Genomic DNA, 115,343 nt, shown 5'->3' on the forward strand with positions numbered 1-115,343 from the left:
TCATAAGTCTCTTTGTACCCGTGGCTGAATGTATCGGGGTTTTCCGCTTTGCGGTTTTGTATGTTTTTAAGCTTCTCATTCCTTGTCTAGCAAGAAAGTAGCACAGCTCATACACTTACCCTACTAGCAAGTGTATGGCATAAAAACTTAATGACTACTTGGTTCTGTGTGCTTCCACGCATCTAATGACTGAACTTGTCTAAGCCAGCGCTGGATATTCGGCAAATCACTTGTAGGAAATTTAGCACGGTTTTGGTCAGCTAACGGAGCGGAGATAGCAAAATCAGCTAAAGAGAGGCCGCTATTGCATACCCATTCTTGGTTAGCTAGGTGATCATCTAGAACTTTAGCGGCTGGAATCAATAACGCCTCCCCTCTCGCTACTTCGGTTAAATCAGGTGAGCCAAGCCCAATCATTCCTTTGATAGAGTTTTCCCAATTGAGCAAACTCACGCCTGGCATAAAATCTTGACCACACCAAAATAACCAACGATTAACATCAGCACGCGCCTTTAGATGGATCGGGTAAAGTGTTTGATTAGGTGTTAGATCAGCTAAATACTGCATGATGGCGTAGGACTCCCAAAGTACAAACCCCTCGTGCTCAAGTACAGGAATCCGATGATTCGGATTGAGCTGCAAAAACTCAGGGGTGGTATGCTCACCCTTAAATAAATCAACAAGTACAAGCTCTGGCTTAAAGCCTAAATGTTCTATTGTCATTAGGACGCGACGGCTACAAGTCGACACAGGGTGATAATAAAAACGCATACTTTAAACCTCTAAATAGATAAATAAGGTAGCTATTATCTACCCTAGCTACTGACAAGTGTTGTCAGTAGGTTATGAGTTATTTCTTAAATAACTCCAGAGCATTATCCGGTTTTTGTTTAGCATCCCGTTAGTTACTTTGCCTTTCTAAAAGACAATACTTGTCCGCCTGTTCGTAAAGTATCCAAGTAATCTGCCCATGCTTGTAGCATCTCGCGGCGCTCCTCCAAATACTCAGCTCGGTTATAGGCGGCTCGAATCTGATTTGTATCTTTATGGGCAAGCTGGCGTTCTATGGCGTCCGGATTCCACCCTAATTGATTCAACAAACTAGAAGCCATTCCTCTAAATCCGTGGGGTGTAATCATTTCATTCCCATAGCCCATTGTTCTAAGTGCTGTCCTTACACCATTGTCGCTTAATGGCTGATTGGCACGTCGGATACTGGGAAACACGTGTTTAAAGCGCCCGGTATAGGGCTGTAATTTTCTGAATATCTCGACCGCTTGCCGAGATAAAGGCACAAGGTGAACGCTTTGATTAGCCTCTTTAACATGCTGAGGTGCTTTCATGCGTTTGATAGGAATCGTCCATAGCGCTTGATCTAAGTCGATTTCTGACCATTCTGCGGCTCTGAGTTCTCCCGGTCTAAGCATGACTAAAGCAGATAATTGCAAAGCACAGCGCACTACCAAAGTTCCTTGGTAAGCATCCATATCTCGCAAGAGCTGCCCAATCTGGATTGGATCAGTGAGGGTAGGAAAGTGTTTTCTAGTCAGTGGCTTTAAGATGATATTGTTATCAATATCAGCCGCTGGATTGCGTTCAGTTAGCTCCAAAGTCACAGCATACTTATAAACTTGGTTGATATATTGCTTGATCCTGCGTGCCGTGTCCCCCGCTCCACGCGCCTCTATCCGTTGAACCAAGCGGATAATATCGGCGGGTTTAACTTCATTGATCTGCATAGCGCCAATCGTTGGAAAAATATCTTTCTCAAACGCTCGCTTTACGTTCTTGGCATGAATTTCTGACCAAATTTCTAAACTTCTAGCCATCCATTCCAAGGTAATAGCCTGAAAGCTGCGCTTATTCATGACAGCTTGCTCTGCTTTCATTTGTTTGCGGTAGCTACTAGGGTTAATCCCACGCGCTAATAAGTCTCTAGCCTCTTCGTGGCGTTCCCGTGCTTCTTTTAAGCTGATGCTAGGGTAAGTTCCTAACGAAAGCTCTTTAGACTTTCCCTCCCAACGATAGCGGTAATGCCAATACTTGCCAGAGGTAGTCACATGCAAGCGTAGACCTCCCCCATCGGCATAATCAGCCGGTTTTCCATTGGCTTGCGGTTTAGCATTCTTAACGATTGAATCTTTTAGTTTTTTAGTCATTTTGTGTAGGTCTCTTTTTTGAGTTCTGAAAACCTACACACTAACCTACACAATTTTGTGGGATACGGTGGAACACCTTGGAACACGATGGGACACAAAAGCCCTTGCAAATAACGGCTTACAAGGGCTTTTGACACATCATGGAACACCATGAAACACTCAGGTAATTGGTATCCCGGCTATTGAATTTAGCTTTTCTGCCCATATAGACCCAACTTGATACTTAGAACATTTGCGGAGCCAGCTTTGGAGCAATATAGAGGAACCACCATATTAAGTGTGCGCCGTCACGGTAAAGTCGTGATTGGTGGGGATGGACAGGTCACACTAGGCAATACCGTTATGAAAGGCAATGCACGCAAAGTGCGACGGCTTTACAATGATAAAGTGCTGGCTGGTTTTGCGGGTGGTACAGCAGACGCTTTCACCCTATTTGAACGCTTTGAATCCAAACTACAAGCCCATAATGGCAATTTAACGCGGGCAGCAGTTGAATTAGCCAAAGATTGGCGGACGGATCGGATGTTACGTCGCTTAGAAGCCCTCTTAATCGTTGCAGATAACACAGCCTCCTTACTGATTACGGGTAATGGTGATGTGGTTGAGCAAGAAAATGATTTGATCGCGATTGGCTCAGGCGGTGCATTCGCCCAATCAGCAGCCCGTGCTTTGTTAGAAAACACTGATTTAAGTGCCCGCGAAATTGTCGAAAAAGGTTTACATATCGCTGGCGATATTTGTATTTATAGTAATCATAATCTGACTATTGAGGAGCTTTAAGTCCATGTCCACTATGACACCCCGCGAAATCGTTCAAGAACTGGACAAGCACGTCATTGGGCAGGATAAAGCCAAACGCTCAGTGGCCATCGCCTTACGCAATCGCTGGCGCCGCCAACAAATGCAAGACCCCTTGCGCCATGAGGTCACCCCCAAAAATATTCTGATGATTGGTCCAACGGGTGTAGGTAAAACCGAAATTGCCCGCCGTTTAGCACGCTTAGCAAATGCTCCTTTCATTAAAGTTGAAGCGACTAAATTCACTGAAGTTGGTTATGTGGGGAAAGAGGTTGATTCCATCATTCGTGATTTAGCGGATGTGGCAGTGAAAATGCTCCGCGAACAAGAAGTAGATAAAGTTCGCTATCGCGCTCAAGAAGCTGCGGAAGAGCGGATTCTAGATATTTTATTACCGCGCCCTAAGCAAGAATCGACTAGCTCTTCAATCAATGCTTGGCTCGAAATCGATCCTGAAGAAGCCACCAAAAAAGAAACCCCAGAAAATAATGCAACTCGCCAAAAATTTCGCAAAAAACTGCGGGAGGGCGAATTAGATGATAAAGAAATTGAGGTCGAATTAAGCGGTGCGAATCTGGGTGTCGAAATTATGACCCCACCCGGCATGGAAGAAATGGCCAGCCAACTGCAAAGCATGTTCCAGAACATGGGCAACCAGAAAAAACGCCGCCGCAAATTAAAAATTAAAGATGCACTCAAACTTCTGACTGAAGAAGAAGCGCATAAAATGGTAAATGAGGAAGAACTCAAACAACGCGCGCTCAATTCAGTCGAGCAAACAGGGATTGTGTTTTTAGATGAGATTGACAAGATTGCACGGAGTGGTCAAGTCAGTGGCGCTGATGTATCGCGTGAAGGGGTACAGCGCGACCTGCTACCTCTTATAGAAGGCTCAACCGTCAATACGAAATATGGCATGATCAAAACCGACCATATTTTGTTTATTGCCTCCGGTGCTTTCCATGTGTCTAAACCTTCGGATTTGATTCCAGAATTGCAGGGTCGTTTGCCGATTCGGGTCGAGATGGAAGCCTTAACTGCCAATGACTTTGAACGTATTTTAACCGAGCCGAGTGCTTCTTTAACCGAGCAGTATCAAGGTTTGTTAGCTACGGAAGGCGTAAAACTTGAGTTCACTAAAGACGCGATTCAGCGGATTGCACAAATTGCCTTTGAAGTGAATGAGCGTACTGAGAATATTGGTGCTCGCCGCCTACACACCGTGATGGAACGTTTATTGGAAGATGTGCTCTATGCAGCCCCTGATTGTGAGGGTGCAAAAGTAGTGGATGGTGCGCATGTGGATGCAACCTTAGGCGAATTGGTCAAAGACGAAGATTTAAGCCGTTATATCCTCTAAGGAGCAAGGCATGACCCCGACAAATTTAACGCTCAACCAAAAATCCCGCGAATTGGTGATTGAATGGCCAGACGGTGAAACACATACTTTAAGCTGTGAATATCTGCGCGTCTATTCACCGTCTGCTGAAGTACGTGGACATGGCCCCGGCCAAGAGAAACTGCAAATCGGCAAGGAAGATGTGAATATCACTGCGATTGAGCCAGTCGGGTATTATGCAGTTAAACTGGTGTTTGATGATAATCATGACAGCGGCTTATATGATTGGAAGCTGCTGTATGATTTAGGCAAAAACCAGCAACAACATTGGGCTGACTATTTACAGCGGTTAGCTGCACACGGCTATCAACGTAAAGCACCGGGGCAAATAATCTAATGGCAGAAGCAAAGAGGCAGAGCTTAACGATGGTACTTGATCAGCTAAAATTCAATGAAGCAGGTCTAATTCCAGCCATTGCCCAGCAACATGACACGGGCGAAATGCTGATGATGGCATGGATGAATCATGCCTCCATTGAAGAGACCCTAAAAACAGGGCGCGTCTGCTATTGGTCACGTTCCCGCCAAGCCTTTTGGCGCAAAGGCGAGTCTTCAGGGCAAATGCAATTACTTAAAGAGCTGCGGTTTGATTGCGATTTAGACACGATTTTATTACTAGTTGATCAAACCGGCCCCGCTTGCCATACCGGACGCCGCCATTGCTTTTTCTATAAGGTAGAAGGGGATCAAGTAGTAGTAGATAGTGAGCCTTTAATTGATCCTAAGACCCTCTACGCATCATGAAACCCATTCTGCTAGGGGTAATTCGCGGTTATCAATTATTCCTTAGTCCTCTGCTTGGGAGTAATTGCCGTTATTACCCCAGCTGCTCACATTACACCCATGAAGCCATCCAAAAGCATGGAGCACTCCGGGGTAGTTGGTTAGGTTTGAAGCGGATTTCGCGCTGTCATCCTTGGCATGAAGGTGGCATTGATTTAGTTCCCGAACCGAAAAATCCACATGCTAAATCCTCAGATAGTTAAGGGTTTAGCAACTTGTCCGCTCATTCCTAAAAAGTTTACACCCAGCTGACGAACCGCTAACTTAGCAGCATTATTGCCAATATTAGCAAACTCAAGAATCATAACAATAAGGTTTAGGTTTCCATGCCGGATAGCCACTACGATCTTGTCATTCAGCATCACGCCTCGGTAGAGCCAGTCGACCGACTGGTTCGTGATCTGCTGATATTGCTAGATAAAGAAGGCGATCCTTATATCGAATATAAACTCTCAGAAGGGCTACTTTTCCCCGAAAGCAAAACTGCTATTCTCGAAAATATCAGTAAAGACGAAGCTGAATATTATCAAAAGCGCTTCCGCGAAATGATGGTTGAAACCTCTTTGCGCCCCACTTTGCAATTAAGCGTTGAGAAGCCTGATGTTGCTGCCGCTAGTTCGAATGACATGCATGTCTGTCCTGCGTGTCATCATCAACAGCCACGCAATCGTTCGGGCATGAATACCTGTCAAAATTGCAATTTAGTTGCGGAAAAATATCAACGTAATCAAAAGCGTGAGGATATTATCGCGCAAGAAAGTCGTATTTATAAATTCCAACAAGACAAACTGATGCGCGAAGCCTTAGAGCGAGCACGTGTCAGTGAAGAGGAACAACTCCGACGTGAAGCGAGATTACGGCTGAGTTTAGAAAGTAAAAAGCGTCCTTTAGATATTGCGATTGGTGTCTCTGCTGTAGCTTTGATGGTGCTTGCAGGGATTTTGATTGTCACAACCATTCAGCGTAAAGAAAACCAAAATTTAGAAGATGCTCAACAGCAAGCCTTGATTGATAATGCTTTACAAAAGACGGCTAAACCAGCAGACAAAACAACTATTGAGAGTGAGGAGGTCGTTGCCAGTACACTTACTTCAGCCACAAGCCTATCCGAAAAACCCTCAGCGCCGGTCAGAGAATCAATTCGCTTAGCTAAAGATAATCAAATAGTGACTCAAGAGGATATTGATAAACTGAAAACCTTATTGGAAACAGACGCTCCCAATCCCTACTTGACTAAAACTAATGCTGAGCAATTTAAACATAATCGACAAAAGTTGCGCCGTTTACTGGAACTAAACAAACCCGATCTTGCAATTGCCTTTGTTAACGAATTGACTGATCAATATGCAGCTGCTTTACTTTTATTGGATGTAGCAAACTCAGAAATACAGCAAGATCATCATGGTAATGAAGGTGACATTTTGCGAACTTTTAATCATTTAATGAGCCGCGCCCCAGCTATTCAACAGCCTTTAGTGAGTGCGAGCTTCAGCCTGATGCTCCACCTTCAAGGACAGGAAGCGAATGCACAAGCTATTCTCAAACCCACCTTGGATGATTTAAAAGCAACTGATAACAGCTTATTGTTTGTCGTTGATGATCAGATGAGCGGCTCAGGGCAAGTACAGAAGCTCAGTATTATTTTACAAATTATTAAAGACTATCATCATTTTGCCCAAACCGAATTGACTCAAGGCTTTATGCAAATTGCTGAGGATGTTTTGAAAACCACCCCAACCGAAGCTTTACCACAAGCAGAAGCAATGACCTTGCTAGCCGCTGCTTGCTTAGTAGTCGGACAGAAAGATCAAGCACAAGCTTGGCTAAGCAAAATCACTGATAATACCGCCCGCGAACAGCTCCTCAACAAACTCAATAGCCTCTAAGCTCAGCTCCAACTAGCTCACCTGCTTTAGAAACTTAGCCATCCATCGCCCACTTTGTGCTTCAGGTTTTAAATCACCTTGTTCTAAGCCACTTAAAGCTTGATCCGCAATGGGATTAGGAATCACACTGCCACGCCGTAATTTCAAGAGACGCTCTTCAAAATCGGTAGTGAACTCAGGGTGACCTTGGAAGGTTAAAATCCGCCCACCATAGACTAAGCCTGCGTATTCACAAAACTCCGAACGCGCAAAAACCTCTGCATTAGCTGGTAATTCCACTACTTGATCTTGATGCATAGCATTAAAAACCATCGTCGGCTGCTCACCCATCCAGTCTTGTGGCTTTTGCACGGTATACTCTTGTAAACCGACACCCCAGCCTTTGCTAGACTTTTCAACGCGCCCCCCTAAAGCGGTGGCAATAATTTGATGACCAAAACAAATACCAATCATTGGCACTTCGGCTTGCCAAACCGCTCGAATGAAATCTTGTAGTTGTAACATCCAAGGCAAGTTCTCATACACACCATGCCGTGAGCCAGTCACTAACCAAGCTGCACACTCCTGTGGATTTGCGGGCAATTGATTATCCAAAACCGCATAAACTTTAAACTCAAGACTACTATCCGCTGCGCCCAATAAGCGTTTGAACATATCCGCATAAGAGCCATAAGCGCTTTGTAATTCTTCAGGTGGACGACCTGTTTCTAAAATACCAATTAACATGACTGTCTCACAATAAACCTGTTGGAGCGCGTACTGCGCCCTTTTTTTCTGCCAACAAACATAAATAATCATGCGCTAGGGTGGCAGCCGCTAAAGTAGTCACTTCAGCCACATCGTAAGCTGGTGCGACCTCAACCACATCCATCCCAACTAAATTGAGTTGCCCTAAAGAGCGTACAATTCCTAAAGCCTGTGCGGTACTTAAACCACCAACCACAGGCGTCCCAGTACCAGGGGCAAATACAGGGTCTAGGCAATCAATATCAAAGCTTAAATAAACTTTCTGATTACCAACCCGCTCATAGATTTCCTCAACCGTGCGTTTAATCCCTTCGCGATGTACCCAAGGCGCGGTCAAGATGCGGAACCCATGATCAGAATCGTTGTAGGTACGAATACCCACCTGCATAGAATGTGCCACATCAATTAAGCCTTCGCGCTTCGCCCGTAAGAACATACTGCCATGATCAAACCGCGAACCATCATCCTCCCAAGTATCACAATGTGCATCAAAATGCAGCAAGGCGACTGGCCCATGCTGTTTAGCGATGGCGCGCAAAATCGGATAAGTCACAAAGTGATCGCCCCCAAAACTAAGCGGACTAGCATCAGCTGCCAAAATTTGGCTGATATGTTCTTCAATGCTAGGAATAATCGTTTCTGGATGATGCGGATCTAAAAAGCAATCGCCATAATCTACAACGGCTAAATGCTCAAACGGATGAAAGCCAAAAGGAAACGCTTTCAGCTCGGCTAGCTGCACAGAAGCAGCACGAATTGCGCGTGGCCCTAAGCGCGCTCCTGAACGATAAGTCACCGCTGAATCATAGGGAATCCCACTAACCACCACATCAGCACCCGTTAAATCCCGGCTATAACTGCGCCGTAAAAAACTCAAAGCACCACCATAAGTCATTTCAGGGGCTTGCCCCAACAAACCTTTACGTCGAAACGCCTGATCACCGTATTCGGGCTCAGACGGATGAATTGAATCCTGCATGCCTAGATCTCGATCTTTGTGAAAAGTGTTAGCGATTATTTAACGCAAGTTTTACCCCAAAGCCAATTAAAGCCAAGCCTGCTAGTCGGGTTGCTAACTTCCGAGCAGAAGGCAAAGCCTTTAAATACTGGGCGAGTTGATTACCAATCAGCACTAAGCCTACTTGATAAACCAAACTCAAGAAGGTCACATGGAGCATCATCACCGCTAAGGTGATTGAGGAGGCTTCAGGGCGTAAAAATAAGGGAAAGAAAGCAACAAAAAATAGAATGACTTTGGGATTGGTCAAGCTCACAGCGAAAGCCTGACGAAAATAAATCCATGAATTTTGTTGCGGTTCAGGTTTAACAGAACTGGCTTGCAGCGAAGAGCGTAGTAGTTGCATACCCATCCAAGCTAAATAAGCAGCACCAAACCACTGTAAGCCCTTAAAAAGCAGCGGGTTAGCCTGCATAATAGTGGCCAAACCCGCAACGGCTGCCACCATATACAAGAAGTCACCTAATAAAGTACCCAGCACAGCTCCCAAGCCAGCTTTAACTCCATTGCGCGCCGTTGCATTTAAGATGGCTAAAGTCCCTGGCCCCGGAATCAACTGAAAGACCAGGATGGCTGCAATAAAACTAATGTAGTTCTGAATATCGAACACAGACTATCCTTATACCATACCTAAATAAGTTTCATACTCCGCATCTGTAATGCGACTGGCAAATTTATCTAACTCTTGCTGTTTAATGGCCGTAAACAAATCAACAAAGACATCTCCCAGTAACTCGCGCATTAAAGTGCTCTTCCGTAAGGTATCAATGGCTTCATACCACTGGGTTGGCAAGGCATGCTCCACCGACAGGTTCACATAAGTATTGCCGGTACTGGGTTCACCCGGATCAATATTCTGGTCGATGCCATATAAGGCAGCACTTAAAATTGCGGCTAGCACTAAATAAGGGTTGGCATCTGCACCGGAGACGCGATGCTCAATCCGCCGTGCTACATCTGGGCTATCTGGAATCCGGACTGACACGGTACGATTTTCATAGCCCCAATTCGCTGCGACTGGAGCACAATTGCTAGGGCGTAAACGGCGCCAAGAATTCAGATGCGGTGCAAAGATCAGCATTGAACCTTGCATAGACTGGAGCACTCCGCCGACTGCATGGCGTAAAGCAACACTACCGGTGTTTGTACCGTTGGAGAAAATATTCCGCCCTTCACGATCCAGCACACTGAAATGCACATGCATACCGCTACCCATTTCATCACCATACGGCTTAGCCATGAAACTTGCCAGATGCCCCTGCTGATAAGCGATATTGCGCACAATCCGTTTAAATAGCACCGCATGATCAGCTGCCAAGAGAGCATCATTGACGTGATTCAGATTAACTTCAAACTGCCCCTCACCAAATTCAGAAATAATCGAATCTGCTGGAACCTCCTGAAGCCGACAGGCAGAGCGAATCGCCTCTAAAATCGGACTGAAACAATCTAAATTACGCAGTGCATAAGGATTAGGTTGAGCGAATTTAGTTTTCGGTAGTAAGGTCGAGGGCAATGGGCGGCTTAACTGCTCCGAAGCTTTATCAAATAAATAAAACTCTAGCTCTACCGCAACTACTGGAGTTAGACCTTGAGCCGTATACTTTTTTAACACTGCCTCCAACAGTTGCCGTGGATCAGCCGCGAAATAACCACCATCTAATTGGCGCATCATCGCTAACATTTGATAGTGTTCGCCCTCTTTCCAGGGCACAGGTATGAGCTTAGGTGAAACAATTTGGCATAAACCGTCACTATAACCGGCCTCAAAAGCGCAGCTAGTACCCTCAACATCCTCACCCCAAAAATCCAGCCCCATCACCGAACGAGGCATCTTGAAGCCCTCGTGAAGAAATTTACTTGCTGAAGCAACCGGCACTCGTTTACCGCGCTGATGACCGTTTAGGTCAGTAATGAAAATATCAAGCTCTGCTGTTGGTGTAGGCTGGTTTAGCTGATCCATGATTAATTGTCCGTTTCACAAGGAGAGCCTAAGCTCACTATCGATATAATTGTGATCACAAATTTTCTAAGGGTCAAGGCTTGTTTTAGTTATTGACCCCTGATTTTAACCTAAAATCGTTAGGTTACCGTCTAGAAATCATCAAGATTGTGATCATATAATAACGCCTCAATTGTTAAACACAGGACATCATGAACGCCAAAACTACCCCGCTTTTGTCCTTAACGCCCTTGGAAAAAACACCTGCTCAAGGGGTGAATTTATGGGTGTATCACTCGCTACGCCGCGCTTTAATGTGCGGGCAAATTGAACCCGGTTTACCCTTAACCATTCGTGGTTTAGCGGAGCTTATGCATGTAAGCCCGATGCCAGTGCGCGAAGCTTTACATCGCTTAACTTGCGAAGGTGCGGTGGAAGTACGGGATAATCGCCGGGTGATGGTGCCGCAAATGACCGCCGCTCGTTTTAAAGAGTTGTACGAATTACGCATTGTGCTGGAAACGCATGCCGCAGAAAGCGCTTTACCCTATTGCCGCCCCGAGCATATTACCGAACTAGAGCGCTTAGATGCTCTCATTGATCTTGCTTACCAACACAGCGATACCGGTGAAGGTAGTCTGGCTAATCAAGAATTTCACCGCTATTTATACCAGCGTAATCCCTTCCAAGTAGCTGTCCCGTTGATTGAAAGTATTTGGCTACAACTTGGGCCTTTTGTGCGGTTTGCTAAAAGCAAACTCACGCAACATTACCGAATTGATCGGCACAAAGAAGCCTTGCAAGCCTTACGCCAACAAAACGCTTTTGCCTTACGCCGTGCGATTGAAGCGGATATTCGCGATGGTCTTGCCTCCATCCAAGCCGTCGAAGGCATCCATGAACATTTTAAAGAGCAGGCTTTATCTGCTTAAGTGAGGAGTATTTTAATGAATAAACCAGCCAGTCCGAATTGGGCAGAACGCGCCAAGCAACTCAATATTCAAGGTAAATCCTTTATTAATGGTCAATATGTGAGTGCTGCTTCAGAACAAACCTTTGATTGCATTAGCCCTATCGATGGTCGTCATCTGACTCAAGTTGCCGCTTGCGATCAAGTTGATGTAGACAAGGCCGTCGCGGCTGCACGCGCTGCCTTTAATGATGGGCGTTGGAGTCGTTTACACCCCAGTAAACGCAAGTCGGTTTTATTACGCTTAGCTGATTTGATTGAAAAAAACGCGGATGAATTAGCCCTGCTTGAGACCTTAGATATGGGCAAACCGATTCGCGATAGTTTGAGCATTGATATTCCTGCTACTGCGCGCTGTTTCCGTTGGTATGCTGAAGCAGTCGATAAGCTGTATGACGAAGTTGCCCCCACCGCACACAATGTTTTAGCCACGATTACCCGCGAACCGTTAGGGGTTTGTGGTGTGATCGTACCTTGGAACTTTCCATTGATTATGGCGGCTTGGAAACTTGCACCCGCATTAGCTGCTGGTAATTCGATTGTTTTAAAACCTGCCGAACAATCTTCACTAACCGCAGTACGCCTTGCTGCTTTAGCCGCAGAGGCAGGCATTCCAGATGGTGTCCTGAATGTAGTGACTGGTTTAGGCCAAGATGCGGGTCAAGCGATTGGTTTGCATAGGGACATTGATGGGGTGTTTTTCACTGGTTCGACTGCAGTGGGCAAATACATTTTGCAGTACTCTGCGCAATCGAATATGAAGAAAGTTGGCCTCGAATGTGGCGGCAAGTCAGGCCATATCATCTTAGCAGACTGTGGCGATTTAGATGCGGCTGCGGAAGCGGCAGCCTTTGGGATTTTCTTTAATCAAGGTGAAATGTGTTCTGCAGGTTCGCGCTTGATTTTAGATGCACCAATTCGCGATGCGGTCATGGATAAAATTCTTAAATTTGCTAAAAGTATGCAGCCCGGTGATCCACTTGATCCTACTACCCGTTTAGGTGCGATGGTGGATAAAACCCATACTGAACGGGTCATGGACTATATCGCTAGCGGCAAGCAAGAAGCAGAGCTATTAGTGGGTGGTAAGCAAGCACGTCTCGAAACCGGCGGCTGTTATATTGAGCCGACCGTGTTTGATAAGGTGAGTAATCAAGCACGGATTGCTCAAGAAGAAATCTTTGGCCCAGTCCTAGCTGTCATCACAGTCAATGGGGTTGATGAAGCGATTCAGGTCGCAAATGAATCCATTTATGGCTTAGCCGCAGGGGTGTGGAGCGACAATGTGAATACCCTATATAAAGCGACCCGCGCACTGAAAGCGGGCGTGGTGTATGCCAATTGCTATGATGCCGATGACATTACCACGCCTTTTGGTGGTTATAAGCAATCAGGGATTGGCCGCGATAAGTCACTACATGCTTTTGATAAATATACCGAACTTAAAACCACCTGGCTAAAGCTCAGATAAATACTCAAAAACCGAACAATTAGCCTAAACTTTAGGCAGCTCATTAGAATGATATTTAAAGTAACAATTTTGTGTTACTTTAAATCATTAGGGTTGGATTGTTACGCTACGCACAGTAACAGTTTCGTAGTGCTTCCTACCCTCAGGCACTGACATCTAAGCCATTCACTTGACCTCGTGAATGGCTCTTTTTTAATAAAACTCCTTATTTAAAACTGTTTGAATCACCAACGCTGATGGATGCGCTTGAAATACGAAACGAATTAAATAACATTTTAACGAGTCGTTGTTTTCGCTCTAGGCGTGTTTTGCGTAACTTTCTAGCTTATGTGGTAGAGAGTCATTTAGCGGGTGAAGTCCCTAATCAAAAAGATATTGCTGTGCATGCTTTAAGGCAGTCTAATGATTTCAATGACTTAGAAAACCCCTTAGTACGTATTCAAGCAGCTCGCTTACGCAAACAACTAGACGAATATTATGCCAATGAAGGCTATTTCAATACAATCCGCATTAGTCTACCTCGGGGTGGTTATCAACCTAGATTCACAAACGATTTAAAAAACTACCCAACTGCCTATGAACCACAGAACTCCAGTCTTTCACTAGGGCCAAATTTAATTTGTATTCCACGTGACTGCACGGTTCAGAAAGACCATTGGGAATTTATTGCCTGCTTAAGTCGTGATTATGTGAGCGCCTTAAGTAAGTTTAGCTTCTTCCAAGTTTTATTTATTGATGAAAATGCCGCTCAAAATTTACAGTGGCCAGATGATTTAGCTGAAAAATATCAGGCAGACTTTGGCCTCTTTTTTAATTTGTATAAAAACGATGCTACTTATAACTTAAAAACTACCTTAGTACATCGCTTAACTATGGAAGTTGTTTGGGAAAAAGTCTTTGAACTCGGTAGTGAATATCCATCTCTGCTACTCAAAGATAAAATTTTCAAAAAAATCTCTCATGAAATTTTAAGTTACGAATGTGGTATCGCACACAACTATTGGGCACGCTATTGGTTAAGTTTAAATAAGCCTATTCCTCCCCAATACCAAACTTTAGTTATGGTACGGCCCTATGCTTGGAGTATTACAGCAAAAAACTTTTATACTACCTTATTGGTCTGTGAAGAGCGTTTAAAATCCTTTCCTAACGACATAAATGCACTTATTATGAATGCAGATCATTGTCGTATTGAGTATCTTTTAAAATACAATTTCACTTCTAATTTAGAAAAAAAATTAGCCTTCTCAGTTGATCAATTACAAAAAAATGCGCCTTACAATGCTTATACTTATTTATTTACAGCTTTCCTTTATATGCTGGAAAATGAAACCGATGCTGCTCTTCAAGCTGTAGAAAAGGCTCAAACACTTAACTCACTAGATACCCATCTAAACATTTTAGCAGGTCTTCTATATATGTCTTTGGATAAATGGGAGCTAGGAGCACAGCATGTAAAAGACTGTATTGAAATCAGCTCATTCTATCCCGACTGGTACCATGTCCCATTAAGCATTTTCTATTACAAAAATGGGAACTATCCTGAGGCAATAAAAGAAGCTCGTCAGATCAAGTTTCAACACTTGTGGAAACCGATACTAAGGTCATCTTTTTACGGGGTAAATAATTTAAAAGAGAAAAGCATAAAAGAGTATAAAAACTTACTACTAGAGCATCCAGACTTTGATCATAAACAAATAACCTTGACCCGTAATTTTAGTAACAAGGCACAAACTATTATTAATAAAATTTGGACACACCTACCACAATACCCCAGTGATTAACTTACCACTTTACTCTTTCCTAGCTAGTTTATAGCTTATACAGAAAGTAACAATTTTCTGTTACTTCAACTAACAACTGCTTAATTGTTATGCTTTATAAGCATTACATTGCTTTATCTATATCCCTCGCGACTTTACCTCAGTACATAATAATTGGGTATGCCCTAACTGCTTAGTCACTAATTAACCAAGGCTAAGCAGTTAGAGCCTTCCATCAATCAACACTAAACTAATGTGTAACAAATTTTTGTTACTACAAGTTAGCAGAATGGCTTGTTAATCTCTAACTCGAAAGCTTTCATTGTTACGCTCTATATCTTAAGCATACATAATGCTGCTTGGCTGCTTAGACTTACCGGGTTTGGCAGCCTTTTTCTTTAGCCAAGTACTTAAAATAAGATGCTTATTGCAGCACAGCATGTTACAGTCGCTGCCCTCTGTTTAGCTAAACAAGCTTAACAATACCGCGACATCCTTAGTTGTTTGATCCCGTCCTGCTTTATGCATCTAGATCAGCCCCTCCCTTGAGTGCCAATTACTGTATGCCGCTCTCCAGCTTGAGTTATTTGACTTAAGCAAATGCGCAATTCCTAAGTTATTGAAGGGAAAATTATGAGTTTTACTGATCTAGGCCTAGATGCGGCCTTAGTCCGTGCTGTGCAAGAAAAAGGCTATACCCAAGCTTCACCCATTCAAGCCCAGGCGATTCCAGCGATTTTAAAAGGCAGCGATTTAATGGCTGCGGCACAAACGGGCACTGGCAAAACGGCGGGGTTTACTTTACCCCTGTTACACCGATTGAATTTAGGCAAGCCGGTGCGTAGCAATCGTGTGCGTGCTTTAGTGCTTACCCCAACGCGCGAATTAGCTGCCCAAGTACATGATAGTGTGCAAACTTACGGGCAGCATTTGCGTCTGCATTCAGCGGTCGTTTTTGGTGGGGTTAAAATCAATCCGCAAATGATGCGCTTACGCCGTGGTGCAGATATTTTGGTAGCCACTCCGGGGCGTTTGCTAGATTTGTATGAACAAAATGCGATTCAATTTAATGACTTAGAAATTTTAGTCTTAGATGAAGCAGATCGTATGTTAGATATGGGCTTTATCACCGACATTCGCAAGATTCTCGCACTCTTACCTAAACAACGGCAGAATTTATTATTTTCGGCTACTTTTTCTGAAGAAATTCGTAGTCTTGCGAAGGGCTTATTAAAGAGTCCGGTTGAAATTAATGTTAGCCCGAAAAACTCGACCGCTACCGCAGTCGAACAAATTATTTACGAAGTCGACAAAGCCCAAAAGACTGCTTTGCTCGCGCATTTAATTAAAGAACAGCAATGGGAACAGGCGTTAGTCTTCAGCAAAACCAAGCATGGTGCCGATCGTTTAGTCCGCCAATTAACTAGTATTGGTGTCGTTGCTGCGGTGATTCATGGGAATAAAAGCCAGAATCAACGTACTGAAGCTTTAGCGGGTTTTAAACAAGGCAAAGTACAGATTTTAGTAGCAACCGATATTGCTGCACGCGGGATTGACATTGACCAATTGCCACAAGTGGTGAACTTTGATCTCCCGCAAGTGGCAGAAGATTATGTACATCGGATTGGCCGTACTGGCCGTGCAGGCGCTAAAGGCCAAGCGATTTCTTTGGTCTGTGCGGATGAAGCTAAGCAGTTGATTGATATTGAAAAACTGATTAAGCGCAAATTCCAACGCCAACAAGTGGATGGTTTCGAGCCTGAGCATAATGTGCCACACACAGCGCCTAAACAGAAACCAGTACCCAAAGCGGTTACGAACGACAAAACTACTAAAGGCAAAAGCTTCGCGCCCAAATCATTAGCGATTAAACCGAAAGCAGCGAAAAATATTAAAGCCGCAGAGCCGGGTAATCGTTCACGCGCTAATCAACGTCGGCGAAAAACCGCGTAAATTCTTAAGAGGATACTGCTTCAATAAGCAGTATCCTTACTTTAGCAAGACACTAAGCCAAATCAAAGCGATCCAAATTCATCACCTTCGTCCATGCGGCAACGAAGTCTTTCACAAACTTCCCTTCTGCATCAGCACTGCCATAAACCTCAGCAATAGCGCGTAGTTGGGAATTAGAACCGAATACTAGATCAATACGGCTACCTGTCCATTTCACGTCACCTGTATGGCGATCACGTCCTTCAAACACATTGTTATCCTGTGTCGCCTTCCACTCGGTATTCATATCGAGCAAATTGACAAAGAAATCATTGCTTAAGGTCTCAGGGCGCTTTGTGAATACACCGTGCTGTGTTTGGGCAAAGTTAGCATTCAGCACACGCATTCCGCCCACTAATACCGTCATTTCGGGTGCAGTTAGGGTGAGTAATTGCGCCTTATCCAGTAATAACTCCTCCGCCGTGACCGCAAACTCGCCTTTCAAATAGTTACGGAAACCGTCTGCCACAGGTTCTAATACGGCAAAGGAATCCACATCGGTTTGCGCTTGTGATGCATCCATACGCCCTGCGGCAAAGGGTACTGTAATCGCATGGCCTGCTTGCTGTGCAGCTTTTTCTAGCGCTGCACAACCGCCTAATACAATTAAATCAGCCAGTGAAATCTGCTTGCCATTGCTTTGCGCTTGGTTGAAGTCTTGTTGTATGCCTTCCAAAATAGTTAAGACTTTTGCTAACTGTTCAGGCTGATTTACGACCCAGTCTTTTTGTGGGGCAAGGCGAATCCTTGCACCATTAGCACCGCCGCGCCTATCTGAACCACGATAGGTAAAGGCAGAAGCCCAAGCAGTGGTCACTAATTCAGGTATCGACAAGCCTGAGGCTAATAATTTACCTTTCAGTGCAGCAATATCCTGAGCATCCACTAAGGCGTGGTTAAGAGCAGGAATCGGATCTTGCCAAATGAGTTCTTCTTGCGGAACTTCTTTGCCTAAATAACGCGCACGCGGCCCCATATCACGATGGGTGAGTTTGAACCATGCCCGCGCAAAAGCATCGGCAAACTCTTCAGGATGGGCATGAAAATGACGGGAAATCGGTTCATAAATCGCGTCAAAACGCAGGGCTAAATCCGCTGTGGTCATCATCGGACGATGCTTCTTATTTGGATCATGCGCATCAGGCACTAATTTATCGTCAGGGACATCCTTGGCTAACCACTGCCACGCCCCTGCTGGGCTTTTCACCAATTCCCATTCGTAACCGAAAAGGGTATCAAAATAACTGTTATCCCACTGAATGGGGGTATTCGTCCATGCCCCTTCAATCCCACTACCAATGGTATGCACGCCTTTGCCACTGCCAAAACTGTTTTTCCAGCCTAAACCCTGTTCTTCTATGCCAGCCGCTTCGGGTTCTTTACCTACATGATCTGCACTGGCAGCACCATGACATTTGCCAAAAGTATGACCTCCAGCAGTGAGTGCGACAGTTTCATAATCATCCATCGCCATGCGGGCAAAGGTTTCGCGAATGTCTTTGCCAGATGTCACAGGATCAGGATGGGCATTCGGCCCTTCGGGATTGACGTAAATTAAGCCCATTTGTACCGCTGCCAAGGGGTTTTCTAATTCACGATCCCCTTCATAACGCTTATCACCCAGCCATTCGGTTTCTGTACCCCAATAAATATCTTCTTCGGGTTCCCAAATATCAGCACGACCACCTGCAAAACCAAAGGTTTTGAAACCCATTGATTCCAGCGCACAATTACCTGCCAGAATCATTAAATCTGCCCATGAGATTTTAGTGCCGTATTTTTGTTTAATTGGCCATAACAAACGACGCGCCTTATCCAAGTTGACATTATCCGGCCAACTGTTGAGCGGGGCGAAACGTTGTGTTCCAGTACCTGCTCCGCCACGCCCATCCCCTATACGATAAGTGCCTGCGCTATGCCACGCCATCCGAATAAAGAAAGGCCCATAATGCCCATAATCGGCAGGCCACCAGTCTTGTGAATCGGTCATAAGCGCATAGAGGTCTTGTTTGACAGCATCCAAATCGAGGGATTTAAACGCCTCGGCATAATCGAAATCTGCATCCATCGGATTCGATTTCTGGGAATGTTGATGTAGGATGCTAAGTTTCAATTGATTAGGCCACCAATCACGGTTTGAGGTGGCTTTGTTCTGCCCACCGGCGGGGATATTAGCGTGTCCAGAGAATGGACATTTACTTTGGTCTGACATGCTTGCTGCTCCTCTGCGTGTTTATCCTTAGCTTAATAAGGAGTGTAGTTACGCAGCAAAAATCTATCAAACAGATTAAATAATACAAAACGATAGATTTTAAAGGTCAATATGTACAAGAAAAGTGTCTGAATGGCTCAGACACTTTTCGACTGACTCAGTTAATACCCCTTCTTATACTTCCGCTGCTCCTCTTGAATCGCTTTATGCAAACGTCCCTGTTTCTGAAAGAACGCATGTTTTTCGGCTAAAGTGGCTGAGTTATGTGCTTGCTCACGTTGTAATTTACGATAGCTTTGTAAGCGGCGTAGGTCTAAATCGCCTGACTTAAGCGCAGCTTGGACGGCACAATTCGGTTCATTTACATGCTGGCAATCAGCGAAGCGGCAGCTTTGGGCAAGCTCACTAATCTCTGCAAAAGTAGCTTCGACTCCGTCCTCACAAGCACTCAATTGCAGTTCACGCATACCTGGCGTATCCAACAACAAAGCGCCCCTTGGCATCGCATGCAACGAGCGAGATGTTGTGGTATGTCGCCCTTTATGTTTCAGCTCACTGGTGGCTTGGGTAAGTTGCTGTGCTTGCCCTAATAAGGTATTCACTAAAGTAGACTTACCCACACCGGATGAACCTAATAAAGCAATAGTCTGCCCTGCGCCACACCATGCTTGTAAACGCTCGGCTGTGCTGTTATCTAAGCCATTCACTGCTTCAACCACCAATAAACGATCGAGTTTCTGGACTTGCTGCACATAATCTTCAGGATTAGCACACAAATCCGCTTTGGTCAGCACTACGACAGGCTCTACTTGTGCTTCATGAGCTAATGCTAAGTAGCGCTCTAAGCGATTGAGATTAAAATTTTCATTCAGAGAACTGACCATAAAGACCGTATCAACATTTGCCGCAATTAATTGCAGCTCGTTTTTATGCCCAGCTGCTTTGCGACTAAATAGCGAAAAGCGCTCTAATTCACGCACAAAATGCTGCTGATTATCTAATAATAACCAATCGCCAACCGTCAATGCGGGCATGGAATGCAGAATCGACAAATGGATTTCACCTTGCTCACTCATCAGCCCATATTCAGAGCGATGCTGAGCAATGACCCGCGCAGGCGTATAAGTTTCTAAGTCAGACAGACTTAGCTGCTGTTGGAAAAACGGACGCCAACCTAAATTTAATAAAGATGTATTTTGCATCACAATGCCATGATTTAAAGATTAAAGAATAGGCATTTGCAAAGCCAGAACTGGCAAGGAAAGCTAATAACTAGCTAAACAGGAGAGCTTAAGGAGATTTAAAACAAGACTTAACTCAACGCTTCCTAGACAGTCAAAGCAAATGCTGCGTGAATATGAATTAAAGTTGTGACAATCATCGTATACCTCCAATTAAAATAGATTAAATCCTACTTGTATCTTAGTGGCTCTGGATGGTTTTTACAAAACCTACTGAGACAGGAACGCAAATTTAGAGGTGGTGTGTTTAGTAGCTGTACTAAACACACCTAGAAATACCTTACCTCTCCAACTGACTCACATCGCGCACCGCACCGCGTGAAGCTGAAGTCGTCATCGCTGCATATGCTTTCAAGGCAGCACTAACTTTACGTTCACGATTGACGGGTTTCCAGCCCGCAGAACCTTTTGCATCCATCGCGCTACGACGTTGCGCTAAGACCTCATTGCTCACGCGTACATTGATGCTGCGGTTCGGGATGTCGATGTCGATGGTGTCACCTTCTTCGATTAAGCCAATCGCACCGCCTTCAGCCGCTTCGGGGGAAACGTGGCCGATGGATAAGCCAGATGTACCACCGGAAAAACGTCCGTCCGTAATCAAAGCGCAGACTTTACCTAAGCCTTTGGATTTTAAATAAGACGTGGGGTAGAGCATTTCTTGCATACCGGGGCCGCCGCGTGGACCTTCGTAGCGAATGATTACCACATCGCCCGCTTTGATTTTATCGCCCAAAATCCCACTTACTGCCGCATCTTGGGATTCAAAAATGCGTGCAGGGCCAGAGAATTTAAGGATACTTTCGTCAACGCCCGCCGTTTTTACCACGCAACCATCTAGCGCAATATTGCCGAATAGCACCGCTAAGCCACCGTCTTGTGAGTAAGCGTGAGCTTTATCGCGAATACAGCCGCCTTCGCGATTGGTGTCGAGTTCTTCCCAACGTTTATTTTGGCTGAAGGCTTCTTGCGTGGGTACATTGCCGGGTGCAGCGCCATAGAAAGTGTGCACAGCAGCATCTTTACTGCGCATAATATCCCATTGATTTAAGGCCGCTTCCATGGTCGCGCTATGCACGGTTTTGCAATCACGATTGATTAAACCAGCACGATCTAATTCACCCAAAATGCCCATTACGCCACCCGCACGATGCACGTCTTCCATGTGATAGAGCTGGGTAGCAGGTGCGACTTTACTCAAGTTCGGTACTTTACGGCTCAAGCGATCAATGTCAGACACGGTGAAATCGACTTCACCTTCTTGCGCGGCTGCGAGCAAATGCAACACGGTATTGGTCGAGCCACCCATGGCAATATCCAAGCACATCGCATTCTCAAATGCGGCTTTATTAGCAATTGAGCGCGGCAAGACCGACTCATCATCTTGCTCGTAATAGCGTTTGGCTAATTGCACGGCTAAACGCCCCGCTTCTAAGAATAGCTCTTTGCGATCCGCATGAGTCGCCAGCAGTGAGCCATTGCCAGGCAAGCTTAAACCCAAAGCTTCGGTTAAACAGTTCATCGAGTTAGCGGTGAACATCCCCGAGCAAGAGCCACAAGTGGGGCAAGCCGAACGCTCCATTTTAGTGACATTTTCGTCAGTTTCATTGGGATTCGCAGCGGAAATCATCGCATCGATCAAATCCAATTTTGCGGTTTTACCATTGATCAACGCTTTGCCAGACTCCATAGGCCCGCCGGAGACGAATACTACGGGTATATTCAAACGCATTGCAGCATTCAGCATCCCAGGCGTGATTTTGTCGCAGTTGGAAATACAAACAATCGCGTCGGCACAATGCGCATTCACCATATACTCGACTGCATCGGCAATAATTTCGCGCGAAGGTAGCGAATACAACATGCCGCTATGCCCCATCGCAATCCCGTCATCAATCGCAATGGTATTAAATTCTTTGGCGACCCCACCATGCGCTTCAATCTCACGCGCCACCATCTGACCTAAATCCTTCAGATGCACATGCCCCGGCACAAATTGAGTGAAGGAATTGGCAATTGCGATAATCGGTTTCTGAAAATCATCATCTTTCATGCCAGTGGCACGCCACAACGCGCGTGCGCCAGCCATATTGCGACCTGCGGTGGAGGTGCGAGAACGATAAACGGGCATGAGAGATCTCCTGAGCAAAAACTTTGATTAAAGCGGCATTCTAACGCTGGAAGCGTGGGGAGTCATAGTAGGTTTAATTTGTTGTGGAATAATTTAAGACGTATAATTTATCTAGATATATACGTCAAAGGTGCCTTATGCAAACCAAACTCACCCTACGCTTAGAAGACAGCCTAATCGAACAAGCCAAACTCTATGCTAAAGAACACGGTTTATCGCTGTCACAGATGGTTGCGGATTATTTCAGTCTGCTTAAGCCAAATACTGAAAAAATTGCTTTACCACCGATTACACGCAGCCTCACTGGTCTATTGGAAAGTAGCACCTTAGATGAAAACAGCTTTCGTGATCATCTGGAGGAGAGGCATAGTTGAAAATTCTGTTCGACACTAATGTCATTCTCGACGTGATTCTAAATCGCCAACCTTTTGCGTCGAATGCGATTTTACTCATGGCAGCAGTTGAGGAAAAACGTATTCAGGGTTTTTTGTGCGCAACCACCTTAACCACTATCGATTATTTGGTCAGCAAGGCTCTAGGTACAGCACAATCACGCGCTACTTTGAAAAAGTTGCTGCAATTATATGAAATAGCTGCAGTGGATTATCCCGTAATTCAAGCGGCTATTGAGTCTGAAATTAAAGACTTTGAAGACGCTGTTCTATATGAAGCGGCAAAGCGAGCTGGTGCTGTTGGGGTCGTGACACGCAATAAAAGCGATTTTACGCCTGTCGATTTACCGATTTATTTGCCCGATGAATTGGCGGCGATTGCTGGGTTGTTGCAGATTCATGAGGAGGCAGCGAATTATAAGTTAAAAAGCTAATTCTCAGTTTGAGTCTACTTCAGGATTTGTGCCATATCATCATTCGCAACCAGCTCATAAATATCGTCAACTGTGATCACTACGCCAATCGAGTTCAAGTGAATCGTATCACCCCCAGTAATAATAAGATGGCTGCCAATCTTGGTTGCGGCGAAACACTTCGACTTCTACCGAGTACTTGCTCAATCAGCATATATTCTTGCAAGCTAGGTAGTTGTAAATATTCTAAACGTTTGCCTTGGCGATCACTTTGGCGCGTAGCTTTTGAAAGAACCTCAACGATAAAAGCGGGTGAGTCGGTTGAGTAATCATCTAAAAATTCGGGTCATGTATTTAATCAGTTGAAGAAGTGTCTGGAAATAGACTCGCCGATGACTTTATCATGCACCTCGACGGACTTAGAAAAGCAAATCGTGCGTCGCGCTAGGGTGTAAGCAAAGACCCGCTTGAAGTGGGGTGACCATGCGTACCACAGCCAACGCGGCTCAGATTTCTTTCCGACGAATGACCATTGCTCATCCATTTCACACACTAACTCAAGCGTGTGAAGGTACTCAAAGGGGAGCGGTGTTACCGACGGGTGCTGGAGTTTTTTAAGTGACGGACGACCGTGGTCGGACTAATCTTGAGGTCCCGTCCGGTATCCCGTACCCCCGATCCGTCTGTTCAACTGCTTAAATACATGACCGAATTAATTTAACCTTTCGCCGTGCTTTATAAATAGTTCACTTTTCAAGCAACTGGTGCTCAACCTAAGCACTAAAAAAGTGCCTTAGCAAGCTTAAAATAAGGCTAAAAACTAATAGCTTAGCTGCAAAGCCAGTTTATTATGCTTAATATCAGTGCATTAATTGAGTGAACGCACTATTATCGCTCAAAACATCATCTTAAGATAAACCGAAGTAGTCCAAACGCATCACAGCAGACCATTTTATTTCCCACACTACTAAAGAGAAGCGTTTAATGAGTATGATTCAAGAGGTTCTCACGACCGTCAAACAGCGTAATGCTGGCGAGCCAGAATTTCATCAGGCAGTGTATGAAGTTTTGGAATCTTTAGAGCCAGTTCTGGAACAACGCAAAGATTTACGCGATGCCAATATTCTGCAACGCATTGTCGAGCCAGAGCGCCAAATTATGTTTCGAGTGCCTTGGGTGGATGATGCGGGCAAGGTACAGATCAATCGTGGCTTTCGGATTCAATTCAGTAGCGTGATTGGGCCTTACAAAGGTGGCTTGCGGTTTCATCCTAGCGTAAATGCGAGCATCTTAAAGTTTTTAGGTTTCGAGCAAGTCTTTAAAAACGCGCTTACCACTTTACCAATGGGTGGTGGCAAAGGTGGTTCTGACTTTGACCCTAAAGGGAAATCAGATGCTGAGGTGATGCGTTTTTGCCAATCATTTATGACTGAATTGCAGCGGCATATTGGTGCAGATACCGATGTACCAGCGGGTGATATTGGTGTGGGTGGACGCGAAATCGGTTTCCTATTTGGTCAATATCGGCGCATTCGTAATGAGTTCACTGGCGTATTAACCGGCAAAGGTTTGGAATGGGGTGGCTCGCTCATTCGCCCTGAAGCAACCGGCTATGGCATGGTCTATTTCGCCGAAGAAATGCTAAAAACGCGCAATACTAGCCTAGAAGGCAAAGGCTGTAGCGTGTCTGGCTCTGGTAACGTCGCTCAATATGCGGTTGAAAAGCTCAATCAACTTGGCGCTAAAGTCGTGACCTTATCTGACTCTACGGGCAGCATTTATGATCCAGCTGGCATTACTGCAGAAAAATTAGCTTGGGTTATGGAACTAAAAAATGTTAAGCGCGGCCGCATCAGTGACTATGCCAAACACTTCCAAGCAGAATACTTACCGGGTCAACGTCCGTGGAGTTTGCCTTGTGATTGTGCTTTCCCTTGTGCGACTCAAAATGAAATCAGCGGCGAAGAAGCCAAAACCTTAGTCGCGAATGGCTGCCAACTGGTTGCGGAAGGCGCGAATATGCCAAGTACACCTGAAGCTGTGCATGCTTTCCAAGCAGCAGGCTTATTGTTTGCGCCGGGCAAGGCGGCTAATGCGGGCGGGGTAGCAACCTCTGGTTTAGAAATGAGCCAAAACTCGCAACGCTTAAGCTGGACACGAGAAGAAGTTGATAACAAATTACACAGTATTATGCGTAGTATTCATAACAACTGCTTTGAAACCGCTACTGAATACGGCAAATCAGGTGATTATGTCGCCGGTGCAAATATTGCAGGCTTCTTGAAAGTCGCAAATGCTATGTTGGCGCAAGGCGTGGTTTAAGTCTTTGTAAAGGGGGAGTTAGTTTTAGGCTCCCCTATTCTGCTCGATTTCACCAGTTTCCTGCCCTATCAGCCATCGCTACTCCCCGTATAATCCCTGCGATTCGCTCAAACATAGCAGCATCCATGACACAAGCTTTCCTTGAAATTGCTTACGATGACGCCAATTCGGTGGATATTTGAACCTTTAGGTATTTGCTTCTGCTTCCCAAACCCGCCGTAACAAAGAGCGCTGTGGTGATTTTGTGCAGCACACTGTTTTAGCAGCCTAAGCCTATTAACTCCCTTGTTGACTATTCACAAGGGAGTGTGGGTAATCAATGGATATTGATCAGTAAGCAGTTAAAATCAGGTGCTTGAATGATAGGCGAATTGAGACAGATTGTTTTTGTATCTGCACGGAGCTTCCAATGATCTGTCTGATTATAATAATTGGCAGGTTGTTGCATAATCTTAGCTAAAGTTAGCCTTTCCCCATAAAGCTGATTGAATAGTTGAATTTTTGCATTGGTGTTAAATAGTCGCTCTGCATAATCATAATAATTAGGTCGTGGTATAAGATTCAATACTGAGCCTATGGGATTTCTAATGCTGTAGTTTTCCTGAGTAGAGGCTGCGCTTTCTAGTTTATATCTTTCAAATAGAGTATTCGGGGCAGTTGACATAATTTGTTGAAAGGTTAAATAAAAGGGCCTCATTCGATTAACTGTAGCATTAGGCTTGTAAAAGAATTTCCTTAATTGATGAAAAATAGGTTCTTTTATTGCTTGAAACTGACCAGCTTCTTTTGCATCTAAAACAAGATCATTCTCCATATTCAACAACCGACTAGCCTGAGAGCAAAACTCCCACTCCATGCCGCTTTTTAGGCTCAACTCTTCTGCTGTTAGTGGTTTAATCGTAAAATATAATTTTTCTGATTGCTGCAATAAAATAGAAGCTACATCAATAGTTTTATTGATAGAGGAATTAACAATCATTTTATAGAGTAGAATATCGGCATGAGCTAGTGATTGGCGTAAGCTGAGCTGGTGCTTTTCTAATAAATCCAATGCTGCTTGGTTATTGTTTTGCTTTGCTAATAGAATACTTTTTAATAGTATTAACTGATTACCCCTTCTAAGGTAGCTTAGATTTAAACCTATAGGCGCTTGTAGGTTGTTGGGCATTAAGGTGACATAATCTGTTTTTGTTAGAAAGGTTTGATAGCGCTCCAGTAAGATGTGATTTTGCGTAAGAGCTTCTGCAATTTGTGATGCTTCAGCTTTAAACACGTTTTTTAAGCATAAGGCGGTATCTTCTTTTTCACAAAATAGCTCACCTTCAGGCAAGGGTAATTCCTTATTTTTTGGATAGGGTGTGAAACTGAACAGCTGCTTTCCTAGTTTATATTGCGCTTCACTTTGTCGAATAGCAGTTAATAACTGCTGGCCAACCTGTGCTGGATCTTCATCTTGGGCTGCATTTATACCGAGTAGATAGGTATAGGCTTCGCTGCTTTTAGTGCTTGGATCAACTGATGCAAGCAATGTTTGTGCTTCAGGACTGAGTACCTCATCTTTAGTAAGCCAATACGCTAAGGCTATTAATAGCACTAAGGTAGTTCCAGTGATACGTTTCAGCATTTTGATAGCTTTTAATGATTGGTAAATTTTTATTATCTGCAATTGTATTGAGTGCTGATAACTTTGCTGTTAAGTGGTCAGGCTATCTAAATAAACTAACCCTCAGATGAGGTATTTTCAATTCTTAAACATCAATTCGGGCTTATTCAAGCTGCCAAAACCAGCAGAGCGACTAGCTTGTTTGGCGGTAGCTCGATTGCTTAGAGCTCATGCTAGTGATGCGATTGTGTCCGGTTTAGTAGTTTTTCTGTCCTATCAGACAGAGCTTGTGCTTTTATAATCAAGCTTGGTTACTAACTAACAAAAGCAGTGTTTATGACCGAAGCTTGCATTGAAATTGCCTTACTTGCTTATGATGACGCCAATGCAGTGGATGTGTTTGGACCTTTGCAGGTGTTTGCGTCAGCTAATGAGTTGCTGGACTTGCAAGCCAATCATGCTGAAAAGCCGCGTTATCGCACTCGCCTGATTGCTTTAAAAAATACGCCAGCAGTGACTTTAGCAACGAAAACGCGCGTGTTATGCGATGGCGTGTTAGCTGATTTATTTCAAGCGCTGCCTCACACTTTATTAATGGTCGGTGGCACGCCTGCACCACAGATTTCGCAAGACTTAAACCTTATTCAACCCTTGCGCGAGCTAGTGCCACAAATTCCGCGCGTAGCTTCGGTGTGTAGTGGCGCATTTTTGCTAGCTGCAACGGGTGCATTAAATGATCGCCGCGCCACTACCCATTGGAAGCGTTACACCGAATTTAGACAGCGCTTTCCGGAGGTGAACTTGGATATTGATGCGCTGTTTACGCAGGACGGTAAATATTATTGTTCAGCGGGTGTGACTGCGGGGATTGATTTGACTTTGCAATTGGTGCAAGACGATTGTGGGCAGCAGGTGGCTTTGGAAACCGCGCGGCAAATGGTGGCGTTTTATCATCGTCCGGGCGGGCAAAATCAGTTTAGTTCGCCGGTAAACGGGCGGCGCGAATTGCAGCATCCTGCTTTACGCAAGGCGCAAGCATATATTCATCAGCACTTGGCTGAACCTTTGGAAGTGGCTCGTTTGGCGGATTTAGCCGCGATGAGTGTGCGTAATTTTTCGCGCCAGTTTTCCACTGCTACCGGTTTAGCGCCCTCGCGTTATATTGCCCAAGCGCGCTTAGATCAGGCACGTTGGTTGCTGGAATCCAGCGAATTGCCACTCACCAAAATTGCCCAGCAATGCGGCTTTCCCTCCAGTGAAATTCTGCGCCGCAAATTCATGCAAGCCTTAAACGTCACGCCTGCCGACTACCGCAAGCGTTTTTCTGTGTATACCGAGGAGTTCGCCTATGAATCCTAAAATCGTGATCTTGTCGCTCGCTCAAGCCTGTTATTGGTTTGCGGTATTGGTCGGGATTAGCCTATCGACCGTGATTGGTCTGCAACTCGCACCCAGTGAGAAGCTCGCGACCTTGCCTTATGCCTTGATTAGCGTTGGTGCGTTGGGCGCAACTTATCTTTTGTCTATAGTGATGCAACGTTCAGGTCGGCGTTTAGGTTTTCAAGTGGGAGCATTAGCTGGTGCAGTTGCAGCAGGTTTAGCCATGCTCGCTTTGAGCACGCAAAGCTTTGTAATCTTTTGCGCAGCAAGTTTGCTAATGGGTATTTATCAAGCCTCTTCAGTGTATTATCGCCTCGCTGCGCTTGATGAAATGCCTGCCCAACAATCTGGTGTAGCGATTGGCTGGGTATTAAGTGGGAGCTTATTAGCGGCGATTCTAGGGCCGAGCTTGGCTAAATTTGCTAACCACTGGATTGCAGAACCGAAGTATTTAGGCGCGTATGGTTTAGTCGCAGTTTTCAGTTTATTAGCTTTGCTATTAATCAGCTTTTTGGGTAAAAAACCTGCCAGTCAAGCAGCCAATAAAGCCACGCCCGCCAGCTTTTTAAAACGCCCTGCCTATTGGTTAGGGGTTGGCAATACCGCATTCGGGCAAGCTGTAATGATGCTAATGATGTTAGTCGCACCTTTAGCGATGCACCAACATCATTACTCGGTCGATGCAGGAATGTCGGTAATCGGCTGGCATATTATCGGTATGTTTTTACCGTCTTTTGTCAGCGGTAAATTAGTCGATAAATTCGGTGCAGGCTATGTACTGTTGGCAGGTTTAGCTGTCTTGGCCTTAAGTGCTTTAGCCTCGATACTAGGCACGACTGAACTGCACTACCACATTAGCTTATTCCTGCTCGGCATCGGCTGGAACTTGATGTATGTCGCTGGAACTAATCAATATAACCAAGCCTATCCCGCTGCGGAAAAAGGCCGCGCGCAGGGTATTGCCGAATTGGTCATTGCGGTTGCTGCAATTGTTGGGGTGATGGCCGGCGGCTTATTGATTCAAAGCTTTAGCTGGCAAAGTTTGAATCTGGGTTTGTTAGTGTTATTGGGCTTGGTGGTTGTGTTGAATCTCTGGATGCAAAAACAAGTTTTGCAACCAACTCTCAAGCCTTAAACGCTATACGAAATAAACTCCAACAAGGAGCCATCAGGGTCACGGAAATACACGCTCGTGCCGTGACCTTTTGAGCCAAAGCGTGCAACTGGCCCAACTTCCACTGCCACCCCATGCTGCTTTAAATGCTCAATTGCACTTTCAATTTTATCCGGCCAAATAAAGCACAAATCACTATTGCCGGGTTGCACTGGAATGTGGGCAACAGGTGCTGGATTCACATTCGGGCCGTGGCAATTCAGTTGCGCATTACCTAAGCGATAGGCAAAGCCATTGCCGCGTGGAATGATTTCTGCACCTAAAATAGTTTGGTAAAACGCATTCGAACGCTCCCAGTTGGAGACATGAATAACACAGTGGTCGAGGTCAATCCGCATATTTACGCCTAATGCTCAATAAAACGCGCCCGCAATTCTGGCGTCGGTAGCATACAAACCTCTTTCATCCCAAACCAGCGATAACGATTACGCGCTATAGCATCATAGGCCTTATCGCGCAGATAGCGGGGGATTAGCTTAAATAGAACCAAGCCACGCCACGGCCAACGCAAATAGGCCGCGACTCGCAACGCAGCATCCGAGCGCGTATATGCCTGACCGTTTTGGATTAAAACAAAGGTTTTTGCATCGTTTGGATCAAAGCCATGCTGCTGCAATAAGCGTGCGCCAGCTGCGGATTGTAAGGGAGTGAAATGTAAGATAGCTGCAGCTTCGTGTTGCAAGATAAAGCGTACTGAAAAAGTACAGAGATTACAGATACCGTCGAAGATAATTAGATCATTCATACTGCTAAGTGCTGAGGTTTTAATGAGCATAGCAGTTTAGAGCGGCAATGGGTTGTAAGAGAGCCTTACAACCCGAAGAAAGCCTAGCTTATTTCTTCACGTAAGCGCCAACACCACATAAGAAACCTTTTGAGTTTTTAATGATGTAGCTTTTCTTGTCTTGTGGGTCAGTGCCACCTGGTAAAGGCCATTTGTAATCAACCCAACCTTTGCCTTCTGCGCCCTTCGCAAGCTCAACCATTTTTTCAAAAGGTTTGTCGCCGTATTTATCAAAGCTCAGCATATCTTTGCCCACTAATTCTGGTTTCAGCGGGTGAGATAAGATTTTGCCCGTTAAGTCCATGCAGAATACATACAGGTCTTTAGCTTGGAAACCGCCGTCTTTCGTTTTGAAGGTTTCGAAAGCAGCTTCGCCTTTTTCATCAACTAATTTAGCTGCTTTTTCACTCATCGCTTGAGCTTCAGCTTCAGTACCCATTTCAGCCGGAGCAGCCGCTGGGGTTGCAGTCGCAGCACCTGCAGCTGGCTTAGCATCCTCAGCCATAGCCGATAAACTTAAAGCCAATAAAGCGGCACCGATCACAGTACTCAATGATTTCATCGTGGGACTCCTCCAAGAATAGATAAGCCAGCTAGTTACTCGACACTCGAAAACTGACTGGCACAGCGTGTGTAGTATTTACACAGCAAGGGATTGTAATTATTTTTTTTACGAATGCACTAAAAACAAACAAAAAATTTGTAAAGGAATTGTAAATCTATCAATGATTATTAAATTTACACTTGGCTCAATAAATTCAATAACCTAGAGGAGATAATGTGTAGTTTTAAACTCTAGCAAAAGCAAATTTTTACAAAGCCTAAGCCATTTGACTTTCGGCGCTTAATGCCGCTTTAATCTTATTTATTGAAATCAGCCATTCCTCAAAATAACTGGTTTCCTCCCAAAGCTCATACAACTCTGAATTTTCAGCAGTAACTAAATCCAGTGCTCGTAGAGCTTCAGAAACCAAAAGCGTAATCGGCTTGGCGTGCTGCATCAAACCAAGCTTTCCCTTCAGGCTGAATTTTTAAGAGCGCTTGCGTGTCATTGTCTTTTAGGGAAACCAAAAGAGCCGCTGCAGCAACGGCCGGCGAGCCAAGATCAGAATCTAGATAGTCTTCTGTTTAGCCTTAAATACATCCCGAAAGGCTTCAGCTAGCAAGCTCAAATCACCTGCTTCCGATTCATGAAATAAACATGCAGTGAAATCTAGAGCTGCATCATTTTCAAATGCTTGCATCCCCCAAGCACCCATAGCTTAGACTCCTTGGGTCTGCTGTAACTGGTTTAATAAACTCGCTCCTAATTCCCGATCTGTCATCGCAATATAAGCGGCATAACCACGTAAACGCTGGATGCTTTCACCTTCTGGTAAAGTTTTACCTTGTTTCAGATTATGCACGGCTGCGCGCATTTGCCGCTTTAACTCACGACTCACACGCGGTGCCTGTTCGCCATTCACGACTAAACCGGTGACTGCTTGTACATTGCCCTTGCGAATCACTCGCGTTTTTTTCTCGTTTAAATTGAAACCTTCCTCGCCTAAAACACGTTTTAAAGTGCCTAGCAGGCGGCTAATCTCGGCTGGATGTTTGCTATTGGCAGGCAAGCTAAAGGTCAAATCATCCGCGTAGCGGGTATAACGCCAGCCTGCTTTTTGGGCAAAACCGGTTAAGCGCCGATCCAAACGTAAGCACAAAGCATTGGTTAATGCTGGGCTGGTTGGTGCTCCCTGCGGTAAGCAGCGATCCGCTAAAGCGACATAAACTTGCTTACCTTCATGCTCAACAATTTCACGTGGTGATTCGGTACAAAGTAAGGCTAACAGTGTGGCGATTTGCTCAGGATAACCGGCCTTACGGAATACACCTTTGACGCGCTTCCAGCTAATCGTCGGGAAGAAGTTTTCAATATCGACTTTTACTAACACTTGGCTATTGGTGTGTTCAGCCGCATTGCTAGCAATCGAGCGCCCGCTGATAAAACCATGCGCTGAACCATGTACAACTAGACGATCAAGGATTTCGTGCAAAATCCAATGTTGAGCTTGTTTTAATTTCGGCAAAGGTGCCCAAATCGCACGCATTCCGCCCGAACGTTTCGGGATTTCAAAGCGGGTGTAATGGCTTTTCTCGGTGACTTCACGCTGATAGCAGAGCCAGCGCAATTCATTCACAGAAAGATTCAAGGCTTCGCAGAGTTGGGCCACTTTAGTAAGCGCAGGCAATTGATTTTCCAGCAAACGCTTATTCGCATTGGGTACATCCCATTGATCTTCACTGGTATCGTCCGTCCAATAAATGCCCTCGCCCAAATGCACAATATGCTTGGACTTATAAGCTTGCCAGGCTTCTTTATTCAAGCGGCGTTGCTCAGCCGCTTCTTTCTTGAGCTCTTGGCGGTATTTTTCTAGCTCGCTTTTCGACATATTGTCGGTTGGGCGACGCGCTACCATAAAGCCATTTTTCTGCATCTGTTCGCGCACATACGCATTCACGCTGCCGGCTTTTTCAATCGCTTGCCAAATTTGTTCGTAACGACTTAGTTTTTCACTCATGCTTTAGCCCTCAATAAAGCCGCTTAGTTCCAATTGTGCGATTTTGCCTAGATACGCATGGCGCGCTTCCTGCACGGAATTGAAGGCGAATTGCTGTGGTTTGTTTTGCTGATTCAGCTCACGACTAATCAACAAACGCTTTTGATTTAAAGTCACTTGAATCTGTTCTTGTTGTTGCTTATTTCGGCGTGTCAGTAGGCGTGTTTCATGGGTAATCACGCTCAAATCACGCTTCGCTTGCTGCTCAGCATATGCAATCCTTAACGCAAGCAAATGGCTACACGCACCTTGGCTCAGACCATGCGTCATAATCTGATGGCAAGAGCAGGATGCTTTGCTGATTTGCCCTTCTTCGGTGAGTTTGAGCTTGGCTAGATAATCACGCTTATCTTCTTTCACCGTAATTTCTGCAGAAATTTCTGTGCCTTCTAGCGGAATCACAGTCAATTGTAATGGGCTGATAGCTTTTTGGCGTGCGACTAAATCATAAGCCAGCTTTTCAGCGGGTTGACGGAATTGAAAATGCGCCATCTCCAGCGGCTCTTGAGTGAGCGGGCGATAACGATATACATCATGCGCCAGATCATAAATCACCAAACCTTGTTGGCTGGCTTGTTGCAGCGCGGTACGGCAAGTCAGCTCGCTCAGTTTAGTTAGTTGTGTTAGATCCTCTAAAGTTGCGACATAGGCTTTTTTCAGTGCATCCACAACCACTTTTAATTCAGCCACCGTCTCAGTGCGCCGTGGTAACAATAAATCAAAATTCAGTGCTTGTGACCAATTACTCGCCGTAAAACCCGTTACCGCCAGCGTTAAACTCATCCCCGAGCCACCTAAAATCCAGAAACTCGGCATCCCATTCCCCAAAACCTGCACTTCAATGGTTTCCGCAAAAGGTAAAAAGCGTTTCAATAAACTCAAACGCCGCCGCCCCCATAAACGAATCACCTTCGCCTGCTTGCCTTGATAAGCCTCGGCGCTGCCTTCAATCACCACATCATTCGGTTCTAATACCAAACGTGGCTGCTGATTCGGCACGAGTTCAATCCGCAAGCCGCGTTTTTTGCCTTTGAGATCCGCATGGAGGCGCAAATGACGTAGCGCGTTATACAGATCAATCGGCTTTAGGAAAAAGGTATCGCTCGGCAATTGCGCAGCGGATTGCACTTGCAATAAACCACGAATCCAGGTTTGCGGCACTTGAATACGCTTTTCGATTACTTCGGTAGCGGGTAAAGCGGCTGCGGTTTCAGTTTGGAAATTGACCGCTTCTTTACCCACCGTAAAATGGGTAGTGCGGAAGCTGCGAATCTGCTCAATGCCTTGGGCGAGCTCTTGGCTGAAGTCGATATTAGTCGTGCCAAATTGAGTTTGGCCTTGCGTCTCAAAGAACGCATTATCTAAAGCGAGCGCGGCATAACAACCTTCATCTTTACTAAAGACTTCGAGCAATAAACCATCAGGATGCACGCTAATAATTGGATCAAGAATTAGCCATGCTTGCGGGTCATTGCGTATTAACCAATCGAAATAAGCGCGATATGCTTTCGCCAAACCTAGATTCTGCGAGCTACGGCGCATTTGCATGAACGCGGCATAAGCGGCACGATCCTTCGGCACATAACGATAGTCACTACTGACAATCGCAAATAAAGTTGCTAAACCTTCGCGGAAAGCTATCGGCTGCTTAACTTTACCCGCAAACTGCACGGCATCACGCTCTAAATGCGTGAATAATTGCACCGCGTCATGGTGAAAATCGCTGGGCTGCTGATAGCGCAAGGTAAAGCTTTCAGTCCCTGCCACTGGATTGGTTTCAGTACTCATGCAGATGCTCCCGTGGTGGCTTTGGCTTGGCTACGTTGCCAGCGACGCAAGGCGCGATAGGCCGCTTTACTAATATCCGCATCGTTCGCGGCTTGCTTGATTTGTTGTAAAGCCGTTTCAGCTTCGGGTGTAATAATTCTGGCTAAACCTTCAATCGCCCCTAAACGCAAGGCTTCTTGTTGCTGTGGGTCATTCGCAATCTGCGCCAAGGTTGGCACTTCTTGCTTGGCAATCAAGACGGGTAAAACTTGTGCCTGATGCGCAGCGGTGGCAGCCGCTTCTGCTAAAGTTTTGGCGAAATGGTCTTGTAATAAAGCTTCTGGCTGGGCGAGTAAACGCTGCCAATCGACCTTGGCTTTGGGTTGATGTTTGGCGAGTAATTGATTCGCCAAAGTGCTGACTTGTAAGACAGGCGAAGATTGTAAGTTGCTTAAAGCTTCCAATACCGATTTATCACTCAGCTTATCTAGCGCTAGGAAGGCGGTCAGAATCTGTATTTGGAAGTGGCGCTCCGCTTTCTGTGCAGTGGTCAATAATTGCAATAAATGAGCCGGTTGCAGATTTTGTTGCACCAGTGTCCAAAGCAATTGATCCAGCGTTTGCACTAAGGTTGTTTCAGTTTCTTGACGCACCGGATCATCTGGCTTTTGCTCTAAGCGCTGATAAGCTGTTTGCCAGCGTGCGAAATAAGTTTCGAGCGCTTGCTCCAAACTAGTGGCTAAGGTTTTAGTGAGTTTATCCATCCGCCCGATTAAGCGTGCTACCCACTCAACGACTTCCGGTTTTTGCGCCGCTAATAAAGCTTGTAATTCATCTGTTTGGTAATCGCTGCGCTTCAATAAGCCTTGCCCTAACCCCGCCACAATATAGTGCGCATAAGCAGGATCATCTGGCACATAATCCTTGCCGAGCAATGCTAATAAGGTCGCAGTCGGGGCAGTATTGACGATACGTTCCAATAGCTTCGAATCGCTTTGTGGGTAATGACCTTGCAAGAGCGCATAGTCCACTTCAGTGGCAATAGTTGGCTCTGCTTTCCACACTAAGCGCGCCGTATTCAATGCTATTTCAACCACACCCATTTCATCATCTTCTTCACGTAATACTTTCAGTAAGAAACTACGTGTAGCTTCGGTATCGTGGTATTGCAGCAAGCTCACTGCATGTTCCCGATACTCACTGTAGCGGGCTTGATCAGCTGCATACTCTTGCACCAGCGCCCAAGCCGCTTGGGTATTCAACCAACGCAAACCATTCAGAGCATAGTTAGCTAAATCCGAGAAATACTCAGCATTCAATAAGCGTGATTTAATCTGCTTAAAGATGCGTTCGCCTTGCTCACCTTTGCCCAAATGGCCAATCGCTTCAATGGCCGCTTCGTGTAAGAAATGCTCTTTGTCTTCCGCGAGTTTCAGCAATTTATCTAAAGCGCGCTCATCGCCCGATTTACCCAAAGCAAGGGTGGCACGTTTGCGGAATTCATCATTTTTCTGATAATCCATGGCCGCCAGCAGAATGCTAAAGCCTTGCTGATGACCACTATTCGCCAAGCCCTCTGCCGCTAAGAACTGCACATCCAAATCTTTATGCGCAAGCATCGTCAGTAAGCCATTTACCCGACCCTCGCGCTTCAGGGCACGATGCGACATGGCTTGTAAAACGGGCATGAGTTGCGCAGTATTTAATACTGGCAAAGCATCCGCTAGGGCTTTATCTGCGTCTTTACTTTGCACCCAGCCCAGTGCATAAGCTAAACGTGTTGCTTCATCTAAATAATTCAGACGAATCAAATGGTTGAATAATTGAATTAGCAAATCTTCATGGCGGGGGAACTGTAAAGTCAACCAACGTTTATCTGCTGACTCATCTGCATAATCTTCAATGGGCTGGTCGAAACCGGTAATAGTAATGAGTGCTTTAATGATGGCTTTAGCTTCTTTCGCTTGTTGCTCCAAACGCTTGAGTAGTGGCTTAAAGGCTTCTATCGGGCGTTGGCTCGCAATCACTTCATAAGCTTGATTTAATAAGTCATTGTCTAAGAAATCGGTATTTAGATAGTTCACTAACCATAAAGCAGGCTCAGCATTCGGCAATAAACGCATAGCATTCAAGACACCGCGTTTCTGTGCACTCGTACCGCGTTTAAATAAACCGACTAAAGCATTGAAAGCCTGCGGATGTTTCTGTTGTGCCAGTGTCTCGGCTGCTTTCATCGCTACCGCGATGGAGCTGTTTTGGCTGGCTTCCACTACTAAAGCTGGCACACCCGTATCCGCATAATGCGCCGCTAAATCTCCCATCACTTGCAAACGCAATTCGGCTAAATTGGATTGCAGTGCAACGGGGGCAGCTTTGACCAAACCCAGATCCGCGCTATACAACTTCCACGCTTCTGGCGCGAGAATTTCGTGATTGCTACCAATCAAGTTTTGCAGTAATTGATGCGACTGTTTAAGTGGATAATGCTTAATCAGTAATTCTAAACCTTTGCGGGCAATATCGGTGCGTGGCGAAGTGGTGGCAGTATTCCCTAAGACGGCCAAATCCACGCCCATAGTTTGCAAGGTATCGAAGGCGAATAAGCGAATTTCGACTTGTTCATGGTTGAGCAGGGTTAGATAGCTGCTAACTACACTTTCGTATAAACTTTTGTCACGTTCAGCAAGGTCTTGTAAGCTACGTAAGGCTTTCAAGCGTAAGACTAAGGAACCATAACGTGGTGATTGCGGACTATCCTGACGCACCAGACCTAAATAAGCCCCGAAAGCGCGTTGATTCCATGCGGCTTGCTCGTGCTTAGCAGGCTCAGGTTTCAGCACCTTCGCTTCAGCCGCTTTAATTTCATTGGCAAAGCGTTTATTGAAAGCGTCGAATTGCAATTGCCATTCTTTGCCATTCATGCTGATTAAATTAACCAAAATTTCTAGCAAATACGCTTTTAAATGCCCACTACCGTAGACCAATATCGCGGCAATCTGTTGCAAATTAGCGGTACTGAAATGCCAGCATTTTTCCTGATCTTTACTATCTGAACCTTGTTGCTGTTGGAGCCATTGCCCCAAATAAGCCCAGCGCGCTGCTTCATCACTATAAGACACCAGTAAATCAGCACAAAACTGCTGCAACTCAGGCTGATTTAAACTTAAAGCCCACGTGCTTAATTCAGGCTCATCGCCATGCAGGAGAAACTCGTGGCTGGCGAGTGCTAGTACCGCTGGAATAAATGTCCGATGATCTTGTAGGAAAATTTGCAGATTTAACGGGGTAGCCGTTTCCAAAGCTAACTGGGCTGCCAAACGTTGTGACAGGCTTAATTGCTGTTCAACTAATTTAGTTTCAGCTAACACGGCCTTAGCTTGCGGTTCTGCTAATAGGGCTAAAGCGAAACCTGCATTGGCACGTACTACCGGACGCTCATCAGCTTGCAGTTCTAATAAAACCGGAACTTGCTCGCTACTGACTACATAAGCGAGTGCTTTAGCCGCAACCTCAACTAAGGAGGCATGAGTTGATTTCAAATAAGTTTGAATGGTCGCAAATGCTTGAACTTGTGCCGTTGACCCTAAACCTGATAAAGCTTGTGCAGTAATCCGTAGCCATTGTTCTTGTTCGGCTTTGATCGTCGGTTCTGGGCGCGCTAATAAAGCTTCTAAAGTCTTAAAAGCTTGCGGCTCCCCCCATTTGACTAAAGCATTCGCCGCCGTAACTTGCACATCGTCATAAGGGCTATTTAAGGCTGTGAGGAGTGCGGTTTGTTGATCTGCATCGACTAATAATTGAATCGCTAAATTGCGTAAAGACTCATGTTCATCATTCAATAATGTAGGCAAATGTGCTTGATTGGCTTTGCTTGGATTCTTTTGAATATGCAGCAAAGCCGCCTGTTTGACATCCACAAACAGACTTTGCACTGCTGCCGCTAAAACTGCTTGTGCCTCAAAACGTTTCTTTTCAGTTAAGGCAAAGCGTAAAGCTTCGGTACGCACCCCTGCAAAGCGATCATTGAATAACTCCAATAACAATGGTGCAACCCAATCCAACTCAGGTAGGACACGGCTTTTCGCCATTAACTCATTCAGCACTTCGCGATGCAGATTTTCATAACGGCTAGTCAGCAATAAACGCAGCGTATCTAGCTCTGAGCCACCCAATTGACGGTTCAAACAAGTTTTGAAGGTTTCTTGGCGGACTGGCTCAAAAGGATCATTTAAAGCGGTTTGCAATAAAACTAAAGCACGTTCGCTGTCATTTTTAGGGGTGACGGGTGTTGGGTCTTTAGGGCTGGAAAACAGTGTTTTTAAACTGCCCAGTAAGGATTTTTTCGGTTTTTCGCTGGTTTCAGGTTCAGCCAATAAATCTAATAAAGTCTTTAAGCTACGTGCATGAATATCTTGATGCTGTGAGGCAAAACCCCGTTCTGCTGTTAGCAGCCGATTTGCTTGAAGCTTCTCTAACGCATTGAAAGCCGCATCGCGCACTTCCGGCGCTTTATCATTGAGCAGTAGCTCTAAAGTGGGAATGCTATCGTCTTGATTTAACCAAGCAAACGCCCGTCCAACACCGGCGCGAATTGCTGGATTCGCTTCTTGGCTTAGGACTAATAACATGCCGAACGCCCGTTGATCTTGGAGTACCGCTAAGGCAAATGCCGCCAAGAAACTAATATCTGCATGGCGATTACTCATCCCTTGCAGCAGCACATTGTAATCAGCAAACTCCAAGGCTTGGATCAGTTTCGCCGCCTCTTTGCTCGAGGTTTTAGGCGCTTTGGCAGGTTTGCTTGTACCATCACCGAGCAATTCAAAATCTTCTAACTCTTGCAGTTGGCGCGCTAAATCGGGTTCCAGTGTTTTGAGGGCTTGGGTCAAATTGGCTTGACTTAAAATCCCGACTAAAAAAGCGGTGTGACGCAGATTCGCGTCATTATCAGACTGGGCTAATAATAGAGCGCGTTGCACCTCCATATCTTGCAGGAGTTTGCGCTGATATAAGCGTATTAAAGCCGCACGCTGTAAATCAGCTTGAGCCACTGCTAAAGCTTGGAGTGATGCTTTGGGCGAATCACCATAGAGCTTTTCCAACAAACTCAAAGCGGTCAAACGTAAAGCGGCCTGTTTATGATTCAGTGCCTGCACCAACATTTGTTCAGCACGCGGCTGCTCTTTGGCCAGTGCAGCTAAAACCGTTAAGGCTTCCTTACCAATATCAAGCTGATTGGTCGCCAGTGCAACTTCATACGGGCGCAAATCATCCGCTGCCACTTTGCCTTCCCAGGCTTTGAAGGCTTGTTGGCGCACGGTGTCATGGCGGGTATCTTTGGTAGCAGCTTCTAATAAATTTAAGGCGCGTGGATGTTTCGCTTTGGCCACTAGCTTAATGATTTGCTCACGCAAAGCGTGATCTTGTTCGCTTTTAAGCTGATTATCTAATAAATCAAAAGCGCGTTTATCATCATACTTAGCCAGCAGAACTAAGGCTTTCTCGCGCTCTAGTGGATCAGCGCGTTCGCCAAAGTATTTGGCCCAAGCATAGCCATCATTAATCGCGACTTTGATCTCACCCAGTTTTTCTTCTTCACTTAAGCCGACAATGGTTAAGGAGGCATCCGTACCAGCGACTAATAGCGCAGGCTTATCCAAATACTGAATTAAGCTCAAATAGGCAATATTCGGTAAACCTTGTTTTAAAGTAGTGGGTTGACCACCGCTATACGCCCAAGCTTTGACGCTTTTATCGTGTGCACCAGTAAATAAACGCTCTTTGCCGAGTAACAGTGCACTAATCGCTACTTCATGATTGCTACTTTTACCTTTATCTAAAGGCTGCAAAGTACCGCGTGCATGGGTTAAAAACAGCTTCTTATCTGCACCGGCTGAGTAGAACTGTAATTCGTTCTGGGCAAATACTAGAGCGGTGACTTGACCTTGATGCACTACACCTTCGCTGGATAAAGCAAATTCACTGGTTGGTGTTTCAGAGTGGTAAACGGCCAGCTTGCCTTGCCGGAAACCCACCACAAACCATAAACCATCTGGACTACTTGCTAATGTGGTTGCCGCATCAGTCTGCTCAAAGGTTTGGCTAATATTATTTGCTGTTAAATCAACAATCTGGATTTGCTTGGCTTGTAACACTGCTAAACGATGTTGTGCTAATAAAGCCAATGCCAAGACTTCACTTTGACTAAAATCTAAATGGCCTAGCGCTTTGGCTTTGCCTTCTTTAAATGCGCTGCTGTAGAGCTTACCATCCGTGCCAGCTAACCAAATCTGTTCTGTATTGCCTACTAAAGCAGTGGCACTACAAGGTAAGGCATCGCTTTGCAGCTCGGTGTATTCGGTGCTGGTGTTTAAGCGATAGAGTTCAGTCGCTTGGTTTTCGGGATGCTTGGTAATAAAAACGCTGTGAGCACCTTGACTCACCAAGCCCTGAATTTGCCCGCGATAGGTGTGAAGTAAATTAATCATAGTGCTTCCTTATATCGCCAAAGCAGGATGGGCAGTTTGTAAACGCGTCACTGCAACTAAACAGGCTGCCTGTTCCATTAGCCCATTCGAGCGAGTGAAATTCTTAAAGAGCGGCAGCACTAATTGCGCAAATTCCGCATCATCCAGTGCCACATCGCGGAAGGTTTCAATTAAAGCTTTTTTTGCTTTGCTGGCCGATAAGGGTTTCAAGCTGGTTTTTAAACGCTCATTACCCATCCGACCTGGTGGAATTTCATATAACCAGCGGCGTAATAATTGCTGTAAGGCATCTTTATCCGCAGGCAGATTGTCTGGATGCTTTGGCAAACCTGTGCCGAGTTTTTTCAAGGCTGCTTCACGCTTAGCTTTATCCACTGCGCTTAAATTCGCCATCACGGGCAAGCTTGGCTGCCAATGGGCGGTCGTCGAATAGCGGCGATAGAGTGACCATAAAATCCGTACTACAAAGCCACGTAATTCACGATCAGGGCTTTCGGTCAGTTGGAATAGCGCTTCTGGTAATTGGAATTTTTCATGCTGTTGAATGAGCTGCATACCCAATTGGCGGGTAGCTGCTGAACGCGCTTCACAGAAGCTATAAACATCAGCCGCAGGTAGCAAGCTTGCATCCAAACGATAGCGCCGATTTTCTTGGCTGGCTTCTTCGGTCAGCGCTTTACTGACGAATTCACGCACATCGCTGTATTTCGATTCAGTCAAAGCCAATAAATCGGCGACACTTGGATTCCAACGCGCAAATTCATAGTTAGCATAATCCAAAGCCATATGGCGTAGCGGCACATTCGCCTGATTAAACAAAGGTTTAAACTGCTCAAAAGTCGCGAAGCTAGCGGGAATTTCCGTGCCAGGATCAACCGGACGATCCGTTAATTTCAAGCATAATTCAGGGTGGTGATAGCGCAGATATTGAATCGCAAATTTACTGATGGGCGTATCCGGTTTTTCCACCGCCATCGACCATAAAGTCTTGCAGCCTTCAACTAACGCATCTTCTGAAAATTCACGCTGCTCACCGGCAAGCATTTGTAGGAAAGCGGTCTCGGAAATGATTTTAATGCCTGCACCCTCAGCAATCAGCTTTTCCGCACTCACTTGCTTGCTGCCCTTGCGGCCATTGCCATATAAAGGCGAGCCTTCATCACCGATCACTAAATAATCTAATTTAGCATTCACACTACCCGAGTTTTTACCATTCGCAGCGGTGACCTTGGCTTCCGCCTCGCCACGCGTCATAGTGCTCAGTTTGCCAGTGAATAAGAAGGTTTTCTTGTCTAAGTCAATGGTTTTGTCAGTCGCAGACGGTGTACTAGCTGCGGGTATAGCCGTTTGTTTGGGGGCAAAATCCGCTGGCGTAAATGCCTTAATCATCAATTTCACGGCGAAATCGTGATAAGCCGCCTCTTCGCGATTTACCAACTTCATTAGCCATTCAAAGCCTAAATCAGCAGGTGAGAAACGCCGCACATCTGCTAACCAGCCGCGTACTTGCTCTGCCAAACTGGCGTCAAAACTCAGATACTTTGTCCAAGGCAGATTCGACTGACACAAATTTTGAATGAAGGGATGCACATACCAATCTGGCTCATAAGCCAGTGCTTGATAGAAATCGAGCGGCAATTGTCGCGTTTTAAGGGTATCGTTTTGTAGCCACTCGCGGAATTTCCACGTCAAGAAGGGGTGGAAAAGCGCAGTTTGAATAAACGCTGGCGCTAACTCGGTTAAATCCAGTTGCGCTAATTGCGTCAGGGCAAAATTAGCCAGCTCATTGTGCTCGTCATTCGTGGTATCGAGCTGCTCTAAAATGCCTTGGAAATAACGACTGCTTAGCGTTTTAAGCGGGTGTAGTTCCAGCAAATAGTGCTTAGCAAATTTGAAGCCGAGCATTGAATCCAACAGACGTTGTTGGAACCATTCCGGGGTCAATTCTTTGCGCCCAAAATGTTTACGCAAAGCTTCCGCAGCAAAATCGTAATAAGCTTCTAAACATAGCAACTGTCCCCAAGCTTCCAAGCCAATCTCGCTGCGTGGATCGCGCTCGGAAATTAACTGCCGTATCAGTTTAGCGAGTTCTGGATTGGGTTTGAGTGCGAGGCGCAGTAATTCAGTTACAGGCAGATCACGCGCATGAGCCTTAGCGTATTGGATGGCATAATTCAGCGCATCTTTGTCATTCGACTCTAATAAACCTAATACGACTTGATGCAAGCCCAAAGCGCGGAATTGCTGTTGCTCAAGTTTGGGCGAGTTTTGTAACAGCCAAACTATAAAATTATCAATCGCTTGGCTGTGTGTTGGCAGATTGGCTAAATCAATCAGCCATTGCGCTTCGACATCACGCAAGATCACCGCGAAATCAGCTTTTAGTGCATCGCAAGCAAACTTCCGAATCTGCTCAGCTCGCGCCATACTCAACAAGCGCAATAAAGGTTCAGGTGAGCGCTGCCAAGTGGCTTTAAAAGCACGTTTTTCTAATAAGCCTATTTTGGGGGACACATAGCCAAAATTCGCCGCATCATACGCATGGGTTTCATGGTAAAAGATATGATTTGCCACCCAGGTTTGCTGCCAAGCGGTATTGTCTTCGTAAGCTGCTAAGAAGTAGCTAGCGGCTTCGGGATAAACCGCAGGCAAGGTTTGCCCTAATTGGCGTAAATAGCGCCAAGCGCGACGCCGCATATACAGCAAAGTGGCACGACTAAACTCCTGCTGAGTTGCCATGTCACAGCGGGTCGCAAGCGCGCCTAGTAGCTGGTAGTCATTTTCAGCTTCAGCCGCTTTGAAAATATGTTTCAGAGCGCGCCAAGGACCGTACACCAAGGGTATACGCCGAATCACTTCTAACAATACATGCCGTGCATATGGACTTTTATCAGTCCATAGCAGCAAAATAATTTTGTGTAGTTTTAAACGCTCTGCTAAAGGTACTTCTGCATCATCAGCTTCTAATAAGCGTATTTGCTCAATCCGCCATGCTTTTTGTTCTTCGGGTGTTTTTTGCAGAAAGTTATAACTAAAAATCGTGTTAACGAATTTTTGGAAGCTGAGAGCTTCAGTCCGAATAGGTTTATCAGCAGGCAGATCAGGCTGGGTAGCAAGTGCCAGCATATAATCCACTAAGGCAGGGTCTTTTAACGCCCAAGCTTTTTCAATATCAGAAAGGGTGAGTTGCATGGATATTGACCCCTGCTTTATTCAAATAAAATGGTAAGAAGTAAAATGATTAAAAATCTAAGCCACATTTATCAGTGCTATTGTCTGAGCTTAAAACTCAGGGGATACACGATCCCCTAAGTTGGTTGGAAAAAATCTACCTTACTACCTGGTACATGGAAGACTCACTGACTCGCACCCTAAATTTAGTACCGGCCGCGGTACGAAATTGCGACGGCGCGATTGCCCCAGCTCGTACCGCGGCCGGTACTAAATTTAGGGTAATAGCGAGGCTGAAACAGTCTTCCTTGTGTTGCAATGCTCGGTTTAACTCATAGGTGGCGCAACGCCAACCAGATCCGAAGATCAAACGCTAGACTTTTCTTATTACTAGTTATAGTACAGTTTTTAGGAAAAACCAAACAAAAAACGAACTTAATTTTGTAATTTTCGTATCTTTGTTTAGCAAACAAGGTATTAGCTAGCTAACACCTTGTTCTATGAAAGATCTACCTTATTACCTGGTACATGGAAGACTCACTGACTCGCGCCCTAGAGTACGTACCTATAGGGGTACGAAATTGCGACGGCGCGATTGCCCCAGCTCGTACCCCTATAGGTACGTACTCTAGGGCATTAGCGAGGCTGAAACAGTCTTCCTTGTGCTGCAATGCTCGGTTTAATTCACAGGTGGCGCAACGCCAACCGAATCCGAAGATCAAACGCTAGACTTTTCATAGGCAAAATTGTAATCAATATGCTTAAAAACACAATCTTTAATTAATTTTATTTATTAATTAATTTATAAAAACTAATAATGGTTATAATTAACTGCTTATTTTTACTGAGATTTAGCTTCATTCACTAAGACTTCAAAGCTACGTTCGACCCGATTACCGGTCTCGTCAACTACCGCTAATCTGTGTTTTCCTGCCGTTGGTTGTGCTGCTAGCTGATGGAAACTCTGGGTAGTACCTAAAAATTGATTATCCAAATGCCAATATAATAAAGCTTCGGGTTGAGTCGGTACGGCACGGAACACGACTTCGCCTAATTTACCGTCGATCTCTCGTGGCAAATAAATTTGTGTTCCCTCTTGCGGATAAACCACGCTTAAAGCATCTATTTGATTGGCCATCTCAGCCACACAATCGGCTCGCCATGCTGGTAACGGCTGATAATCAGCATGATATTGTTGATAGTAATGTGCTTGATCTGGTGGCAGAACAAACCAATCGCGGATCTGCATAGTAGCAACCGATTCACAATCACTATTCACTCGCCACGTTTGTGTAGAATCAAGATAAATGCGCTGATGATAAGGCGTGATACGTGCAAAGTGACTGCTATTAGGTAGTTTTACTGTTTTAGTCGCGCAAAAACCATTACTCAAATAGCCATCATCCCGACAAATATTTAGATCAGTAAGTTGGGCATCAGGACGCTGAAACCAGCCTTTACTTGGTGGTAAAAAGTTAAACGTATTGAATAAAATCGGGGCTGCACTTTGAGTACCTGTTAAACCGGCACGACCTTCACCATTGGCATTACCGACCCAAACTCCCACAGTGTAATCTGGGGTAGTACCGATGGCCCAAGCATCCCGCTGTCCATAGCTGGTACCTGTTTTCCAAGCCACTTTCCGACTACTAATAAACTTATCCCAATAACCCTCATCACCTGGGCGCGCAACCCCTAAGATTGAATCTAAAGTGAGCCAAGCACTAGCCTTAGATAAAGTTGCAACTCGATCCGTAGTAGCCAGCTCTGTTTGTAAACGCTTTCCTTGCTGCCAATAAGCTGGTGTAGTTGATTGATCCTGCGCTAAATATGCCAAATTTGCATAAGCCACTGTTAACTCCCACAGCGAGGCCTCTGCACCACCTAACACTAAACTTAAACCATAGTTTTGCGCAGAACGCTGCATGTGTTGAAAACCCATGTGCCGCAAAGACATTAAGAAGGGATCAACACCACGAATACTCAGTAAGTTAACAAATGGAATATTTAAAGAGCGTGCTAAAGCTTCACGCGCAGTAACAGCCCCATGATATTGGCGATTAAAATTCTGTGGAGTAAAACCGGTATAATTCACTGGTACATCGGCAACTAGCGTATCCGGCAAAATCAGACCTTGCTCCAGCATATCAGCGAATAGCAACGGCTTGAGCGTGCTACCAGTGCTACGTGCACGTTGGATCAGATCAATCGCATGCCCTTGTTCATTGCGATAATCCATGTCAGGACGATTACCGATATAGGCGACAGTTTCCATACTATGATTATCCAACACTAAAATAGCTAGGTTTTGAATCCCCTCTATGGCTAATTGCTCACCGGTACGCTGTGCCAAATTAGTTAACTGCTGTTGGAGCGTTGCATCTAAAGTTGTCCGAAAGCGCTCACCTTGTGGATAACCTAGGGCTAAAGTATCCAGCAAATGTGGGGCTAAGCGTGGCAGTAAATGGGGTGCTTCAGGCAAAGGTTCAGCTATCGCTAGCTCATAATCAAGTTTTGAAAGTGCTTTGACTTCATATAAACGTGCGAGTAAGCGATTACGTTTTTGCAGTAATTGAGTGCGATTCCGCCCTGGATGAATCAATGCAGGATTATTTGGCAAGACCGCTAACATCGCCTGCTCAGCCCAAGATAGATGCTCAGGATCACGCGCGAAATAGCGCCAAGCCGCTGCCTCTAAACCGACAACATTGCCACCAAAGGGGGCGTGACTCGTATAGAGCTGTAGTATTTCCTCTTTGCTGTACACAGACTCTAAACGCCACGCGCGGAATAGCTCAACCAGCTTTTCCGATAACGTGCGCGGCGGATTACCACGCGCTATCCGAATCACCTGCATGCTCAAAGTGCTAGCCCCGCTGACAACGCGTTGCTGACGCAGATTGTCATAACTGGCACGCATCAGCGCCAAAATATCCACACCACTGTGTTCGCGAAAGCGCCGATCTTCAAATTGAATTAAAGCAGTTGCGAATTTATCGGGGACTTTTTCAATGGCAGGAAAGCGCCATTGCCCATCCTCTGCAATATGGGCACTGAGCAAACGTCCTTGCCGATCAAGCAATACTTGAGAGTGAGTCTTCGCAAATAAGGGGGCTGGCAGACTGTGGAAGTACCACCAGTTCAAGCCAAAGCTCAATAAGCCTAAAAATATACCGCCGAGTAGAAGCTTGGCTAGTGTCCGGCGTTGAACACTAGCCAATACGCTTGGCTGTTGAGCCATGATTTAGTGTGTTGGAATAGAATTAATTAGTTGCGTCTTCCTCTTCCTCAACGGCATCAGGATTGGTATCGGTTTCTGCTTCTTCGGCGGCTATTTTATCGGTAGCAGCAATAGTTGCAGTTGGAGTTTGGCCTGACTCTGCACTCGCACTTGTAGCTCCTGGAGCAGCCGGTGCGGGGGCTGTTTTCACAATACTCACAGGTAAACCTGCAGTACGCGCCCGCATAGCGGGTTGATACATGGCTTCTGCACTTAAACCAGGGAAATAGTATTTGCCTAAGTAAGCGGCATTCATCCGGATTTTCACGTTTTGGCTAGCACCCGCGGCTAAGTCAAAATAGCTCAGCACTCGATCATCGCGTACATCTTGATAGCTTAAGCCATTGCTAGCGGCCGGTTGTGCAGGAGGTGCATCAGCCTCACCTGCGGTTTCTGGTTTAGCCGCTGTTTCAGACTCAGCAGTACCAATCTCCACCCCAGAAGGCACTAAAGCAGATAAGGCTAAATGCTTCAGATTCTGGGTAGTGCCGTTGCTCACCGTGATACTCAGATCATAATCTTGACCTTGTTGTAGGCGCAGATTTGGATCAGCTGTTTCAGCATCCCACACTTTACTGCCTGCTTTATCCAATAGCTCAGCTTGAATGTGTAAACCTTGTGATTCAGCTTGCTCATTACCGATTTGAGCAATACCACGTTGATTCAAGGCAGCATAGAGTTTGTTCGCACCCTTATTACTTACTGTCAATAAGAAAGCATTGTCATTAGCAGCTAATAACTGACTCAACACAGGTTGAGCACTATTCAACGCTACTGCTGCACCTTGGTCTATCACATAATCAGCCGTCACAGTTTGTTTCATATTGGTCAGATAATGTGACATGGATAACAAAGCCCAGCTTAAGTCATGGGTGTTAAAGGCTTTAGTACCATCTCCTAACTCCGCTGAAATCTGCTGTACTACCAAGTCAGCATCTTGTGGCCTTTGCAAAGTCAACAAAGTTTCTAACTGCAAACCTAATTGGCCTAAGCGTTGACTAAACGTCTCTTCAGATAGCGGTACATTCAGATTATTCGCGACTAAACCAGCCGTAGTTTGTTGCGCTGCTTCTGTTTGGCCTGCTTGTTGATAAGCTGCGGCTAATAACCAACGGGCTTGCTCATTGGCTTTACCTGATTCCCGTAAACGATTCATCGCCCCCATCTGTGGCTTGCCCGCAGCGGCTAATACATATAAGCGATAAGCTTGAATCGCACTGGTATCTTCAGCAGTCGCCGAACTAGTCCAATCTTGGGCTTGACGGATTTGATAAGCTTGCCATGCACTCAGCAAACTTAAAGGTACGTTATAGCCTTGTTTTTGTGCTTCGATTAAGAAATGACCTGCATATAGACTTGCCCAATCATTCGCTTCAGTCGAACCCGGCCAGTACATTAAATTACCATTGCTAGCTTGGAAACTGCCCATTTTGGCAATAGCACGCTTCACATAGTATTCAATCTTTTGCTGACGTTCTGGCTCTAACTTAATCAGCTTCGGCAAATACAATTGCGGGAAGACTGCTGAAGTGGTTTGCTCTAAACAGCCATGTGGGTAGTTAATCAAGTAGTCTAAATGTTGCTCCAGATTCAAATTCGGAATCGGTGATAACTCAATACTTGTTTGATTCGTACCTGCTAAGCCGAAGGGTGTGAGGGTTTTCTTCCAAGAACCATTCGGATCAAGGGTGCTACTGACTGTGCGTACACTTGGTAAATTGGGTGCTTGCACTTCAATATTCACTTCATGGCTACTGGTTTGATCGCCACTTTTTGCGGTGAAGCGCAGTTTACCTTGCATGGGCTTATCACCCGCCTTGAGAAAGACGGTAGCTGTTTTCTCACCGGCTTGAGTGAATGGCACAGTGATCACGGGACCCACACTGGCAAAGGCTGCATCAGCCTCAGCTTTTACTTCGACTGCTTTCAGATTGGCATCAGCAACAAATAAAGTCAGGGGGACTTCAATGCTTTCGCCCACTTTTAAAGTACGCGGTAGTGCAGATTGCAGCATTAAAGGTTGGCGTACAAATACTGACTTTTCAGCCATACCATAAGCATTATTGCCTTCAGCCGCTACCAGCATGACACGTACTGCACCTAAATAAGAAGGCAACTCCACAGAATGCTCACGTTTTTGACCGGCATCTAAATGGAAAGCCCCTAAGAACTTCACGACTGGCGGGAAACGTTTAGGCTTGTTGGCCGCATCATCAATTTGAGCTTCGTCACCACCACCGATAGCTAACATACGCTCTAAATTGCCACTATAAGCACCAATTACGCTATCGAATAAGTCCCAAGTTTTAATCCCAAGGGCTTCTTTGCGATAGAAAGCCTTGTGCAAATCTGGTACTTGGAAGCGGGTTAAACCTAATAAACCCTCATCGACCACTGCTAAGGTATAGTCCATCGGGCGACCCGTTTGCTCAGTAACGGTGAAGAGTTGCGTACTTTCTGGCTTCCACTCATCCGCCGCTTGAATCATAGGTTGCAATTGAGTTGTCGGATCTTCAACCAACAGTGGAATAACGCCATATAAACGTAAAGGACGATCATTCTGCTTATTCTGATGACCTTGCAATAAGCTAATACTCACATAAGCATTCGGTGCCATCGCATTGGTAATGGGAATACTCACTTGCCCCCGTTGGCCATTGAACTCAATCCAGCGCTGCTCAAGAATTTGGCTACTGGTTTCTACCGTCAATAAAGCTCGGCCTGCTTGGGATTCTGGCAATTGGATTTGTGCAGTTTCGCCCACTTTATAATTGGTTTTATCACTGGTAAAACGCAACATCGCAGCCGCACCGCTACCTTCTTCTTGTGCACGACCTGCCCAACCGGGCCAATCCACATATAAAGTTTTCCCAGTACAGTGCTTACCTTGTAGATCACAAGCCCGCACTAAGTAGCGTCCCCAATCAGGGTATTTAATCTGGAATTTCCATTCGCCTTTGCCATTGATGGTACTGACAACGGATTGTTGCAATTTACTACTATGGCTAGAGTCAGCATATTCAGCTAAAGAATCCGGCGTTTTATCCCACCACCATTTCCAGTCGATCTTATATAAAGTGACTTCGACTTGCGGCAAGGAAACTTCTTTACCTTCCGCATTCAAGCTACCAATGGAAACGGTATGCTCAGTATCAGTGAGCAGCATATTACGCTCAGCATCACCCTTGGGCAGTTTAATCCCCACATAATTTTCAAAGGGATAGTAATCCATTTCTTGCTTGCTAATACTAAAGCCAGCGCCATCTTCAAACACACGACTAGTAAACCAAGCACTTAACATCCCTGGAGCAGGTTGCTCAGGTTGGAAACCTTTATTGAAAGTCAGGTAGCCTTGGTTATCTAAACGCCCTTCCAATAATTGTTGATCTTCGCTATCGAGTTTGCGGGTTGGGTCGTCAAAAGTGTAATCACTGAATGTGCCAAAGCTTGTGGTCTTTTCCCGCAGACGCACGCTCACATCCGCTTTCAAGTTACCTGCCGTGCCACCATGCAACCATTGCGCAAATAACTTAGCATCAGGTAAAGGCTTATAACCAAATAAAGCGGGCACGCCATAATTCAAATCGACCTTGAGGCGATTCGGGCGCACGGTTTCGATCTTGAGGGATTTATTGAAAGTGCTGCTTCCCAACACCGCTTTCACCAACCAATCACCCGTTGGATCACTATCCGCTGTTTTCAGGTTGAAGGTGTAGAAAGGCCCCACAGGTTGGCGACTGGTAATGGTCTGCTTAAGCTTGCCACTTGGATCAAATAATTGCACAGTCACTGGATGATTCGGGGGCAGCGTTTTACTTTTATCCTGCAAAGCAAAACTTAAGTGAATATCATCACCCGGACGCCAAACGCCACGTTCCCCATACAGAGTGCCTTTTAAGCCTTTGCTAATAGTATCGCCACCAATATCAAACTGGCTGACTTCGAGGGCAGTATTTGCATTAACCTTCAAATAGGCTTTGTCATTACCTTGCTGCGCGACCAAAAGAAAGGGTGTACTGGGTGTGGCTAGTTCTGCAAAACCTTCAGCATTCGTAGTTCCAGTTGCTAAGACTTGGCCTTGGAAATTTTTCAAGCTAACAGTGGTATTCGCAGAAGGGGCAGCGGTGCGTAAGTCAGTAGCTATCACATGCACTTTGCCTACGGTATCTTGCTTAGCGATTAAACCGAGATTACTCGCGATGAAATTGTGGGTGGCTTTGACAGTATCACTGTAGTTGAAATAGCTATCAGTGCAAGCGTCATCACGCTTTTCCCAATCGTATTCAATATTTTCGCTGCTTGCGTAGTATTCCGAAATACCATCCCAGCCACTTGCAGCAGAGCTATCATAATCTTCACTACTCGCTAAAGGTTTATCCTGAATTTGCGGGGCTGGTGTGCCTGCAGGGCAAGGGAAAGTTGAATGACGGCGATCAATCGACAACTCTAAGCGATACATCGCACCCGGCTTGGTTTTGAATAAATCACTGGCATTAATGCTATACCGATTCCATTGGTTCGGATTAGCTGCATTTAATGGAATAGTTTTGCGCCAAATATACCGCCCGACCCGCTCTGCTTCAGAATCCCCATCGAGGCCATTCACTTGTAAGAATTGCTCGATTTTTTCGGGGAAAATCTCCATCGCAGTCACTTGCACTGCACTCACCCCACGGGCTTCTAGGGGGATCTCCATTGCTTGATTATCTGGCAAGATACTACCCTTACCCACAAAACGAATCGCTGGTTTTGGTGGTTCTAAGGTAATGCTTTGTTCAGTACGTTCAGCAATTTTGCCTAATTCTGCAGAAGCAGCTTTGATCCCTGCATTGAGGATCACTTTATGCTCGCCCGGCTCTAGCTCTGTGGCTGGATAGACTAATAAACGATTGCCCACGATTTGGGTTTTAACTTCGCCGGTACCTAATTGCACTAAGCCCGTTAAATCTTGTTGCGGATCAAGTGGGTCAGAGAAACTAATACTCACATAAGGCTTGCCATCCGCCTGATCACTTAGGGTTTCAAAGCGAGTGACGGTAAAGCTTTTAATACTTGGAACAGGCAACGCTTTCTGGCCAGTACTATTCGTACCAACCGCATTGAGTGCTTTACCATCCCATTTCAAATTCAAATCGGTAGCAAAGGTTTCGCGGGGAATCGCTTTCACGGTAAAGCGGTGCTCGGTACCGCTATCATCATGCTCCCAACTAATCGTTAGCGGTTTTTGCTGTACACTCGCTTGTAAGACTTTTTCGATTTGATCCGGCTCAACATAGTCGGAGCTAAAGACCTTACCACTGAGTTGGAGCTGATTCGCTTGATCAGGCACAGGGTCTAAGCCGCTGGTTTGCACCTCTAATTCTAACGGCTTGGTCTTGAAGGCAAACTCGAGTTCGGGGGTATCAGGAGCAACATTGAGTAAACCTTGCGGTTTCAGCTTGAGCGTATAAGCCTGCCCCGAAGCCAAGGGTGCATCCGGCAAAAAGATAATACGACTCGTCCCATCAAATTGTGCTTTGCCGGGAATTTGTGGAGTTAAGCTGATATAGGCATCTGCACTAGTTCCAGCCTTATCGGCAGCCACAATCGCTTGACGAAAACCTAGGCTGATCGGTTGATTACGAATCTGAATGGGATTTGGGCGCTGCGCGAGTAATTCATTAGCAATTCGCGTTGGGTCAAGCACAGGTTTAGCAGGCGCTACATTATTAGCTGTATTGGTATCAGGATTGGTGGTCGTGCCAGCGGCTGTATTCGCAGATGGGGATTTATCACCACATCCGCTTAAGCCCAGACTGCCTGCAATCAACAAGGCAAGCGGCAACGCCTTTAGGTGTAAAGGCAATAGTTTCATTATCGATCCCCGCAAGGTGTAGGTTATTGTTCCTTTATTTTAGACAGGCATTCTAAGCTTTTGTTGTTAGAAAAAATATTTTTAATGGATTTTTGGTGCAGTTTTTAAGAACAGAAATGAAAACTCCCCAAGCACTTTACTGCCTAGGGAGCCGGTCAGGGAAAACTAGAAATTAACCGTCTGTCCATCAAACTTAGTTAAAGTGAATGTTGTTAAATTACCTTCATTTAACAGCAGCTTAGATTCACTGATTAAGTTAAGAGCAACCTTTTCACCTAATAATAAACCTTGAATGGCATCTTGACGGTAATGGACACCGGCATAATCACGCGCAATCGCAATATTGCCTGCTAGTTTATTTAGCTCAGTACCAACCGTTAAATTTGCACCATTATACGGCAGCAAACTTAAACCATCCTCACTCACCATCACATTATTATTCAGGCTAAAGGCTTCATTGAAGAAAGCCTTCAAAACCGTCGCACAAGCGCCCGCAATCGTGGCATGGCCTGAGGGGTAAGATGGATGTGTCGGCGAACCTTCTGGGTACACTTGGGGTAATAAGTAAGTGCCGAAACGAGAGAAAATCTGTTGCGCGCCTGCTGAATTTAATAAGCCCGTGTGTAAAGGGTAATTAGCAGCACCGCGCACATGATTATGCACTCGCCCTGCTAAAACCTCAGGGCGTAATGAGCGATGTACATGCCATTTTTGATGCCAAGCCGCCTTCAAGGCTGCATAGGCAGCTCTAGAAATCATATCCAAAATATGCGGGGCACCGAAAGTAATGAATCCAGCTTGGCTCGCTGAATTCGCATAAGGGTGTGTATCCCGTTGTGCATTTAGCCCCATTAAAATCAAAGCTGCATTTTGGAAAGCTTGGAAAGTAAAGTCTTTATGCACCCACTCAGCTAGATCATGAGCATTCCGCATATAACGGTTAGTGCTATCAAAAGCCGTAGTGGTAGCAGCTGGAGCACCTCGCTGAATCGCTAACCATTGATCATAGTTAGTCATATGCAGATTACCCGCAACTGGTACTTTATAACGTTGTTGTAAGTTAAACGGCCCACAAGGCACATCGCGCCATAAAAACTGGGAAATTAGAGGACCTGTGGTATCCCCGGGTAAACCAACCCGAAATAAATTACCTGCATTTACATTCCCATAATTTTTAAAGCGTTTTAGATCATTAATTGCAGCAACCGTTTGCGGCTCTTGACCGTATTGTGAAAAGGGCACATCCAAAGCCAGTGCGTGCCAGTACATTTCTACCATCTCGCCTGCTAATTGTTCGCTGGATAAAGAGTAGAATTGTGGACAAGCATAACTGTGTGCGTCCCCGCCTTCGAATTGATAAGCCAAAGCTGCTTGTGGATTAGCTAATTTAACACTCCCCCCCATTGGAATGGCTTCATAGTCACTATGCCGTCCAGAGCTAATAGCGGTTAATAAACGGTCATAAGCGGCTAGATCTACTTCACCTAAATCATTATGCGGTAAACCTTTAGAGAAGCTTGCAATCTTGCCATTGTATAAACGTTCATCTGCATTCGGGGTTTGACTTGGAATGCTCAAGCTATATTGGATCATCGCTGCAAACTGGCGAATGGATAAACTTTTACTGCGGCGGGTCAGGATATTCGTTGAGGGTGTAGAGCCATAATAAAAATCTGCCGCTTGCACTTTATTTAAAGCACCCGAAATCAATGGTAGGGAAGTAAGCGAGGCTGCTGCAAAGCCTAGGTTTTTCAAGAAGCTACGGCGGGTACTTACAGGTTCAGCAACAGAGTTGATTTCTGTGGATTTATTCATGACACTCTACACCCAAATATAATAAATTAATTATTTAATAAATAAAATTATTAAATAGATGGTGGAAGGTCAGCTATCCACAACACGATAGAGGGTAGCTATTAGAAGATAGATAAAAATAACTTATGCATCCGTAATAAAAACTCAAACGTACTGCATACCTCAGTTGGTTTTAGCAACCTCTGTGCAAAACTAAGCCATAATAGACAACTGACTCGCAGTCATTTATGCTTCCCTCCAGCGGCTCTTCGCTATGCAGAATCAGAGACAGTTAGTTATGCCCCCACGCGCTATTCATCCAGAAGATAAGCTGCGCAAGCGTGAATCTATTTTGGATGCAGCCCAATATCTTTGGGCGACTCAGACCGATCGTTTAAGCAGCATGGATGCCCTCGCTCAAGCGAGTGGAGTGGCGAAAGGTACTTTGTATTTATATTTCCGTAGTAAGGAAGAAGTGCTGCTGGCTTTGCACGAACGGGATATGGAGCAGTTTTTCGGGCGGGTTATTGAGCGTGCTCAGCAACCTGAACCCATGCAAGCTCAAGATCTCTCCAAGCTCGTGATTGAGTCCATTCAAAGCTCACCGACTTTTATGCCTTTAGCTTCTTTATGCCTAGGCTTAATGGAGCGACATATTCCCGTCGAACTGGGTGTGGCTTTCAAGTTACGCATTACTGAGCAGATTGATAAAGCGGTCCTCGCCTTGCAACAGCATTTTCCCAAGATTAGCTGCACCACCATGATGCAGTGCTATGCCTTAATGTTAGGCCTCTGGCAACTGATCAAACAAAACCCTGTGCACCAACATTTAGTGGCTCAAGGCATTGAAACCAATTGCCAAATACCTGCCACGGAAGAGCAGTTTTTAGAGTTTTTGGGTAATAGCCTAGCTACCCTCCTCACTGGCCTTCTTGCTCAAGCTCATGCGGATGACTCATTATGAAACCAGTCTTAGGATTATTAGCTTTACTGGCTGTGCTCAGCCTGTCTGCTTGCAAACAAGAAACCGTCGAAGCTGAACCGATTCGACCCGCCCAAGTTTGGCAAACTCAAAACACTATCGCTCAACAAACTGAAACTTATAGCGGTGAAGTTAAGGCTCGCCAAGAAGTTGACTTGGCTTTCCGCGTTGGCGGTAAACTGATTGAGCGCTTAGTGGACATTGGCGCAGAAGTTAAACAAGGCCAAGTGTTGGCTCGTTTAGATGATGAAGACTCCAAGCTTTCAGTGAATCAATCAGCCGCAGGCTTACAAGCCAGTCTTGGCAGCCTAACTTCAGCACAAAGCAATTTAAGCGGGGCTCAAGGCCGTTTAGCTAGCGCCAAAGCCAATCTAATTGCCACCCAAGCAAGCTTAGAGACCGCCTATAGTGCGGTGGATACAGCTAAATCCAGTGCTGCTGCAGCCGAATCTTCGGTTGGGGTCGCGCAAGCAGAAGTTGATAATGCCCAACTTGAATACAACCGCACGCTTAAATTAATTAAGCAAGGTTTTGCTAGCCAAGCTGTCTTAGATGGCAATACCCAACGCCTTAAAAGCGCACAAGCGAATTTAAAATCAGTGCAATCTAATGCAGCCGCAGCACGCGCTCAAGTGAAAAGCGCTGAGTCTAAAGTTGCAACTACTCAAGCTCAAGTGAGTGCTGCGGAAGGTGATGTAGCAGCAGCAAATGCGAATATCCAAGCCTTAAATGGGCAGATAAAAAGTGCTCAAGCTCAAGTGGATAGCACTCAAGAACAACTCAAACTCGTTAAAAATCAATCGGGCTATACCAGCTTAACCAGTAATGTGAATGGCGTAGTCACTCGTACTTTGGTAGAGGCCGGACAAGTCGTGGCTTCAGGGCAAGCGGTAGTAACCGTCGCGAAAGCGGGTGAATATGAAGTACAGATTCGGGTTGGCGAACAAGCGATTCAACAAGCGAAAGTGGATACGCCTGCGAGCATTCGTTTATGGGCTGATAGCAATCAAAGTTTACAAGGTAAGATTCGTGAAATTGCCCCAGCTGCGGATGCGAATCGAACCTGGCTTGTCAAAGTAGCTGTGGATGACCCTCAGCAAATTTTGAAATTGGGCATGACGGCAACGGTAGCTTTTAGCCAAGACTTAGGCACGCCTGTCACTTGGTTGCCACCCACTGCCTTGTTCCAACAAGGTGAGCAAGCGGCAGTTTGGCTAGTCGATGCGAATAAACAAACTCAGCTTAAACCGATTAAAGTTGAGCGCTATTTGAATAATGGTTTACTCGTGTCTGGCTTAGATGCGAATCAAACAGTAATCGCAGCCGGGGCTACACGGGTACATGCCGGTCAGCAAGTGATTCCTGTGCCTTATAATGGCGAAGCCAAGCCGGAGCTATAACCATGCGCAAAACCAATTTATCTAGCTGGGCACTCAAGCATCAGAATCTAGTTCTGTATTTTTTCGTCTTGATCATTATTTTAGGGATTTGGGGCTATACCAAACTCGGGCAAGCAGAAGACCCGCCCTTCACCTTCAAAGTCATGTTAGTGCAAGTGCGTTGGCCGGGCGCAAGTGCTTTAGAAGTCGAGAAAGAAGTAGTCAATCGGATTGAAAAAGTCATTCTGGAAACGCCTTACGTTTCTGATGTACGTAGTTACTCGATGCCTGCCAGTGCCAATATTATGGTGATTGGACGGGATAGTGCTGAATCCAAATATATGCCCGAGATGTTTTATCAAGTGCGCAAGCGTGTACAAGATATTAAAACTAGCCTACCTCAAGGTGTGCAAGGGCCTTTTTTTAATGATGAGTTTGGCGATACTTTCGGCAATATTTATTCTTTATCCGGCGATGGCTTCAGTATGGCACAACTACGGGATGCTGCCGATCAAATCCGCAAGGAGTTATTACGTGTCCCGTCTGTCGCTAAAGTGCTACTCGTTGGTGAACAGCCTGAGCGGGTTTATATTCAATTAAGTAATGCCAAAGCCGCTAACCTTGGCATCACCCTCCAACAGCTACAAACCACTTTAGCCAAGCAAAATGCCGTGGTCGCAACAGGCGAATATGAGCTGAGTAGTGACCGAATTATTGTTAATCCCACGGGTCGATTTACTGATGTAGACAGTATTCGCAACCTACCCTTGCAGATTGGCACTCAAACTCTAAAACTACGGGATGTCGCTGAAGTGACCCGTGGCTATAACGACCCACCGACCGAAGAATTTCGGTATATGGGCAAGCCCTCTTTAGGGATTGGTGTATCCATGCAACAAGGTGGCGATATTATTCAGTTAGGCAAAAACCTCGAAGCTACTATGCAGCGTATTCAAAACCAATTACCGATTGGGATGGATATTCATGATGTGAATAATCAGCCTGTGGCCGTTAAAGACTCGATTAATGAATTTACTCAATCCGTGTTTGAAGCGGTAGTAATTGTACTTGGGGTGAGCTTCTTAAGCTTAGGTTTGCGGGCTGGAACGGTCGTGGCTTTCTCGATTCCGTTGGTGTTAGCGGGTACGTTTTTCTGCATGTTCCTATTCAATATTGGCTTACACAAAATATCCTTAGGCTCGCTGATCTTAGCACTGGGATTATTAGTTGATGATGCCATTATTGCGGTTGAAATGATGGCTCGGAAATTGGAAGAAGGTTTTGATCGCTTAAGTGCCGCCAGCTTTGCATATAGCACAACCGCCTTTCCGATGTTGTCAGGGACTTTTGTCACCGTAGCAGGCTTCTTGCCAATTGCTACCGCTAAGTCCGCAACCGGCGAATATACACGCGCTATTTTTGAAGTCGTCTCAATTGCGCTGATTTTGTCTTGGTTTGCAGCGGTGATTATTGTGCCGTGGCTGGGCTATCACTTACTTAAAATTACTCCACATAGCGAGCGCGAGCAAAACAAAAAGACGGGCTTGTTTGGGAAAATTCAAAGCTTTGAACATAAGCTAACCGATGGATTTTCTAACTGGTTTCGCCGCCTGATTACGCGCTGTGTGAACTACCCTAAAACAGTGATCCTGATTACTCTATTAGTGTTCGCAAGCTCCGTGGTTGGATTTAAATTAGTTCAACAGCAGTTCTTTCCCGACTCTATCCGCTTAGAATTATTAGTGGACTTAAAATTGCCCGAGGGGGCTTCCATCGAAGCGACTACGCAAAATGTCAAACGCGTGGAAGCCTATTTGAATACGCAAACCGAACATATTGAAAACTTTGTGAGTTACGTTGGCACAGGTTCACCACGCTTCTATTTACCCCTCGATCAACAATTACCAAACCCAAGTTTTGCACAATTTGTTATTACGACTAAAAGAATTCCGGATCGTGAAGCCTTACGCAGCAAGCTAATTGCTTTAATGGATAGCGAGCAATTTTCCCAATTACGCGGGCGGGTATTACGTTTAGAAAATGGCCCTCCCGTGGGTTATCCGGTGCAATTCCGCATTTCTGGTGATGATTTATGGCAATTACGCAGTTTAGCAGAGCAAACAGCCGCTTATATGCGGGTGAATCCCAATTTACGGAATGTGCATTTAGATTGGAATGAACTACGCAAATCGATTCAACTAAAAGTGGATGCAGACAAAGCCATCGCTTTAGGGGTCACTCAATCAGATATTAACCAAGTCCTGTCGAGCACTTTGCAAGGTGCAACTGTTGGGGAATTTCTACAAGGCGATCAGGCGATTCCGATGATGGTGCGTGGGGATACAGGTGACCGGAATAATATTGAAGCTTTAGCCTCCCTCACAATTCCCACTAGTAATGGCAAATCGGTGCCTTTATCGCAAATTACCCATTTAGAAAATGTGCAAGAAGAAGGCTTAATCTGGCATCGTAATCGTGTCCCAACGATTACCATCAAAGGCGATATTTATAGCACTGTACAAGCACCAACCGTCACTAATGAAATCATGGCAAGAATCAATCAGGATAAATTTGTCGAGAATTTACCCTTAGGGTATAGCTTCGCGATTGGTGGCAGCGTGGAAGAAAGTGCTAAAGGTGGCGCATCGATTGCCGCAGGGATGCCGTTATTTATTATCACTGTCCTGACGATTCTGATGCTGCAATTACAAAGCTTCCAGCGAGTCGTCATGGTGGTATTAACGGCACCATTTGGCTTGATTGGCGTCACTGCTTTTCTCTTACTCTTTAACAAGCCTTTCGGCTTTGTCGCGATGCTTGGCACGATTGCCTTGTCTGGCATGATTATGCGCAACTCAGTCATTTTAGTGGATCAAATCGACCGGAATATTGAAGATGGTATGATCCCTCATCAAGCAGTGGTGGATGCTGCGGTTAAGCGCTTCCGCCCGATTATGCTCACCGCAATGGCCGCTATTTTAGCAATGATCCCACTATCCAAAAGCGTATTCTTTGGCCCGATGGCCGTGGCGATTATGGGCGGGTTATTGGGCGCCACTTTGTTGACCCTGCTATTTTTACCCGCTTTGTATACGCTTTGGTTTAAGTTGACACGGGGGAAACAGGCCTTTGAGGAAATGCCAAAGCTTGAAGCAGGGTTGGAGATGAATCTTTAGCTAATGGTAGCTTAGTCTAATTATTCCTACTTCTACAGGAAGAATCGCTCTTGAAAGCTATTCATATGCTATTATTCCTGTATTAATGGGAATTAATCTGCGTGCTATGGCCGGAAAAATCAAACCTCTCCCCACCCCTAAAACGGATGATTTCCTCACGATGCAACTATTAGGGGAATATGTAAAAGCGCGGCGCACACAAGCTGGTTTGCGTATTGATGACGCAGCCTCTTTATGTGGCGTCGCAAAAGATACTTTGTCTAAGATTGAGCATGGTAAGGATACGGTACAAGTTGGCAGTCTGTTGCAGGTGATGCGAGCCTTGGGGATAGAGTTCAAGATTGCTCCTTGGGATGAAGATTCCGTATGATAATTAGGTCGGTATGATTTTTAAAAGGAGGCAATACGCATGTCATCCGCGGTATTGTTGGCAAAACCACACCGTTGGACTCGCGCCGAATACGAACGTATGGTCGAGGCGGGGGTATTTCACCCTGAAGCACGTTTTGAATTGATTGATGGTGAGATTATTGATCTGTCCCCGCAGGGTAGTTACCACGCAACGTCTATTCAGGTGATGGCAGATTATATTCGTAATTTGTTTGGGGCTGGCTACCATGTGCGTATTCAAATGCCATTGGCATTGGGAGATGCCTCTGAACCTGAGCCTGATGTGGTAGTGGTGACGGGGGGCATCATGGACTATCGTTATGCTCATCCGCAAACGGCGGCGTTGGTGGTAGAAGTGGCGAACAGTACGTTGGCTTATGATCGGTTGAAGGCAACCACGTATGCGAGCCATGGCATCCCTGAATATTGGTTAGTTAATCTCAAGGAAAATTGCCTTGAAGTGTTCCAACAGCCGGAAAATGGGCGTTATACCAGCTACCGTAGTTTGAAGGCGGGAAGTGCGTTTGTGTGTGGTAATGGTAAGCAGGTGATGGTGGATAGTGTTTTGTTATAGTTGTTTGAACTTATTCCAGCCCCTCGATAGTATTAGCGGAGGGGAGGTTTTCAATGACTAGAGGCGTTATGCATGAAATGCGTAGTTATGACTTGATCCAGTATTTTTCTTATCATAATTTGATAGATTATGATGTTTATCTGAAATACCAATAGCTATCACTTCATCTCGGCTAAAGATCGGCTCAAGTCTTTCATCTTGAATTGCACATCTTATTTCATTTATAAGTGTCATAAGAGTTACCAAATTTACTTTAAGAATTTATAGCTCGCAACATCATTATACAGGCTATAGATCTGGGCTATAGCGTCACTTGCAACATCTGCGCGAATAGTGACTTTTTGAACTTTGCCATTTTTAAATTTTACTTCAATTAAAAAGCTCATGAATGAATTCCTTTATTGTGATTTTATTATTATTTAAGGTTTAGGTAGCTGCCTGCTCATGTATGTCGAACAATTGACCTATAATAGCTTGCTACTGCAATCCGTCGGGCGGTAGTTTGTCAATGGCTTGCTTACGCCTTTTTGTACTTTCCGCTATACTCTCCCACTTTCAAAACCTTAGCACGACTCAAGATCATGACCGACCGCCTAACCGAAACCGCTCGCCGCCGCACTTTCGCGATTATTTCCCACCCTGATGCGGGTAAAACTACCATGACTGAAAAGGTGCTGCTATTCGGGGGCGCGATTCAGTTAGCGGGGACAATTAAGGGGCGCAAAGCTGGTCGGCACGCAACCTCTGACTGGATGACGATGGAGAAAGAACGGGGTATTTCGGTTACTTCCTCGGTCATGCAGTTCCCGTACAAAGATCATATTGTCAATCTCCTTGACACCCCCGGCCACGAAGACTTCTCGGAGGATACCTATCGAGTGTTGACGGCGGTTGACTCTGCCTTGATGGTCATCGACGTTGCCAAAGGGGTTGAGGAACGCACGATTAATTTGATGGAGGTCTGCCGTCTTCGAGATACACCGATTATGACTTTCATTAATAAGCTTGACCGTGAAGGTAAAGAACCGATTGAATTGCTCGATGAAGTCGAAACCGTTTTAAAAATTAAATGTGCACCGATTACTTGGCCGATTGGGATGGGTAAACGCTTAAAAGGGATTTATCACCTTTATCAAGACAAAGTGATTTTATATAAACCGGATACCGAGCGCCGCCAAGAATATGAAGAAATTCAGGGTATTGATAATCCAGAATTGGATGAAAAATTAGGTTCGCAGGCACAAGAATTGCGTGATGAAATTGAATTGGTACAAGGTGCGAGTCACGAATTCAATTTGCAAGAATATTTAGATGGCAAACTTACCCCTGTTTATTTCGGTACGGCTTTAAATAGCTTCGGGATTCGCGAATTATTGGATGATTTCGTCGCGAATGCGCCTGCACCACAAGCACGCCCGACTACCTCCCGAAAAGTCGAAGCTGATGAAGAAAACTTCACAGGGTTCGTCTTTAAAATTCAAGCGAATATGGACCCGCAACACCGTGACCGAATTGCTTTCTTGCGGGTTTGCTCGGGCAAGTTTGAAAAAGGTATGAAAGCTAAGCACGTGCGGATTGGCAAAGATGTCAAAATCCCCGATGCGCTCACTTTCATGGCTTCGGATCGTGAGCATGTGGAAGACGCTTATCCGGGCGATATTATCGGCATTCATAACCACGGCAGCATTCGTATCGGTGATACTTTTACGATGGGCGAAAACCTGCAATTCACGGGTATTCCTAACTTCGCGCCCGAATTATTCCGCCGTGCTCAGCTTAAAGACCCGCTGAAAATGAAACAGCTACAAAAGGGCTTAGCGGAGTTATGCGAAGAAGGTGCTACGCAATTATTTAAGCCGCTGATTAATAATGATCTGATCTTGGGTGCGGTAGGTGTGCTGCAATTTGATGTGGTCATGCAGCGCTTAAAAGATGAATATAAAGTCGATGCGATTTTTGAAGGCGTGAATGTCACCACGGCGCGTTGGGTTAGCTCGGATAATGAGAAAAAATTTGAAGAGTTCAAAACCAAAGCTGCGCAAAACTTGGCTTATGATCATGCCGGTGAGTTGGTTTATATCGCGCCCACGCGGGTGAATTTGCAAATGGCGCAGGAAAAATGGCCGGAGATTAAGTTTAATTCGACGCGGGAGCATGGGGTGGCGGGGTAGCTCGCTAACCAGTACCTTACCTGGGTTTAGAACAACACACTCTAAACCCCACGTCAGAACCAGCTTCATGTGGCTCATTTGTAACCACGCGTGTAGTTAAAACGACTTGATTTGGCTCGTCGAAATATGAACCACCCCGCTGAACAAACCCAGCATGCCTATCCTGACTAAACGCACTTGAACCTGTATCTTGGCTCAAACACCATTCTGCAAGATTACCTGCCATATCTAATACGCCATAAGGCGATTGGCCTTGAGGGTAAATACCCACCACTGAACTAGCCTCCAAGGCATTGCCCCCCATGACTTGAGCAACATAGCGGGCGTTCTCAAGGAAATTTGCAGCACCACTTTGATAACTATTGCCCCAAGGATAAAGGCGTGCTTCAGTGCCTCGAGCCGCTTTCTCCCATTGCTGCTCAGTCGGCAAATGAATAGCCAGCTTGGTTTTATACGATAACCAGCGACAGAAAGCCAAGGCCTCATAGGCTGTTATTGACGCGGCTGGACGGTTAGCCTCTTTCCAGTCGAGGCTGGCTTCCTCATCTGGCTTGAAAAGCTGTTGCCACCAACGTTCATCCTGATAGCCATCTGCTGCCTGCACAAAACTTTGGTATTGAAGATTAGTGATCAGATAACGGCTAATTTGATAACTAGCTAAGTCAAGTCGCTCTTCATCTTGATAGATAAACTCACCAGCGGGAACCTCAATCCAAGCAAGTGCAGGAAGACCTTGGGCATCAAGGCCAATTCCAAACCGATGATCCCAATCTAAATCTGCTAACAATAAGCCCAACGCCTGCCGTTCGTGTGGATGGGGATAATGCTCAATATCGGTAATAGCCTGTTGCCACCCTTCTTGATAAGGCAGAAAGAAAGTTTCAGCTCCTAGGTTAGTTCGTTTAGCTAACTTATAAGCTAAAACAGGTTGTACTGATGTAAGCCAAGCTAACAAATCGTTGGGGTCGGTTGCATAGTCTAGAGCAAGACTAACGGCTGTCTCCCAACCTGAGTCCTCCCACCAAGATGATTTAGGCCATAGCTTGATCGCTTGCAGCCCTTGGGCACGCTGCTCTTGAAAACTAGTAGCAATAAAGAAATCGAGAAATAAAGGATGACTAAACCTAATTGTTTGGTTATGCATGCTGACTAAACATACAGCTCGCGCCAACTCCAAATGCTTCTTAGGAATGAGTGTGAGCGCCTTGCCTAAGTCTAAACTTGCTTCAGCATTTAAAGGATTAGTCGTTTTTACCTCCCAAGCCAATAGCTGTAAATGAGTTAACAACCCTGTACGTTCAGAAGTATCTGCTAGTAACTCATCTACCAAGGCTTTTAACAACAGACTTACCTTGCTGAATATCGAGAGGTTTTTCAGATAGAGTTTGCTAATGATTGGTAGAAAATAAGGTTTAGCCGCGAGTTTAAGTAGGCTATAAGGATTATTCAGAGCATCTTGTCGCGCCTTATCTGACCAATAGTAACTACTCCAAAACCAGCCAGTCGGTGAACTCTCTCGCCAAAAATTATCCCAAGTAGGACGTGTATACGTTTTAAATAAAGCTACTGCATGTTCTTGCCAAGAACGGCGTTGACTCTGCCACTTATACCAAATCACTTGAGTGGGTTCACCCGCTAATTGCCAAAATAATGTATCTGCCAGTGTTTGATCTGTAACCACCTGCTTTATGACTTGATGGATAGTAACTGGGTTGAGGACTAACGAATCCATACAATCAGCATCTAAGTTAATAATTTTACTTTTAGATCCTAGCTTCCAATTATTCACCGATTTAGTAGACATACTTAACAGTCTCGATGCAGTCATCAATAATTTAATGAAGTGTTTAGTGAGCTATCAACTCACTTCAGGTGCTTGTTTAGTTTAAGTTTAACTCAGCCCACCAATTGTCGGTTCTCTCACTCAACAAAGCTTAAATTTGTTAGGCTTAAACCTTCTAGCCCATGAATAACAATAAATATTATGACCAGCGGACTCTTAATTTTTACTTTGCTATTAGTTGGTGCTGCCGTTTGGGGTATCGCACTGTATAACCAGTTGGTGCTGCTGAAAAATAATACGGATAAAGCTTGGAGTAATATTGCGGTACTCCTTAAGCAGCGCAATGAAGAGCTGCCCAAGCTCATTACTGTCTGTAAAGAGCATATGAAATATGAAAAGGACACTTTAGAACGGGTGATTGAAGCGCGTAGCAAGGTCGCTAGCGCGATGAGTAGTGGTGACTTAAATGCTTTAGGGGCAGCAGAAGATCAATTACGAATTGGTCTAGGTAATTTATTTGCGGTGGCTGAGGCTTATCCCGAATTAAAAGCCAGCCAAGGTTTTTTGCAGTTACAACGACGGATTACCAGTTTAGAGGACAGCATCGCGGATCGGCGTGAATTTTATAATGATGCTGCCACGATTAATAATGTCCGTATTGACCAATTTCCGGACTTATTGATTGCGCGCCCGCTCAGTTTTAAGCCTTATCGCTTAATGACTTTTTCGAGTGCAGAAAAAGCCGATGTGGATGTTGCTGCGCATTTCCAATCCTAAATGCAAAATATTGGTGTTTTTGCTTGGGAGCAGGTCGCACGTAATCAGTTTGCTTCGGTGTTACGGCGGGCGGGTCTACTCAACTTTGCAGCTCAACTTAAATTTGTGCCGCTATGGTTGTTGCTTTGCTATCTGATCCTGCTGAATAAGCCGATTTGGTTATTACTGCCTGCTTGTTTTAACCTATGGTTTGCGCTTGGTTTTTTTAAGCGCTATCGCTTAATGTTGGATACCCCGCATTCGTTCATTAGCCATAGCGCCCAAGGTTATGTGTCTTTGCGAGGGCGCGCATTGCTACCCGCAGGCGAAAGTGTACGCGGCTTGGTGAATTTACCCGTTACTTTGTGGATTCCAGGTTATATCGAAGATCAACCTTTTGTACTCGATGATGGGCATGGACGCTGTCTGCTTTATCCGCGCCAAGCCGAAATTATTACCAGCCCTGCAGATACTTATTTAGATTGGCTGCATGCGATCTATCCGGGGCAAGAACTTTATGTCCTGGGTGATATGCGCACGCTTAAAGCGGATAATCACCAGCCGATTCGCCATCGGATGGCCGAACTTTTATCTCGTTGGAAATTGAAACCTAAAGTTTTATTAGAAGCCTATGACACCAATGGTAATGGGCGCTTGGATGAAGAGGAATGGCAAGAAGTGTGTAAAACTGCTGAGCGCGTTGCCCAAGAAGATTTGCTGGATGAGCAACCGGCCGTAGGTACGCATGTGATTGAGCAACCAAGCGGTGGACGCTTATTTATGATTACCAATTTGCCACCAGCGCGTTTAGCGCATCGTTATCGACGAGCCATGTGGATGCATAGCGCCGCTTGGTTAGGCCTAATGGCCATTGTGTATAGCGCAAGCCTTTAAGCTTATTGGCTTGCAGGATAAATTCCTCGGTATAATAGCCTCATAGGCGTTTCGCCTTAATTCGCTTAATAGGTAAGCCATTATGTCTAAATTATTGCTGTCTTCTTCCCTACTAGCCGTGTTACTGAGCCCTTTAGTTCAAGCGGATACCAGCACCATTGATCAAACTTTCTTTAATATGGGTGGCCCGAGTAAAGCACCTGCTACAGTAGCAGTGGCTACTCCAGCTACTGCGGTTAAACAAGCAGCCCCCATGCCTGATCCTGCACTGTTTACACAAGTTAAAAACTTATCCGAGCAAAGTAGTGATAATGCAGTAGATATTTTTGGTTTAGGCAAACGTGCCGCGGCTAATAATACAAATACCGTCGCAACCACCACTGCACCCGATGGAACTACCGTAGCTGCTAGCACAGCCACCACTCAAACCGGTATGCCTGATCCGAGTCTGTTTACCAATCCGGGCACACCTAACGAACAAACGCGCGACCATCCTTTCAAGCTGTTTTAATCAAATAGTCGCCTCGGGGCTGATATACTACGCGCAGTCAACCCCGAAGGATTTGCATGAAAGATGTCATCATTGTAGGCGGCGGCCTAAAAGGCATGCTGACCGCCTTATTCCTGCATGATGCAGGGCTGAAGGTTATGTTGGTCGACCAAAATGAACTAGGTCGAGAGTCGTCTTGGGCAGGGGGTGGTTTAATCACGCCCTTATACCCTTGGCAGACCAGCGCGTTTGTGAGTGCTTTAGTAAAGGATAGCCAAAAGCATTATCCGGCTTTGTGTGAGCGTCTATATCAAGAAACGGGCATTGATCCGCAATGGATTCAGTCAGGTTTGGTTATTACCGATACGAGTCAACAGCAAGCGGCGCAAGCTTGGGCTGAGACTTGGGGCTATCAGCTCCAGTTACTAGAAGGCCATACACTTAAAACTAGTGAACCGTACCTCGGTTCAGCCTTCAAACAAGCACTGTATTTTCCGGAGTTGGCGCAAGTTCGCAGTCCCCGTTTAAATGCGGCTTTACGCGCGATGTTACGCATGCGTCCCCTTTTGGTGAGCCAACATCAAGCTGTACAGCAATTACATATTGTGAATGGTCAAGCTAGCGGTGTTTATATTGGCAATGACTTATTTAAAGCGCATAAAGTGATTTTGACTGCAGGTGCTTGGACAAGTGCATTTGCTGAAGTTCAAGATAGCGAACTGCAACTACGTCCGCTCTTGGCAGAGTCGATTATGTTCCGCACCCCGAAACAGACACTAGCCCATATGATTGTGCACAAAAATTATTATCTGATCCCACGTAAAGATGGACGGATTGTGTGTGGCTCGGTATTTTCTTCCCAAGGCTTGGAAAAATCATTGAGTGAACAGGCACAGGAAGAATTACGTGAAGTGGCGGGGACGCTCATGCCTGAACTGCAGGCCTTGCCCATTCATAATCACTGGAGCAGTTTACTGTCTTTCTCAGAGAACGATGAACCCTTCATGGGTGAACACCCAGATGTTCGTGGCCTGTATATTAATGCAGGTCACGGCAGTAATGGGGTTGCGACAGGTTTAGGCTCAGTACGTGCTTTGGTCGCACAAGTACTAGCTTAAATTAGCCGCGTCGCATCTTGGCAAAATCGAGCATGCGCTGGGTGGAGCGTAAGGCCTTCACCCTGATGTCTTCATCCACGAAAATCTCGTTTTTGCCTGTTTCCAAGACCTGCAAGAGATTATGTAAGCCATTCATCGCCATCCACGGGCAGTGCGCACAGCTTTTACAAGTTGCCCCCTCACCCATCGTCGGTGCAGCAATAAACTCTTTATCCGGTGCAGCTTTCTGCATTTTGTAGAAAATGCCGCTATCGGTTGCCACAATGAAACGTTTATTTGGCAAAGTTTGCGCCGCTTTAATCAGTTGAGTGGTAGAACCCACCGCATCAGCAAGCTTAATCACTTTTTCAGGTGATTCAGGGTGCACTAAAACCCCCGCATCTGGATATTTTTCCTTCATGTCGGCTAAAGCTAAATGCTTGAATTCATCATGCACAATACAAGCACCCTGCCACAGCAGCATATCTGCGCCCGTCACTTGTTGGATATACCGACCTAAATGCCGATCAGGTGCCCAGAGAATTTTCTTGCCTTGTTCATCCAGCCAAGAAATTAACTCGACTGCAATACTGGAAGTCACTACATAATCAGCACGCGCTTTGACGGCAGCACTCGTATTGGAATAAACCACTACGGTGCGATCCGGATGCTCATCGCAGAATTTATAAAATGGTTCAGCAGGGCATTCTAAATCTAAGGAACACTCTGCCTCTAAAGTGGGCATGAGTACGCGCTTTTCAGGATTTAGAATTTTAGCGGTCTCGCCCATGAAGCGCACACCAGCGACAATCAGGGTTTTAGCGGGATGCTCATTTCCAAAACGCGCCATATCTAAAGAATCAGAGACATAACCACCGGTTTCATCGGCGAGCTCTTGTAAGTCTTGATCAACATAATAATGCGCAACCAAGACCGCATCCTGCTCTTTAAGCTTTTGGGCAATTTTGGCTTTAATTTCAACTTTTTGTTCAGGCGTATAATGCGGACGTAGGGACTCAACCTGAGCCGTAATCGGAATTTTAATTAAAGGAACAGTGGGTGTTTTGGCAGTCATGGCGAACTCTTTATTCAGCAATCGCAATAAGTCTTAAGCATGGGCTAGAACCGATTAGGATTCAAGTTTATCCCACTCGCTAGGTTTTTTAAGCCTAAGCAGATCTTAGGCTTAGATTAAAGTCTGGAAACTTAGAAGGCTTCTTCTTCCACTTCTTCTGCTTTTGGCTCCAAGGATAAACCATCCAGTGCAGATAAGTGCCCCGCCGGTTTGATAGCCTCACCTTTAGTTTGAACGGCATCATCCGGCGAAAGATTAATTCGCAGTTTTAAGTTGCTAGCAGAATCCGCATTGCGCAAAGCTTCTTCTAAACTGATTTTTTTCTCACGATACAGGCGATATAAATGCCCATCGAAGGTCTGCATCCCTTGTTGCTCGGATTTTTCCATAATTTCCTTAATCGCGCCGACTTCACCTTTCATAATCAAGTCACGCACGATGGGTGTACCTAACAAAATCTCAATCGCAGCAGTACGTTTACCATCAATCGTAGGAATCAAACGTTGCGAAATAAAGGCTTTTAGATTAAGCGATAAGTCTTGTAAGAGCTGGTGATGACGTTCCTCAGGGAAGAAGTTAATAATCCGATCAAGAGCTTGATTCGCGCTATTCGCGTGCAGGGTAGATAAGCATAAATGGCCGGTTTCAGCGAAAGCAAGCGCATGCTCCATGGTTTCACGAGTACGAATTTCCCCAATCAGAATCACATCGGGTGCTTGGCGCAGGGTGTTTTTTAAAGCATCTTCATAACTGTCGGTATCCACCCCCACTTCACGCTGACTAATAATCGATTTACGGTGTGGGTGCACATATTCGATTGGATCCTCGATGGTGATGATATGCCCATCTGAATTGCGATTGCGATAATCAATCAAAGCCGCGAGTGAAGTCGATTTACCAGAGCCAGTCCCGCCTACAAATAGAACCAAACCACGCTTTTCCATAATGACGTTTTTTAAGACTTCAGGCAGGCCAATTTTATTCGCGTCTGGAATTTCAGTTTTAATATTCCGAATCACCATCGCTACTTTATGGCGTTGCTTGAAAATATTCACCCGAAAGCGTCCAATGCCTTCCTCACTAATAGCCAGATTCATTTCCGGCTTGTGCTCAAATTGATGGCGCTGATCCGCATCCATCAACTCATAAGCCATTGTATGCACCTCTTCCGGCGTTAAACGTTCACGGGCTAAGGGTTTGAGCGTACCTTGGAATTTAGCAGCAGGCGGTGCATCAGCCGTGAGATATAAATCCGAGCCATCACGAGTCGCAAGAATGCGTAAATAATCTTTTAATGCCATCTGGGTGATCTCTTATTTTTATAATTCGTACAAACTTATTGTATCAGTAATTCCCCTAAAGTTGAGTTCAGCTCGTCTGGACACCTATACTTTACGCAGTTATTCAGGGTCTAAAATTATGCGTTTTACTAAACTACTTGCCTTTGTTCTGAGCCTCAGTCTTTTGGCTAGCTTTTCATCCAATGCTGCAGCGGCTATTCCAACCAGCAAACAACGTCCACGCATCGGTTTAGTATTAGGCGGAGGCGGTGCTGCAGGGGTTGCGCATGTGGGAGTTTTGAAGGTTTTAGAAGAGCAAGGCGTACCCATTGACGTAATTGCGGGCACTAGTATGGGTGCGATTGTCGGTAGTTTATATGCTGCCGGTTATAAAGCAGATGAGCTAGAAAAAGTCGTTAAAGAATTAGATTGGCCGGGTTTATTTGACGATCAACAAGCGCGGGAAATGCAAAGCTTCCAACTCAAGCGTGATAATGCGGGGTTTTTTAATACAGGTGAAGTTGGGATTAAAGATAGATCCTTAAAACTGCCTGATGGTCTAGTCAGTGGGCAAAAACTAATGTTTGAACTACGACGCTTATTAGAACGCGTGGCTCAAGTTGAGGATTTTGATCGCTTACCCATCCCTTTTCGTGCGGTTGCTACCGATATTGAAACCGGCGAACAGGTTGTGTTGCGCAAAGGCAATTTAGCTACAGCCGTGCGTGCCAGTATGTCGATTCCGGGCTTCTTCTCACCGATTACGATTGATAATCATGTGTTAGTCGATGGCTTTGTATCCAACAACGTGCCTGTAGATGTGGCTAAACAAATGGGGGCAGATATTCTGATTGTAGTCAGTTTGCCTTATAAGTTTGAAAAGCGTGAGCAACTGAATTCTGCAGTGGCAGTCACCTTGCAAGCTATGCAATTCCTCACGGCTAAAAACAGTTTGCCGCAGCTAAAAGGTCTAAATGCCCCCAATATTGTGATTGTGCCTGACCTACAAGATATTGGCTCTCTCTCCTTTAATCGGGTGAGTGAAACCATCCCGATTGGTGAGCAAGCAGCACGTGCACAGCTAGGTGGGATTAAACGTCTAGCAGCTTATGCGCCCAATTACCAAGCAACACAACTAGCCAAACGCAATGCGAATGAGCAAGAAGAACAAGGGATTCGTGATGGGCGGGTAGCTAAAATCATTTTAGAAAATGACTCAAGTCTCAAAGACGCTATCCTCCTCAAGCGCTTAGGGATTAAAGCAGGCGATGCTTTAAATATCGAGCAATTACAGCGTGGTTTAGATAATGTACATGGTTTAGGCTATTTCGATATTGTCGACTACAGCCTAACGCCTGCAGGTAAAGACTTATACGATTTACATGTGACCGCTCGCCAGCGCTCCACAGGGGATCAGCGTTTACGTTTTGGCTTTACTTTAGATGATAATTTTGAAGGGGATGCCAGCTATCAATTGGGTGTTAGGCATATTATTAAAGGTGCAACTAGAGCCGGTACGGAATTACGGAATAGCTTGATCGTCGGCGACCGTTTGCATGCAGAAGCTCAGGTGTTACATCCACTGAATGATCGCCAAGGCGCTTTTATTGATGCGCGTGCTTGGCATGATCGCCAAGACTTTTATGAGTATGTGGGTAAAGATCGCTCTGCTGAAGTACGTTTGGGTGAAACCGGTGTCGAAGCCAATTGGCGAGCCGATGTGGGTACCGCCAGTGAAGTGAGTGCAGGTGCGATTTATCGGAACCTCACCCCTGATATTAAGACTGGTAAACTCACTTTTCCGGGTGAATCCTTACAGATTGCAGGTCTTGAGCTAGCTTATAATACGGATACACTAAATGATGCTGATTTTCCAAATCGTGGCGAGTGGTTACAAGCCGAATATGTACATGGCTTTAAAGCCATTGGTGCGGATGTGGAGTTTGATCGTCTGAAACTTGCGAGTGGCAAAATTTGGACGGAAGGCAAACACCGCGTTACGTTAAAAGGCCAAGTGGCGAGTACTTTCCGCGATAACACCTTCATCACTGAGCAAATTACTTTAGGTGGCTACAATAGCCTCTCAGGTTTATCACCCAATCAATTACGTGGTAATCATGCGGCACTAGGTCGTGGGACTTATATGTACGAACTAGCGGATTATCCGGGGGTTGCAAAAGTATATGCCGGTGGCTCTTTAGAGTTAGGCAATACTTGGGATAAGGCTGAAGATGTCAGCTGGGGCAGTTTGCTGTTATCGGGTAGCTTATTTGTAGGCATGGATAGTCCCATTGGGCCTGCATTCATAGGAGTGGGGCATACAGAGGGCTATGACTCAAATATTTATATGCATGTAGGGCGTAGTTTCTAAACCATGCGCCTTGACCAATTTGTTAGCCAAGCTCTGCAGATTTCGCGTAATGAAGCACAAAAGCTCATTCGTGCGGGCTTCATTAGCGTCAACCAAACCGTAGTGACCAAAGCACCTACCAATATAACTGCGGACGCAAACGTAACTTATGATGACGAACCACTGAGCTTACCGGGTTTACTTTATCTGATCTTACATAAGCCTTTGGGAGTAATTAGTGCGACAGAAGACCCGAGTCAGCGCACTGTCTTAGACTTAATCAAGCATCCACATGCACGTTTATTGCATCCGGTGGGGCGCTTAGATAAAGATACGACAGGCTTATTATTACTCACTAATGATGGGCAATGGTCACATCGGATTACCACACCACGCCAGCATGTGCCGAAAGTATATCTGGCCCAACTTGCCGAACCTTTAAGCCAGCTAGCAGCTCAACAACTCTTACAGGGCGTACTCTTGCACGGTGAGACTCAGGTAGTGGCAGCCACTAAAATCGAAATTCTCCCTAAGCAACAAGTGCGCTTGACGATTCATGAAGGTAAATATCATCAAGTTAAACGCATGTTGGCCGCGGTCGGAAATCGTGTGATAACTTTGCATCGTGAACAGATTGGTGGTTTGCAGTTAGATCCTAGGCTACAGGCAGGTGATTGGCGCTTGTTGGCGAGTACAGAAATCGAATTAGTGTTTGCGTCTCAAGAGCCTCCACTCCCTCCCCTAAAGTCCCATGTATTTTCTGGGGTTAGTTGAGCAATTTTTCTAAGCTTGTCTATACTTAGCCTATTCCTGACTAAAAGTGTCAGGTATTGTAAAAGTCAATGCTGTAGATCGATTAGTCAAGACTGTTTGGGCTTTGTTTAAGGAGAGTAAACATGGAGCAATTCATCAGTAGACCAACCACAGCCTCACCGGCGCCACAGGTCGGCGACTTGTTCAAAAGTTACCCTGTGCAACAAGTGGACGCCTCTGCCATTCCCCGTTGGTTGAAACGTGGTTGGGAAGATATCCAAGCTAATCCAGCGGCTAGCCTGTTTTATGGGGCTTTTTTTGCCATTGCCGGCATTATTCTAAGTATGTTTTCTGCTGCCCATCCTGGCTTTGCAGTAGCTTTCACCAGTGGTTTCTTCTTAGTCGGCCCTTTCTTAGCCTTAGGTTTATATGTTCTCAGTTGGCAACGTGAGCAAGGCAAAAAAATCGACTTTGGTGCCTCTCTAGGGGCAATTCGTCACAATGCCTTGGGTTTAGGTTTATATGCATTAACTGTGAGTTTCCTGATGCTATTATGGGTGCCTGCCTCAGCGATGATGATTGCCTTGTTTTTCAATAATATTGGTTCTTTAAGTAACATGACTGGCTATGCAGCATTGTGGGATGGCTTGATGCACATGAATAATAGCTTTTTATTCGGCTTAAGCTTCCTAGGTGTGGGCTTCCTATTTGCCTTAGTTGCATTCGTTACAGGTGTGGTCACTGTGCCGACTTTGATTGAGCGTAAAGCAGACTTAATGACTGCGATTGCGACCAGTATCCGGGTATGTATGACTAACCCTAAAACCATGTTTTTATGGGCAATCACGATTACCCTGATTATTGGTTTAGGCTTAGCAACTTTTAATTTAGGTTTAATTATTGTAATGCCTTTAGTGGCTCATGCGAGTTGGCATGCTTATCGTGATCTCATTGCGAAAGATGCTAGTATTCGTTGATTGAACCGAAAGCTAAGTTGCTACGACAGAACTAGTAACACTCATTTTGATCCCATTTCATTTCCTTACTTACTGTTATTTACTGGTAACCTGACAAAGGTTACCAGTGCTTTTTCTGAGCTGTGCTATAGTGCTGGCCTATTTTGAGCCACTTTGCTAATAAAAATGCGCACTACTTTTGTTCCGCCTTACCCTAAACGCCATGCCTCTGCTCTGGGTGGTATTGCCACTCTGTTAAGTGCCAAGCGCGATTTATTGTCTTTCTGGAGCGAAGACTCTTTCCGTTATCAATTCATGAGTCGGCGCATCTTAAACCGCTCGATTTTTATTGCGAATACACCCGAACTCGTCAAATACGTGTTCGTTACGCAAAAAGACAATTACGAAAGCAAAAGCCCGCAGATGCGTAAAGCGCTTGAACCACTCCTAGGTGATGGCTTATTCATTAGCGATGGTGAACTGTGGAAAAATCGGCGTTTGCTACAAAATGGCTTATTCGACACCACACATATTCAAGCGTATAGCCAAGTGATGGTTGATACCTCGGTAGAGATGCGCGAGCAATGGGCTAGCTTACCTGCTGGTTCTAAAGTCAGTGTACTTTCAGCGATGGGGCAACTCACTTCAGAAATTATTGCACGTACTCTATTTGGTGCACGTTTAGGGGAGGATGCCGCAGCCGTTATTAATGCGTTTGCTGAATATCAAGCGGCGATTGAGCAGATTCACGTCACTAATTTCTTAGGCTTGCCTGAGTGGATTCCGCTTGGCAGTTTAAAAATGGCGGCTGCGAAAAGCTCTGCTAAACGTATCCATGCGATTGTCGATCATGTGATTGCTAAAGGCGAACAAGGTGGTTACGAACATACTTTATTAAATGAACTACTGGCGGCTAATCAACGCACCAAAGGCGCAGCGATTTCCCGAGAAGGGATTCGTAATGAATTAATTGTGTTGTTTATGGCAGGGCACGAAACGACTGCGAATGCACTGTCTTGGGTTTGGTATTTACTCTCACAAGCCCCTGAAGTCGAAGCAAAAATGCATGCTGAAATTGATCGGGTACTTGCGGGGCGTTTGCCGACTTATGATGATGTACCGAATTTGCCTTATACCCGTGCAGTATTTGAAGAAACTATGCGCCTCTATCCACCCGTGCCGATTCTGTCACGTCAAGCTAAAGACGAGGATGTGATTCGGCGGCGCAAGATTCCAGCTGGCTCAATTATGCTGGTCGTACCTTGGTTACTGCATCGGCATAAAGATTATTGGGAGCAGCCCGATGCTTTTATTCCTGAGCGCTTTATGGATGTGAATAAACGCCCTGATAAATTCTTGTATCTACCCTTTAGTGTGGGGCCACGGGTCTGTATTGGCAAAATGTTTGGCCTGGTGGAAGCGGTATTGGCTATCTCGATTTTAGCCCAGCACTTCCGCCTGACTTTACCGCAAGGTACTGCGATTACACACGAGTGTCGCCTCACTTTACGTCCACGCGGTGCTTTAGAAATGAAGCTGGAACGCCGCTAATGGATTGTCGTCTGGGCTGTGCAGCCTGCTGCATTGCCCCTTCCATTAGCTCGCCCACTCCAAAACATCCTAAAGGTAAGGCGAGTGGAGTCGCTTGCTTGCATTTAAGCACCGAGCTGCGTTGCGAACTATTCGGGGATGCAGCTCGTCCCCAGGTCTGTTCGAGCTTGATGCCGACATCTGAAATGTGTGGCGAAAATCAAAAACAAGCTTTAGCCCATCTTTTTTGGCTAGAACAAGTCACCTCCTCTTAGATAAATTACTTTAAAATCAAATTAATAGATTAATTTTATTAATCCAATATTCATTATTGAGAATTCCAATTTTAGCCACTGCTTACTTTAAGCTATAACCGAATGTCGACATCTTTCTCTAAATCTTTAAGGAATTAGCTCATCATGACGGACAGAATCCAGCTCGGTAGTTTGCAGGTTTCCACACTTCTGCATAATTTCGTCAATCAGCAAGCGTTGCCCGGAACGGGAGTGGAGCCTGCGGCGTTTTGGGCTGGGCTGGAACAAATCGTGAATGAGCTAGCGCCACGTAATCGTGAATTGCTGGCTAAGCGTGATGCGCTGCAAGCTAAAATTGATGCTTGGCATGTGGCGAATAAAGGCCAGTTTGATTTCGCAGCTTATAAAGCTTTCTTACAAGAAATCGGCTATTTATTGCCCGAAGGTGCGGATTTTTCCATTAGCACTGAAAACGTCGATACCGAAATTGCCACCACCGCAGGCCCGCAATTGGTTGTACCGGTGATGAATGCGCGTTTCGCCTTGAATGCGGCGAATGCCCGTTGGGGTAGTTTGTATGATGCGTTGTATGGCACAGACGCGATTCCTTCGAGCGATGGTGCAGCGGCGGGCAAAGCTTATAATCCAGTGCGCGGTGCTAAGGTCATTGAATTTGCGCGTAAGTTCTTGGATGAAGCTGCACCTTTAGCCTCTGGTTCGCATCAGGATGCTACGAGCTACACGGTAGCGAATGGTGCTTTGCAAGTTACCCTAAAAGATGGCTCAACACTTGGTTTAAAACAGCCTGAGAAATTGGTTGGTTACAAGGGCGAAGCAGCCAATCCAAGTGCAGTTTTATTGAAAAACAATGGCTTGCATTTTGAAATTCAAATCAATCGCACCGGCACGATTGGTAGCAGTGATACAGCAGGCGTGAATGATATTCTGCTGGAATCGGCGCTGACCACGATTATGGACTGCGAAGATTCGGTCGCTGCGGTGGATGATGTGGACAAAGTGCTGATTTATAGCAACTGGCTCGGTTTAATGAAGGGCGATTTGCAAGAAGAAGTCAGCAAAGGCGGCAAAACTTTCACCCGCGCAATGAATCCCGATCGGGAATATACCGCTGCGCATGGCGGCAAGCTCAGTTTACACGGGCGTAGCTTATTATTTGTGCGCAATGTGGGTCATTTGATGACTAATCCAGCGATTCTCGACAAAGACGGCAAGGAAATTCCTGAAGGCATCATGGATGGCTATTTGACCTCGATGATTGCGATACATAATCTCAAGGGCAATACCAGCGCGAAAAACACTCGTACTGGCTCAGTCTATATCGTCAAGCCGAAAATGCATGGTCCTGAAGAAGTCGCCTTCACCAATACCTTATTCGAACGGATTGAAGATGCTTTGGGTTTGACGCGCAATACGCTAAAAGTTGGCATCATGGACGAAGAACGTCGCACGACTATCAATTTAAAAGAATGTATTCGTGCGGCGAAAGAGCGTGTGGTATTCATCAATACCGGCTTCTTGGACAGAACCGGCGACGAAATCCACACTTCGATGGAAGCGGGCGCAATGATTCGCAAAGGCGATATGAAAGCCGCTGCATGGATCAAAGCCTATGAAGATTCGAACGTAGATATTGGTTTGGCTTGTGGCTTGCAAGGGCGTGCGCAAATCGGTAAAGGCATGTGGGCGATTCCTGATCAAATGGCCAATATGCTAACCACCAAAATCGGTCATCCGCTGGCGGGCGCGAATACTGCTTGGGTTCCATCACCTACTGCCGCCACTTTACACGCCCTGCATTATCACCAAGTTGATGTGTTCAAGCGTCAAGATGAACTCAAGAGCCGCCAGCGTGCGAATGTGGATGATATTTTAACTGTGCCGGTGGCGAATAATCCAAATTGGAGCGCGGCAGAAATCCAGCAAGAATTGGAAAATAATGCCCAAGGTATTTTGGGTTATGTGGTGCGTTGGGTTAATCAAGGCGTGGGCTGCTCGAAAGTGCCGGATATTAATGATGTGGGTTTAATGGAAGATCGTGCAACCTTGCGTATTTCCAGCCAACATATGTGTAACTGGCTCTATCATGGTATTTGTACCGAAGCGCAAATTATGGAGGCTTTCAAACAAATGGCGGCTAAAGTTGATGCACAAAATGCTAATGATCCGACTTATACCAAAATGTCTGGCAACTTTGAAAAGAGTGTCGCCTTTAAAGCGGCTTGCGATTTAGTGTTTAAAGGCCGTGAACAACCGAATGGTTATACTGAGCCTTTACTGCATAAATATCGTCAGGAAGCGAAGGTGAAATTGTTTTTTTAAGTTGCCCTCACCCCAACGCCTCTCCCTTAAGGAGAGGGGTATAAAGAAGAAGCCGCGGTTAGAGCGGCTTTTTTGTGGCTGCTTAGTAGGTTTGGTTGATTTTAACAAGCTTGTGATTCTTGACCCCTCCCGTAGAAAACCTTAAAGATGCTCTTATTCTTGAGTGTTTGAAGCATGATTAGGGATGGGCAGTGAATGACGATGGCTTTAAATTTGCCGATTGCGCGTTATCAATTTGAATTGCGCGCTTCCACGGCCTTGAGTTTTCCGCCTTACGCCGGCTCGACTTGGCGTGGAGCGTTTGGGAATGCGTTAAAACGGGCAGTGTGTGTGACCGGCCAGCCACATTGTACGGGCTGTTTATTACAGCGTCGTTGTGTATATAGCCAAGTATTTGAAACACCCGCTGGTGCAGAACCTTTGTTAAGTAAAGGCAATGCTGCACCGCATCCTTTTATTTTACATCCCTTAGCCACTTCTGGGCAGCAGTATCAAGCCGGGGATCGTCTGCGGATTCAGTTAAGTTTAATCGGGCAGGCGATTCAGCAACTGCCGTATTTTATTCATAGTATTCAACAGATGGGGCAACGTGGGGTCGGGACAAAATTAGGTCGCTATGAAGTGCTGAAAGTCTGGCAGGAAACTAGCTTGGGCGCTGACAGTTGGGCTTGTATTTATGAAACTGGCAAAGCAGAAGGTTTGCAAGCGCTTGATACCGTAATTCCTGCTTTGCCGAATGCCCCTGAACATATCACTTTAAGATTCAAAACTCCCTTTCGAGGCGTGCATGGTGGGCGTTTAATGAATGACGCTATTTTTGATTTGGCTGGGTTTTTGATGGGTTTATTGCGACGTTTGTCGTTGTTAAGTGCTTATCATGCTCAGACTCGCTTAGAGCTTGATTTTAAGGCGTTTAGTACCGCAGCAAGACAATTAACGGCTTATGAGACTGAGTTACGCGGATTTGCGTGGACACGTTATTCGAGCCGCCAGCAAGGTTTGATTGCGATGGATGGGTTGCTCGGTGAATTTAGTTTGGCGGGTGAGGCTTGGCAAAGTTTTTGGCCGTGGTTGTGGTGGGGTCAATGGGTACATACGGGAAAAGGGACCGTAATGGGGCAAGGTGAGTATGAATTGCAGGTCATTGCTTGACCGCTGTTTCTGGGGTGCTACACTGTGTGGTGTTGGTCGTTTATTGAAGCATTTAGTGGTCATTCGAGCTGGATTTTTATGTATTGCTTAAAAATTTCTCATGCAAACTTTTTATACAGCTGTTTTTCTGCTAAGGGCCTTTGCAAGTTATTGATTTTAAAGGATTTTTTGACGCTAGCCGTTTGAATGTAGCCCTGATTTAGAAGGGATTAAGACACCCACCTTGTTTGATGTGTTCGTGTGTGATATGTTTGAATGTAGCCCTGATTTAGAAGGGATTAAGACAACTATTAGATAATGCAATAGCTTTTAAGCTATCGTTTGAATGTAGCCCTGATTTAGAAGGGATTAAGACCTACATAAAACTTGTTATATTTGTCTTTTTTTAATTGGTTTGAATGTAGCCCTGATTTAGAAGGGATTAAGACTGTTTAATTGTGCACACAATAAACTTGCGCCTATTGTTTGAATGTAGCCCTGATTTAGAAGGGATTAAGACTTTGTCGCCATAAGCAACGACATCTGGGTGCTTTTTAAGGTTTGAATGTAGCCCTGATTTAGAAGGGATTAAGACATCTATTACCTTTTGCTTTTTACTAACATCTTTTGTTTGAATGTAGCCCTGATTTAGAAGGGATTAAGACGATTACCCAATAATCTATTTAAACGTGATATATGTCGTTTGAATGTAGCCCTGATTTAGAAGGGATTAAGACCCTGATAAAATTTATAATCTTTTTCATTTAGAAAACGTTTGAATGTAGCCCTGATTTAGAAGGGATTAAGACGTGGGGCGTACTCAAGCGCCTGCCCTCTAGGGGCGTTTGAATGTAGCCCTGATTTAGAAGGGATTAAGACATCAGGTAGGATTTGAACCTACAACCAGCCGATTGTTTGAATGTAGCCCTGATTTAGAAGGGATTAAGACCGTTGGCATGTGCCATACCTACCCTTTGCTACCTGTTTGAATGTAGCCCTGATTTAGAAGGGATTAAGACCTGCCAAGCCCGCGACTATTTAGATTTTTAAAATAGTTTGAATGTAGCCCTGATTTAGAAGGGATTAAGACTGTGGTTTGCAGCGTTAGGTTTAATTTATTACTCCGTTTGAATGTAGCCCTGATTTAGAAGGGATTAAGACCCGGTACTCGTTTGTTTATTTGTTAAAGTTCAGATGTTTGAATGTAGCCCTGATTTAGAAGGGATTAAGACACCGGCCTGTTCTTTATCTCCGCCCAACGATAAAGTTTGAATGTAGCCCTGATTTAGAAGGGATTAAGACTTTAATATCAATGCCAGCACTCAACTTACCGGAGCGGTTTGAATGTAGCCCTGATTTAGAAGGGATTAAGACGAACGGGCAAACACCGCCGTTCTGTAGAGAGGCGTTTGAATGTAGCCCTGATTTAGAAGGGATTAAGACGTCTTCGCGGGTTTCAGCGAAGAAATTGTTACCGGTTTGAATGTAGCCCTGATTTAGAAGGGATTAAGACCCCTGAACAATCAGGGTAGTAACCGTTTTGAGCGTAGTTTGAATGTAGCCCTGATTTAGAAGGACAACCCCTCCCAACCTCCCCTTATCAGGGGAGGAGCATCAAGTCTTAAAAGATTAGCTCCCTTCTCTGATAAGGGAAGGGGCGGGAATGGGTTTCTAAACCCAGCCATAACAAATAAAAAAAGCAAGGACTAGGCTTTAAACTTACCCTTGCTTTGTAAAGACAACCCCTCCCAACCTCCCCTTATCAGGGGAGGAGCATCAAGTCTTAAAAGATTAGCTCCCTTCTCTGATAAGGGAAGGGGCGGGAATGGGTTTCTAAACCCAGCCATAACAAATAAAAAAAGCAAGGACTAGGCTTTAAACTTACCCTTGCTTTGTAAAGACAACCCCTCCCAACCTCCCCTTATCAGGGGAGGGGCATCAAGTCTTAAAAGATTAGCTCCCTTCTCTGATAAGGGAAGGGGCGGGGATGGGTTTCTAAACCCAGAGCTGAATCAGCTAGATTAAAAATACTTTTACCTTTTCAAGCATCTAATTAGCCGCTTATACTCCAAGGTATGAGTAACCCCATGCAACAGCCACATACCTATCCACGCCGTATTTTATTGGCGGTTGCAGCTAAATCACCGCAAATTATTACTGAAACGATTTATGCGCTAGCCACTGAAGAACCCTACTGGCTACCCACCGAATTGCATGTGATTACCACTGGACGCGGCGCAAAAACTATTCAAGCTGCTTTAAGCCCAGAAGGTGAGAATTGGTTGGCAAGATTATGTGAAGACTATCAGCTAGCACCGATTAAACTGCCCCCTCATCACCTACATATTATTACTGACCATCAAAATCAACCTTTAGAAGATGTCCGTAATAGCGCTGATAATGCTTGTGCGGCGGATTTTATTACCCAATTTGTACGCGACTTTACCGCTGACCCGAATTGTAGTTTATACGCATCTTTATCCGGTGGGCGACGCACGATGACTTATTATATGGGCTATGCCATGTCCTTATTTGGTCGCCATCAAGATCGTCTAACTCATGTACTGATTGAGGATGAATACTTTTTTAATAATCAGTTTTATTACCCCCCGCCTCAATCCAAGCTCATCAACTGCCAAGACGGTTCAACCGTAGATGCACAAACCATTGAAATTACGCTAGCCGATCTTCCCTTCATTCGCCTACGTGACACTTTGCCGATGGAGCTATTTAGCGGCAAACAGCGCTTCACTGATTTGATTGCTAAAGCTCAAGCACAAATCGCGCCCCCTAGCGTGCAATTTAATTGGAGTTTAAAACAACTCATTTGTGGTGACACAGCCATTAAAATGCCGCCACTACAACTCACTTTTTATGTTTGGATGCTGGATAGACGTGCTAAGAATCTCCCACCAATTAATTGGCTTACTCAAGAAAACCCCAGCCTTCAAACCCAAATTTTAAATATTTATAAACGCATTTATGGTGAAACAGGGCATTTCGAAAAAATTGAACGCGCCCTTGAGCATGAACTCAATCACACTTGGTTTCATGAACACAAGTCCAAAACTAATGCTTATCTCAAAAAACAACTCCGCCTCACTGAGCTACCCAATTACTTAATTCACTCACACGGCAATCGACCTAGCACTTGCTTTGGCCTCATCCTTCACAGCACGAGTATTAATTTAAGTGCAAGTGGAAAATTAACAATCTTGTCAAACTAGCATTCAGCGGCTGCTTATTGAATAATCAAAGCAGAACCCCGTCTTAAAATGCTTAAACCAAGGTTTTGCAATGATTCAGACTCAGCTCAAATCACCTCATATCATTGAGGCGACCTACCGTATTGTCACACCAATGTTTATTGGCGATGCCGAGCAACAGGCAACTGGAATTTCCCCCCAATCCGTTAAAGGCACTTTGCGGTTTTGGTGGCGAGCTTTGAATTGGGGCAGGATTCGTTCGCAGGAGAAAACTGATGAAGCTGCCTTAAAAATTTTGCATGAGCAGGAAGCAAAGTTATTTGGTATTGCAATGGATGAGAAACGCTCTAGCTTGAATGAAAGGCTGATACGCCAAAAGAAAAAGGATGAGTTAGTGGCCAATGGGCAAGGTAAATTTACCTTGCAGATACAACAACCCAAAAACCTTACCCCAGTTAAAGTCAAGGACTTAACCACTGCGGGTTTAAAATATTTATTAGGGATAGGGCTTTCACGAGATCAAGAACACACCGCTTTAAGCACTGATCAAAGTTTCATACTCAAGTTAATAATTCGTGATGCTTCGCAGGATGAAAAAAATAATTTGTGCGATACCTTATTAGTGTTTGGTTTATTGGGCGGGTTAGGCAGTCGTGCCAGAAAAGGTTTTGGGTCAGTTACCATCGAATCCTTATCGAATGGCAAAGAAGCTGTTGCTATACCTCAAAATATTGCTGAATTAAAAAACATGATTAGTCGCTGGAAATGTAATGTGGGGCTGCCAATGTTTACCGCATTTTCTAGCCAAACTCGTATTGATATAACAGCACAAGGCACTAAGCCATTGGAGCTTTTAAATATTGTTGGTGAGGAGCAGCAACTTTATCGCTCTTATGGGCAGAATGGATTTGTGAATGGCAAAAGGGCAGAAAGAAAATTTGCTTCCGATCATGATTTAGTTCTAGACGTCATCCGCACCAAAACTACTCACCATAGTATTCCAATGCGCTCTGTATTTGGGCTACCGCATAATTATTTCTTTTCCTCTGAGTTTAAAAAGATTAAAGATGAGGCACTTGCAAGAGGCATGAGTGAGCCAGATGCAAAAAAAGAAGCTCGGCGGAAATCTCAAGCAGAATTTTCAGCATCTGAAAAGAATCGAACAAGAAGAGCATCTCCATTATTTATCCACGTCCACCAATTTCCTGATAAAAAAGTAGCGGTCATACAAAGTTTATTACCCAGTGAGTTTTTGCCAGATAGAACGGCATTAGAGTTCAAGATGAGTAATAGCCCAAAGGACAAAGTGCAAGTTACTTTTAATGAGCAAGCCATGATTGATTGGCAAGTGATTCATACCTACATGGATCGTTTCACGGATAGGGTACACGTACTATGAATAAGAACCACTACTTCCACTTCACCCTAGGCCCCGTACAAGGCTTTGTATCCCAAGCTCGTCGTACCCGTGATTTCTGGGCAGGTTCGTTTATTTTGTCGTGGCTTTCTGCAGTAGCAATGAAAGCAGTTCATACTCAATATTCTGATAAAAAATTAGAGGAAGTCATTTTATTTCCTGCACCAGACCCTGAGTTTATGAAATGGCTAATTGACTCCAAAGAAAAAGATCCTAACCAAAAACCAACTCAAGGGAGTATTCCCAATCGTTTTAAAGCGTTGGTTGACGACAATTTTAAACCTGAATTAGTGACCAATGCAGTGCAAGAAGCTTGGAAAGCCTTGGCTGATAAGGTCTGGGATAGAGATTTAAAGAGCTTTGGACAAGAGTCTAAGCACTACACTATCTGGAAAAGTCAGGTTGAATCATTTTGGGATATAGCTTGGATTATTACAGGTGACATTGAAGATAGCTCCGCCCTAGATCGTCGTAAAAACTGGCGTACTTACACCCCCTCTGAAGAGGAAGGTGTTAAGTGTTTTATGATGGATGGTTGGCAGGAGCTTTCTGGAGTGTCCTCACCTAAGCGTGAGGATATGAATGAATTTTGGAATAAAGTGCGTGGTGTTGATAAAGAAGGTCAATCTATCGAGAGTGAGCATAACGATAAAGACAAAAAAACCCTTTTTTATGACATAAATGAGGGTGAAGCGCTTTGTGCGATTGCGTTTATTAAACGTCGTTTTAGCCGTCATTTTGATCTGGTAGTAAAAGATTTTAAAGCGAGCGACCAGGGCTTTAAGATTAACTGGGTAATCAAAGGCTGGCCTGTACCTGATAATGTACCCTCTGTGACTTATATGGCAGCTGTGCATTGGTTGGAGCAGCTACTTCAAGAGCCACGCCCTAATGATGCTATGTTAGACGGGTTTCATGCCTTGGCTTTCGATTTGACTGGCAAACAATACAGTGAGATTCACACCAACATTAAGTGTTTAAAAGTCTTCAAAGAAAACCTTCTCCTCAAGAAAATACTAGCGCTAGATGGCAATGTTTTTTTTCCAACCGAACTAGAAAATCCACGCATCTTTTCTAAGAAAAACCCCAAGAGCATACAGCAGGCTCAAACCCTAAGCGCTTTAAAAACTATTACACAACGAGCAAAAGAGCTTAAAGCTGCACAGAGCAAGAAGCTTGAAACTATAACTCCGTTCTACGCCATTTTACTCATGGATGGTGACTCACTCGGCGAAAAAATGAGTAATAAAGACTTTCAGCATCCCATCACTAAAGGATTGGAGGAGTTTACAAAGAAAGTACCTTACATCGTTTACAACAAAAATGGCTTTCTCGTTTATGCTGGTGGTGATGATGTCTTAGCGATTTTGCCATTGGAAGATGCTCTTCCTTGTGCAGTAGCCTTGCGTGAACATTATATGAATTGCTTTAAAGCTAAACCTGATGAAGATCGTATCGCTGTCGATACCACTATCTCTGCCGCCATTGAATTTGTACATATCCATACCCCATTCACCAAAGTGCTTAAAGACTCCCACAAGCTACTGGATGACGTAGCTAAAGACGGTAGCGGTCGGGATGCACTTGCCGTGCGTGTCTGGAAGCCAGGTGGCTTACAGATTGAATGGTCGCAGCCTTGGGAAATTGTTTTAGATAAAGAAGGCCATGCTGAAGTCTGTAACTTGGCTCAAAAATTCAAAAAAAACAATCAAACCACTGAAGACTTTTCCAATAAGTTTCTCTACAAAATTCGCGAGCGTTTTGACCTATTAAACCCACCTAAAGACAAAGAGGATAAATACACCGACTTTTCTGTTTTCAATGATGAAACGAAAGCGATTCAGTTGATGACGATGGAGTATATGAATGCTTACAACAAGAAAGAATTGAGTTACGACACTGCAAAAGCTGTAGTAACTCGCTTAATGAAGCAATGCCGTCCTGTAAAGCGTGATAAAAATCATCCAACTAATCCAGAAAACTGGCTGCAAGTGGATATCAAGGATTTAAACGATAGCTTTATTGAAAAACATCAGTTGAGCAAAGATAAAAATAAAGCGGCTGACAAAATAAATAAACCAACACTAGAAAAATTCAAAATTTGGGAGGCTGATGCTGCTTTGTTAGTACGTTTCCTTGCACAAAAAGGAGTGGATCACTCATGAGTAAAGATAAAAACAAAGCTCATAAACAGCCACCTATTCACTATGGCAAAAAGGAAAAAACCAATAACCACCACAATGCTTCGACTACTTCCTCTAAGTTGACACCAGCAGCAACACAAACACACAAACAACCATGTAAAGACGTGATCGTACGTCCAATGCCTAAAGAAGCGGATACACCTTTAGATTTTACGAAGTCTATTAGCTTGCAATTCAGTGCAGTGGATACGCTTTTTTTCCGCGAAACCCGTCCAATGGAATCACAAGGCGAATTACAAAGTGTTTTTCCGCCTTCAGTGCGTACTTTAGCAGGTGCGGTGCGAAGCTGGATTGGTGAGGGTTGGCTTGATGAAACAGAAAAGCCTACCGACTGGAAAGATTTTAGTGAAAAAGAAGACTATCCATTAAGGAAAATTATTGGTTTTGGTGACGATTTAGGGGATCTCAAATTTCAGGGTGCTTGGCTAAATTTAGCAGGCGAACGCCTTTATCCCACGCCTTTAAATCTGATGAAAACCAAACAGGATGAGCTCTTTTTCTTAAAACTTGATCAACCTATTGAATGTGATCTAGGCAAGAAGGTGCGCCTAGCAACCTTTCCTAGTAATGAGGAACGTTATAAAGGCGGTAAAGCTTTAGAAAACACGTGGTTGACCGCAGCTGATCTAAGCAAAGTGTTGGAAGGTAATGCACCTAATCAGAAGATTGATATTAAAAAGGCAGACAAGCTCTTCGAGCGCGAATCACGTCTAGGTATTGCCCGCGATAATCAAAAGCGTGGGGTAATTGAAGGCTTATTGTATCAAACCCAACATGTGCGCCCTAACACTGAACTATTAGTGGAGTTAGATGTAGTAGCAGGTTTGCCTGAAATGCCCGCGCAAACAGTTGTGCGTTTAGGCGGCGAAGGTCGCCCAGCTCAAATAAAATTGGCTCAACAAACTACCCCGTTGCTAACCACCATTGAAGCAGCAGCGATTAAAAACAATAAGTTGGCCTTGTATTTGTTAACGCCTCTACCCATTCAAACTAAGGAAATTTTGCCCAACTTCACTAAGCAAGAATACCCTGAGCAAACAGTTTGGGTTGGCGAGTTAAACGGTGTCAGTCTGAAGCTACATGGTGCTGTAACAGGCAAAGTGTTACGTGAGGGTGGATGGGATATGGCAAAGCATGCCCCTAGAAAAGTCACCAACTTTATCCCCGCTGGCAGCGTTTTTTACCTTGAGCTAATGGATGGCAGCACTGCCAAACAAGCCTTATCTGCTCTACATAATCAGCAAATTGGCACATTCACAGAATATGGTTTTGGTCACGTCGCGGTCGGCGTTTGGAACGATAAATCAAAGGATTAACTCATGACACAAGCAACAGCAATTTTAGGTTTATTAGCACAAACGTCGATTCATGCAGGCACAGGCTCGAATACAGGCGTGATTGACTTACCGATTCAGCGTGAGGGGCATAATGGTTATCCTTGTGTGTTTGGATCTTCGATGAAAGGCGCTTTGCGTAATCATGCCGAAAATAAATATGGCAAAATTAATGCTAGTGTCACCTATGTATTTGGTCCTAATACTAACGGAGCAAGCGATCATGCTGGTTCCCTAATAATCAGTGATGCACGCTTACTATTGCTTCCGGTTCGGTCACTTACTTCTGCTTTTAAATGGGTGACTTGCCCTGATGTACTAAAACGCTATCAACGTGATGCTCAACGATTTAATTATAATGTTTCAGAGTTTAGTATCGAAATAGGTGAGGAAGAAGCCTGGGTACATACTGGTGATAATACAAGCAACGATTTATTTCTCGAAGAGTATCGTTTTAGTCAGTGTGATAGAGATTTAAGCCAAATTATCGACCAACTTTCCGCGTTAATGCAGCGTAGTGATGCTAAGAGTGTTCTAGAAAAACAGCTAGTCATAGTCAGTGACACAATGTTTGCTCACCTTTGCCAACACGCAACTCCCGTGAATGCCCACATAGCCATTGACTCTACTAGCAAAACTGTCACAGGTGGTGCTTTGTGGTATGAGGAAACGCTGCCTCCTGAAACACTCCTGTACCTAGGCTTATCCGCAAATAAGGTACGCAAACCTGATGAAAAGAATATTAAAGTAGATCTCCCTCCAGACGACTCTCCAACTTGGGTCTTAAAAGCTGTTACTGATTTATTTGATACAAAACCATGGCTGCAAGTCGGGGGCAATGAAACAGTGGGTATGGGCTGGTGTGCGGTTAAACTGCTAGAGGGAGATAAGAAATGACGCAAACTATTCAACAACAGCGTGCCGCTTATGCAATGAAGAGGGTGCTAGATGCTGCTAATGATGTATCTATTCATAGTGAATATAAAAGCTACGCTTCTAGCTTACCAGCAATGATACACACCAATGGTCTAGGACAAGCTGCTGCTTTCTTTAGATCAAAATCCGCGTTTGATAAAGAACAAAGCCGCAGAACCACTAAGGAAAAAGCCTATTTTCTTTTGTATCAAACTCTCTCTGACTGGCTTTGTGGGCAAGGTAATACGATTACACCGATGCCAAAACAACCTTACAGCAAACCCCATAAAGATAAACCTGCAGAAAACTATCAAGATATGTTGGAAGGCATAATACACGAAGATATGCATGCTTATCGTCTTGCACAAGCTGAAGCTCAAGCACTCATGGGTTGGGTCAAAAAATTTGCAAAAGCGTTTATGGTCGATAAGTCTAATGATCAACAAAACGCATCAGACAAGGCATCCTCATGACACTACCCATTTATAGCCCGATACAAAAGCAAGAGCCTAATTTCTCTAATGATAGTCACAGAGGGCTTCTGTTTGAGCGATTTTTTAATGCCTATGAAGATAATTTCAGTATCTTAAAAAGTAAAAAAATTGATGGTAAAGATAAAGATGAAAGCCCTCGAACAGATTGGCTAATCAAATCATTTACTAGATCAGATGTTGGGATTTCAGACGAGCTTACTCGTTATACAAAAAACCAAATTGAATTAACCACTGCACTTGCGGGAAAGTGCGTAGCTTTTAAGTCATCTTGGCATTTTGTTACAGGCATGGGCAACCCTCACCCTGTTGAAAATGGCTTTTCATGGCATCCAACGCTAGGCGTTCCTTATTTAACAGGTGCAGCGGTCAAGGGCTTGATACGCAGTTATTTTGAAAATAACTATAGTGAACTAGATAAAGAAGGAATCTTGTGGCAATGGTTTGGTAGCACCGACAAAGATTCTAAAAAACAGACTAAAGACTACCCAGCTATAGCAGGTGAGGTTATTTTTTTTGATGCAGTTCCCCTTGAGCCTGTCCAATTAGGTGTCGATGTTATGACGCCGCACCTAGGCGACTGGTATGAAAAAGGAGATACCATTCAGAATATTGCTACCGAACCTAATAATGTGCCTGCCGATTGGCATGACCCTGTTCCTGTAACATTTTTAGTAGCTAAAAACATCACTTTATTGTTTAGTTTTACTCTGCGCACATTTGAGCGTAATCCAGCGGACAAAAGAAAGCCAGTGAAGTTGGATGACGTAGGCTGTGTGCTAGAGCAAGCCTTAGACTATGCAGGCGCTGGGGCAAAAACTGCAACTGGTTATGGGAGTTTTAAGTTTACCGATGAAGCGTTAAAAGAGCACTCTAGTAGATTTAAAACACTACTAACTAAATGGCAAGAAAATGAAGAAATTACTCGTATCAAGAAAATGACACTAGAGGATCGTAAGTTATTTGAGTTACAAAAATCACTCAATCATGATAAAGAAAAAGGCATTAAACAAGCTGGTGGAACTACCAGTAACCAATTAGCGAATCTATTGGAAGAAGGTAAAACTTGGAGTTTTGAATACCGAATAAGATTATCGGACTTAGCCGAAGCGGTCTATAACTGGCATGGATGGGGGCCAAAACATAAAGTTGATAGCAAAAAAACCGTTTTAGCCCTGCTAAAAAGCACTTCATGAACTGGACTACCTTCTGGGACATCCTCGACAAAATCGGTATTTTCGCGGCGGTGGCGAGTATTTTCGTCTCGCTGTCGATTCGGGCTTATTTATGGCGCAAGGAAAAGCGCGATAATGCTTTGATTGATATTCGGCTGCATTGTCCTAACCCTGAGACCCTGATTACCTTGCAAGGACAGATTCGGCGCAAGAATCTGACGCGGGCTGAGGTGCAGGGTTTGCTTGGGATTTTACCCATGAAAGAAAAGGGCAAACGCTATGAATTGCAGGCTTTGAATCAAAAGGCGTTTTTTGATGCATTGGAAGAAGCTCAGGTAAATGCTGAGATTCATGAGCTGGTGATTGAGTGTAGTGCTAAGGAGTTGGAGCAGTTTGATCTTGGAAGCCAAGCTGACAACTAATAGGCCTTTCTATTCCTTCAGGTTTATGTGAATATACAACCAGTCACAACCAGTCAAAATTGAGATATAGCATGATAGCCATACAGTCAAACGAAGTCAAAACACGCTTTGCTGAAGTATTGCGCAAAGTAGAAAGCGGGCAAGAAATCGGCATCACTCGTCATGGGAAATTGATAGCGAAGTTATTACCTTGTGAGGCAGAACCTTCTAGTAAACAAATAGCTATCCAAAAGCTTAAAGCGTTTCGCAAACACAACTTATCAGCGGACGAGTCTATTGCGGATTGGCGTAATGAGGGACGACGTTAATGTTTGTCCTTGATTGCTCAGTTGCTTTGGCATGGTGTTTTGATGATGAGGCCAGCGATTATACTGATAAAGTTTTAGATTGTTTGGCCTCGCAAACTGCATTAGTGCCACGTATTTGGCACTTGGAAGTGTTGAATGTGTTGTTAGTGGGTGAGCGGCGTCATCGTATTCAACCTAATGAAACTCAAGAGTTTTTAAACCTATTGCAAGCACTCGATATTCAGACCGATAAATACTCCCCCGTGATTGAACAAGATGAGTTATTGGAATTGGCGCGAACACATCAGCTTTCTTCTTATGATGCTGCTTATTTGGCTTTAGCTTTAAGGGAAAGATTGCCACTCGCCACACAAGATAGGCGTTTGAAGCAAGTCGCTGAAAGCTTGGGTTGTTTTTTTCAGGTTTGATTAATTAAGAGAGGCAACGCGGTGCATACTTTAGTAACGCTATTGGGCGACCCTAAAATTCAATCTGATGGTAGTTATGTTGAAACTACTTATCAGTTTGAGAATGGTAATAAATCCAGCTTAACGAGCTACACCAGCTTTGCCATTAAAGAGCAATTTAAACCTGATAAAATGGTAGTTCTTGGAACAACAAAGAGTGCATGGCATTTACTAATAAAATACTGCCTACTGAAAAATCAAATGCCTAACAATCAAGAACCCATTCATTCCCTTCTGAGTCGCCTGAAAGCTGATTATGATAAAGATGCTGTAAGGCAGTCAGATTTAAATGAGGCCGCCAAACTACTTTCTTCAATAGATAAAGATCACTGTTGCTATGAATTGCGCTTAATACCTTATGGGCGTAATAAAAATGAGCAAACAGAAACATTGCAAATTATGATGGACTGTTTTGCAGATAATAAGCAATCACAAGAAGCAACACTTGATGTAAGCAACGGTTTAAGACATTTACCTATGCTAATGCAACAAAGTGCACTGCTATTGCAATCCTTGAGAGGTGTGAAAATAAATAATATATTTTATGGTGCTTTTAATATTGCTCAGGATAATATAACACCTATTATGGCCTTAGATGGAATGCTAGAAATTGATCGTTGGACCAAAGCACTGCATCGTTATGAGCAAGATGGAGACTACACAGCGTTTAAAGAGCCATTGCAGCATGAAAAACTCCCTAATAATGCCTTAACAGCATTGGGAGAGGCAGCGTATTATGAGCGCATCTTTAATTTGACAGAGGCTGGAAAGCATCTCGCTATAATCAAGAAGCATCTTCCAGATAAATTTGATGGTATTGGCGGGTTTTTCACTAAGCAATTCAATAAACATATAGCATGGTCTGACAATTTAGCTTTACAAGAGCGCCAAAGTGATTTAGCTCATTTTTATCTCAATCAAGGTGATTTTGTGCGAGCAGCTATCTTTGGTGTTGAGGCATTCATTACTTCTTTACTGCTCTCAACTGAAAAAAGAAATCAGCAAAATTTTCGTACTAGGAATAGAGCATCAAAAGAATTCAAAAGCTCAAGTGAAAGCGGACAAATTTCTAGTAGAGGTGATATAGCTTTATATCCCACCTTTGAAAAATTAAGTCGTATACGTAACTCATTAGCTCACGGAACTGAAGCCCAGCAGGATATTGCTCATTTAATGATTAACCCCACAGACTTAAAAAGCTGCTTGTTGGAGCTATTTGACCTCTTAGGCATTAACAAAGAGAAAGATGATAACCTATGACCACCTACTTCATTTCCCGCCATTCCGGTGCGATTGCTTGGGCGCAGTCGCAGGGGTTTCAGGTAGATCAGCAGTTGGCGCATTTTGATGTGAAGGTTGTGAATGCGGGCGATGTGATTTTAGGGACGTTGCCGGTGAATTTGATTGCTGAGGTGAATGAGCGCGGTGGGCGTTATTTTCATTTAACCTTGGAGTTACCTGCGGAGTTGCGGGGGCAGGAATTAACGGCAGAGATTATGCAGGCGTATGGGGCGCGTTTAGAAGCATTTACTGCACAGAAAGTTTAGTTAGTTTTTTTCTAATTAATAAAGCCAGATTGGGTTGAGCCTAGTCTGGCTTTTTTATTGGTGCCTTGTTAGTTCATGTATTTGACAAGCTTGTCGAAACTAACTATCCCCTATTTTTCAGGCATGATGTGATGAGTTTGTTAAAGGAATGCCTGATGGATCACCGCCTATTTATTTTCGCTGCTCTTAAGTTTTTCTGTGCTGTTAGCCGAGCTATTTTATGAGCGGGCGTTGCTTGTATTTGGCTTCTTATGATGTCTGTGAAGATGATCGGTTGCGGGCAGCTTTGGCTTGTGTGCGGGCTTATGCCACGGGTGGGCAAAAGTCAGTGCATGAGGTCTGGTTGACGACCGCTGAAAAAGGCGAGTTGTTATTGGAAATGAATTTAATCCTGAATCTGCGTGAGGATAGTTTTTTGCTTATCCGGCTTGATCCACGGCAGCATGTTTATACCTTAGGCATTGCTATTCCACCGAGTAATCCTGATTGGTTTTATGTGGGTTAGACCGATGAGCACTCTTTATTTAGATCATCAATATCTGAGTTTAAAACTAGAGGGTGAAACGCTGGTCACTTGGTTGCAGGATCAGCGTCAACGCCCCATTCCTTTGGCTTTATTAAAGCGTGTAGTGTGTTTGAGTAATGTGCAATTAGAAACGAATCTGCTGGGCGCGTTAGCCGAGCGTGGGATTGCGTTTATGGTGGCGAATCCACGCAAACCGAAGCGACGCGCCTTATTACTCGGGCAAGGCCACAATGATGCCAGTTTGCGTTTATTGCATTATCGCTTGGCACAAGATGCGGCTTGGCGGTTGCAATGTAGCCGTGAATTATTAGGCGCTAAATTCAAAGCACAATTACGCACTTTAAGCGAAATGCAAGCGCAGCGCCCTGAGCAGCGCCACACTTTCTGGAAGGCTGAGCAACAAATTCAACAGTATTTAAGTAGCTTGGCTGAGGCAGCCGGTTTGGAGAATTTGTTGGGTTTAGAGGGTGCAGCCGCACGGGCTGGGTTTATGGCCTTAGCTGCGGTGCTACCGGATTCCTTAGGCTTTACGGGGCGTAAGCGTCGACCCCCACCTGATCCAGTAAATGCGAGTTTATCGCTAGCGTTTACTCTGCTGCATTATCGGGCGGTTCAGGTATTGCATACCCAAGGTTTAGAGCCTTTATTGGGCTTTTATCATGAGGTCAGCTTTGGGCGTGAATCCTTAGCTTCAGATTTGATTGAGGTGTGGCGTCCGACTATTGAGGCTTGGGTTTGGACACAGTTCAGCCAGCAGCGGTTGCGGGCGCAGCATTTTAAAACGGATGCGAATGGCTGCTTTTTGGATAAGGCTGGTCGAGCTATTTTCTTTGCAGAAATTGAGGCTTGTTTGCGCCCCCTGACGCGAGCTTTGCGCTGGCAAACACGAGCGCTAATTCGACAGATGCGCGCTTGGGAGGAGGTGGCTGAATGACTGAAGCACGTCAAGCTTTATATTTAGATAGTTTGCAGGCTGATTCTGTGAGTTTGGAGACCGTGGCTTTGCGGGTGCGAACGCATGAGCAGTTAATGTTGTTTTATCCGTTACGGCGGATTGCGCGCATTGTAGTCACGGGCAAGGTAGAGTGGCAAACGGCTGCTTTGGTAGCTTGTTTAGATTATGGCATCCCCTTGGCTTTTCGGGAGCGAAATGGGCGTTTGATCGGGCATTGCTTAAGTGAGCGCAGTAATCAAACACCGCTAGAGGCATTGGTGACGGCGTGTGCCGATCATCCAGAGGGTGATGCTTTGTATCAGCAGTGGCGCAGCCAAGAAGAATATCAGTGGGTGCAGCGCGCGGGGCGCACCCGCCATTATCATTTGCAAGGGCGTTTGGCTTATCAGGTGATGGGGCAAGTTGAGCGCTGGGTGCAGGTGCAATTGCCTTGTCGCTTCGCGCAATTTACGGCTCAATTGCAAGCACCGATTGCCAGCCATGTGAGCGAAGTGCTAGCGGCTTATGGTTTTAGTGACAATATTCATTTACCGACTACGCGGCGGGTGCATTTGGCACGTGATCTGGGGCAGTTATTGAGCTTGGAAGTGTATTGGTTGGTGTTGCGCGGTGAGCGTCCGATTTTGCATGCGCAGCGGGGTTTGCGTTATAGCCTGATTGCTTTTTATGAGGAGCATCAAGCGCATTTTGAAGAGCGGGCGCGGATTGCTTTGAATCGTTTGTGGCGGCAGTTAAAAACCTTAGAGGTGGATTAATGGCTAAACCACGGTTTCCACATATTATTAGTTACGATATTGCTGAGCCAAAGCGCTTGAAACGGATTCATCGGTTTTTGAAAAAGGTGGCTTTGCCTTTGCAATATTCGGTGTTTTTAATCGAGGCGGATGCTAAGCGCATTGAGCAGCTCATGAAGCAATTGGCGCTGATGATCAAGGCGCGTGAAGATGATATTCGGATTTATCCGCTGCCCCTTCAGCCTGATTGGTGTGCTGTGGGCAAGCCGTTGTGGGATGAGGGCATGTTATTGACCGGTCTTAAATTACCGAGTGCTATGCAGTTAAAAGCAGAAACTTTTTGGGATGAGCATGCACGCTCATTGACCCAAGTAAAAAGCTAGCGGTACACTGTTCGTCGTGTTGAGTTCTTTCACAATTGAGTGGGTAAATTAGCTAGATTTTTATGCATTGCTTAAAAATTTCTCATGCAAACTTTTTATACAGCACTTTTTCTGCTAAGTGCCTCTGTAAGTTGTTGATTTTTAAGGCTCGCCAGACACGAGCCGTTTGAATGTAGCCCTGTTTTAGAAGGGATTAAGACTAAATTCTGACAATACATAACCCATTTTAAAATCGTTTGAATGTAGCCCTGTTTTAGAAGGGATTAAGACGCGCTTTGTAGTGAAATCTTCAAATTCTGATGGGTTTGAATGTAGCCCTGTTTTAGAAGGGATTAAGACTCATCTAACCATGCTTTAAAAGTCATTTTTAAATCGTTTGAATGTAGCCCTGTTTTAGAAGGGATTAAGACTAAGTCAATGCGCTTTGTAGTGAACTCTTCAAATGTTTGAATGTAGCCCTGTTTTAGAAGGGATTAAGACTTTGAATTCATTCATCCATTAGGCGCTATAAGCCGAAGTTTGAATGTAGCCCTGTTTTAGAAGGGATTAAGACGTTTCATAGAAACCCTTGAGGAACATATCGGCTTGTTTGAATGTAGCCCTGTTTTAGAAGGGATTAAGACAAAGTCGTTTCTGCTTTTTTCCCCGAAACTCCAGTTTGAATGTAGCCCTGTTTTAGAAGGGATTAAGACAAAATAGAATGCTTATATTTGCAACTCAAAAAAAGTTTGAATGTAGCCCTGTTTTAGAAGGGATTAAGACCCATTCGCAGGCATGTGCCTGCTCCTTATCTAAAGTTTGAATGTAGCCCTGTTTTAGAAGGGATTAAGACAAACAATTCGCTCTTACTAAACATATCAACCTCGTTTGAATGTAGCCCTGTTTTAGAAGGGATTAAGACACCGTCAATGTGAACAACTAACGGTTTTTGTGCCGTTTGAATGTAGCCCTGTTTTAGAAGGGATTAAGACGCAATTGCTTGCCAATTTGCCGCTACATAGCGGTTTGAATGTAGCCCTGTTTTAGAAGGGATTAAGACCATAGTTTTTATTAATTATATCTTTTTTCGAAAGTTTGAATGTAGCCCTGTTTTAGAAGGGATTAAGACAAACTCATTTTGCTACTCCTTAGATTTAAACTGTGTTTGAATGTAGCCCTGTTTTAGAAGGGATTAAGACATAAGTGTATCATGAGCACCCCCTGAAATATAAACGTTTGAATGTAGCCCTGTTTTAGAAGGGATTAAGACCAACTCAATCAATATGTGTATAGATTATCGCTTGTTTGAATGTAGCCCTGTTTTAGAAGGGATTAAGACTTGTGGGACAAGTTCACTGTGAACCGTTCCCGCCGGTTTGAATGTAGCCCTGTTTTAGAAGGGATTAAGACGCTCTTCATAGATCACAATGTCTTCAATCATCTCTTGTTTGAATGTAGCCCTGTTTTAGAAGGGATTAAGACGAGGTTGTTAATAACGAGGTGATTTTGACATTAACGTTTGAATGTAGCCCTGTTTTAGAAGGGATTAAGACAGAGGCTTGACATTGTTGATGGCGAATTAGTTGAGGTTTGAATGTAGCCCTGTTTTAGAAGGGATTAAGACTCAGCTAAAAAGCCGAGCCGCTCACAAATGCGTGTTTGAATGTAGCCCTGTTTTAGAAGGGATTAAGACGATAGTGTGGCAGGGTCAATGTCGCCCTCACAGGGTTTGAATGTAGCCCTGTTTTAGAAGGGATTAAGACTTGCTTCCATGATCTCCATTGAAGTTTCACGAGAGTTTGAATGTAGCCCTGTTTTAGAAGGGATTAAGACATCAGATGCAGCGCAGATTAGATAATTGCAGCCCGTTTGAATGTAGCCCTGTTTTAGAAGGGCAACCCCTCCCAACCTCCCCTTATCAGGGGAGGAGCATCAAACCTTAAAAGATTAGCCCCCTTCCCTGATAAGGGAAGGGGCGGGGATGGGTTTCCACACGCAGCTCTGATAAGGGAAGGGTCGGGGATGGGTTTCCACACGCAGCTCTGATAAGCGAAAGGTCAGGGATGGGTTTCTAAATACAACAAACAAAGAGCTAGGGATAGACTTACCACTCAGCAGCGCAACTAGCACTCAAAACACAGAGCTGTCTAAGCTTGCCCGATGAAAGACAACTGCTACCAACCCTATAAATCTACCCTTGTTCCACTAGCCCGAGCTAACCGCAAACAGCCTACACCCGCTGAAGCACTGATCTGGTCAAAACTGCTGCGCAACCGTCAATTAGCGGACTTCAAGTTTCTACGCCAGAAACCCATTGATGGCTATATCGTGGACTTTTATTGTTCTGCTTTAGGCTTAGTCATTGAAATTGATGGCAGCAGCCATGCCAATCAAATAGAGTATGACTATGAGCGAACACGCATCCTCAATGCCTACGGTTTACAAGTCATTCGATATACTAATAAGCAAGTTCTATCTCAACTACCCGAGCTTCGCTTACACCTTTTAGAGCTAATCCAATCCAGACAAGCAGGCCCCGGCAGTCTATGTTAATAATAAGCTTCAACCATCAGCGAGGGTTATCAAATGAGGTTCATTTTCAAAGTTTTAAGCGTGTTGGTTTTTTGTTTAGCTGCTCAGCTCACACCCAGTTATGCCGAAACAAATACAGCCTATCAAACACCAAAAATCATTACTGGAACTGGAGTCCGTGTACGTGCTAATCCTACCGTGTCAGCGGCTGAAGTAGGCAAGTTACCCTTTGGCACTGTGCTTGTGACTCAGCAGCGCTCGCCCGCCCAATCCACAATTGGCGCTAAAAAGGACTATTGGTATAGCGTGAATACCCCAGTCAAAGGTTGGGTATTTGGTGGTTTGCTGCAAGACTATGATGCGCAAAATCCCGATAGAATTGCCGTACAGCTGATTCGCAGCAAACTAGGTAAAGCCGACCGACTTGCAGATACTGGCACACTCAATTTCAATGATGCTCTCGAAGTCAGTCAATTTGCCCAACAAGCAGCTAGTAAAGCAAAAACAGTTGATTTAGCAGGTGATTTACAACTCGCTTATCTACAAGCTGTACAGCAAGGTCTATTTGCCATTCCCATCAATCAGGAAAAGAAACCACCGTATGCACCTTGGATTAAGTCTTTGGGCAACCAAGTGTTTTATCACGAATTAGCAGGCGGCTATTACGTCGACACACGCATCTTTTGGAAGCTAGCAGATCATTATAAACAAGCTCAAATCGGTGATGTCATTGCATGGCAAGCCGCCCATGCCGCCTTAGGCGGGGAATGTGAGGGCTTTGTAGACTGCGTGTCTTATCGAATGCAAATTACTCAAGGTGAATACCTTAAGCGCTATCCTAAAGGGCAGTACGTGACTCTAGCTTTGAAAGAAATCAATCAAGATTTAGAATTTATGCTCAAGGAAGCACCCCAGCAAAAAGAAAATATTAAAGAAATCGACTTTGCCCTGTGGGATAAAATCCTCGCTCCCTTAGGGTCTAGCCCAAATTTAGAACAGACCAAGCAATATTTGAAAAAAATTAAAGCTCTTGGTAAATAAAGTTGAGTTCCGTAACCTTCCCTCTGCTTGAGGGAAGGCTCAAGAAAGAATCGCTGTACAGGTTATTTAATCACACCGCACACCATCCGCGCACCACCACCACCCAAAGCGGCTGGATGATCCGCATGATTATCCCCACCCGCATGAATCATTAAAGCACGCCCGCTTAAATCAGCGAGTTTTAAACGGGGCGCTAAGACTGGGTTCGTTGCCTTACCCTCACTATCCACATAAAGCGCTGGCAAATCCCCTAAATGACCGTCGCCCCAAGGTAAACCATGTTTGCCCGTTTTGGTTGGATCATAATGCCCACCTGCAGCTAAGGCTGCCGTCATCTTGCCGTCTTTTTCTTTAGGCTCACAGCTTGGATTTTCATGTACATGAAAACCATGTAAACCGGCAGGTAAACCCGCTAAATTCGGGGTAAAGACTACACCATAAGGCGTTTCGCTAATCACAACTTGTCCTAGCTCGCCGGCAATGCCTTTATCATCAACCGCATTCATGGTGACGGTTAAATCCGCTGCCATACTTGCAGTGCTGAGCACTAATAAACAACCCAATAAACTAGACTGAAATAAAGCTTTCACGCAGCAATCTCCAAACGCTAAAAGCTTGTATGTAGTGGGCAAAAGCTAGTTTGTCAATCCAAGCTAGCTTTTCGTGAGGGATTAAGCAGCAGCAATCACCGTACGTTGGACAAAATCACCAAAGCTTTCTTGATGGCGCCGTGTGCTTGCAAAGGACGCAAATAAGCCATCCAGTGTACTCAGAATAGCTTTTTCATCCTGATTTTCGCGGTACAAAGTATTCAAACGATCACCATTGAAGCTCGCACCCAAATACAAGTTATAGCGCCCGGGCGATTTACCAATTAAACCAATCTCGCCTAATACTGAGCGCCCACAACCATTCGGGCAACCTGTCATGCGGATTTTGATGTCTTCTTGGCGTAGATTGTATTTATCCAAAGACGCTTCAAGTTTAGTGATCAAGGTCGGTAAATAGCGTTCTGCTTCAGCCATCGCTTGTGGGCAAGTGCTTAAAGCCACACAAGCAATCGAATTACGCCGTAAACCCGACAGATGACTCGCATCGGCTTGATAGCCATATTTCTTTAAAGCGCCTTCAATCAGTACTTTATCTTTAGGCTTTACCTTCACCAACACCAGATTCTGATTACCCGTCATGCGGAAACTGCACAGGTTTGAACGCGCAATTTCCAACAAGGCCGTTTTCAATTTCTGTGTATCAGTATCCAGAATACGCCCATATTCCAAACGCAAACCTAAATGCCATAAACCGTCGGTGGTTTCACTCCAGCCAAAACGATCCCCGGTGGTGGTGAATTCAAACGGGCGCACAGCTGCTAAATCAAAGCCCAAACGAGTATTCAATTCTTGTTTGAACCAATCTAAACCGTATTTATCAAGCGTGTATTTAAAACGCGACAATTTACGATCTTGACGATTACCAAAATCCCGCTGGATACCCACAATGTGATAACAGACCTCCAAGACTTGATCAGGTGTGCAGAAACCAATCACCGAAGCTAAGCGTGCATAAGTATCTTCGCGCCCGAAGGTCAGCCCCAAACCACCACCGACGGCCACATTGAAGCCCTGCAATTTGCCATTCTCAGCAATCGCAATCAGGCCAATATCATTCGCATACACATCCATGTCGTTATACGGCGGAATGGTAATCGCGATTTTGAATTTACGCGGTAGATAATGTTTGCCGTATAAAGGCTCAACTTCTTCTGCTTCGCCACCCGCGACTAAACGTTTACCCGCTGGCTCATCCAGCCAAATTTCATGATAAGCACGTGAGCGCGGCAGTAAATGATCACTAAGCTTTTGTGCATACGGGAAAATCTCCGCACTCAAGGGCGAGAGGCTCGGATCAGGTGTACACATCACATTACGATTTACATCACCACACCCGGAAATACTATCCAAGGCGGCTGCATGCATCGCTTGGATGGTTTTCTTCATCTCAAATTTGATAATGCCGTGGAACTGCAAAGCTTGGCGGGTCGTAATGCGCATGGTGTGATTCCCGTAAGTATCACTAATCGCATCCATTTTTTGCCATTGCTCAGCACTTAATTCACCGCCCGGCACACGCAAACGAATCATGAAAGAATGCGCAGGCTCAAGTTTTTTATCTTGGCGCTGCAAACGTACATCACGATCATCTTGCTGATAAAAGCCGTGGAATTTCACCAACTGCACATTATCTTCACTGACCGCAGCCGTAATCGGATTGAGAAAATCCTCCACTAAATTGCCACGTAGATAATCGCTACGATCCTTAATATGCTCCACAGCCGAACCATTGGGTACGACAACATTCCACTCTTTAGGGATGGGTGCAGTCATTAGGCAACACTCCTTATTTTACTAACTGTTCCATCATGTAAGCCGCATTCTTGGTTATAGCTTTCCCACCACCAACGACCGGCACGCTCATCTTCACCCACCGAAATGGAGCGCGTACAAGGTGCGCAACCGATACTGGGGAAATGCTGATCATGCAATTTGTTATAAGGCACTTGATGCTCTTTCACATAAGCCCATAAATCTTTGGTTTTCCAATTCAATAAGGGATTGAATTTCACTAAACCGCGTTGCTGATCCCATTCGAAAAACTTCATATTCGCCCGAAAGTCCGATTGGGCAGCGCGTACACCCGTAATCCACACTTCCGCGCCCGCTAAAGCACGATTTAGTGGCTCAATCTTGCGGATATTGCAACATTCTTTGCGTAGTTCGACTGATTCGTAAAATGCATTAATACCATTCGCAGTCACATAACGCTCAAGCGCTTCCGTTTGCGGATACATGGCACGAATTGGTTTGCCATAATGTTTCACCGTTTCAGCGAGGGTATCGTAAGTTTCCTTAAAATTACGCCCCGTATCTAAAGTGAAGACATCCACATCGAGATGATTGCGGAAAATGGCATCGGTAATCACCTGATCTTCCAAGCCAAGGCTGGTGGAAAAGGCAATGCGCCCACTGAAATGATCGCGTAAATCCCGCAAAGCTTCGTCTAAAGCGAAGTGGGTGTAAGCGCTCTCCAGTGCATGTAATTGTTCGTCATGTTGTGTCATGATTTTACTTCTATCTAGTCGAATGGCGGCAGTATCGGCGAGATTAAACATCTAAAAAAGTGATATATTTCGATATTTATATCTCTAAAATAATTAAAAACTCTAAGCTGGCTAAAGGTAGCAAAAGATGGCGCAAACCACTGAACTGATTGAAATGCTCAAGAAACTGCTCAAGCGGCATAATAAAACCTATGCTGAAGTCGCAGCCTGCTTAGAGTTATCGGAAGCTAGCGTTAAACGCTTGTTTTCTGAGCAGAATTTATCTTTGCAACGTCTGGATAGCATTTGCGCTCTGATGGATTTGGAAATTTCCGACCTAGTGCGCGAAATGAGTTCTGAACAAATTCATACCATTAGCGAACTCAGTCAAGCACAAGAAAAAGAAATCGCGGACGATTTGAATCTGATGATGATTACCGTTTGTGTACTCAATCGTTGGACTTTAAAAGATATTCTCAAACATTACCGTTTCACTGAAGCGCAATGTATTCGTTATCTAGCGCATTTAGATCGCTTGCATATTATTGAGCTACAACCTGGCAATCGGATTAAGCTCCTGACCGCGCCCAATTTTAAATGGCGGGAAAACGGCCCGATTATGAATTTGTTCCGCGCTAAGATCGAAAGTGAGTATTTTCGTACCAACTTCAGTAAACGCGGCGAAAAACTAGTCGTCATGAATGGGATGCTCAGTGACACCTCCAATCAACTCTTCCAGCGCAAAATGGCGCAACTTGCCAAAGAGTTTGATGCGATGAGCAAAGATGATTCAAGCTTGCCGATTGGGGAGCGTAAAGGCTCTACGCTGTTGATTGGCTTGCGGGATTGGGATTATGAGCGTTTGTTTAAGCAGAAGTGAGTCGACTCACTTCTGCCAGCAAGATCAATTAGAGCTTGTTGACTAAATACCCATCCGACTTCTTCACAAACATCATGAAGACCTCTTCAAAATTCGTAACTACCGAATTTTTCACTGAGTCTTTGGCTAATAAAGCGCTACGCCAAGCTTCAATGCGTGGACTAATGTGCAAATTCAATTTAAAGACTTGCTCAAGGATGTCTAAGCGCACAAATAAAGGCGCAAAAGCTACATCCACCAGCGCAAACTGACTGCCATTAAAGAAAGGCTCTTCGGTACTTAAAGCCTTAGCTACGCGCTCTAATCCTGCTTGTAAGTCCTGTTTAGCAGTTTCAAAACCGGCTTGTTCTTTAGAAGTGACCATTAAATATTGCTTACCGAATAATTCAGAAGCCACTTCCATCCAAGCCCGTTGACGCGCTTTGGCTAAAGGATCTGCAGGATGCAATTGCGGTGCATAGACTTCATCGAGGTATTCAAGAATCACAGCTGACTCAAAGACTGGCGTTCCATCCACCACTAATACTGGCACTTTACCTAAGGGTGAAATCTGCTTGAACCATTCGGGTTGATCCTCCCCCGGTACTAAATATTCAGTTTCATAAGCGACTTTTTTTTCTTGTAGGGCAATCGCCGCCCGTTGGGCGAAGGGGCAGACTTTAAAACTGATGAGTTGCAATTTATTAGAATTAGACATGAATACACTCCTAAAAATAAAAGCCCAGTGGGCTGATGGAAAATCGGCTTATTATAGAGACTGAACTAGTACGTCTATAATGTCCCTATCAAGAAAAAGTTTTGGAGCTAAAGCATGCAGATTCAGGATATTTTAGATTTTTGGTATACGCCGCCAATGCCACAGCACTGGTTTAATTCCACATCTGCGCTTGATGCAGAGATTCGTGAACGTTTCGAGAGCACTTGGGCTGAAGCAAAAGCGGGCAAGCTGGATACGTGGAAAGCAACTGCAGAAGGCTGCTTAGCCCTGTGTATTGTACTGGATCAATTTCCATTGAATATGTATCGCGGTGAAGCACGCAGTTTTTCAACCGAGCAGCAAGCGGTCGCAATCACTAAACATGCGCTTGAACAAGGCTTTGATCAGCAATTGCCGCCTGAGCGCGTGATGTTTTTATATATGCCCTTAATGCATAGTGAACATTTAGCCGATCAGGATGAATCGGTACGCTTATTTAGCGCAGCGGGTTTGGTGGAAAATGCGCGTTTTGCAGAACATCATCGGGGGATTGTACAGCGCTTTGGACGGTTTCCGCATCGGAATGCAGCTTTAGGGCGGGTAAGTACTCCAGCCGAACTAGAGTACTTAAATTCAAAAGAAGCGTTTAAAGGTTAAAGCTATCAGCGGGGCGGCGCAAACTGCTAATCAACATGACTAACATACCTAAGGCCATCACCACTGAAAGTACCATTAAAGTTTGAGCCATAGATAAGATTTGCGGGATGACCCACGGGGTATAGCCACAAGAAGTCAGTGGCTCAAACACGCTGGGTAGCCATTTATTCAGCGCTAAGAAGCTTGGGAAATTCGGATTCATTGAACAAGCACCATCCAAAAACCCCATTTCAGTGCCTAAAGTCCGGTAAGAGCGCTCGACAAAACCCAGCGAACAAAGTAGTACTAATAGGTTCGAGATAATTAAACCCACACGCTTAGTTCGTAGGATGAGACCCAGTAGGGAGGCTACGAGAATCCCCAAAATCCACGCGCGAATATGCACGCAAAGCACACAGGGGTCGTAATAAAAGGCATATTGGTAAACCAGAGCAGCGCCTTCGAGCACAATACACAATACAATTAAGATAAGCCAAAACCCAGCAGAGCGATTCCAGCGCGCAAGTCTTTCTAGCATTTAAAATACAATCCTTAGTAGTTTTGATAGTTTTTGTTCGCAACGGCGCATCTTTGCCGCTTTTGTTTTAATTGTCTATGCCTGTGGGATCAAACTTATAGCCCACCCCATATATAGAACGAATCACTTCTTTCTCAGGAATAGCCGCTTCGAGCTTACGACGCAGATTTTTAATATGGCTATCAACTGCCCGATCCGTAACAATTCGATGATCATTATACAAATGATCTAAAAGATGATTACGTGAGTAAACCTTACCGGGGTTGTTAACAAACTGTTGCAATAACCGAAACTCAACTGGCGTCAGCACCAAAGCTTGCCCATTAACACGCGCTTCCATACGTTCGGCATCAATCTCAATGCCGCTTTCGACTAAGAATTCACGGGTGGGCAACGCTGCACGCCGCAGAATATTTTTCACTCGCACCACTAATTCACGCGGGCTATACGGCTTACATACATAATCATCCGCGCCCAACTCCAAACCCACTAAACGATCAATTTCATCGACTTTAGCGGTAGCCATAATGATCGGGGTGTCAGTGAATTGGCGAACCTCACGGAAAATCTGTAAACCATCTTTGCCGGGGAGCATTAAATCCAGAATGATTAAATCCGGCTGCTGTTCGCGCACCCAAGCCACTACTTCTAAACCATTCGCGAGCCAAGCTACATTGAAACCCGATTGCTGCAAATATTCTTGCAAGACTTCAGCGAGCTTGGGTTCATCTTCTACAATCAGAATGCTTTTTTGCTTATCCATGCTTATTTACATCGGCTAGAGGAAATTCAACATACACCGCTAAGCCCCCTAAAGGCGAGTGCTGTGCATAAATCTGCCCCCCCAAACCTTCCACAATATTTTTACAAATTGATAGTCCCAACCCAGAACCACCTAAAGCGCGACTACGGGATTTATCTACTCTAAACAAACGATCAAACAACCGCGGCAAAGCAGCATCAGGCACACCCGGCGCGCTGTCTTGTACAATCAACACCGCTTTATTGCCTTTTTGTTGGCTGCGCAGCACCACGCGCCCCGGTGTATCAGTATAGCGATAACTATTTTCTAGCAGATTCGCAAATACTTGGCGCAGGCTTTTATAATCCGCTTGTATGCATAGAGGCTGCGGTTGCAATTGTGACTCCAGACGCAACCCCTTACTGGCAAGACGCGTACTGCTGCTTTGAATCAAGTCTTGCAGTACTTCATTTACCTCCAACACCTCCAACTCTGAGCGCTCTAATTCACCGGCATCGGACATCGATAACTGATGTAAATCATCCACCAATTTACCTAAAGACAGTACCTCAGCATGCAAGGAGCGAATCCGTTCAGGAGTGGGGCTACGAATCCCATCCTGAAGCGCTTCAATCTCGCTGCGTAACACCGCTAAAGGTGTACGCAATTCGTGGGAAATATCCGCAATCCATTGCGCACGCAGCTCTTGATGCCGCTGTAAAGATTCTGCCAGTTGATTAAAACGCTGTGCTAAATCGCCTAACTCATCACTAGAACTGACAGGAATTTGCGTACTGTAATGCCCCTCACTTAAGGTTTTTGCACCCTGCATCAACCGTTTTACCGGACGTACAAATTGACGGGCGGCGATTAGCGCAATTAACAAAGATAAGCCCACCGCAAACAAAGCAATTAAATACGCATTATTGGCTTGCTGCTGACGAAACGTTTCCGCGACTTGATCTGTTATCAGCGGGCGTTGAATAATTTGCAGCCAACCGACGGTTTGCTGCTCAACAGTGATGGCTAAATTGGTTGTTTTCTCTTCAGGCCGTAATACCGGCACACCCATAATCACCGCTCCGCTCTTATCCAATAAACGTAAACGTCCACCAAGGCTTTGATTGGGAGGAGGAGGTTGATCATTATTTTGCCGATTGTGTCCCCGATGATCCTCACCAAAACGCTCTGCTCTACGGGCAAAGCGTCCCTCGCCTATTTCTGCAAGCAAACCTGACCAATTACGTCGGTCTAAGCGCAAAGCATTCCAACTATGTTGCTCCTCCCAATACTCCACCAAACGCTCAGTTAAGCGATTAGCGCGCTCTAAATCATTGCGATATTGATAATCCGCAAAGCCAGTACGAAAGCTCCAATTCATGAAAAACATCATGAATAAAATCACTACGAAGGCAGTGGTAAGAATAGTGAGCAAGAGTTTGGAGAAGATGGTCATTTTCATCGGCTTATCATAAGGGCTAAATGCGTAGGAAAAATGGAGCTTCGACGACTATCTTGCTAAAACTACCGTCAGAATTGCTAGTAAATATGCCACTCATCGGAAAAAGCGAACAAAAAACGAATAACTACTAAGAAATTTTAATTGGCAAAGTTCGTCATTAGTTCGTATATTTAGTTCGTGTTTGGTTCGGTTTATAATGGGAAGGACGGGATATGTCAAAGTTAACACGCAGGCAACAGGAGATTTTACAAACAATACGCTCGCTATTTGAACTCAATGGCTATGCTCCCACACTTGATCAGATTGGCAACCAAGCGGGTATTAATACCCGCAGTACTGTTCACCAACATGTGCAGAGTTTGATTAGTTTGGGTTATCTGGAGGAGGCTTCGGAAGGCAAGCGTGCTTATAGCATCCCTGCTCATTGGACTGCAGAACCTGAACCTATTCATAGCAGCCTACAGTTATTAGGAAAAATCGCTGCGGGTAAACCGATTGAGGCTTTAGATAAAAATGAAATTAGCCCAAATGAATTATTCCTCGGTCCTAATCGCTATGCCTTAAAAGTACAAGGCGAATCGATGCGGGATATTGGTGTTATGGATGGTGATTATGTAGTGATTCAACATGCTGAAATCGCTACTAACAACGATATTGTAGTCGCTTATGTGGAAGGTGATGGTGCGACGTTAAAACGAATTTTTTATCTAGCTGATGGACGGGTTGAGCTGCATCCAGAAAATAGCAATATGCAGCCGATGGTTTATCCGGCAAGTAGCGTACAGGTACAAGGCAAAATGGTCGGTTTATTCCGTAGCTATTAAGCCTAAATCACCGCATTTAATCTTATGCCCTGATCCCTAGACCAACCACTAGGGTGATTATAGGCAGCGTATACCGCTGCCTTTTTTTTAAGAAGATATTAATAACAGGAGTTACAACATGGCTATTAAAGATAATTTAAAACCTCCAACTCACTTAAAACCTGCCTTGCATCAGTCAACAAGTGATTTAATTCTTAATGACCATTCAGAGGAAATTAAAAGCCAATTAGATTTAAAAGAAGCTTGGGGCGTTATTCGCTGGGTTTTAGTGGCTTGGGCTTTAGGTGTTTGGCTATTACTCGTTATGCTACCCGGGATGGATAAAATTATTAATACCACAACAGCTATGTTGCATTTGCCCAATATTTTTATTGGTTTGGGATTAATTGCTGCCATTTTCGCTTCTTACAGTATGCGCTCTGATAAACATTTATTATGGTTTTTAGGGGTCTTGCTACTGCTAGCGGGCTGGATGTAAACGAAAGGTGTGAAGAAAGCGGCAACTCTCTCCACACCTGATCCTGTGTCATTTGGGAAGATTCGACAGGAGATTAATTATGACTGATTCAAAGGTAAAAACCAAATTTGATCGGCCAAGCTATATTGCACGTAGTAAATCCCTTCGTGATTTATTACGCGATTTACGCAAAGCTGAATTATGGTTATTTATGGCAGCGGTCGCTGCATTTTTAGCATCTGCTTTTTTCGTGGTGAAATACTTTGTAGGTGGCGATATGACCCCTGAGGCTTGGACCTCAGAACAATGGTTAAATGCCTGTTTGGGCTTAGGTATTACTGCGGTTATAACCGCTGCTCAAGCCTTTTTATATGCCTCTGGCTATAAAGGCCCAGCCGCGATTATCGCTACCTTTATTGTGGTTTTCTTCGGTCTATTCTCTGAAATTTCACAATCGATGGAGCGTGAGGATGCGACCGTGCGGCATCGTTCTGAAAACTCAGCGGTGTTCCAAGCTGCAGTAGGCAGTATCACTACCTTAGCCAGTAACGCCTCGAGTATTTCTAATGAGCAACGTGCTTTAGCAGATACGCGTGCTCAATTAGCTTACTGGCAAGATTTAAAAGCACAGAAAACGGCTAATCATGAAGCCGTTAAATACTCACATAAAACTTTGGACAAACGCATTGCTGATTATGAGCGCAAATTAGAATCTTATAATCATCAAGTGGTCATGCAAGACCAAACACGCTCTAGCTTATTAAGCAGTGCAATTAGTCAAGCCAAGCAATTAGAATATGATGAAGATAAACATTATGCCATGATTCGTTTAATTAAAGACTTTTTGGGCGTGACTGGCATTTGGGCTTCCTTTTTATTCTCAGTGATTATTATTGGTACCTTTGAATATGCTTTCCATTTTGTAGGAACTTATGTAGCGGATCACCGTGCTGCTTTATTGTCTCTAGGACGGGATTCACATGGGGAGCTTATTAATGCACCGGATGGGATTCCTTTGGCAGCTCAATTAGCAAGTGGTGGCAACATCCCCCAAGATCATGCGAATCAATTGCGTAATGAGTATTTAGATTGGGTCTCACCTGATCGCAATGCGCGTATGACTGTCACGATGCCCACTGAAAACTCGCAAAAATTGGAAGGCGTAGAAACGGAGGAAAACAAAATAGCCGATATGACCCAAAAGCGTTTCTTTAAGATTATTTATACCGATGTGCGCAATCGAATTTTGAATGGTGAGCTGAAACCGACCATTCGCCCAGTCACTGAGGCTGTAGGTGAAATTATCCGTGAAAAAGGTGAACGCATGGGAATTAAAGCCTCATTGATGGGCAAACCACAGCGCCAAGAAATTGCTGAGACTATTTTGCGCACGCTTGAACAAGAAACAGTGGTTGAATTGAATGCTGAAGGCGGGGTGGGCAAACCTAAATATGTGTTAGCCCCACGTTATGCTGAAGCAATGCTCTTAAATAAAGCCGCCATCTAACCCTCCCCCTTCCTTACTTTGCCAGAACTTGCTGCCACTCAGCAGGCTCTGGCTGGAATTCCACTGGGTTTATCAAATATCAGGCTGCATTCCTCTGTATAATCAGCTATAAACCAATGATACAGAATAGCTAATGAATGGACTTGCCGCGCTTATGTTAAAGCACACTCTGCCGATAATGCTCTTAGGGCTAGCATTATCCTGTACTGTTGACGCCGCCCCGCGTTCTTATGGTCCCGTAAAAGATCAGGATACCCTTTGGACGATTGCTGATCGGCTACGACCTGATAATACAGCTACAGTGCAGCAAACCATGCTGGCACTTTATTACAAAAACCCTCAAGCCTTTGCTAGCAACAATATTAATTCTTTAATGAAAGGTGTGTCACTTAAAGCTCCAAGCTCAGCTGAAGCACGCCGCTATAAACGCCTAGCGGCTTTACGCGAAGCTAGAAAGCATAATCATTTTTGGAAACGTGGGGTGGATTTGCCGCGCTCCGAGCCACCGCCTGTCCCAAAGCTTAAAGAACGTGCAGTCACTAAACGTTCCAAGCCAACAGTCGTAAAAACCGCTGCTAAAACCCCTACTTACACAACTATTCCACGCAATGCCACGCGCCGCTTAGCTCGCTTACAGGCCCAATTACAAATTGCTGAGGCTAAAAACCAAGAGCTGACGAGCGAACTTAAATCGCTACAAGCTAAACAATCACAGGGTAAGCCTAATCCACAACTAGACGCACAAGTCAAAAAACTTAAGATCGAGTTGCAAGAATTAACTAGTGTGCTTGATCAGAAAGACAATCACATTAAAACGCTACAAGCTTCTCTAAAAAATGCGAGCGAAACGATTAAGGCACAACATGCAGACAATATGCGTCTGTTTGACAAACTCAAAGAAGTAAGCCCTGCTAGTGTGCCTAACTCTCCAAGCTCAGCGGGCAAATCGGAATTAAAACTCACGACGGTTGAGGCTTCAACAGCTACCATTGCAGGCACAGCTGACCCTAAAGCAGCGGCTGAGGCCAATAAAAACGCTGCTAAGCCTAGTGAGACTGCTACTAAAGCTGAAGCTCCTAGCACTCCAGCAAGTACAACTACCACTGAAAATAAAGAACCTACCGCTAAGTCGGTCTGGGCAGATGAAAGCAAAACGCCAACGCCTGAGACTAAACCGGCTACGCCTAGTACAGAGGCTAAGCCTAGCTCTGAAACCACTACAACGGCTAATCCGAATACGAGTTCTAATCAAGCGACTGAGCCTAACACGTCTAAACCGAGCACTGAGCCACAAACGCTAGCAGCTGCAGTACCTAGCACTACCCCAACAGCTAAACCCGAAAACGCTACTGATCAGCCAGCAACTGAAGCATCTAAAACTGAAGGCGTTAAACCGAGTACGGAAGCCACCAAAACTGCCACTAAACCTAACGAAGTCACCAAAGTTGAAACTGCAGCCTCAACAGAAACGACTAAGCCAGAAAATAAACCTAGCACTGACGCACCTAAACCTAGCGAATCAACTGAAAAATCGGCTAAACCAGAAGACAAAACCACTGGAGTTAAACCCGCAGAAGACACTAAACCGAATGACTCTGCTAGTAAAACCGCAGAAGCTAAAACTAATGCTGACACTGGAATCGCTGGTGCTGCGAGCAAGTCACCAGCAACTGCCAGTAGCGAAACAGGCTCCGAAATTAAAGCACCTAGCGGTACTCAAACTGCAGCTAATTTAGAACCTACGAATGATGTGAAAACCTCTAGTTCAGTACCGGTTTCACAAATGCTCGCCCAATCTGGCAACCAAGGTAGTACTGGAGCTAGCACAAACTCTTCTGCGCCATTACGTGGGGTTTCACCTTTAGCCTTGGCAGTAGCTTTGCTTTCTTTATTATTTATTTTAGCGATGGTTTGGCGTGCTTTTGTCCAGCAACGGGAAATGCGGCGCTTGGAAGAAGAAGAAGCACGAGTCGCCGAACGGATGCGGCGGCGTTTAGAGGAAAATCAGTCCTCAGCAGCTAGTACAAGTACAGCTACAGTGGTGGAGAAAAAGGATCCTGACCTTGATTCAACCCCAGAGATAAAATTTTAACAATAGATGACTGAGAAAATTCTCTTACTGCATGGCCTTTGGTTGCATCCTTGGGCTATGCGTTGGCTAAAGCAGCAATTCACTAATGCCGGTTATGAAGTAGTCACACCGATCTATCATTCGATTAGCTCAAATTCGGCTCATAATGTCAGCCTCGTTTATCAAGCTGTTCAGCGGTATGCCTTGCCCACTGAACGCTTGCATATTGTTGCACATAGTTTAGGCGGGATTGTGGCTTTGCAAATGCTCACTTGTCATGCCGAATTACCACCTGGGCGCTTAGTCACTTTAGGTACTCCAGCTAAGGGCAGTTTAATCGCGCATCGTTTGGCTAAATATCGTTGGTTTCGCCCACTGATAGGACTCAGCTTTGAAGGCGGTTTAGATGGACAAGGTTTACCCGAAACTTTATTGCAGCATGAATGGGGCGCGCTTGCAGGCACTAATCCGATTGGTGTTGGAAGAATCTTCGGTGGTATTGCCGAAGTGAATGATGGGGTCGTAGCGCTTTCAGAAACTTACCATCCTGCACAAACAGCGCATCGCATTTTGCCTGTCTCGCATAGCAGCATGCTGTTTTCTAAACAGGTGGCACAAGAGTGCTTGCATTTTATCCGTACGGGTCAGTTTTCTCCTCAACACTAATTCAGTCACTCCAAAAGCTGTCAAGTCTTTTTTTGCTGTGGATAAGTCCTAAGCTTGCTCATTGTGGTCAAGCTTTTTTTGAACCACTAGATGTAGTATGTTTATCCAGCCGCAAGATTACATGAGATTTTTGGTAGGTTTTTACCGATAAATGGTAGTTTTAGGGCTATAAACTTCAAATTAGCAGATATTTTGCAAAGCTTATTCCACTTCTTATTAGAAAACTATTTAGCTAAAGATTAAAGCTTTGTGCATAAACCTGTGGATAAGTCTGTCGATAAGTGAGTAGAACTACGTTCATACCCTTTATATTTTGTTTTGGTCAATCGTCTCTTTACTTCTAAAATAAACGGATCTGTCGTCTTCATCTAGAAAATTGGTGATGAATACGGTACAAGTGCCTCCCATCTTTTTTAGCTTAAAGTACACCCATGAAATACGACGTCTACGGTATTGGCAATGCGCTAGTCGATAAAGAATTTGAAGTGACCGATGCTTTTTTAACAGCTGAAGGTATTGAAAAAGGCTTAATGACCTTAATTGATGAAGAGCGTCATAATCACTTATTAGCCAGTCTTAAACAAAGCTTTGGCTTAAAAAAGCGCGCAGGTGGTGGTTCTGCAGCGAATAGCATTGTGGCAGTCAGTCAATTTGGTGGTAAAACCTTTTATGCCTGCAAAGTCGCTAATGATGAATTTGGCGAGTTCTATATGCATGATTTACATGCAGCAGGCGTTGATACACGCTTAGATCAAGTGCGTTGTAGTTCTGAAGGTAAAACGGGTAAATGTATGGTGATGGTCACGCCTGATGCAGAGCGCACCATGAATACCTATTTAGGGATTACCAGTGATTTTTCTGCTGCTGAATTACATTATGAAGAATTAAAACAATCTAAATATCTTTATGTGGAAGGCTATTTAGTTACCTCAGATACCTCTCGTGCGGCTGTCTTAGCAGCGCGTAAAGTTGCCAAACAACACGGGGTGAAAATGGCAATGACCTTTTCTGACCCGTCAATGGCAACCTATTTCAAATCGGGTTTAGTAGAAATGCTGGGCGAAGGGGTCGATGTTTTATTCTGCAATGAAGAAGAGGCCTTTGCCTTTACGGGGCAAACCACGCTACCCGCTGCAATTCAAGCACTGAAACCACTAACACATAAACTCGTGATCACTTTAGGTAGTGAGGGTGCTTTAGTAGTCAATGCCGATAGTGAAGTCAAAATTGCCGCGCAAAAGGTGAAACCTTTAGAT

90 protein-coding genes, 2 pseudogenes and 2 CRISPR repeat arrays (1 of these 94 running past the window's edge) are annotated in these 115,343 nt (G+C 44.8%); of the genes and pseudogenes, 58 read left to right on the forward strand and 34 right to left on the reverse strand.

Annotated elements, in window-relative coordinates:
• Nucleotides 1-147: 147 nt before the first annotated feature.
• Both Q0230_RS09150 and Q0230_RS09155 read right to left on the reverse strand, forming a co-directional pair.
• A complete protein-coding gene (locus tag Q0230_RS09150) occupies nucleotides 148-771 on the reverse strand; it encodes a glutathione S-transferase family protein (RefSeq protein WP_298609647.1) in 624 nt (207 codons plus the stop codon).
• Between the two features lie 134 nt (nucleotides 772-905).
• Nucleotides 906-2,159 (reverse strand): integrase arm-type DNA-binding domain-containing protein, encoded by a 1,254-nt coding sequence (locus Q0230_RS09155; RefSeq protein ID WP_298609649.1) that lies wholly within the window; start codon nucleotides 2,157-2,159, stop codon nucleotides 906-908.
• A 246-nt stretch (nucleotides 2,160-2,405) separates the two neighbouring features.
• Here Q0230_RS09155 and hslV point away from each other — a divergent pair, with 246 nt between their 5' ends.
• From hslV to Q0230_RS09185, 6 genes are all read left to right on the forward strand, one after another.
• On the forward strand, nucleotides 2,406-2,939 hold the full coding sequence (hslV, locus tag Q0230_RS09160; RefSeq protein WP_078923294.1) for an ATP-dependent protease subunit HslV: 534 nt from the start codon (nucleotides 2,406-2,408) through the stop codon (nucleotides 2,937-2,939).
• Nucleotides 2,940-2,943: 4 nt separating this feature from the next.
• The gene (gene hslU, locus Q0230_RS09165) at nucleotides 2,944-4,317 is read left to right on the forward strand and encodes an ATP-dependent protease ATPase subunit HslU (RefSeq protein ID WP_298609653.1); all 1,374 of its coding nucleotides are present in this window, start codon (nucleotides 2,944-2,946) and stop codon (nucleotides 4,315-4,317) included.
• Between the two features lie 10 nt (nucleotides 4,318-4,327).
• A complete protein-coding gene (locus Q0230_RS09170; RefSeq protein WP_298609655.1) occupies nucleotides 4,328-4,693 on the forward strand; it encodes a DUF971 domain-containing protein in 366 nt (121 codons plus the stop codon).
• Nucleotides 4,693-5,100 carry a phosphoribosyl-AMP cyclohydrolase gene (hisI, locus tag Q0230_RS09175; RefSeq protein ID WP_298609658.1) on the forward strand — a complete coding sequence of 136 codons (408 nt, stop codon included), beginning with the start codon at nucleotides 4,693-4,695 and terminating at the stop codon, nucleotides 5,098-5,100. Before Q0230_RS09170 ends, hisI begins: the two co-directional genes overlap by 1 nt.
• Nucleotides 5,097-5,342, forward strand: coding sequence for a membrane protein insertion efficiency factor YidD (gene yidD, locus Q0230_RS09180; protein WP_298609661.1), 246 nt, complete (start codon nucleotides 5,097-5,099; stop codon nucleotides 5,340-5,342). Before hisI ends, yidD begins: the two co-directional genes overlap by 4 nt.
• Before the next feature lie 123 nt (nucleotides 5,343-5,465).
• The gene (locus tag Q0230_RS09185) at nucleotides 5,466-7,025 is read left to right on the forward strand and encodes a hypothetical protein (protein ID WP_298609664.1); all 1,560 of its coding nucleotides are present in this window, start codon (nucleotides 5,466-5,468) and stop codon (nucleotides 7,023-7,025) included.
• A gap of 12 nt (nucleotides 7,026-7,037) precedes the next feature.
• Here the strand turns inward: Q0230_RS09185 and Q0230_RS09190 are convergent, their stop codons facing one another.
• From Q0230_RS09190 to Q0230_RS09205, 4 genes are read right to left on the reverse strand one after another with little or no spacing between them, the layout of a single operon-like run.
• Nucleotides 7,038-7,751, reverse strand: coding sequence for a gamma-glutamyl-gamma-aminobutyrate hydrolase family protein (locus tag Q0230_RS09190; RefSeq protein WP_298609666.1), 714 nt, complete (start codon nucleotides 7,749-7,751; stop codon nucleotides 7,038-7,040).
• Between the two features lie 7 nt (nucleotides 7,752-7,758).
• Nucleotides 7,759-8,751: an agmatinase gene (gene speB / locus Q0230_RS09195; RefSeq protein ID WP_298609668.1), complete on the reverse strand. Its 993-nt coding sequence runs from the start codon at nucleotides 8,749-8,751 to the stop codon at nucleotides 7,759-7,761.
• A gap of 28 nt (nucleotides 8,752-8,779) precedes the next feature.
• Complete coding sequence (locus Q0230_RS09200; RefSeq protein ID WP_298609671.1) at nucleotides 8,780-9,400, reverse strand: LysE family transporter; 621 nt, start codon at nucleotides 9,398-9,400, stop codon at nucleotides 8,780-8,782.
• A gap of 9 nt (nucleotides 9,401-9,409) precedes the next feature.
• Nucleotides 9,410-10,753, reverse strand: coding sequence for a glutamine synthetase family protein (locus tag Q0230_RS09205; RefSeq protein ID WP_298609673.1), 1,344 nt, complete (start codon nucleotides 10,751-10,753; stop codon nucleotides 9,410-9,412).
• 191 nt (nucleotides 10,754-10,944) lie between these two features.
• On the opposite strand from Q0230_RS09205, the gene Q0230_RS09210 reads away from it, so the two are divergent.
• The 4 genes from Q0230_RS09210 (at nucleotide 10,945) to Q0230_RS09225 (ending at nucleotide 16,889) form a co-directional block, all read left to right on the forward strand.
• On the forward strand, nucleotides 10,945-11,664 hold the full coding sequence (locus Q0230_RS09210) for a GntR family transcriptional regulator (RefSeq protein WP_298609674.1): 720 nt from the start codon (nucleotides 10,945-10,947) through the stop codon (nucleotides 11,662-11,664).
• A 15-nt stretch (nucleotides 11,665-11,679) separates the two neighbouring features.
• The gene (locus Q0230_RS09215) at nucleotides 11,680-13,173 is read left to right on the forward strand and encodes an aldehyde dehydrogenase (protein ID WP_298609675.1); all 1,494 of its coding nucleotides are present in this window, start codon (nucleotides 11,680-11,682) and stop codon (nucleotides 13,171-13,173) included.
• Nucleotides 13,174-13,481: 308 nt separating this feature from the next.
• Nucleotides 13,482-14,957 (forward strand): hypothetical protein, encoded by a 1,476-nt coding sequence (locus Q0230_RS09220; RefSeq protein WP_298609677.1) that lies wholly within the window; start codon nucleotides 13,482-13,484, stop codon nucleotides 14,955-14,957.
• A 612-nt stretch (nucleotides 14,958-15,569) separates the two neighbouring features.
• Nucleotides 15,570-16,889 carry a DEAD/DEAH box helicase gene (locus Q0230_RS09225; RefSeq protein ID WP_298609678.1) on the forward strand — a complete coding sequence of 440 codons (1,320 nt, stop codon included), beginning with the start codon at nucleotides 15,570-15,572 and terminating at the stop codon, nucleotides 16,887-16,889.
• A gap of 52 nt (nucleotides 16,890-16,941) precedes the next feature.
• Here Q0230_RS09225 and katG read toward each other — a convergent pair whose 3' ends face one another.
• From katG to ilvD, 3 genes are all read right to left on the reverse strand, one after another.
• Nucleotides 16,942-19,140, reverse strand: coding sequence for a catalase/peroxidase HPI (gene katG, locus Q0230_RS09230; RefSeq protein WP_298609679.1), 2,199 nt, complete (start codon nucleotides 19,138-19,140; stop codon nucleotides 16,942-16,944).
• 161 nt (nucleotides 19,141-19,301) lie between these two features.
• On the reverse strand, nucleotides 19,302-20,342 hold the full coding sequence (gene rsgA, locus Q0230_RS09235) for a ribosome small subunit-dependent GTPase A (protein ID WP_298609680.1): 1,041 nt from the start codon (nucleotides 20,340-20,342) through the stop codon (nucleotides 19,302-19,304).
• A 319-nt stretch (nucleotides 20,343-20,661) separates the two neighbouring features.
• Nucleotides 20,662-22,512 carry a dihydroxy-acid dehydratase gene (gene ilvD, locus Q0230_RS09240; protein ID WP_298609681.1) on the reverse strand — a complete coding sequence of 617 codons (1,851 nt, stop codon included), beginning with the start codon at nucleotides 22,510-22,512 and terminating at the stop codon, nucleotides 20,662-20,664.
• A 137-nt stretch (nucleotides 22,513-22,649) separates the two neighbouring features.
• Here ilvD and Q0230_RS09245 point away from each other — a divergent pair, with 137 nt between their 5' ends.
• Nucleotides 22,650-22,886: a DUF6364 family protein gene (locus Q0230_RS09245; RefSeq protein WP_298609682.1), complete on the forward strand. Its 237-nt coding sequence runs from the start codon at nucleotides 22,650-22,652 to the stop codon at nucleotides 22,884-22,886.
• The gene (locus Q0230_RS09250; RefSeq protein WP_298609684.1) at nucleotides 22,883-23,338 is read left to right on the forward strand and encodes a PIN domain-containing protein; all 456 of its coding nucleotides are present in this window, start codon (nucleotides 22,883-22,885) and stop codon (nucleotides 23,336-23,338) included. Before Q0230_RS09245 ends, Q0230_RS09250 begins: the two co-directional genes overlap by 4 nt.
• Nucleotides 23,339-23,432: 94 nt before the next feature.
• Here the strand turns inward: Q0230_RS09250 and Q0230_RS09255 are convergent, their stop codons facing one another.
• Both Q0230_RS09255 and Q0230_RS09260 read right to left on the reverse strand, forming a co-directional pair.
• A complete protein-coding gene (locus Q0230_RS09255; RefSeq protein ID WP_298609975.1) occupies nucleotides 23,433-23,621 on the reverse strand; it encodes a Uma2 family endonuclease in 189 nt (62 codons plus the stop codon).
• A gap of 54 nt (nucleotides 23,622-23,675) precedes the next feature.
• Nucleotides 23,676-24,001: pseudogene (locus Q0230_RS09260) on the reverse strand (IS1 family transposase); the annotation flags it as partial.
• Between the two features lie 300 nt (nucleotides 24,002-24,301).
• On the opposite strand from Q0230_RS09260, the gene gdhA reads away from it, so the two are divergent.
• Entirely contained in the window at nucleotides 24,302-25,639 is a 1,338-nt protein-coding gene (gene gdhA, locus Q0230_RS09265) for an NADP-specific glutamate dehydrogenase (protein WP_298609685.1), read from the forward strand.
• A 316-nt stretch (nucleotides 25,640-25,955) separates the two neighbouring features.
• Here gdhA and Q0230_RS09270 read toward each other — a convergent pair whose 3' ends face one another.
• Nucleotides 25,956-27,263 (reverse strand): hypothetical protein, encoded by a 1,308-nt coding sequence (locus Q0230_RS09270; RefSeq protein ID WP_298609686.1) that lies wholly within the window; start codon nucleotides 27,261-27,263, stop codon nucleotides 25,956-25,958.
• A 315-nt stretch (nucleotides 27,264-27,578) separates the two neighbouring features.
• On the opposite strand from Q0230_RS09270, the gene Q0230_RS09275 reads away from it, so the two are divergent.
• Nucleotides 27,579-28,601 carry a GlxA family transcriptional regulator gene (locus Q0230_RS09275; RefSeq protein ID WP_298609687.1) on the forward strand — a complete coding sequence of 341 codons (1,023 nt, stop codon included), beginning with the start codon at nucleotides 27,579-27,581 and terminating at the stop codon, nucleotides 28,599-28,601.
• On the forward strand, nucleotides 28,591-29,757 hold the full coding sequence (locus Q0230_RS09280) for an MFS transporter (RefSeq protein WP_298609689.1): 1,167 nt from the start codon (nucleotides 28,591-28,593) through the stop codon (nucleotides 29,755-29,757). Before Q0230_RS09275 ends, Q0230_RS09280 begins: the two co-directional genes overlap by 11 nt.
• Here the strand turns inward: Q0230_RS09280 and Q0230_RS09285 are convergent.
• The 11 genes and pseudogenes from Q0230_RS09285 to Q0230_RS09335 all read right to left on the reverse strand — a co-directional run bounded on the left by Q0230_RS09285 (nucleotide 29,754) and on the right by Q0230_RS09335 (nucleotide 55,555).
• Nucleotides 29,754-30,134 (reverse strand): VOC family protein, encoded by a 381-nt coding sequence (locus Q0230_RS09285; protein ID WP_298609690.1) that lies wholly within the window; start codon nucleotides 30,132-30,134, stop codon nucleotides 29,754-29,756. The two genes, Q0230_RS09280 and Q0230_RS09285, sit on opposite strands and share 4 nt — an antisense overlap.
• Before the next feature lie 8 nt (nucleotides 30,135-30,142).
• Entirely contained in the window at nucleotides 30,143-30,541 is a 399-nt protein-coding gene (locus tag Q0230_RS09290) for a thiol-disulfide oxidoreductase DCC family protein (protein ID WP_298609691.1), read from the reverse strand.
• A gap of 88 nt (nucleotides 30,542-30,629) precedes the next feature.
• Nucleotides 30,630-31,142 carry a cache domain-containing protein gene (locus Q0230_RS09295; protein WP_298609693.1) on the reverse strand — a complete coding sequence of 171 codons (513 nt, stop codon included), beginning with the start codon at nucleotides 31,140-31,142 and terminating at the stop codon, nucleotides 30,630-30,632.
• A gap of 259 nt (nucleotides 31,143-31,401) precedes the next feature.
• Nucleotides 31,402-31,839: pseudogene (locus Q0230_RS19685) on the reverse strand (DUF4259 domain-containing protein).
• 3 nt (nucleotides 31,840-31,842) lie between these two features.
• Nucleotides 31,843-33,141: a retron St85 family RNA-directed DNA polymerase gene (locus tag Q0230_RS09305; protein WP_298609697.1), complete on the reverse strand. Its 1,299-nt coding sequence runs from the start codon at nucleotides 33,139-33,141 to the stop codon at nucleotides 31,843-31,845.
• Between the two features lie 3 nt (nucleotides 33,142-33,144).
• Complete coding sequence (locus Q0230_RS09310) at nucleotides 33,145-34,968, reverse strand: hypothetical protein (RefSeq protein WP_298609698.1); 1,824 nt, start codon at nucleotides 34,966-34,968, stop codon at nucleotides 33,145-33,147.
• Entirely contained in the window at nucleotides 34,965-41,435 is a 6,471-nt protein-coding gene (locus Q0230_RS09315) for a HEAT repeat domain-containing protein (protein WP_298609700.1), read from the reverse strand. Before Q0230_RS09315 ends, Q0230_RS09310 begins: the two co-directional genes overlap by 4 nt.
• Nucleotides 41,436-41,444: 9 nt before the next feature.
• Nucleotides 41,445-44,627: a BRCT domain-containing protein gene (locus Q0230_RS09320; protein WP_298609701.1), complete on the reverse strand. Its 3,183-nt coding sequence runs from the start codon at nucleotides 44,625-44,627 to the stop codon at nucleotides 41,445-41,447.
• Nucleotides 44,628-45,447: 820 nt separating this feature from the next.
• The gene (gene pbpC, locus Q0230_RS09325) at nucleotides 45,448-47,847 is read right to left on the reverse strand and encodes a penicillin-binding protein 1C (RefSeq protein WP_298609702.1); all 2,400 of its coding nucleotides are present in this window, start codon (nucleotides 47,845-47,847) and stop codon (nucleotides 45,448-45,450) included.
• A 22-nt stretch (nucleotides 47,848-47,869) separates the two neighbouring features.
• Nucleotides 47,870-53,740, reverse strand: coding sequence for an alpha-2-macroglobulin (locus Q0230_RS09330; protein ID WP_298609703.1), 5,871 nt, complete (start codon nucleotides 53,738-53,740; stop codon nucleotides 47,870-47,872).
• Nucleotides 53,741-53,905: 165 nt separating this feature from the next.
• Complete coding sequence (locus Q0230_RS09335; RefSeq protein ID WP_298609704.1) at nucleotides 53,906-55,555, reverse strand: vanadium-dependent haloperoxidase; 1,650 nt, start codon at nucleotides 55,553-55,555, stop codon at nucleotides 53,906-53,908.
• A 253-nt stretch (nucleotides 55,556-55,808) separates the two neighbouring features.
• Between Q0230_RS09335 and Q0230_RS09340 the strand changes: the two genes are divergently transcribed.
• From Q0230_RS09340 to Q0230_RS09360, 5 genes are all read left to right on the forward strand, one after another.
• Nucleotides 55,809-56,498, forward strand: coding sequence for a TetR/AcrR family transcriptional regulator (locus Q0230_RS09340; RefSeq protein ID WP_298609705.1), 690 nt, complete (start codon nucleotides 55,809-55,811; stop codon nucleotides 56,496-56,498).
• Nucleotides 56,495-57,916 (forward strand): efflux RND transporter periplasmic adaptor subunit, encoded by a 1,422-nt coding sequence (locus Q0230_RS09345; RefSeq protein ID WP_298609706.1) that lies wholly within the window; start codon nucleotides 56,495-56,497, stop codon nucleotides 57,914-57,916. Before Q0230_RS09340 ends, Q0230_RS09345 begins: the two co-directional genes overlap by 4 nt.
• Before the next feature lie 2 nt (nucleotides 57,917-57,918).
• Nucleotides 57,919-61,071, forward strand: coding sequence for an efflux RND transporter permease subunit (locus tag Q0230_RS09350; protein WP_298609707.1), 3,153 nt, complete (start codon nucleotides 57,919-57,921; stop codon nucleotides 61,069-61,071).
• Between the two features lie 106 nt (nucleotides 61,072-61,177).
• A complete protein-coding gene (locus Q0230_RS09355) occupies nucleotides 61,178-61,441 on the forward strand; it encodes a helix-turn-helix domain-containing protein (protein ID WP_298609708.1) in 264 nt (87 codons plus the stop codon).
• A 39-nt stretch (nucleotides 61,442-61,480) separates the two neighbouring features.
• Nucleotides 61,481-62,035 (forward strand): Uma2 family endonuclease, encoded by a 555-nt coding sequence (locus Q0230_RS09360; RefSeq protein ID WP_298609709.1) that lies wholly within the window; start codon nucleotides 61,481-61,483, stop codon nucleotides 62,033-62,035.
• Between the two features lie 248 nt (nucleotides 62,036-62,283).
• Here Q0230_RS09360 and Q0230_RS09365 read toward each other — a convergent pair whose 3' ends face one another.
• Nucleotides 62,284-62,421, reverse strand: coding sequence for a hypothetical protein (locus Q0230_RS09365; RefSeq protein WP_298609710.1), 138 nt, complete (start codon nucleotides 62,419-62,421; stop codon nucleotides 62,284-62,286).
• A gap of 195 nt (nucleotides 62,422-62,616) precedes the next feature.
• Between Q0230_RS09365 and Q0230_RS09370 the strand changes: the two genes are divergently transcribed.
• The gene (locus tag Q0230_RS09370) at nucleotides 62,617-64,206 is read left to right on the forward strand and encodes a peptide chain release factor 3 (protein WP_298609711.1); all 1,590 of its coding nucleotides are present in this window, start codon (nucleotides 62,617-62,619) and stop codon (nucleotides 64,204-64,206) included.
• 16 nt (nucleotides 64,207-64,222) lie between these two features.
• Here Q0230_RS09370 and Q0230_RS09375 read toward each other — a convergent pair whose 3' ends face one another.
• On the reverse strand, nucleotides 64,223-65,938 hold the full coding sequence (locus Q0230_RS09375) for an SUMF1/EgtB/PvdO family nonheme iron enzyme (protein WP_298609712.1): 1,716 nt from the start codon (nucleotides 65,936-65,938) through the stop codon (nucleotides 64,223-64,225).
• 252 nt (nucleotides 65,939-66,190) lie between these two features.
• Here Q0230_RS09375 and Q0230_RS09380 point away from each other — a divergent pair, with 252 nt between their 5' ends.
• The 4 genes from Q0230_RS09380 (at nucleotide 66,191) to Q0230_RS09395 (ending at nucleotide 69,247) form a co-directional block, all read left to right on the forward strand.
• The gene (locus Q0230_RS09380) at nucleotides 66,191-66,766 is read left to right on the forward strand and encodes a LemA family protein (RefSeq protein WP_298609713.1); all 576 of its coding nucleotides are present in this window, start codon (nucleotides 66,191-66,193) and stop codon (nucleotides 66,764-66,766) included.
• Complete coding sequence (locus Q0230_RS09385; protein ID WP_298609714.1) at nucleotides 66,767-67,639, forward strand: hypothetical protein; 873 nt, start codon at nucleotides 66,767-66,769, stop codon at nucleotides 67,637-67,639.
• Nucleotides 67,640-67,721: 82 nt separating this feature from the next.
• Nucleotides 67,722-68,150 (forward strand): hypothetical protein, encoded by a 429-nt coding sequence (locus Q0230_RS09390; protein ID WP_298609715.1) that lies wholly within the window; start codon nucleotides 67,722-67,724, stop codon nucleotides 68,148-68,150.
• A 56-nt stretch (nucleotides 68,151-68,206) separates the two neighbouring features.
• The gene (locus Q0230_RS09395) at nucleotides 68,207-69,247 is read left to right on the forward strand and encodes an FAD-binding oxidoreductase (RefSeq protein ID WP_298609716.1); all 1,041 of its coding nucleotides are present in this window, start codon (nucleotides 68,207-68,209) and stop codon (nucleotides 69,245-69,247) included.
• A 1-nt stretch (nucleotide 69,248) separates the two neighbouring features.
• Here the strand turns inward: Q0230_RS09395 and nadA are convergent, their stop codons facing one another.
• Together nadA and Q0230_RS09405 are read right to left on the reverse strand one after the other, a co-directional pair.
• Nucleotides 69,249-70,301 carry a quinolinate synthase NadA gene (nadA, locus tag Q0230_RS09400; protein WP_298609717.1) on the reverse strand — a complete coding sequence of 351 codons (1,053 nt, stop codon included), beginning with the start codon at nucleotides 70,299-70,301 and terminating at the stop codon, nucleotides 69,249-69,251.
• Between the two features lie 131 nt (nucleotides 70,302-70,432).
• A complete protein-coding gene (locus Q0230_RS09405; RefSeq protein WP_298609718.1) occupies nucleotides 70,433-71,602 on the reverse strand; it encodes a PilT/PilU family type 4a pilus ATPase in 1,170 nt (389 codons plus the stop codon).
• 118 nt (nucleotides 71,603-71,720) lie between these two features.
• Between Q0230_RS09405 and Q0230_RS09410 the strand changes: the two genes are divergently transcribed.
• The 25 genes from Q0230_RS09410 (at nucleotide 71,721) to Q0230_RS09530 (ending at nucleotide 100,510) form a co-directional block, all read left to right on the forward strand.
• Nucleotides 71,721-73,952, forward strand: a complete 2,232-nt coding sequence (locus tag Q0230_RS09410; RefSeq protein WP_298609719.1) for a patatin-like phospholipase family protein — start codon at nucleotides 71,721-71,723, stop codon at nucleotides 73,950-73,952.
• 3 nt (nucleotides 73,953-73,955) lie between these two features.
• Nucleotides 73,956-74,705, forward strand: coding sequence for a pseudouridine synthase (locus Q0230_RS09415; RefSeq protein ID WP_298609720.1), 750 nt, complete (start codon nucleotides 73,956-73,958; stop codon nucleotides 74,703-74,705).
• A 122-nt stretch (nucleotides 74,706-74,827) separates the two neighbouring features.
• A complete protein-coding gene (locus Q0230_RS09420; RefSeq protein ID WP_298609721.1) occupies nucleotides 74,828-75,661 on the forward strand; it encodes a DUF2189 domain-containing protein in 834 nt (277 codons plus the stop codon).
• 165 nt (nucleotides 75,662-75,826) lie between these two features.
• Entirely contained in the window at nucleotides 75,827-77,191 is a 1,365-nt protein-coding gene (locus tag Q0230_RS09425) for a cytochrome P450 (protein WP_298609722.1), read from the forward strand.
• Entirely contained in the window at nucleotides 77,191-77,445 is a 255-nt protein-coding gene (locus Q0230_RS09430) for a YkgJ family cysteine cluster protein (RefSeq protein WP_298609723.1), read from the forward strand. The genes Q0230_RS09425 and Q0230_RS09430 overlap by 1 nt, the downstream gene beginning before the upstream one ends.
• A 144-nt stretch (nucleotides 77,446-77,589) precedes the next feature.
• Nucleotides 77,590-79,764: a malate synthase G gene (locus Q0230_RS09435; RefSeq protein ID WP_298609724.1), complete on the forward strand. Its 2,175-nt coding sequence runs from the start codon at nucleotides 77,590-77,592 to the stop codon at nucleotides 79,762-79,764.
• Nucleotides 79,765-79,959: 195 nt separating this feature from the next.
• Entirely contained in the window at nucleotides 79,960-80,916 is a 957-nt protein-coding gene (gene cas6 / locus Q0230_RS09440) for a CRISPR system precrRNA processing endoribonuclease RAMP protein Cas6 (protein ID WP_298609725.1), read from the forward strand.
• A 180-nt stretch (nucleotides 80,917-81,096) separates the two neighbouring features.
• Nucleotides 81,097-82,480: direct repeats of the CRISPR family, unit length 36 nt; unit sequence GTTTGAATGTAGCCCTGATTTAGAAGGGATTAAGAC.
• A gap of 502 nt (nucleotides 82,481-82,982) precedes the next feature.
• A complete protein-coding gene (csm6, locus tag Q0230_RS09445; RefSeq protein WP_298609726.1) occupies nucleotides 82,983-84,122 on the forward strand; it encodes a CRISPR-associated ring nuclease Csm6 in 1,140 nt (379 codons plus the stop codon).
• Nucleotides 84,123-84,192: 70 nt separating this feature from the next.
• Nucleotides 84,193-85,500, forward strand: coding sequence for a type III-B CRISPR module RAMP protein Cmr1 (cmr1, locus tag Q0230_RS09450; RefSeq protein ID WP_298609727.1), 1,308 nt, complete (start codon nucleotides 84,193-84,195; stop codon nucleotides 85,498-85,500).
• Nucleotides 85,497-87,683 carry a type III-B CRISPR-associated protein Cas10/Cmr2 gene (gene cas10 / locus Q0230_RS09455; protein WP_298609728.1) on the forward strand — a complete coding sequence of 729 codons (2,187 nt, stop codon included), beginning with the start codon at nucleotides 85,497-85,499 and terminating at the stop codon, nucleotides 87,681-87,683. The genes cmr1 and cas10 overlap by 4 nt, the downstream gene beginning before the upstream one ends.
• On the forward strand, nucleotides 87,680-89,038 hold the full coding sequence (cmr3, locus tag Q0230_RS09460; RefSeq protein WP_298609730.1) for a type III-B CRISPR module-associated protein Cmr3: 1,359 nt from the start codon (nucleotides 87,680-87,682) through the stop codon (nucleotides 89,036-89,038). Before cas10 ends, cmr3 begins: the two co-directional genes overlap by 4 nt.
• Before the next feature lie 3 nt (nucleotides 89,039-89,041).
• Entirely contained in the window at nucleotides 89,042-89,953 is a 912-nt protein-coding gene (gene cmr4 / locus Q0230_RS09465; protein ID WP_298609731.1) for a type III-B CRISPR module RAMP protein Cmr4, read from the forward strand.
• The gene (cmr5, locus tag Q0230_RS09470; protein WP_298609732.1) at nucleotides 89,950-90,444 is read left to right on the forward strand and encodes a type III-B CRISPR module-associated protein Cmr5; all 495 of its coding nucleotides are present in this window, start codon (nucleotides 89,950-89,952) and stop codon (nucleotides 90,442-90,444) included. The genes cmr4 and cmr5 overlap by 4 nt, the downstream gene beginning before the upstream one ends.
• On the forward strand, nucleotides 90,441-91,658 hold the full coding sequence (cmr6, locus tag Q0230_RS09475) for a type III-B CRISPR module RAMP protein Cmr6 (RefSeq protein ID WP_298609733.1): 1,218 nt from the start codon (nucleotides 90,441-90,443) through the stop codon (nucleotides 91,656-91,658). Before cmr5 ends, cmr6 begins: the two co-directional genes overlap by 4 nt.
• Nucleotides 91,655-92,059, forward strand: coding sequence for a hypothetical protein (locus Q0230_RS09480; protein WP_298609734.1), 405 nt, complete (start codon nucleotides 91,655-91,657; stop codon nucleotides 92,057-92,059). The genes cmr6 and Q0230_RS09480 overlap by 4 nt, the downstream gene beginning before the upstream one ends.
• A gap of 71 nt (nucleotides 92,060-92,130) precedes the next feature.
• Complete coding sequence (locus tag Q0230_RS09485) at nucleotides 92,131-92,367, forward strand: type II toxin-antitoxin system Phd/YefM family antitoxin (RefSeq protein ID WP_298609735.1); 237 nt, start codon at nucleotides 92,131-92,133, stop codon at nucleotides 92,365-92,367.
• Nucleotides 92,367-92,774, forward strand: a complete 408-nt coding sequence (locus Q0230_RS09490) for a type II toxin-antitoxin system VapC family toxin (protein WP_298609736.1) — start codon at nucleotides 92,367-92,369, stop codon at nucleotides 92,772-92,774. Before Q0230_RS09485 ends, Q0230_RS09490 begins: the two co-directional genes overlap by 1 nt.
• A 21-nt stretch (nucleotides 92,775-92,795) precedes the next feature.
• Nucleotides 92,796-94,073, forward strand: a complete 1,278-nt coding sequence (csx2, locus tag Q0230_RS09495) for a TIGR02221 family CRISPR-associated protein (RefSeq protein WP_298609737.1) — start codon at nucleotides 92,796-92,798, stop codon at nucleotides 94,071-94,073.
• Nucleotides 94,070-94,360, forward strand: a complete 291-nt coding sequence (gene csx16, locus Q0230_RS09500) for a CRISPR-associated protein Csx16 (protein ID WP_298609738.1) — start codon at nucleotides 94,070-94,072, stop codon at nucleotides 94,358-94,360. The genes csx2 and csx16 overlap by 4 nt, the downstream gene beginning before the upstream one ends.
• A gap of 220 nt (nucleotides 94,361-94,580) precedes the next feature.
• On the forward strand, nucleotides 94,581-94,865 hold the full coding sequence (locus Q0230_RS09505; RefSeq protein WP_298609739.1) for a CRISPR-associated endonuclease Cas2: 285 nt from the start codon (nucleotides 94,581-94,583) through the stop codon (nucleotides 94,863-94,865).
• 4 nt (nucleotides 94,866-94,869) lie between these two features.
• Nucleotides 94,870-95,820, forward strand: coding sequence for a CRISPR-associated endonuclease Cas1 (cas1, locus tag Q0230_RS09510; protein ID WP_298609740.1), 951 nt, complete (start codon nucleotides 94,870-94,872; stop codon nucleotides 95,818-95,820).
• A complete protein-coding gene (locus Q0230_RS09515; protein ID WP_298609741.1) occupies nucleotides 95,817-96,596 on the forward strand; it encodes a CRISPR-associated endonuclease Cas1 in 780 nt (259 codons plus the stop codon). The genes cas1 and Q0230_RS09515 overlap by 4 nt, the downstream gene beginning before the upstream one ends.
• Nucleotides 96,596-96,958 (forward strand): CRISPR-associated endonuclease Cas2, encoded by a 363-nt coding sequence (gene cas2 / locus Q0230_RS09520; RefSeq protein ID WP_298609743.1) that lies wholly within the window; start codon nucleotides 96,596-96,598, stop codon nucleotides 96,956-96,958. Before Q0230_RS09515 ends, cas2 begins: the two co-directional genes overlap by 1 nt.
• Before the next feature lie 164 nt (nucleotides 96,959-97,122).
• A CRISPR array of direct repeats spans nucleotides 97,123-98,840; the repeat unit is 36 nt; unit sequence GTTTGAATGTAGCCCTGTTTTAGAAGGGATTAAGAC.
• 257 nt (nucleotides 98,841-99,097) lie between these two features.
• Nucleotides 99,098-99,490 (forward strand): endonuclease domain-containing protein, encoded by a 393-nt coding sequence (locus Q0230_RS09525; protein WP_298609744.1) that lies wholly within the window; start codon nucleotides 99,098-99,100, stop codon nucleotides 99,488-99,490.
• 33 nt (nucleotides 99,491-99,523) lie between these two features.
• The gene (locus Q0230_RS09530) at nucleotides 99,524-100,510 is read left to right on the forward strand and encodes an SH3 domain-containing protein (RefSeq protein ID WP_298609745.1); all 987 of its coding nucleotides are present in this window, start codon (nucleotides 99,524-99,526) and stop codon (nucleotides 100,508-100,510) included.
• A gap of 62 nt (nucleotides 100,511-100,572) precedes the next feature.
• Here the strand turns inward: Q0230_RS09530 and sodC are convergent, their stop codons facing one another.
• From sodC to Q0230_RS09545, 3 genes are all read right to left on the reverse strand, one after another.
• Entirely contained in the window at nucleotides 100,573-101,073 is a 501-nt protein-coding gene (sodC, locus tag Q0230_RS09535; RefSeq protein ID WP_367274133.1) for a superoxide dismutase [Cu-Zn] SodC, read from the reverse strand.
• 108 nt (nucleotides 101,074-101,181) lie between these two features.
• Nucleotides 101,182-102,894, reverse strand: a complete 1,713-nt coding sequence (locus Q0230_RS09540) for an NADPH-dependent assimilatory sulfite reductase hemoprotein subunit (protein WP_298609747.1) — start codon at nucleotides 102,892-102,894, stop codon at nucleotides 101,182-101,184.
• On the reverse strand, nucleotides 102,894-103,628 hold the full coding sequence (locus tag Q0230_RS09545; protein ID WP_298609748.1) for a phosphoadenylyl-sulfate reductase: 735 nt from the start codon (nucleotides 103,626-103,628) through the stop codon (nucleotides 102,894-102,896). The genes Q0230_RS09540 and Q0230_RS09545 overlap by 1 nt, the downstream gene beginning before the upstream one ends.
• Nucleotides 103,629-103,755: 127 nt before the next feature.
• Here Q0230_RS09545 and Q0230_RS09550 point away from each other — a divergent pair, with 127 nt between their 5' ends.
• Nucleotides 103,756-104,487: a helix-turn-helix transcriptional regulator gene (locus Q0230_RS09550; RefSeq protein WP_298609749.1), complete on the forward strand. Its 732-nt coding sequence runs from the start codon at nucleotides 103,756-103,758 to the stop codon at nucleotides 104,485-104,487.
• 28 nt (nucleotides 104,488-104,515) lie between these two features.
• Here the strand turns inward: Q0230_RS09550 and Q0230_RS09555 are convergent, their stop codons facing one another.
• Nucleotides 104,516-105,184: a glutathione S-transferase family protein gene (locus Q0230_RS09555; protein ID WP_298609750.1), complete on the reverse strand. Its 669-nt coding sequence runs from the start codon at nucleotides 105,182-105,184 to the stop codon at nucleotides 104,516-104,518.
• Between the two features lie 114 nt (nucleotides 105,185-105,298).
• Between Q0230_RS09555 and Q0230_RS09560 the strand changes: the two genes are divergently transcribed.
• Nucleotides 105,299-105,841, forward strand: a complete 543-nt coding sequence (locus tag Q0230_RS09560; RefSeq protein ID WP_298609751.1) for a DUF924 family protein — start codon at nucleotides 105,299-105,301, stop codon at nucleotides 105,839-105,841.
• Here Q0230_RS09560 and Q0230_RS09565 read toward each other — a convergent pair.
• The 3 genes from Q0230_RS09565 to Q0230_RS09575 form a co-directional block, all read right to left on the reverse strand.
• Nucleotides 105,831-106,358, reverse strand: coding sequence for a disulfide bond formation protein B (locus Q0230_RS09565; RefSeq protein ID WP_298609753.1), 528 nt, complete (start codon nucleotides 106,356-106,358; stop codon nucleotides 105,831-105,833). The genes Q0230_RS09560 and Q0230_RS09565 overlap by 11 nt on opposite strands.
• Before the next feature lie 67 nt (nucleotides 106,359-106,425).
• Nucleotides 106,426-107,121 (reverse strand): response regulator, encoded by a 696-nt coding sequence (locus Q0230_RS09570; RefSeq protein ID WP_298609754.1) that lies wholly within the window; start codon nucleotides 107,119-107,121, stop codon nucleotides 106,426-106,428.
• Nucleotides 107,114-108,562: an ATP-binding protein gene (locus Q0230_RS09575; RefSeq protein ID WP_298609755.1), complete on the reverse strand. Its 1,449-nt coding sequence runs from the start codon at nucleotides 108,560-108,562 to the stop codon at nucleotides 107,114-107,116. The genes Q0230_RS09570 and Q0230_RS09575 overlap by 8 nt, the downstream gene beginning before the upstream one ends.
• A gap of 212 nt (nucleotides 108,563-108,774) precedes the next feature.
• On the opposite strand from Q0230_RS09575, the gene lexA reads away from it, so the two are divergent.
• From lexA to Q0230_RS09605, 6 genes are all read left to right on the forward strand, one after another.
• A complete protein-coding gene (gene lexA, locus Q0230_RS09580; protein ID WP_298609756.1) occupies nucleotides 108,775-109,386 on the forward strand; it encodes a transcriptional repressor LexA in 612 nt (203 codons plus the stop codon).
• 118 nt (nucleotides 109,387-109,504) lie between these two features.
• A complete protein-coding gene (locus tag Q0230_RS09585) occupies nucleotides 109,505-109,864 on the forward strand; it encodes a hypothetical protein (RefSeq protein WP_298609757.1) in 360 nt (119 codons plus the stop codon).
• A gap of 79 nt (nucleotides 109,865-109,943) precedes the next feature.
• Complete coding sequence (locus Q0230_RS09590; RefSeq protein ID WP_298609758.1) at nucleotides 109,944-111,350, forward strand: hypothetical protein; 1,407 nt, start codon at nucleotides 109,944-109,946, stop codon at nucleotides 111,348-111,350.
• A gap of 154 nt (nucleotides 111,351-111,504) precedes the next feature.
• Nucleotides 111,505-113,442 (forward strand): FimV/HubP family polar landmark protein, encoded by a 1,938-nt coding sequence (locus Q0230_RS09595; protein WP_298609760.1) that lies wholly within the window; start codon nucleotides 111,505-111,507, stop codon nucleotides 113,440-113,442.
• Nucleotides 113,443-113,448: 6 nt separating this feature from the next.
• Nucleotides 113,449-114,087: an alpha/beta hydrolase gene (locus tag Q0230_RS09600; RefSeq protein WP_298609761.1), complete on the forward strand. Its 639-nt coding sequence runs from the start codon at nucleotides 113,449-113,451 to the stop codon at nucleotides 114,085-114,087.
• Nucleotides 114,088-114,518: 431 nt separating this feature from the next.
• On the forward strand, nucleotides 114,519-115,343 hold the 5' portion of the coding sequence (locus Q0230_RS09605) for an adenosine kinase (RefSeq protein ID WP_298609762.1). Its footprint extends 171 nt past the window's final position; the window shows 825 of its 996 coding nt (coding positions 1-825); its start codon is at nucleotides 114,519-114,521; the stop codon falls past the right edge of the window.

It is taken from the genome of uncultured Thiothrix sp., from assembly GCF_937876535.1.
Taxonomy (GTDB): domain Bacteria; phylum Pseudomonadota; class Gammaproteobacteria; order Thiotrichales; family Thiotrichaceae; genus Thiolinea.

Excerpts from the sequence above, each read along its gene's own strand:
- cmr4 (WP_298609731.1), top strand. The coding sequence starts at position 89,042 with ATGACACAAGCAACAGCAATTTTAGGTTTATTAGCACAAACGTCGATT.
- Q0230_RS09420 (WP_298609721.1), top strand. The coding sequence starts at position 74,828 with ATGGAGCAATTCATCAGTAGACCAACCACAGCCTCACCGGCGCCACAG.
- gdhA (WP_298609685.1), top strand. The coding sequence starts at position 24,302 with ATGAGTATGATTCAAGAGGTTCTCACGACCGTCAAACAGCGTAATGCT.
- Q0230_RS09565 (WP_298609753.1), bottom strand. The coding sequence starts at position 106,358 with ATGCTAGAAAGACTTGCGCGCTGGAATCGCTCTGCTGGGTTTTGGCTT.
- csm6 (WP_298609726.1), top strand. The coding sequence starts at position 82,983 with ATGCAACAGCCACATACCTATCCACGCCGTATTTTATTGGCGGTTGCA.
- Q0230_RS09385 (WP_298609714.1), top strand. The coding sequence starts at position 66,767 with ATGCAAAATATTGGTGTTTTTGCTTGGGAGCAGGTCGCACGTAATCAG.
- Q0230_RS09415 (WP_298609720.1), top strand. The coding sequence starts at position 73,956 with ATGCGCCTTGACCAATTTGTTAGCCAAGCTCTGCAGATTTCGCGTAAT.
- Q0230_RS09485 (WP_298609735.1), top strand. The coding sequence starts at position 92,131 with ATGATAGCCATACAGTCAAACGAAGTCAAAACACGCTTTGCTGAAGTA.
- Q0230_RS09540 (WP_298609747.1), bottom strand. The coding sequence starts at position 102,894 with ATGACTGCACCCATCCCTAAAGAGTGGAATGTTGTCGTACCCAATGGT.
- Q0230_RS09355 (WP_298609708.1), top strand. The coding sequence starts at position 61,178 with ATGGCCGGAAAAATCAAACCTCTCCCCACCCCTAAAACGGATGATTTC.
- Q0230_RS09505 (WP_298609739.1), top strand. The coding sequence starts at position 94,581 with ATGAGCGGGCGTTGCTTGTATTTGGCTTCTTATGATGTCTGTGAAGAT.
- cmr1 (WP_298609727.1), top strand. The coding sequence starts at position 84,193 with ATGATTCAGACTCAGCTCAAATCACCTCATATCATTGAGGCGACCTAC.
- Q0230_RS09430 (WP_298609723.1), top strand. The coding sequence starts at position 77,191 with ATGGATTGTCGTCTGGGCTGTGCAGCCTGCTGCATTGCCCCTTCCATT.
- Q0230_RS09490 (WP_298609736.1), top strand. The coding sequence starts at position 92,367 with ATGTTTGTCCTTGATTGCTCAGTTGCTTTGGCATGGTGTTTTGATGAT.
- Q0230_RS09595 (WP_298609760.1), top strand. The coding sequence starts at position 111,505 with ATGTTAAAGCACACTCTGCCGATAATGCTCTTAGGGCTAGCATTATCC.
- Q0230_RS09530 (WP_298609745.1), top strand. The coding sequence starts at position 99,524 with ATGAGGTTCATTTTCAAAGTTTTAAGCGTGTTGGTTTTTTGTTTAGCT.
- Q0230_RS09335 (WP_298609704.1), bottom strand. The coding sequence starts at position 55,555 with ATGAATAAATCCACAGAAATCAACTCTGTTGCTGAACCTGTAAGTACC.
- ilvD (WP_298609681.1), bottom strand. The coding sequence starts at position 22,512 with ATGCCCGTTTATCGTTCTCGCACCTCCACCGCAGGTCGCAATATGGCT.
- Q0230_RS09405 (WP_298609718.1), bottom strand. The coding sequence starts at position 71,602 with ATGGCATTAAAAGATTATTTACGCATTCTTGCGACTCGTGATGGCTCG.
- Q0230_RS09330 (WP_298609703.1), bottom strand. The coding sequence starts at position 53,740 with ATGAAACTATTGCCTTTACACCTAAAGGCGTTGCCGCTTGCCTTGTTG.
- Q0230_RS09515 (WP_298609741.1), top strand. The coding sequence starts at position 95,817 with ATGACTGAAGCACGTCAAGCTTTATATTTAGATAGTTTGCAGGCTGAT.
- Q0230_RS09410 (WP_298609719.1), top strand. The coding sequence starts at position 71,721 with ATGCGTTTTACTAAACTACTTGCCTTTGTTCTGAGCCTCAGTCTTTTG.
- Q0230_RS09290 (WP_298609691.1), bottom strand. The coding sequence starts at position 30,541 with ATGAATGATCTAATTATCTTCGACGGTATCTGTAATCTCTGTACTTTT.
- Q0230_RS09360 (WP_298609709.1), top strand. The coding sequence starts at position 61,481 with ATGTCATCCGCGGTATTGTTGGCAAAACCACACCGTTGGACTCGCGCC.
- Q0230_RS09280 (WP_298609689.1), top strand. The coding sequence starts at position 28,591 with ATGAATCCTAAAATCGTGATCTTGTCGCTCGCTCAAGCCTGTTATTGG.
- cmr3 (WP_298609730.1), top strand. The coding sequence starts at position 87,680 with ATGAGTAAAGATAAAAACAAAGCTCATAAACAGCCACCTATTCACTAT.
- Q0230_RS09155 (WP_298609649.1), bottom strand. The coding sequence starts at position 2,159 with ATGACTAAAAAACTAAAAGATTCAATCGTTAAGAATGCTAAACCGCAA.
- cmr6 (WP_298609733.1), top strand. The coding sequence starts at position 90,441 with ATGACACTACCCATTTATAGCCCGATACAAAAGCAAGAGCCTAATTTC.
- rsgA (WP_298609680.1), bottom strand. The coding sequence starts at position 20,342 with ATGCAAAATACATCTTTATTAAATTTAGGTTGGCGTCCGTTTTTCCAA.
- pbpC (WP_298609702.1), bottom strand. The coding sequence starts at position 47,847 with ATGGCTCAACAGCCAAGCGTATTGGCTAGTGTTCAACGCCGGACACTA.
- Q0230_RS09340 (WP_298609705.1), top strand. The coding sequence starts at position 55,809 with ATGCAGAATCAGAGACAGTTAGTTATGCCCCCACGCGCTATTCATCCA.
- Q0230_RS09435 (WP_298609724.1), top strand. The coding sequence starts at position 77,590 with ATGACGGACAGAATCCAGCTCGGTAGTTTGCAGGTTTCCACACTTCTG.
- Q0230_RS09245 (WP_298609682.1), top strand. The coding sequence starts at position 22,650 with ATGCAAACCAAACTCACCCTACGCTTAGAAGACAGCCTAATCGAACAA.
- Q0230_RS09395 (WP_298609716.1), top strand. The coding sequence starts at position 68,207 with ATGAAAGATGTCATCATTGTAGGCGGCGGCCTAAAAGGCATGCTGACC.
- Q0230_RS09270 (WP_298609686.1), bottom strand. The coding sequence starts at position 27,263 with ATGCTGAAACGTATCACTGGAACTACCTTAGTGCTATTAATAGCCTTA.
- Q0230_RS09170 (WP_298609655.1), top strand. The coding sequence starts at position 4,328 with ATGACCCCGACAAATTTAACGCTCAACCAAAAATCCCGCGAATTGGTG.
- Q0230_RS09150 (WP_298609647.1), bottom strand. The coding sequence starts at position 771 with ATGCGTTTTTATTATCACCCTGTGTCGACTTGTAGCCGTCGCGTCCTA.
- cas1 (WP_298609740.1), top strand. The coding sequence starts at position 94,870 with ATGAGCACTCTTTATTTAGATCATCAATATCTGAGTTTAAAACTAGAG.
- cas2 (WP_298609743.1), top strand. The coding sequence starts at position 96,596 with ATGGCTAAACCACGGTTTCCACATATTATTAGTTACGATATTGCTGAG.
- Q0230_RS09190 (WP_298609666.1), bottom strand. The coding sequence starts at position 7,751 with ATGTTAATTGGTATTTTAGAAACAGGTCGTCCACCTGAAGAATTACAA.
- Q0230_RS09285 (WP_298609690.1), bottom strand. The coding sequence starts at position 30,134 with ATGCGGATTGACCTCGACCACTGTGTTATTCATGTCTCCAACTGGGAG.
- Q0230_RS09205 (WP_298609673.1), bottom strand. The coding sequence starts at position 10,753 with ATGGATCAGCTAAACCAGCCTACACCAACAGCAGAGCTTGATATTTTC.
- Q0230_RS09345 (WP_298609706.1), top strand. The coding sequence starts at position 56,495 with ATGAAACCAGTCTTAGGATTATTAGCTTTACTGGCTGTGCTCAGCCTG.
- Q0230_RS09380 (WP_298609713.1), top strand. The coding sequence starts at position 66,191 with ATGACCAGCGGACTCTTAATTTTTACTTTGCTATTAGTTGGTGCTGCC.
- cas10 (WP_298609728.1), top strand. The coding sequence starts at position 85,497 with ATGAATAAGAACCACTACTTCCACTTCACCCTAGGCCCCGTACAAGGC.
- Q0230_RS09295 (WP_298609693.1), bottom strand. The coding sequence starts at position 31,142 with ATGAAATCATTGAGTACTGTGATCGGTGCCGCTTTATTGGCTTTAAGT.
- cmr5 (WP_298609732.1), top strand. The coding sequence starts at position 89,950 with ATGACGCAAACTATTCAACAACAGCGTGCCGCTTATGCAATGAAGAGG.
- Q0230_RS09550 (WP_298609749.1), top strand. The coding sequence starts at position 103,756 with ATGGCGCAAACCACTGAACTGATTGAAATGCTCAAGAAACTGCTCAAG.
- Q0230_RS09600 (WP_298609761.1), top strand. The coding sequence starts at position 113,449 with ATGACTGAGAAAATTCTCTTACTGCATGGCCTTTGGTTGCATCCTTGG.
- hisI (WP_298609658.1), top strand. The coding sequence starts at position 4,693 with ATGGCAGAAGCAAAGAGGCAGAGCTTAACGATGGTACTTGATCAGCTA.
- csx16 (WP_298609738.1), top strand. The coding sequence starts at position 94,070 with ATGACCACCTACTTCATTTCCCGCCATTCCGGTGCGATTGCTTGGGCG.
- Q0230_RS09210 (WP_298609674.1), top strand. The coding sequence starts at position 10,945 with ATGAACGCCAAAACTACCCCGCTTTTGTCCTTAACGCCCTTGGAAAAA.
- Q0230_RS09350 (WP_298609707.1), top strand. The coding sequence starts at position 57,919 with ATGCGCAAAACCAATTTATCTAGCTGGGCACTCAAGCATCAGAATCTA.
- Q0230_RS09575 (WP_298609755.1), bottom strand. The coding sequence starts at position 108,562 with ATGAAAATGACCATCTTCTCCAAACTCTTGCTCACTATTCTTACCACT.
- Q0230_RS09365 (WP_298609710.1), bottom strand. The coding sequence starts at position 62,421 with ATGAGCTTTTTAATTGAAGTAAAATTTAAAAATGGCAAAGTTCAAAAA.
- lexA (WP_298609756.1), top strand. The coding sequence starts at position 108,775 with ATGTCAAAGTTAACACGCAGGCAACAGGAGATTTTACAAACAATACGC.
- Q0230_RS09560 (WP_298609751.1), top strand. The coding sequence starts at position 105,299 with ATGCAGATTCAGGATATTTTAGATTTTTGGTATACGCCGCCAATGCCA.
- nadA (WP_298609717.1), bottom strand. The coding sequence starts at position 70,301 with ATGACTGCCAAAACACCCACTGTTCCTTTAATTAAAATTCCGATTACG.
- Q0230_RS09425 (WP_298609722.1), top strand. The coding sequence starts at position 75,827 with ATGCGCACTACTTTTGTTCCGCCTTACCCTAAACGCCATGCCTCTGCT.
- Q0230_RS09525 (WP_298609744.1), top strand. The coding sequence starts at position 99,098 with ATGAAAGACAACTGCTACCAACCCTATAAATCTACCCTTGTTCCACTA.
- Q0230_RS09275 (WP_298609687.1), top strand. The coding sequence starts at position 27,579 with ATGACCGAAGCTTGCATTGAAATTGCCTTACTTGCTTATGATGACGCC.
- Q0230_RS09310 (WP_298609698.1), bottom strand. The coding sequence starts at position 34,968 with ATGAGTACTGAAACCAATCCAGTGGCAGGGACTGAAAGCTTTACCTTG.
- Q0230_RS09305 (WP_298609697.1), bottom strand. The coding sequence starts at position 33,141 with ATGAGTGAAAAACTAAGTCGTTACGAACAAATTTGGCAAGCGATTGAA.
- Q0230_RS09215 (WP_298609675.1), top strand. The coding sequence starts at position 11,680 with ATGAATAAACCAGCCAGTCCGAATTGGGCAGAACGCGCCAAGCAACTC.
- speB (WP_298609668.1), bottom strand. The coding sequence starts at position 8,751 with ATGCAGGATTCAATTCATCCGTCTGAGCCCGAATACGGTGATCAGGCG.
- Q0230_RS09370 (WP_298609711.1), top strand. The coding sequence starts at position 62,617 with ATGACCGACCGCCTAACCGAAACCGCTCGCCGCCGCACTTTCGCGATT.
- Q0230_RS09590 (WP_298609758.1), top strand. The coding sequence starts at position 109,944 with ATGACTGATTCAAAGGTAAAAACCAAATTTGATCGGCCAAGCTATATT.
- yidD (WP_298609661.1), top strand. The coding sequence starts at position 5,097 with ATGAAACCCATTCTGCTAGGGGTAATTCGCGGTTATCAATTATTCCTT.
- Q0230_RS09570 (WP_298609754.1), bottom strand. The coding sequence starts at position 107,121 with ATGGATAAGCAAAAAAGCATTCTGATTGTAGAAGATGAACCCAAGCTC.
- Q0230_RS09480 (WP_298609734.1), top strand. The coding sequence starts at position 91,655 with ATGAACTGGACTACCTTCTGGGACATCCTCGACAAAATCGGTATTTTC.
- Q0230_RS09185 (WP_298609664.1), top strand. The coding sequence starts at position 5,466 with ATGCCGGATAGCCACTACGATCTTGTCATTCAGCATCACGCCTCGGTA.
- Q0230_RS09225 (WP_298609678.1), top strand. The coding sequence starts at position 15,570 with ATGAGTTTTACTGATCTAGGCCTAGATGCGGCCTTAGTCCGTGCTGTG.
- Q0230_RS09320 (WP_298609701.1), bottom strand. The coding sequence starts at position 44,627 with ATGCAACTCACCCTTTCTGATATTGAAAAAGCTTGGGCGTTAAAAGAC.
- Q0230_RS09315 (WP_298609700.1), bottom strand. The coding sequence starts at position 41,435 with ATGATTAATTTACTTCACACCTATCGCGGGCAAATTCAGGGCTTGGTG.
- Q0230_RS09390 (WP_298609715.1), top strand. The coding sequence starts at position 67,722 with ATGTCTAAATTATTGCTGTCTTCTTCCCTACTAGCCGTGTTACTGAGC.
- Q0230_RS09545 (WP_298609748.1), bottom strand. The coding sequence starts at position 103,628 with ATGACACAACATGACGAACAATTACATGCACTGGAGAGCGCTTACACC.
- Q0230_RS09375 (WP_298609712.1), bottom strand. The coding sequence starts at position 65,938 with ATGGATTCGTTAGTCCTCAACCCAGTTACTATCCATCAAGTCATAAAG.
- Q0230_RS09555 (WP_298609750.1), bottom strand. The coding sequence starts at position 105,184 with ATGTCTAATTCTAATAAATTGCAACTCATCAGTTTTAAAGTCTGCCCC.
- Q0230_RS09585 (WP_298609757.1), top strand. The coding sequence starts at position 109,505 with ATGGCTATTAAAGATAATTTAAAACCTCCAACTCACTTAAAACCTGCC.
- katG (WP_298609679.1), bottom strand. The coding sequence starts at position 19,140 with ATGTCAGACCAAAGTAAATGTCCATTCTCTGGACACGCTAATATCCCC.
- hslU (WP_298609653.1), top strand. The coding sequence starts at position 2,944 with ATGTCCACTATGACACCCCGCGAAATCGTTCAAGAACTGGACAAGCAC.
- cas6 (WP_298609725.1), top strand. The coding sequence starts at position 79,960 with ATGACGATGGCTTTAAATTTGCCGATTGCGCGTTATCAATTTGAATTG.